General features: G+C 64.4%; 78 protein-coding genes, 4 pseudogenes and 4 riboswitches (1 of these 86 cut by a window edge). Of the genes and pseudogenes, 47 read left to right on the top strand and 35 right to left on the bottom strand.

Going from position 1 to position 85,394, the window contains the following annotated elements:
• The 4 genes and pseudogenes from ABC337_RS18370 to ABC337_RS18355 all read right to left on the bottom strand — a co-directional run.
• Window positions 1–231, bottom strand: a pseudogene (locus tag ABC337_RS18370) (hypothetical protein); the annotation flags it as partial.
• Window positions 224–904, bottom strand: a complete 681-nt coding sequence (locus ABC337_RS18365; protein WP_043431406.1) for a helix-turn-helix domain-containing protein — start codon at window positions 902–904, stop codon at window positions 224–226. The gene ABC337_RS18365 and the pseudogene ABC337_RS18370, both read right to left, overlap by 8 nt.
• A gap of 462 nt (window positions 905–1,366) precedes the next feature.
• Window positions 1,367–1,993 (bottom strand): TlpA family protein disulfide reductase, encoded by a 627-nt coding sequence (locus ABC337_RS18360; RefSeq protein ID WP_412885063.1) that lies wholly within the window; start codon window positions 1,991–1,993, stop codon window positions 1,367–1,369.
• 17 nt (window positions 1,994–2,010) lie between these two features.
• Window positions 2,011–2,760, bottom strand: coding sequence for a cytochrome c biogenesis CcdA family protein (locus tag ABC337_RS18355; RefSeq protein ID WP_253033711.1), 750 nt, complete (start codon window positions 2,758–2,760; stop codon window positions 2,011–2,013).
• Between the two features lie 193 nt (window positions 2,761–2,953).
• On the opposite strand from ABC337_RS18355, the gene ABC337_RS18350 reads away from it, so the two are divergent.
• The 6 genes and pseudogenes from ABC337_RS18350 to ABC337_RS18330 all read left to right on the top strand — a co-directional run bounded on the left by ABC337_RS18350 (window position 2,954) and on the right by ABC337_RS18330 (window position 7,831).
• Window positions 2,954–3,340, top strand: a complete 387-nt coding sequence (locus ABC337_RS18350) for an ArsR/SmtB family transcription factor (protein WP_412885119.1) — start codon at window positions 2,954–2,956, stop codon at window positions 3,338–3,340.
• Window positions 3,337–5,292 (top strand): heavy metal translocating P-type ATPase, encoded by a 1,956-nt coding sequence (locus tag ABC337_RS18345; protein WP_412885064.1) that lies wholly within the window; start codon window positions 3,337–3,339, stop codon window positions 5,290–5,292. Before ABC337_RS18350 ends, ABC337_RS18345 begins: the two co-directional genes overlap by 4 nt.
• Complete coding sequence (gene lspA / locus ABC337_RS18340; protein WP_412885065.1) at window positions 5,289–5,798, top strand: signal peptidase II; 510 nt, start codon at window positions 5,289–5,291, stop codon at window positions 5,796–5,798. The genes ABC337_RS18345 and lspA overlap by 4 nt, the downstream gene beginning before the upstream one ends.
• Window positions 5,799–6,026: 228 nt before the next feature.
• Entirely contained in the window at window positions 6,027–6,698 is a 672-nt protein-coding gene (locus tag ABC337_RS18335) for a vitamin K epoxide reductase family protein (RefSeq protein ID WP_412885066.1), read from the top strand.
• 266 nt (window positions 6,699–6,964) lie between these two features.
• Window positions 6,965–7,114 (top strand): annotated as a pseudogene (locus tag ABC337_RS18555) (zinc finger domain-containing protein); the annotation flags it as partial.
• A 9-nt stretch (window positions 7,115–7,123) separates the two neighbouring features.
• Window positions 7,124–7,831: a recombinase family protein gene (locus tag ABC337_RS18330; protein WP_412885067.1), complete on the top strand. Its 708-nt coding sequence runs from the start codon at window positions 7,124–7,126 to the stop codon at window positions 7,829–7,831.
• Window positions 7,832–7,860: 29 nt separating this feature from the next.
• Here the strand turns inward: ABC337_RS18330 and ABC337_RS18325 are convergent.
• From ABC337_RS18325 to ABC337_RS18310, 4 genes and pseudogenes are all read right to left on the bottom strand, one after another.
• Window positions 7,861–8,181, bottom strand: a pseudogene (locus tag ABC337_RS18325) (transposase); the annotation flags it as partial.
• Between the two features lie 152 nt (window positions 8,182–8,333).
• A complete protein-coding gene (locus ABC337_RS18320; protein WP_412885068.1) occupies window positions 8,334–8,969 on the bottom strand; it encodes a thioredoxin-like domain-containing protein in 636 nt (211 codons plus the stop codon).
• Between the two features lie 28 nt (window positions 8,970–8,997).
• The gene (locus ABC337_RS18315) at window positions 8,998–9,357 is read right to left on the bottom strand and encodes a DUF305 domain-containing protein (RefSeq protein ID WP_412885069.1); all 360 of its coding nucleotides are present in this window, start codon (window positions 9,355–9,357) and stop codon (window positions 8,998–9,000) included.
• A gap of 296 nt (window positions 9,358–9,653) precedes the next feature.
• The gene (locus tag ABC337_RS18310) at window positions 9,654–10,922 is read right to left on the bottom strand and encodes a DUF2252 domain-containing protein (RefSeq protein ID WP_412893314.1); all 1,269 of its coding nucleotides are present in this window, start codon (window positions 10,920–10,922) and stop codon (window positions 9,654–9,656) included.
• 1,209 nt (window positions 10,923–12,131) lie between these two features.
• Here ABC337_RS18310 and ABC337_RS18305 point away from each other — a divergent pair.
• The 6 genes from ABC337_RS18305 (at window position 12,132) to ABC337_RS18280 (ending at window position 18,732) form a co-directional block, all read left to right on the top strand.
• Entirely contained in the window at window positions 12,132–13,289 is a 1,158-nt protein-coding gene (locus tag ABC337_RS18305; protein WP_459562731.1) for an LCP family protein, read from the top strand.
• 423 nt (window positions 13,290–13,712) lie between these two features.
• The gene (locus tag ABC337_RS18300; RefSeq protein ID WP_412885071.1) at window positions 13,713–14,177 is read left to right on the top strand and encodes an ArsR/SmtB family transcription factor; all 465 of its coding nucleotides are present in this window, start codon (window positions 13,713–13,715) and stop codon (window positions 14,175–14,177) included.
• Window positions 14,174–14,515: a TFIIB-type zinc ribbon-containing protein gene (locus ABC337_RS18295; RefSeq protein WP_412885072.1), complete on the top strand. Its 342-nt coding sequence runs from the start codon at window positions 14,174–14,176 to the stop codon at window positions 14,513–14,515. Before ABC337_RS18300 ends, ABC337_RS18295 begins: the two co-directional genes overlap by 4 nt.
• A gap of 60 nt (window positions 14,516–14,575) precedes the next feature.
• Window positions 14,576–17,077, top strand: a complete 2,502-nt coding sequence (locus tag ABC337_RS18290; protein WP_412885073.1) for a heavy metal translocating P-type ATPase — start codon at window positions 14,576–14,578, stop codon at window positions 17,075–17,077.
• 343 nt (window positions 17,078–17,420) lie between these two features.
• Entirely contained in the window at window positions 17,421–18,128 is a 708-nt protein-coding gene (locus tag ABC337_RS18285; RefSeq protein WP_412885074.1) for a polysaccharide deacetylase family protein, read from the top strand.
• A gap of 130 nt (window positions 18,129–18,258) precedes the next feature.
• On the top strand, window positions 18,259–18,732 hold the full coding sequence (locus tag ABC337_RS18280) for a response regulator (RefSeq protein WP_412885075.1): 474 nt from the start codon (window positions 18,259–18,261) through the stop codon (window positions 18,730–18,732).
• A gap of 270 nt (window positions 18,733–19,002) precedes the next feature.
• On the opposite strand, the gene ABC337_RS18275 is transcribed toward ABC337_RS18280, so the two are convergent.
• Both ABC337_RS18275 and ABC337_RS18270 read right to left on the bottom strand, forming a co-directional pair.
• Entirely contained in the window at window positions 19,003–21,498 is a 2,496-nt protein-coding gene (locus tag ABC337_RS18275) for a bifunctional lysylphosphatidylglycerol flippase/synthetase MprF (RefSeq protein ID WP_412885076.1), read from the bottom strand.
• A gap of 588 nt (window positions 21,499–22,086) precedes the next feature.
• The gene (locus ABC337_RS18270) at window positions 22,087–23,385 is read right to left on the bottom strand and encodes an alpha/beta hydrolase (RefSeq protein ID WP_412885077.1); all 1,299 of its coding nucleotides are present in this window, start codon (window positions 23,383–23,385) and stop codon (window positions 22,087–22,089) included.
• Between the two features lie 232 nt (window positions 23,386–23,617).
• On the opposite strand from ABC337_RS18270, the gene ABC337_RS18265 reads away from it, so the two are divergent.
• On the top strand, window positions 23,618–24,265 hold the full coding sequence (locus ABC337_RS18265; protein WP_412885078.1) for a DedA family protein: 648 nt from the start codon (window positions 23,618–23,620) through the stop codon (window positions 24,263–24,265).
• 301 nt (window positions 24,266–24,566) lie between these two features.
• Here the strand turns inward: ABC337_RS18265 and ABC337_RS18260 are convergent, their stop codons facing one another.
• From ABC337_RS18260 to ABC337_RS18245, 4 genes are all read right to left on the bottom strand, one after another.
• Window positions 24,567–25,172 (bottom strand): hypothetical protein, encoded by a 606-nt coding sequence (locus ABC337_RS18260; RefSeq protein ID WP_412885079.1) that lies wholly within the window; start codon window positions 25,170–25,172, stop codon window positions 24,567–24,569.
• A gap of 254 nt (window positions 25,173–25,426) precedes the next feature.
• Window positions 25,427–26,686 carry a magnesium transporter MgtE N-terminal domain-containing protein gene (locus ABC337_RS18255; RefSeq protein ID WP_412885080.1) on the bottom strand — a complete coding sequence of 420 codons (1,260 nt, stop codon included), beginning with the start codon at window positions 26,684–26,686 and terminating at the stop codon, window positions 25,427–25,429.
• Between the two features lie 73 nt (window positions 26,687–26,759).
• Window positions 26,760–28,472: an NRAMP family divalent metal transporter gene (locus ABC337_RS18250; RefSeq protein WP_412885081.1), complete on the bottom strand. Its 1,713-nt coding sequence runs from the start codon at window positions 28,470–28,472 to the stop codon at window positions 26,760–26,762.
• Window positions 28,473–28,693: 221 nt separating this feature from the next.
• Window positions 28,694–28,867, bottom strand: a riboswitch (M-box (ykoK) riboswitch).
• 324 nt (window positions 28,868–29,191) lie between these two features.
• A riboswitch (M-box (ykoK) riboswitch) is annotated at window positions 29,192–29,361 on the bottom strand.
• A gap of 208 nt (window positions 29,362–29,569) precedes the next feature.
• The gene (locus ABC337_RS18245; RefSeq protein ID WP_412885082.1) at window positions 29,570–30,196 is read right to left on the bottom strand and encodes a mechanosensitive ion channel family protein; all 627 of its coding nucleotides are present in this window, start codon (window positions 30,194–30,196) and stop codon (window positions 29,570–29,572) included.
• 268 nt (window positions 30,197–30,464) lie between these two features.
• On the opposite strand from ABC337_RS18245, the gene ABC337_RS18240 reads away from it, so the two are divergent.
• On the top strand, window positions 30,465–30,749 hold the full coding sequence (locus tag ABC337_RS18240; protein WP_412885083.1) for a hypothetical protein: 285 nt from the start codon (window positions 30,465–30,467) through the stop codon (window positions 30,747–30,749).
• A 275-nt stretch (window positions 30,750–31,024) separates the two neighbouring features.
• On the opposite strand, the gene ABC337_RS18235 is transcribed toward ABC337_RS18240, so the two are convergent.
• The gene (locus tag ABC337_RS18235; RefSeq protein WP_412885084.1) at window positions 31,025–31,360 is read right to left on the bottom strand and encodes a DUF1345 domain-containing protein; all 336 of its coding nucleotides are present in this window, start codon (window positions 31,358–31,360) and stop codon (window positions 31,025–31,027) included.
• Between the two features lie 49 nt (window positions 31,361–31,409).
• Window positions 31,410–31,511 (bottom strand): annotated as a pseudogene (locus ABC337_RS18230) (DUF1345 domain-containing protein); the annotation flags it as partial.
• Between ABC337_RS18230 and ABC337_RS18225 the strand changes: the two are divergent.
• On the top strand, window positions 31,474–31,644 hold the full coding sequence (locus ABC337_RS18225) for a hypothetical protein (protein WP_412885085.1): 171 nt from the start codon (window positions 31,474–31,476) through the stop codon (window positions 31,642–31,644). The pseudogene ABC337_RS18230 and the gene ABC337_RS18225 sit on opposite strands and share 38 nt — an antisense overlap.
• Window positions 31,645–31,936: 292 nt before the next feature.
• Here ABC337_RS18225 and ABC337_RS18220 read toward each other — a convergent pair whose 3' ends face one another.
• The 5 genes from ABC337_RS18220 to ABC337_RS18200 form a co-directional block, all read right to left on the bottom strand.
• Complete coding sequence (locus ABC337_RS18220) at window positions 31,937–32,617, bottom strand: plasmid pRiA4b ORF-3 family protein (RefSeq protein WP_412885086.1); 681 nt, start codon at window positions 32,615–32,617, stop codon at window positions 31,937–31,939.
• 15 nt (window positions 32,618–32,632) lie between these two features.
• Window positions 32,633–35,596 (bottom strand): Tn3 family transposase, encoded by a 2,964-nt coding sequence (locus ABC337_RS18215; RefSeq protein WP_412885087.1) that lies wholly within the window; start codon window positions 35,594–35,596, stop codon window positions 32,633–32,635.
• A 41-nt stretch (window positions 35,597–35,637) separates the two neighbouring features.
• Window positions 35,638–35,805, bottom strand: a complete 168-nt coding sequence (locus ABC337_RS18210) for a hypothetical protein (protein WP_412885088.1) — start codon at window positions 35,803–35,805, stop codon at window positions 35,638–35,640.
• Window positions 35,806–35,941: 136 nt separating this feature from the next.
• Window positions 35,942–36,430 (bottom strand): hypothetical protein, encoded by a 489-nt coding sequence (locus tag ABC337_RS18205; RefSeq protein WP_400160641.1) that lies wholly within the window; start codon window positions 36,428–36,430, stop codon window positions 35,942–35,944.
• 347 nt (window positions 36,431–36,777) lie between these two features.
• A complete protein-coding gene (locus ABC337_RS18200) occupies window positions 36,778–37,560 on the bottom strand; it encodes an NlpC/P60 family protein (protein ID WP_412885089.1) in 783 nt (260 codons plus the stop codon).
• A 6-nt stretch (window positions 37,561–37,566) separates the two neighbouring features.
• Window positions 37,567–37,757, bottom strand: a riboswitch (cyclic di-AMP (ydaO/yuaA leader).
• Between the two features lie 582 nt (window positions 37,758–38,339).
• Here ABC337_RS18200 and ABC337_RS18195 point away from each other — a divergent pair.
• A complete protein-coding gene (locus ABC337_RS18195) occupies window positions 38,340–39,440 on the top strand; it encodes a VIT1/CCC1 transporter family protein (protein WP_412885090.1) in 1,101 nt (366 codons plus the stop codon).
• Window positions 39,441–39,619: 179 nt separating this feature from the next.
• Complete coding sequence (locus tag ABC337_RS18190; RefSeq protein ID WP_400160644.1) at window positions 39,620–39,961, top strand: YnfA family protein; 342 nt, start codon at window positions 39,620–39,622, stop codon at window positions 39,959–39,961.
• Window positions 39,962–40,019: 58 nt separating this feature from the next.
• Here the strand turns inward: ABC337_RS18190 and ABC337_RS18185 are convergent, their stop codons facing one another.
• The 4 genes from ABC337_RS18185 to mobC form a co-directional block, all read right to left on the bottom strand.
• Window positions 40,020–40,130 carry a hypothetical protein gene (locus ABC337_RS18185; protein WP_412893317.1) on the bottom strand — a complete coding sequence of 37 codons (111 nt, stop codon included), beginning with the start codon at window positions 40,128–40,130 and terminating at the stop codon, window positions 40,020–40,022.
• 92 nt (window positions 40,131–40,222) lie between these two features.
• Window positions 40,223–41,455 (bottom strand): hypothetical protein, encoded by a 1,233-nt coding sequence (locus ABC337_RS18180; protein WP_412885091.1) that lies wholly within the window; start codon window positions 41,453–41,455, stop codon window positions 40,223–40,225.
• A gap of 29 nt (window positions 41,456–41,484) precedes the next feature.
• A complete protein-coding gene (locus ABC337_RS18175; RefSeq protein ID WP_412885092.1) occupies window positions 41,485–43,101 on the bottom strand; it encodes a relaxase/mobilization nuclease domain-containing protein in 1,617 nt (538 codons plus the stop codon).
• 2 nt (window positions 43,102–43,103) lie between these two features.
• Entirely contained in the window at window positions 43,104–43,496 is a 393-nt protein-coding gene (gene mobC, locus ABC337_RS18170) for a plasmid mobilization relaxosome protein MobC (RefSeq protein WP_412885093.1), read from the bottom strand.
• A 223-nt stretch (window positions 43,497–43,719) separates the two neighbouring features.
• Between mobC and ABC337_RS18165 the strand changes: the two genes are divergently transcribed.
• Window positions 43,720–44,019, top strand: coding sequence for a hypothetical protein (locus ABC337_RS18165; protein WP_412885094.1), 300 nt, complete (start codon window positions 43,720–43,722; stop codon window positions 44,017–44,019).
• A gap of 573 nt (window positions 44,020–44,592) precedes the next feature.
• Here ABC337_RS18165 and ABC337_RS18160 read toward each other — a convergent pair.
• From ABC337_RS18160 to merA, 3 genes are all read right to left on the bottom strand, one after another.
• Window positions 44,593–45,945, bottom strand: a complete 1,353-nt coding sequence (locus ABC337_RS18160; protein ID WP_412885095.1) for a ParB/RepB/Spo0J family partition protein — start codon at window positions 45,943–45,945, stop codon at window positions 44,593–44,595.
• A gap of 623 nt (window positions 45,946–46,568) precedes the next feature.
• Window positions 46,569–47,144 carry a recombinase family protein gene (locus tag ABC337_RS18155; protein WP_412885120.1) on the bottom strand — a complete coding sequence of 192 codons (576 nt, stop codon included), beginning with the start codon at window positions 47,142–47,144 and terminating at the stop codon, window positions 46,569–46,571.
• Window positions 47,145–47,288: 144 nt separating this feature from the next.
• On the bottom strand, window positions 47,289–48,731 hold the full coding sequence (gene merA, locus ABC337_RS18150; RefSeq protein WP_412885096.1) for a mercury(II) reductase: 1,443 nt from the start codon (window positions 48,729–48,731) through the stop codon (window positions 47,289–47,291).
• A 219-nt stretch (window positions 48,732–48,950) separates the two neighbouring features.
• On the opposite strand from merA, the gene ABC337_RS18145 reads away from it, so the two are divergent.
• The 4 genes from ABC337_RS18145 (at window position 48,951) to ABC337_RS18130 (ending at window position 53,388) form a co-directional block, all read left to right on the top strand.
• The gene (locus tag ABC337_RS18145; protein ID WP_412885121.1) at window positions 48,951–49,340 is read left to right on the top strand and encodes a heavy metal-responsive transcriptional regulator; all 390 of its coding nucleotides are present in this window, start codon (window positions 48,951–48,953) and stop codon (window positions 49,338–49,340) included.
• 355 nt (window positions 49,341–49,695) lie between these two features.
• A riboswitch (TPP riboswitch) is annotated at window positions 49,696–49,805 on the top strand.
• Window positions 49,803–51,533 (top strand): phosphomethylpyrimidine synthase ThiC, encoded by a 1,731-nt coding sequence (gene thiC / locus ABC337_RS18140; protein ID WP_412885097.1) that lies wholly within the window; start codon window positions 49,803–49,805, stop codon window positions 51,531–51,533. It overlaps the preceding riboswitch by 3 nt.
• A 459-nt stretch (window positions 51,534–51,992) precedes the next feature.
• Window positions 51,993–52,574 carry a recombinase family protein gene (locus ABC337_RS18135; protein ID WP_412885098.1) on the top strand — a complete coding sequence of 194 codons (582 nt, stop codon included), beginning with the start codon at window positions 51,993–51,995 and terminating at the stop codon, window positions 52,572–52,574.
• A gap of 307 nt (window positions 52,575–52,881) precedes the next feature.
• Window positions 52,882–53,388 (top strand): GrpB family protein, encoded by a 507-nt coding sequence (locus tag ABC337_RS18130; protein ID WP_412885099.1) that lies wholly within the window; start codon window positions 52,882–52,884, stop codon window positions 53,386–53,388.
• On the opposite strand, the gene ABC337_RS18125 is transcribed toward ABC337_RS18130, so the two are convergent.
• Window positions 53,359–54,483, bottom strand: a complete 1,125-nt coding sequence (locus tag ABC337_RS18125; RefSeq protein ID WP_412885100.1) for an IS110 family RNA-guided transposase — start codon at window positions 54,481–54,483, stop codon at window positions 53,359–53,361. The genes ABC337_RS18130 and ABC337_RS18125 overlap by 30 nt on opposite strands.
• 693 nt (window positions 54,484–55,176) lie before the next feature.
• On the opposite strand from ABC337_RS18125, the gene ABC337_RS18120 reads away from it, so the two are divergent.
• The 5 genes from ABC337_RS18120 to ABC337_RS18100 all read left to right on the top strand — a co-directional run bounded on the left by ABC337_RS18120 (window position 55,177) and on the right by ABC337_RS18100 (window position 58,488).
• On the top strand, window positions 55,177–55,818 hold the full coding sequence (locus tag ABC337_RS18120; protein ID WP_412885101.1) for a helicase associated domain-containing protein: 642 nt from the start codon (window positions 55,177–55,179) through the stop codon (window positions 55,816–55,818).
• Window positions 55,819–56,020: 202 nt separating this feature from the next.
• Entirely contained in the window at window positions 56,021–56,353 is a 333-nt protein-coding gene (locus ABC337_RS18115; RefSeq protein ID WP_412885102.1) for a hypothetical protein, read from the top strand.
• Complete coding sequence (locus ABC337_RS18110; protein WP_412885103.1) at window positions 56,334–56,627, top strand: hypothetical protein; 294 nt, start codon at window positions 56,334–56,336, stop codon at window positions 56,625–56,627. Before ABC337_RS18115 ends, ABC337_RS18110 begins: the two co-directional genes overlap by 20 nt.
• A gap of 13 nt (window positions 56,628–56,640) precedes the next feature.
• Entirely contained in the window at window positions 56,641–57,015 is a 375-nt protein-coding gene (locus ABC337_RS18105) for a hypothetical protein (protein ID WP_412885104.1), read from the top strand.
• A 531-nt stretch (window positions 57,016–57,546) separates the two neighbouring features.
• Window positions 57,547–58,488, top strand: a complete 942-nt coding sequence (locus tag ABC337_RS18100) for a ParA family protein (RefSeq protein ID WP_412885105.1) — start codon at window positions 57,547–57,549, stop codon at window positions 58,486–58,488.
• Window positions 58,489–59,354: 866 nt separating this feature from the next.
• Here ABC337_RS18100 and ABC337_RS18095 read toward each other — a convergent pair.
• A complete protein-coding gene (locus ABC337_RS18095) occupies window positions 59,355–60,980 on the bottom strand; it encodes a MarR family transcriptional regulator (RefSeq protein WP_412893316.1) in 1,626 nt (541 codons plus the stop codon).
• Between ABC337_RS18095 and ABC337_RS18090 the strand changes: the two genes are divergently transcribed.
• From ABC337_RS18090 to ABC337_RS18070, 5 genes are all read left to right on the top strand, one after another.
• The gene (locus ABC337_RS18090; protein ID WP_412885123.1) at window positions 60,912–61,652 is read left to right on the top strand and encodes a hypothetical protein; all 741 of its coding nucleotides are present in this window, start codon (window positions 60,912–60,914) and stop codon (window positions 61,650–61,652) included. The two genes, ABC337_RS18095 and ABC337_RS18090, sit on opposite strands and share 69 nt — an antisense overlap.
• A gap of 311 nt (window positions 61,653–61,963) precedes the next feature.
• Entirely contained in the window at window positions 61,964–62,854 is an 891-nt protein-coding gene (locus ABC337_RS18085) for an oxygenase MpaB family protein (RefSeq protein ID WP_412885106.1), read from the top strand.
• Complete coding sequence (locus ABC337_RS18080) at window positions 62,851–63,387, top strand: hypothetical protein (protein ID WP_412885107.1); 537 nt, start codon at window positions 62,851–62,853, stop codon at window positions 63,385–63,387. Before ABC337_RS18085 ends, ABC337_RS18080 begins: the two co-directional genes overlap by 4 nt.
• Window positions 63,384–64,388 carry an MAB_1171c family putative transporter gene (locus ABC337_RS18075; protein WP_412885108.1) on the top strand — a complete coding sequence of 335 codons (1,005 nt, stop codon included), beginning with the start codon at window positions 63,384–63,386 and terminating at the stop codon, window positions 64,386–64,388. The genes ABC337_RS18080 and ABC337_RS18075 overlap by 4 nt, the downstream gene beginning before the upstream one ends.
• The gene (locus tag ABC337_RS18070) at window positions 64,385–64,813 is read left to right on the top strand and encodes a hypothetical protein (RefSeq protein WP_412885109.1); all 429 of its coding nucleotides are present in this window, start codon (window positions 64,385–64,387) and stop codon (window positions 64,811–64,813) included. The genes ABC337_RS18075 and ABC337_RS18070 overlap by 4 nt, the downstream gene beginning before the upstream one ends.
• Window positions 64,814–64,926: 113 nt before the next feature.
• On the opposite strand, the gene ABC337_RS18065 is transcribed toward ABC337_RS18070, so the two are convergent.
• Window positions 64,927–65,265: a hypothetical protein gene (locus ABC337_RS18065; protein WP_412885110.1), complete on the bottom strand. Its 339-nt coding sequence runs from the start codon at window positions 65,263–65,265 to the stop codon at window positions 64,927–64,929.
• Window positions 65,266–65,375: 110 nt separating this feature from the next.
• Here ABC337_RS18065 and ABC337_RS18060 point away from each other — a divergent pair, with 110 nt between their 5' ends.
• The 12 genes from ABC337_RS18060 to ABC337_RS18005 all read left to right on the top strand — a co-directional run bounded on the left by ABC337_RS18060 (window position 65,376) and on the right by ABC337_RS18005 (window position 77,424).
• The gene (locus ABC337_RS18060) at window positions 65,376–66,455 is read left to right on the top strand and encodes a CHAP domain-containing protein (RefSeq protein WP_412885111.1); all 1,080 of its coding nucleotides are present in this window, start codon (window positions 65,376–65,378) and stop codon (window positions 66,453–66,455) included.
• Entirely contained in the window at window positions 66,452–66,970 is a 519-nt protein-coding gene (locus tag ABC337_RS18055; RefSeq protein WP_412885112.1) for a hypothetical protein, read from the top strand. Before ABC337_RS18060 ends, ABC337_RS18055 begins: the two co-directional genes overlap by 4 nt.
• Window positions 66,971–67,012: 42 nt before the next feature.
• The gene (locus ABC337_RS18050) at window positions 67,013–68,455 is read left to right on the top strand and encodes a chromosome partitioning protein ParA (RefSeq protein WP_412885113.1); all 1,443 of its coding nucleotides are present in this window, start codon (window positions 67,013–67,015) and stop codon (window positions 68,453–68,455) included.
• 34 nt (window positions 68,456–68,489) lie between these two features.
• Window positions 68,490–69,092, top strand: a complete 603-nt coding sequence (locus ABC337_RS18045) for a DUF6668 family protein (protein ID WP_412885114.1) — start codon at window positions 68,490–68,492, stop codon at window positions 69,090–69,092.
• Between the two features lie 11 nt (window positions 69,093–69,103).
• Window positions 69,104–69,373, top strand: a complete 270-nt coding sequence (locus ABC337_RS18040; RefSeq protein WP_400160539.1) for a hypothetical protein — start codon at window positions 69,104–69,106, stop codon at window positions 69,371–69,373.
• Between the two features lie 25 nt (window positions 69,374–69,398).
• Window positions 69,399–70,151 (top strand): DUF8175 domain-containg protein, encoded by a 753-nt coding sequence (locus tag ABC337_RS18035; protein WP_412885115.1) that lies wholly within the window; start codon window positions 69,399–69,401, stop codon window positions 70,149–70,151.
• Window positions 70,152–70,233: 82 nt separating this feature from the next.
• On the top strand, window positions 70,234–71,433 hold the full coding sequence (locus tag ABC337_RS18030; RefSeq protein WP_487247085.1) for a TrbL/VirB6 family protein: 1,200 nt from the start codon (window positions 70,234–70,236) through the stop codon (window positions 71,431–71,433).
• Window positions 71,420–72,928 (top strand): SCO6880 family protein, encoded by a 1,509-nt coding sequence (locus ABC337_RS18025; RefSeq protein WP_412885117.1) that lies wholly within the window; start codon window positions 71,420–71,422, stop codon window positions 72,926–72,928. The genes ABC337_RS18030 and ABC337_RS18025 overlap by 14 nt, the downstream gene beginning before the upstream one ends.
• Window positions 72,928–74,514 (top strand): ATP/GTP-binding protein, encoded by a 1,587-nt coding sequence (locus tag ABC337_RS18020; RefSeq protein ID WP_412885118.1) that lies wholly within the window; start codon window positions 72,928–72,930, stop codon window positions 74,512–74,514. Before ABC337_RS18025 ends, ABC337_RS18020 begins: the two co-directional genes overlap by 1 nt.
• The gene (locus tag ABC337_RS18015; protein ID WP_412893315.1) at window positions 74,511–75,203 is read left to right on the top strand and encodes a hypothetical protein; all 693 of its coding nucleotides are present in this window, start codon (window positions 74,511–74,513) and stop codon (window positions 75,201–75,203) included. Before ABC337_RS18020 ends, ABC337_RS18015 begins: the two co-directional genes overlap by 4 nt.
• A complete protein-coding gene (locus ABC337_RS18010) occupies window positions 75,200–76,972 on the top strand; it encodes a type IV secretory system conjugative DNA transfer family protein (protein ID WP_412885024.1) in 1,773 nt (590 codons plus the stop codon). Before ABC337_RS18015 ends, ABC337_RS18010 begins: the two co-directional genes overlap by 4 nt.
• Window positions 76,973–76,986: 14 nt before the next feature.
• Window positions 76,987–77,424 carry a DUF4913 domain-containing protein gene (locus ABC337_RS18005; protein WP_412885025.1) on the top strand — a complete coding sequence of 146 codons (438 nt, stop codon included), beginning with the start codon at window positions 76,987–76,989 and terminating at the stop codon, window positions 77,422–77,424.
• Between the two features lie 453 nt (window positions 77,425–77,877).
• Here the strand turns inward: ABC337_RS18005 and ABC337_RS18000 are convergent, their stop codons facing one another.
• The 4 genes from ABC337_RS18000 to ABC337_RS17985 all read right to left on the bottom strand — a co-directional run bounded on the left by ABC337_RS18000 (window position 77,878) and on the right by ABC337_RS17985 (window position 82,569).
• Complete coding sequence (locus ABC337_RS18000) at window positions 77,878–78,234, bottom strand: hypothetical protein (protein WP_412885026.1); 357 nt, start codon at window positions 78,232–78,234, stop codon at window positions 77,878–77,880.
• A 70-nt stretch (window positions 78,235–78,304) separates the two neighbouring features.
• Window positions 78,305–80,587, bottom strand: coding sequence for a glycoside hydrolase domain-containing protein (locus ABC337_RS17995; protein WP_412885027.1), 2,283 nt, complete (start codon window positions 80,585–80,587; stop codon window positions 78,305–78,307).
• A 51-nt stretch (window positions 80,588–80,638) separates the two neighbouring features.
• On the bottom strand, window positions 80,639–81,730 hold the full coding sequence (locus tag ABC337_RS17990; protein WP_412885028.1) for a hypothetical protein: 1,092 nt from the start codon (window positions 81,728–81,730) through the stop codon (window positions 80,639–80,641).
• A gap of 215 nt (window positions 81,731–81,945) precedes the next feature.
• Window positions 81,946–82,569 carry a hypothetical protein gene (locus ABC337_RS17985; RefSeq protein WP_412885029.1) on the bottom strand — a complete coding sequence of 208 codons (624 nt, stop codon included), beginning with the start codon at window positions 82,567–82,569 and terminating at the stop codon, window positions 81,946–81,948.
• Window positions 82,570–83,596: 1,027 nt separating this feature from the next.
• Between ABC337_RS17985 and ABC337_RS17980 the strand changes: the two genes are divergently transcribed.
• From ABC337_RS17980 to ABC337_RS17970, 3 genes are all read left to right on the top strand, one after another.
• The gene (locus ABC337_RS17980) at window positions 83,597–83,989 is read left to right on the top strand and encodes a hypothetical protein (RefSeq protein WP_412885030.1); all 393 of its coding nucleotides are present in this window, start codon (window positions 83,597–83,599) and stop codon (window positions 83,987–83,989) included.
• A gap of 3 nt (window positions 83,990–83,992) precedes the next feature.
• Window positions 83,993–84,700, top strand: a complete 708-nt coding sequence (locus ABC337_RS17975) for an RES domain-containing protein (protein WP_412885031.1) — start codon at window positions 83,993–83,995, stop codon at window positions 84,698–84,700.
• Window positions 84,701–84,874: 174 nt separating this feature from the next.
• Window positions 84,875–85,394, top strand: the 5' portion of a protein-coding gene (locus ABC337_RS17970; RefSeq protein ID WP_412885032.1) for an AlbA family DNA-binding domain-containing protein. 719 nt of this gene lie beyond the right edge of the window; only the first 520 of its 1,239 coding nucleotides appear in the window; it begins with the start codon at window positions 84,875–84,877; the stop codon falls past the right edge of the window.

Here is an 85,394-nt window from a genome sequence, read left to right as displayed (position 1 = left end):
GTGCAGCACGATGTCGACGTCAGCCGTTGGCCGGGAAACGGCCATGCCGGCCGCGGCCGCATGCAGCTGCACCATAAGGCCGCCGACCAGTGTCCACTGGGTTGAGGGCAGCGCCCTGGCCAGTTCGACGCACTGCGGCCACGGGGTTCCCCAGCCGCCCGGGGGCACCGGGACGTCCCAGATTTCGCGGCCGTCGGCGGTGGCCACCTCGGCCATGGCCGGCTCAGACATGGAGGAGCTCATCGATGACGCGTCGGCCGGCGCTGCGTTCGCGGGTGGCCAGGGATCCCATCAGATCCACCGCGACCGCGGCGACCGGCGCCCGGCCTTCGGTGAAAGGCTCGGCCAGCTCGACCTCGTGGATGATGGCGTTGCCGTCGGGGTCTTCGACCAGGCCGAAGGCATTGGCCAGCGCGGCCGCGTCACCGGCCATGACGTAACCTTCGGCGATCCCGCCGCCGCCGGACATGCCGAAGGTGTCAGCGGTGGTTTCGTCCCGCATGGCGGAGGCGCCGCTGGCGATCAGGTGGCTGTTCAGCGCGGCCAGTCCGTCCTGGGTAGCGCGGAAGCGGATGGTCTTATCCTTGTTCCGGGCCAGGACACAGACGGCGTCGGCGTCAAGCTCGCGGAGCCGGCTCTTCAGGCGGGACTTTTCGGAGGAGGAGATCCAGGTGGGGTTCTGGCCGGAGAGCAGGGCCATGGCGGCCCACGCTGTCTTCGCCGTCCACGCCCGGCCGGGCCGCGTGCCGGTGGCGGCCAGACGCTCAACGGATGACCGGTCTATCAACAGGGCTTTACCCACCCTCCCGGTGGTTGTCAGCTGGCCTGAGTGGATCAGACGGTGGATCGACATCGTGCTGCGGCCGAGCCGGTCGGCAGCCTCGGCCACCGTTATATCTCGCATTACATCCATACGCTAATGGTTCCGTGCTTAACGGGTAGTGTCAATACGCTAACAGTTATGAATCTATTGGTAAGTGTCAACCTGGGGCGGGATGAGGGGGTCGCAGCTCCGACCCCCCTCATTTTTAGACTGACGTGGCAGGCGGATCCGAGGCGGACACGCTCTTGGTCGCCGCAGTCGAGAGGTCGCTGGTCTTGGAGGATTCCGGATTGTCCTTCATTTCTTCTTGCAGGTATGAATGGGAACATCGACTGGACTCGGACAAAACCCCTGCACGTTGCGGCACAAGGGGCCTCGAACGCCTGGCGCGGAACTCCTCGGGAGAGGGGCCTGAATGATTCATCCGATGAGATACGCAGAGTACAGGGCGACATAATATCCGATATCGGTAGTTAACTATCGCTTATTTGGCGGAACAGCGCGCTCCGGCTGGACTGGGAGCCGCGCACCTTTGCTCGCCTGTCAGGACTCCTTCAGCACGCTGCTGATGAGGGCCTTCAGGGTGCTTTTCTCGGCGATGCCGAGCACGCGTGCTGCGACTCGGCCTTCTTTGTCCAGAACCAGGGTTGTAGGGACTGCACGCGGGGGAACGTAGTCGGACAAGGCCAGCAAGATAGCCCCGTCGGCGCCGTTAAAGCTCGGATAGGTTGTTCCAAAGGTCCGTTCGAAAGCGGCAGCTGTCGCGGCAGTATCGCGCAGGTTGATCCCATAGAACAGCACTCCGTCGCTTTTGTTTTCCTGATACAGGGTCTCCAGTGTGGGGGCTTCTGTGCGGCAGGGCGCGCACGCGGCGTACCAGGCGTTCAGAACCGTCACCGAGCCCCGCCATGCAGAGGAGTTGACGATGGTGCCGTCATAGAGCCGGCCCTCCATCTCCACCGGAGCGCTCCTGTCGTTGGGGGCGTACTCGGAGACGGAGCCGTCGCCGGCAATGTAGTTCTTGTTGTCCCCGGCCCGGGCTTGGGCGGCCAGGGAATCCGGGGCGGCGCAGCCGGTCAGCAGCAGCGCCCCGGATACCATGCCCAGCAGGAGGCTGCGCCGGCGGGGCAACGATGCACCGGCGGCAGGGGCGGGTCGGTAGGAGTTCATGATCCAGTCCTTTGCGTCTATACCGGGGTGGTGATGGTCCCGGCGAGGTTCTGCAGCTGGTAAATCCAGAGCATCCAGACCCCGGAGACCATCAGGAGCCCGACGAGGATAAGCAGCGAACCACCAATGATGTTGAACGTGCGGATGTGCCGGCGGATGAACCCCAGGGTCCTGGTGACCCAGTTCAGGCCCAGTGCCACCAGCACAAAGGGAATTCCCAGTCCCAGGCAATAGATGAAACCCAGCAGGGCACCGCGCCAAGGGTCCCCGGTGGTCGTGCTCAGCGCCAGGACGGCACTGAGCGTCGGACCCATGCACGGAGTCCATCCAAGGCCAAAGATCACACCGAGCAGCGGAGCCCCGGCGACGCCCGTCCTGGGCCGGAAGGAGAGCTTCTTCGTGGTCTGCAGGAAGGAGAAACTGCCGACCAGCACCAGGCCCATGAATACGACGAACACACCCAGGGCACGGATCAGCGCGTCCTGCCACTGCACCATCCAGCCGCCGATCACACCGAACGCCGCTCCATACAGGGTGAACACCGCGGCGAAACCGAGAATGAAAAGACCGACGCCGGTCAGGACCCGACGCCGGTTATCCGGCCGTGACGGGTCGGTCAGCCCGGAGACATAGCCCAGATACCCCGGCACCAGCGGAAGGATGCACGGAGAGATAAAAGAAACGACGCCGGCAGTCATAGCCAGCGGCATCGCCACCAACAAGGCACCGGACTGCACCATCTCGGCGAAATATCCGCCAATGCTCATCGGTGTCTCCTCGGTCAATATCTCGATGGTCCGCCAACCCGGCTGCAGCATCGCCCCGCCCGACCGGGGCGAAGGAGCACTCATGTCCAGGCTTTACGTGTGGAAGCGCGGGACGCAGGGAACGCCGCGGGACGCCTTGTCGATGTTACAGCATGAGGGCGATGGCATCCTAAAAATACGCTATCATCGTCACATGACGATTGAACCTGTGGTGTCCGCTGATCCGTGCAGCCGGCTCGATCCCGCAGCGGCGCTGTTTCATTCACTTAGTGACCCGACCCGGTTGAGCATCGTGAAGCGGATGGCCGGTGGTGAGGTCCGCGTCGGTGACCTCACCACCGAGCTGGGCCTGGCCCAGTCGACGGTATCTGCCCATGTCGCGTGCCTGCGCGATTGCGGCCTGGTCGAAGGCCGGGTACAGGGCCGCAGCGTGTACTACTCGCTGTCCCGTCCGGAACTGATGGACGTGCTTGCCCAGGCTGAGATCCTGCTTGCCGCGACCGGCAATGCGGTCAGCCTGTGCCCGAACTACGGCGCCGGCAGCACGGGTGTGCCCCTGATGAAAGAGTACGAACGATGAGTGACGCCTGCGGCTGCAGTGACGAGAAGACCGGGACCGGCGAGTCCGAAGAAGCGGCGGAAGCCGCAGGGTTCTGGCAGGTCCGAGAGGTCCGGGCAGCCGCCGTTTCCGGCTTCTTACTCCTCGCGGCGTGGATCGCTTCGCTCATCGGGGGACCCCAGTGGCTGACGCTTCCCCTGGAGGTCATTGCGCTGCTGGTTGCCGCGTGGACGTTCGTTCCTTCCACCCTCCGGCGCCTGGCGAAGGGCAAAATCGGGGTCGGCACGCTGATGACGATCGCCGCCGCCGGCGCGGTAGCCCTCGGGCAGTTCGAGGAAGCGGCTATGTTGGCCTTCCTTTACGCGATCTCCGAAGGCCTCGAGGAGTACTCGATGGCGAAGACCCGCCGTGGCCTGCGAGCCCTGCTGGACCTTGTCCCGGCGGAGGCGACCGTCCTGCGCGGCGGCATAGAAATCACCGTCCCCCCGGCAGAACTCATCCCCGGGGACCGGATGGTTATCCGGCCCGGCGAACGTCTGGCAACTGACGGCAGGATCATCACCGGCCGCACGTCCCTGGATACCTCGGCGCTTACCGGTGAATCCGTTCCGGTCGAGGCCGGGCCGGGAAGCGAGGTCTTTGCCGGGTCGATTAACGGCACCGGTCCGCTCGAGGTTGAAGTGACCAGCACCGCGGAGAACAACTCGCTGGCCAGGATCGTGCACATCGTGGAGGCCGAGCAGTCCCGTAAGGGACCGGGCCAGCGCCTGGCCGACTCCATCGCCAGCAAGCTCGTCCCGGGCATCCTGATCGCCGCGGTCCTGATCATTGTCTTCGGCTTCATCGTCGGGGAACCGCTGCTGTGGTTTGAACGCGCTCTCGTCGTCCTGGTCGCCGCCTCGCCCTGCGCACTGGCCATCTCCGTTCCCGTCACGGTGGTCGCTTCCGTGGGCGCGGCCAGCCGCATCGGCGTGCTCATCAAGGGCGGCGGCGCCCTGGAGACCCTCGGCAAAATCCGCACCATCGCACTGGACAAGACCGGAACACTCACCCGCAACAAGCCCGCTGTAATCGAGGTAGCCGCGACCGGCACAGCCACCCGGGAACACGTCCTGGCCCTGGCTGCCGGCCTGGAGGCCCGCAGCGAACACCCGCTGGCCCGCGCCATCCTTGCCGCCGCCGAAGACCGGGCGCCCGTCACCGACGTGGACACCGTCCCCGGCGCCGGTTTGGAAGGCCGGTTCGACGGCAGGACCGTCCGTCTCGGCCGCCCGGGCTGGATTGATGCCGGGCCCCTGACCGCCGAAGTCGAGAGGATGCAGCACGCAGGCGCCACCGCCGTCCTCATCGAGGACGACGACCAGGTCATCGGAGCGATCGCCGTCCGTGATGAGCTGCGGCCCGAAGCCCGCGAGGTCATCGCCAGGCTCGGCGCATCGGGTTACACCACGGCCATGCTCACCGGCGACAACCTCATCACAGCCACCGCGCTGGGTAAGGCCGCGGGCATCACCGAGGTTCACGCCGACCTTCGCCCCGAGGACAAAGCGGAAATCATCCGGACGCTCCAGAACCGCCAGCCCACCGCAATGGTCGGGGACGGCGTCAACGACGCCCCTGCCCTGGCGACCGCCGACACCGGCATCGCCATGGGTGCCATGGGCACCGACGTCGCGATCGAAACCGCCGACATCGCCCTGATGGGCGAGGACCTGAACCACCTGCCCCAGGTGCTGGACCATGCACGCAGGACCCGGCGCATCATGCTTCAAAACGTGGGGCTGTCCCTGCTGCTGATCGCTGTGCTGATCCCTCTGGCGCTGTTCGGAATCCTCGGCCTGGCCGCCGTGGTCCTGATCCACGAACTGGCCGAAATCGTGGTCATCGCCAATGGCGTCCGGGCCGGCCGGATCAGCCGCAAGACCGAGTTCACGTCCGCCCAGCCCTCCCCTGCACTGGAACCGTCAGTATGAGCACCGACGCGACCACCCGGCCCGGCGTTCCGGTTCGGTCGGCCCGACGGTTCAGGACGGTATTGCTGCTTTGGGCAGCCCTCCTGGCCGGGGCCGACCTCACCGTTAAGGCTCTGGCCGAAGCCGTGCTTTCCAACGGCACGACGACCGACCTGGGCCCAATCAGCATCCGGCTGCTTTACAACCGCGGTGTCGCGTTCAGCCTTGGCGAGGACCTGGCACCCTGGATAGTCATCGCCGCCACCGGGCTGATCATCGCAGCCCTGACCTGGTACACCCTCTCCTCCGCTCCTGCCATGACCAGACTCTCCCGGGCAGGAGCTGCCCTGCTGCTCGGAGGAGCCGCCGGGAACTTCATTGACCGGCTCGACGGGGACGGTGTCGTGGACTACCTTCACAGCGGCTGGTTCCCCACCTTCAACCTCGCCGACGTCTTCGTCACCACTGGAGTAGCCCTGTTGATCCTTGGCACCCTACGGTCCCCGCAAACACGGACCGGCGATTAACCGCCTGCTGCCGTTCACCGTTCGCCCGGATGATCCGTTCCGGGGTAAATGGGGGAAGAGGAGACGGCTGGGGCGATCCAGTGCAGGCAGGGCGGTCAGCACCGCCGGTATCCCCAGCGCCAGCGCGGACCACAAGGCGACGTACTCCCCCGGTCCTCCAACGGCGGCGGCTTCAACCCCGTCCACACCACGCGCCGGGACGACCGATCTGGAAGGAAACCACCTCCTATGACCAGCACCACCGATTCCGCCGGGAATGTGAAGTTAGACGACGACGTCAATACGCACAACAGCACCCAACCGGATCAACCCCGAATGACCAGCGACAAGCCGTTCGGATGGCTCCTGGTCATCGCCGGGGCCATCGGTTGGCTGGCCTCCGGCGCCCTGGTGCTGGAAAAACTCGAAGCACTGAAAAACCCCGCCTACAAGGCCGCCTGCGACATCAACCCCTGGATTTCCTGCGGCCAGGTCATGCAGACCTGGCAAAGTTCCGTTTTTGGCTTCCCCAACATGTTTATTGGAATCGTCGCCTTCGCCGTCATCGTCACCATTGGCGCGGCACTGCTCTCCGGGGCGAGCTTCGCCCGCTGGTACTGGGCGGGGCTCCAGACCGGCGTCACACTCGGCTTTGCCTTTGTGGTGTGGCTGTGGTCCCAGGCTCTGTACTCGATCCACATCCTCTGCCCCCTCTGCATGACAGTCTGGGCCGTCATGATCCCGCTGGTCGTGTGGGTAACGGCCCGAAACATCACACACGGAATCATCAAGGTACCTGCAGGCGCCGGCAGGATCCTCAGCGATTCCGGCTGGATCATCACGGCGCTGCTCTACACGGCCGTGATGGCCAGCATCTTCTTCGCCTTCATCCAGGTTTTCATCGGCACGTCAGGCTTCTAAAGAGGCCCAGTGCTCCTGAGATTGTCGTGAGGGGCAATCTAGAGGGCCTCGTCTTCCTGAAGGTGTCGTGAGCCGCCAAGTTTGGTTTTAGGGGCGTGAGCGGCAACGGACCAGTCAGTGGCGGTAGGTGGCCGCGTTGCGTGTTTCATAGGTGACCGCCTGTGAAACAGGGTTTGAGGTGTGGCTGGGTCGGGACCGATCGTGTTTCATGGGTGGGTTCATTTGGATCGATATTTGAAACGTATCTATGAAACAATTGCGGGGTGATGAGTGATGACTTCGAGCTTGTCGAGAGCAATGAGTGCCCTATGTCTTCCTGTGCCGCGCCGGCTGGGTCGCCGTGCCGGACGGGTCGGGGGAGAGTTGCGGTCCAGTACCACACGGCCCGGTTCCGGCTCGTTCCTTCATTGGCGAAGGCGTTGAGTGTGCCGACATTGCCGGTGCGCCGGCCGGGGTCGGTCTGGGTCCAGTTGCCGCGCCCGGCCGCGGCCGGTGCCGCGCCGGCGGGGCATGTGCGCATCGGGTATGCCCGTGCCTCGACCGTGCGGCAGTCACTGGATGCCCAGCTTGATTCGCTCAAGCGGGCCGGTGTTGCCCGGGTGTTTTCGGAGAAGATCTCGACCAGGGCGACGACGCGGCCCGAGCTTGAGCGGGCGGTGGCTCTGGCTGGGGAGATGCGGGTTTCCGGCGTGGAAGCCACCATCGTGGTGCACGAGCACAAGCGGCTCGGCCGCGGCCTGGAACTGGCGGCACTTGCTGAGCGGTTGAAGGCCTCCGGTATCGGCTTGGAGTTCCTCTCCGGGGAGTTGCAAGGCTTGCACGACCCATCGGGGATCGTGTTCACGGTGCTCGCGGCGTTGTCGGGGATGGAACGTGAGTACATTCGTACCCGCACCTTGGAGGGGCATGAGTCTGCCCGGGCGCGGGGCAAGACGATCGGCGGGGCATCGGTGACAGACGAGGCGATGCTCGCGTTGGCTTTGTACTTGCGTGAGCAGCAGCATAGTCTGCGCGACATCGCGGGCCGGCTGGTCATTGCCAAGGGCAGGAAGAAGGGTGGGCACCCGTCGCCGGCGACGGTGCTGCGGATGCTCCGTGAGCACGACGAGAAGGCAGAGGCGGCGCAGGTGTGAACGCCGGCGCGGGTCTTTCGTCGTCTTCGTCAGTGGCGTCCGGGTCCCGCAGTTCGAGGACGGTTCCTGGTGCCAGGTCGGGCAGAACAAAGCTGTAGGTGGGGGCCGCGGCCTGAGCATTCGATGGGTTCGGGGACCGCCCCGGCGGGGTGAACACTGGTTGTGGCTTTGACCGCGAGTACGTACGGGGTGTCCCGCTGCTGCAGTCCGAGGCGGAGGGCATTGATTTCGCCGTATACGGCGTCGGCAACAACCAGGGGCGGGACCAGCCCCCAGACGGAGAGCTCGTCGAGCATTTCCAGGGCCAGTTCCCAGGGCACGACGGGCGATCCTACCCGGGGCAAAGAGGTCTTCCGCCGGGCACCGGTGACCGGTCGTACGCTCTCCTGCTCCCTGCGGGATCAGGGTGTTGCCATCCGGTGGCCAGGAACGGAAGCGCTCCGGATCGAAGCATTCCGGTGTCCGGATGTGGTGCGCAGCGCTTCAAGGATCCCTACTGCGCTCAGCCTTGGACGCCGCCCGTGCAGACGGCCCCGGGTTCGGGGGTTTGCGGGCCCTGCCGGTATTTTTGGATGAACGTCGCCAGGCGCCCGTCGCTGCTGCTGTCCACTGAGAGTTGCTTGCCCCAGGCGGTCACGGTCACGGGCGACGCCTGTCCGGAGACGGGGCTGAGCAGAAGGTAGTCCTGATTGCCCGCCAGGGAGGTCAGTTCGGCGATCTGTTCCTTGGGCAGGTCCGGCCGGTAGGAGAGCCACACAGCGCCGTGTTCGAGGGAATGCACGGCCTGCATCTGCTCCACCGGGATGGTGTAGGTCCCGCAGTTCGTCCACACCGGCGCGTGGTCTCCGCCGGTGGCCGGGGTCCGGGGATAGCTGACGGGTTGGCGGGTGTGGTTCCGGGACTGGCCGGGGAAGTCCTGCTCACCTTCGACAGGCCGGGCCGCGGCTGCTTTGGCCTGCTCGCGCTGCTGCACCTCACCGACGAGCACGAACGTCACGGCACCGATGATCGAAGCGACCAGGACCGCGCCGGTGCCGTAGATCAGCCACGCCCTGCGCCTGTCTTTGGCGCGTTGCTTTGCCTGGCTGGCCTTCAGGATGGCTTTTCGTTCCGCGGCGCTCTTCCGTGATGGCGGCATTGTGGTGTCTCGCTTTCGTCGAAAGGGGTCAGAGTCTGCCGCGAAGTTCCTGCAGGGCGGTGATTTCCGCTGTTTGGGCTTCCATGATGCGGGCGGCGAAGTCCCGGACCTTGGACGTCTCGGCGAGACGGACGGCGGCCCTGGCCATCTCGACGCCGGCCTGGTGGTGGCGGATCATCATGTCGGTGAAGAGCCGGTCGGCCTCGGCGCCGGAATCGGATACCTGTGCCGGCGCCGCGGTCAGCCGGCCGATGGCGAAGAACGCCGCGGCCGTGAGGACCACGATCATGGCGAAAACGATCCACAGCCGCATAAACCGGGGCCGCCCCGCGCCCGGCTCCAGAGCCTCTGGTTCGTCGGGAGCGGGTGGGGGGCTGCCGATATCCATGCCCACATGATATCCACGCCCAAGGCCGGTCCTGCGGATGCACGGTTTGACTGGACAGCACCTCTACGTGCAGGGGCCCGCCGGTGGTGTCGGCCGGCGCCCGTCCATGGCTGGCCGGCCCAGGTCACCGGGGCCTCCGACAGAGGTTTTGATGGGCAGCGACGGCTGTGGGTGGACACCGGACCCGACCTGCCGCGTGGTGCTCGGTCGCCTCGCCGACACGCAGGGCACGAGGGCAGCCGTGACACGATGGACGCAGAATTGCCCGGCGCTGTGCGGTGTTTCGCGGCCAGAGATCAGTTCTCGATCTCGGCTGCCAGCTTGCCTTCGCTCACCGCTTTCACCAGCCCGCGATGATCGGATTCGGTCTGGTCGGCGTAGCCGGCCGCGTACTTGGCGAACGTGGCATCCATCTGCTCCCCGTCGCCGCAGTATCCGGCCAGCAGCCGGGGGTCGATCGAGCGGGAATGGGCGCGCGCGAGCAGGGCACCGGCCAGGCGCCCGTAGTCATCCAGGTGGTCCCGGTTGAGCGTTGTCGCGTCGATCTCGCCTTTCCGGTTGCGGAATTGACGGACGATGAACGGACGGCCCTGGATCGTTGTCCAGCCAAGGAAAAGATCGGTTTCGGCCTGCACCAGCCGCGCGCCGTGCACGATCCGCTCGCCCTCGTGTTCGGGCCGTGCGTGGCCCAGATAACCGTGCAGGACACTGGGTTGTGCCTGCTTGGCCTGCAGAACGAGTGTTTCCTCGCCGTTGCCGCGGAGCAGGATCAGGTAGTTGCGCAGTCCGACACTGCCGGTCCCCACCACACGGAAGGCCACGTCGGACACGGCGTAGCGGGCGAGCAGATGCCCGCGGGATTCGTGCAGGCTGTCCGCGTAGAGCGGCAGCCCGCCGATCACGGCGTCGGCCGTGGTTGCAGTCACGGCGCTGAGCACCGGCGGGTCGGGGACAAAACGCCAATGCTGGCCGTCCTGACGGGTCCACTTCGCTGCGATCCGTGCGCTGGTGTTTTTCCTGGCCTTGCGGGCGGCCAGGGCGAAGTCGTCCATCAGATCGTCGGCTTTCACCCGGTCCAGCACGGACTCGTCTCCCAGCGCGGTCCATGAGTCCAGGAACGGCAACCGGGCCAGATGCCCGATGGTGCCACGGTAGCTGCGCACCGCGTCCTCCGCGGCGTCGCGGCAGCCCGCCTCGGAGACGCCGCCGAGGCGGCCGGCGAGGATGAGGCTGGCGGTCAGGCGTTTGAGGTCCCATTCCCAGGGGCCCGGTGCCGTCTCGTCGAAGTCGTTGATGTCCATGACGATCCGGTCATCGCGGGTGCCGTACAGGCCGAAGTTCCCCGCGTGCGCGTCACCGCACAATTGTGCGTCCAGACCGCTGCGCGGCCCCGCGGCGAGGTCACCGGCCATCAGCCCGGCGCTTCCGCGGAAGAAAGCGAACGGAGAGGAAAGCATCCGGCCAATGCGCAGCGGGATCAGCTCCGGCAGCCGGCCCCGGTTGCTTGCCTCCACAAATTCCCGCACCGTGGGCCTGTCGGCGGCCAGGACAACAGTCCGATGCATCCGATGACCGGCAACGGCACACAACGCACGCCCGCGAGCGTAAACCTCCTCCGGGTCCACCCACTCACCCAACCCGGCCCCCACCCAGGCACCAGGATCATCCACCACAACCATTCCCCTCCCGGACGCGGAGTCCTTCTCGCTGCATGCCGGATTTCCGCCGCCCCGGTTGCCCTGTGTCTCGGCAGCGGGCGCTGGCCCTGCGACGAGCGGCCGCGTGCCGCTGCCTCAACGCCGCACGACAGGGCATGGCGAAGACCGGCCCTCATTTCCTCAACCTGCTCAGTGGTGCCGCCCTCGAAGCAGCCGCATCAGCCACCTGATGAACCCGCCCCCACGATTGCCCCCATGCCCTCGTCCGTGGCCGTCGTCGTGCCGGTCGTACCCGTGGCCGCCGCCATGCTCGTCGTGCCTATGGGCGTCACCCCTCCCGTACCCACGCTCGTCGCGCCCGTAACTTCCATGTCCGCCTTTGAATCTGCCGTGGTGTCCCATGACATCCCTTCGTTCATCGTTGTCCCGCGCGTCGGTGATCGGGCGCGAATACCCCGCTTTGAATGTATCGCTCTCCGCTTGGGAAGTCCTACGGCACGGCCAACGGAATGTTCCAATGCCGGTGAAGCTCTAGGGTTCCGGCGGGTAAACGAATTCCCGCGGCCGCGCGGTCGCCGGGGGTGCTGGTGCTTGCAGTCTGGATCGTCTCCCGTATCGGCGGTCCCGGATCGCGGCTCCTGCCCTCCCTTGTTGGCGACGTCTTCCTGGCCAGGTTCCCGATTCTGGCCGGTAAAATATTTCACAGTCTGTCTTCTCCAGAAGGTCGTTTTGCTGTGTTCGGTTCCAAAGATTCTCCCAGCGTGGATCGGGAGGGCTCCTGCCTCGTGTCCTACCCCGGGCAGGGCAGACTGGTCGGGGCAAGTGCCCGCCGGCGCCCGTTTCTCCGCCGGGCACCGCGGTGGATAAGAGTTGTCACGGCTGCCGTGTCTCTGGGCGTCCTGGGCGTCCTGGTTTTCGGCGGTTACTGGGCTTGGCGCCTGCAGTCCAACATCAGCACCTCGGAGCTGACCGCAGGGGGGGCAGCGGAGCGAGGGCAGCATCGATGACAGCAAGGACCGCCTGCAGATCCTGGTCCTGGGCTCGGACACCCGGAGCGGGAGCAACAGCCAGTACGGCACGGCGGACCAGTCCTCAGGCTACGGCCAGTCGGATGTGATGATGCTGCTGGATATTTCCGCGGACAACAGCCAGGTAAACGTCATCAGCTTTCCCCGGGATCTTCTGGTGGACATCCCGGCCTGCACGGACAAGAAGACGAACCAGAAGTACCCGGCGCAGCAGGAGGCCATGATCAACAGCGCCATGGCCCAGGCCGGAATCGGCTGCGCGGTGGACACGGTGAACAAGCTCACCGGGCTGGAGGTTGACCACTTCATGATGGCGGACTTCAACGCCGTCAAGGAGCTTTCCAACGCAGTGGGCGGTGTGGAGGTGTGCGTGAGTGCCGCCGTGGATGATCCCGGATCCGGCCTGAACCTGCCTGCCGGAACGTCCCAGGTGAAGGGAGAGCAGGCATTGGCGTTCCTGCGCACCCGTCACGCTTTTGCCAATGGCGGGGACCTGGGCAGGATCAAAGCCCAGCAGGGCTTCCTGGCCTCGCTCACCCGCAAACTTAAGTCCGAGGGAACCCTGGGCAACCCGCAGAAAACGCTGACCATCGCCGATACCGTCACCAGGAACCTGACCGTCGATTCGGGCCTGTCCTCGGTTCCGTCGCTGCTGACCATCGCCAACCGGCTGAAGAACATCGACCCCGCCGGCGTCAACTTCATCACGGTGCCCACGGCCCCGGCGCCGCAGGATCCGAACAGGCTTACCCTGGCTGAACCGGCGGCATCGGACTTCTTCGCTGCCCTGCGCAACAGCCCGGACCTGAACGAGCCCGCCCCGCCCGGCCCCACGGACGCGCCGGCAACGCCCACGGCACCCGTCTATGACAAGTCCCTGCAGCCGGTGTCCGTGGCCAACGGCACGGGCGTGACCGGGCGCAGCACGGCGATCGCCGGTCTGCTCTCCGATGCCGGTTTTACCAAGCTGACCAGGCTTCCGGCCCAGACACGGGACCAGACCATGGTCTACTACGGCGCCGGGTTTGAGGACGTCGCGGCGGATGTTGCGGCACTGTTCGGGCTGCCCGCCACCAGCATCCAGCAAGTGACGAACATCCAGGGAGTGCAACTGTACGCCGGGACGGACTTCACCACCGGCACCAGGCCCACGCCGGCCCCGTCCCCGGCCGGCTCCTCCGGCACCGTGGTGGCCCAGACGGGCAGCGAGCAGACCTGCCAGCCGGCCAACCCGGCCGGCAACTGAACCGGCACTGCCCGCGATCAGCGCATCGTGGCTTCGGGGTTCTGATAAGACGCCGACCCCGGGCACTGAAACCGCGGGGATCGAAGCCTACGGTGCCTTTTCTTCGGCAATTTCGCGGCGAGAGGCTCTAACAACCGTTGAATTGCACTCCGGGCCTGTGAATCGCAGCGAAAAGTGGGGGCATTTTCGCAGCGCTGAATCCCACCCCCGGTGCCCGCAAGCCGATCGGGTCGGCGACGTAAAGCGTCCCGGACTTTGGATCCTGTGGGGCTGGGTTGTGGTTGCCGTCGAAGCAGGAGGACATGACGCCGGTCAGCGTGCACGGGGGCATGGCGATGCCCGGATAGGGCCCCGAACTGACACGGCCCCTCGTAGGCTCACATCACCAATATGCCCAATCTAATCATGTGATAATATGTTCATATGATCCGACGCCTTCGATCCATCCCCGACCCTGAAAGCCCGCCCGGGCACCGGGGCAACGGCGGTGACCGGGCACGTGTTGATGTCCTCCAGGGGGCGTTGCCCTCGGCGGAGGATGTCGAACGGGTCGCCGCGGTGTTCCGGTTGATGGGCGACCCCGGCAGGGTCCGGATCCTCGCCACCCTGCTCGAAGGCGGCGAGGTGTGTGTGCAGGATCTTGCCTCGGTGGCCGGGCTGAGTGATTCCTCGGTGAGTCAGGCCCTTCGGCTGATGCGCGCGCATCGTGTGGTGGAAACCCGCCGTGCGGGCCGCGTCGTTTTTTACCGGCTTGGGGACGAGCACGTCCGGATGCTGCTGGATATGGCGATCACCCATGCCGGCCACTCCCCGGTGGTCGCCGCAGCCCCCGCCCCTACCGACCCGCCAGCCAAGCACACCGGACCCACCTATCAGGAGCCATCATGAACACTGCACCTACCCCTCTCACCTGCCCAAAATGCGGAGCGGAGATGCGTCCCTACGAGCGTAACGGCGTCATCATCGACCAATGCGACGGGTGCCGCGGAATCTTCCTGGACCGCGGCGAGCTCGAGTCCCTGATGGACGCCGAAGCCTCGTTCTACGCGGCCCGGAACCCCGCGCCCGGAACCGCCCAGCCCCCGTACGGCCAGTCTCCGTACCCGCAGCCCCCCTACGGTCAGCCTCCGTATCCGGAGCGCAGGGACGGCCACCACGATTCCGGGCACGGGGACAGGCACGACCGCCGCAAGCGCGGCGGGTTCCTCGGGGACCTGTTCGGGTAACCCCCGGAGACCTTACCCCTCCCACTGATCCTGACCCCGTGAATTGAGAATTGAGCACGCATGCCAACCGATACCCAACTTGACCTGAAGACCGTGTTGCCCGAGGCGCTGGATGAACAGGACGCCTGCGTCCGCATCCTGACCGACGGCCTGCAGGCCCGGCAGGGCGTCATCGATGCCCACGTCAAACGCCCGGAGGGAACCGACGCGGCGCAGCTGTGCGTGCATTTCGAACCCGGCGTCATCAGCCTGGCCCGGATCCGTGAACTGGCCCTGTCCCTGGGCGCAAGGGTGGACAGCGATTTCGGGCACCTCAGCATCGACGTGGACGGCATCTCCAGGCCCGCCCGTGCCCAGCTGCTTGAACAGCGGCTGCGCGGCCTGGACGGCGTGGCGGAGGCCCACGTCTCCGCCACGGGTTCCGTCACGGTCGAATACCTCACGGACCGGACCTCGGAGAAGACGATCACGGACCTCCTGACACGCTTCGGAACGCCTCCGCGCGCAGGCCGGCCCGCCCCCCAAGCACCCGCGGCAGGTGCCGCTAAGGCCCCCGCACCCGAGGCAGAAGCGCACGACCACAAGCACGAAAAGCATGAAGACCATGATCACAAGCATGGCGGGATCTTCGGTGAGCGCAGTGAGCTGATCTTCGCGATCCTCTGCGCGCTGACCCTGGCCACGGGTTTCCTGCTCGGGCTGAGCCCCGCGGTGCCGGACGCGGTCTCGACGGGGCTGTATATCGCCGCGTATTTCTTCGGCGGCTACTACACCACCAAGGAAGCCATCCAGACGGTGATGGCCAAACGGTTCGAGATCGATTTCCTGATGCTGGTCGCGGCCGCCGGCGCCGCGGTGCTCGGGGACCTCGCCGAGGGCGCCCTGCTGCTGGCACTGTTCAGCATCGGCCACGCCCTGGAAAGCTACGCCATGGGACGGGCCCGGCGCGCCATCCAGGCGCTGGCCGAACTCGCCCCGGAAAGTGCGATCGTCAGACGCGACGGCGCGGAGCAGGAGATCCCGGTCGGGGAGCTGCGGATCGGCGACACCGTCATCATCAAACCCAACACCCGCATCCCCTCGGACGGTTACGTCACCGCCGGCCAGAGCAGCGTGGACCAGTCCGCCGTGACCGGGGAGAGCATCCCCGTGGACAAGGCCCCGATCGGGGCGCAGGCCTCCCGCAACGAGTCGGACATCCCGGCCGAAAGCCGCATCTACGCCGGCACCGTCAACGGGCCCGGGGTACTGGAGATCGCCGTGACACGGCTGTCCAAGGACTCCACGCTCGCCCGCGTCGTGCGGATGGTCAGCGAAGCCCAGGCCCAGACCTCCCCCACGCAACAATTCACGGACCGCTTCCAGCGCGTGTTCGTTCCCGCCGTGCTGATCCTGGTCGTTGTGCTGCTCTTCGCGGGCCTGGTCATTGACGAGCCGTTCTCCGCCACGCTGTACCGGGCCCTGGCCGTCCTGGTCGCCGCCAGCCCGTGCGCGCTGGCGATCTCAACCCCGAGCGCGGTCCTGTCCGGGCTGGCCCGGGCAGCACGCGGCGGCCTGCTCATCAAAGGCGGCGGCCCGCTGGAAAACCTCGGCACCCTGCGCGCGATCGCCTTTGACAAGACCGGCACCCTCACGGAGGGCAAACCGGAAATGACCGACGTCGAACCCGCAGACGGCGTGAAGGAAACCGAACTGCTTTCCGTCGCCCTCGCGGTCGAGGCCCAAAGCGACCACCCGCTGGCTTCGGCCATCGTGACGGCCGCCCGCGCCCGGCTGGACGGAACACCGCTGCTGACCGCCGGCGCCGTTACCAGCATCACCGGGCGCGGGGTCAGCGCCCTGATCGACGGTGAACAGATCCACATCGGCAAGCAGCAGCTCTTCAGCGAAATCGACGGGGCAACACTAACCCAGGACATCACCGACGCCACCGCCCGCCTCGAAGCCGCGGGCCGGACCACCATGGTCGTCCGCCGCGGATCCCGGTACCTGGGCGTCCTGGGCCTGATGGACACGCCCCGGAACACAGCCGCACCGGTCATCGCCCGGCTGCGCCAGGCGGGTATCCGGCACATGATCATGCTCTCCGGAGACAACCAGACCGTCGCGGACGCGGTCGCCGGGAAGCTCGGGCTCGATGAGGCCCGCGGGGACCTGCTGCCCGAAGACAAAGTCACGGCGGTGATCGACCTGCGCGGCCGCGAGCACAAGGTCGCGATGGTCGGTGACGGCGTCAACGACGCACCGGCCATGGCCAACGCGACCGTCGGGATCGCGATGGGCGCCGCCGGTTCGGACGTCGCCATGGAAACCGCCGACGTGGCCCTTATGGGTGATGACCTGGAACGGCTGCCCTTCGCCGTGAACCTGAGCCGCCAGTCCAGCCGGATCATCCGCCAGAACCTCTGGGCCAGCCTGGGCGTCGTCGCGATCCTGATCCCTGCCACCATCACCGGGGCCATCGGCATCGGCCTGGCCGTCGTGATCCACGAAGGATCGACCCTGCTCGTTGTCGCCAACGCCTTGCGCCTCCTGGCCTACCGCGAACCCAAAACCAAATAGCGTCCCTTCACCCGCCAGGAGCAGCCGGGGATGTTGCAGGCCTCGCGTCCGGGGCCTGCAACATCCCCCGCTCCGCCACGATTTCTTTGGAAACCGGGAAGCCCTCATGGTCGAAACCCCGCGGCACCTCCGCGCGCGCCGCTCACCGCCGACGCGGCGGGCCGTCCTGCTCACCGCCGCCGTAGCCGCCGTGGCTGGGCTTTCGGCCCGGCAAGTCCCTAACCTGCCCGAGGTGCCGTTCACTGCCCTGCCGGACCGGCCGGATGGCAGTCTCGTCGCGGATAATCCGCGTCCGGATGATCTGCAGGCGCCCGCCCCGGGACCTGCTGCGCAGACCGTCCCGGTGAAACCACCGCCCCCGTCGCGGCAGGAGGTCATCGTCAAATTCGCCGGCCGCAGACCCCGCTACTGGGGCCTGGAGGCGCCCGGGACCCTGACCCGGCTCCCTCCAGGGGCGCCGGGTGTTGCTGTGACGGTCGATTTCTGCGGTGGTCCCGGGGGCAACGGCTATGATCAGGCGCTTCTCACGGCCCTGCGCGGCCGCCGCATCCCCGCAACGCTCTTCCTCAATTCCAGATGGATTGCCGCCAACCCCGCCACTGCCCGCGGGCTTGCCGCCGACCCGCTGTTTGAACTGGCGAACCATGGTACTTCCCACCGGCCCTCGTCCACCACGGGCGAATCCGCCTACGGGATCCCCGGCACCCGGGATGCGGGTGAACTATACGACGAGGTCATGACCAACGATGCCACCCTCGCCCAGCTCACCGGAACAAAGCCGCGCTTCTTCAGGCCCGGGACAGCCTACCTGAATGACGTCGCCGCGGACATCGTGACCGCCCTGGGGCTGACCCCGGCCGGCTTCAGCGTCAATGCCGACGGCGGTGCCACCTACCCTGTTGCGACGGTGGCCCGGGAAGCGGGCAAAGCCGGCCCCGGAGACGTCATTATCTGCCACGGCAACCACCCCGGGACGGGGACAGCGGAGGGGATGGCACGTGCCCTGGACAGCCTCGCCGCCCGTGGGACGCCCTTCGTGTACTTGGCCTAACACACGTCACGTCCCCGGCGAAGGCCAAAGGACGGCCGGTTCCTCCACCGGCGCAACCCGGCGGTCACGCTCAGGAATTCCTCATAAAGGATTCAGGGCGGCCTCATCCCGACAGCGGAGCATTATTCCTATGCCTGCCCGCGACACGACTCCCAACATCGGGGTTTCTCCCTGGACCGTCACACCCGCACCGGCCATGGGCCCGATTCTTATCGTTTATCAGGACCCGTCGCTGGCTGCCGAAATTTCAGTGGTCCTGGCCAACGCCGGGTGGTCCCTGGCCACGGCTGAAACGTCCGGCACCGGTGATGGCGCCCCTGCCGGTGTCCTGCTCGACGGCCGCGACCGGGCGACGACGGCGCGGACACGGCAATCCCTTCCGGGAGCCCCGGCACTGTTTATAACCACCCGGGAGAACCTCGAAAGCCTTCTCCGTGGAGGAACCCGGCCCGGGGATGACTACCTGATCGTGCCGTATGCGTTCGAGGACCTCGTTCTGCGGCTGCGCCGGCTCACCCGACACCCCACCGCAGTGGGTCCCGGCATCCGAACTCACAGCAGGCAACCTGATCAGGCCCCGACACTTACCGGCCAGCAGAAGTGAGGCAGTTCTTTGGCAGCCTGGCGAAAGCGGAATCGTCGGTGCTGTGGGTGTTAACCTTGGTTTCTTTCAGCTGACCCATGTCGGGGACGGCTGATCCCGTCAGCGCCGATGGGAAACAGGCATTCCTTCAGGACCTACCGCAAGCGCCCCGTGGCGCAGCACCGCGAGCCCCCAATTCCCCATGGTGGCAAGCCGTTCCCGGGCGCGTGCGCACGGGCTGCGGGTCCCTCACGTGCGAATCCGGCCGGAATGGCATGGTGACGTGGCGGGTCAGGACTTGTCCGGCTGCCCGGGGCCCACGGGGGGTGGCATGGGTCGTGGTCTTGACGGCGTGCGGCTGAGGAGGGTCCGGGCCAGTGCGAGTCCTTCTCCGATTCTGATGTCCGGGAGGTAGGCGCGGGCGATGGCGTTGCCGATGGAGGGCAGGGCCGCGGCGTCGGGGTAGAGCAGGTACAGGGGGTCGAAGCGGGGGTGGAATTTGGCTTTGAAGTTCAGCAGCGACCTGAATCCGTAGACGGGTTCCAGGGTAGCGCCGAGCCAGTCGAGCAGTCGGTCAATGGCATCGGGGGTGCCTTTCAGGCTGGCCGGACTGAGGGTTTGGTGGTGCTGCGGTGCGCGGGCCAGGGGCGCTCCGGAGAGGCTGATGAATTCGCAGCCTTCGTTCTTGAAGTTCAGGGCGGCGGAGGCGATGAGGAATTCGATGCTGGCGCGGAAGGCTGTGCCGCGGCGGCGCATGAAGTCAAGGGTCCAGCCCACAATGTGCCCGTTGCGGTAGACGGGCAGCCAGGAGGTAATGGCGTGGACTGTGTGGTTGCTGTCCACGGCGAGCAGGCAGCGGACTTCGGGGTCGTTGAGTTCATCCAGGCTGCCCAGGGTGAATCCCATCTCGGGCATTTTCCTGTCGGCGACCCATTCTTCGGCGATGGCCTGGATCTGGGCCTGGACGGCGAACGGCGCGGCGGGGTAGCTGGTCCATTCGGCGTGGATGCCTGCTTTGGCCGCGTTGTTCATCGCGGTGCGGATGTCCTGGAATTTTTTGCCTGTGAAGGACACCGCTTCCAGGTCCAGGACGGTTTCCTGGGCGACCTGCACGGATCCCCAGCCCAGCGCCAGGGCGTGGTCGCTCAGTTCCCGGGGCACGGAGTAGAAACACGGTGTCCACCCGTTCGCGATGCAGTGCCGGCTGAACTCTGCAAAGGAGGTTTTGGTGGCGGATTTGGGTCCGACGGGGCCGCCGAGGGTGAGGGCGATCCCGGCGATGACCCGGTAGGCGATGAAGCTCTCCCCTGGGGGGGAGAACCAGTAGGTATTCCCTGGCCAGGTGGTCATCCAGGACAGGGAGCTGCTTTCGGACGTGGTGAGGATTATCCGGACGCGGTCTTCGTCGGTCCGGTGCCTGCTGTGGGCCGGGCGCAGGAACGTCTTGAGTATCAGTGCCCCGGCGATCGTCCAGAAAATGATGCCTGTTCCCTCATAGAGCAGCACTGCCGCGGTGCTTTGGGGGAAGAAGGCAGGGGGCAGGTCGATCATGTATCCCAGCGGCAGGAACCTGTCAGGGACATCGGCCAGAAGTTCCGCCGGGCCCGGAACGGGGCTGAAATCGCCGGCCAGGGCCAGGCCCGCCCCCACATAGACCACGCCCAGAACAACCGCGGTGGCCAAAATAGCCAAGGCCAGCCGGCGGTAGGTCCCGGGCGGAGCCTCAACGGGGAAAAGTCTCCGTCCGGACAGTAGGACGGCGGACAAAAGAACGGGAAGCAGCAGGGGCAGGGCCAGGCTGAGCGGGTTCCCGTAGAGGGCTGCGTCCATGGCCCCGATCCTTTCGGCCGCGGCGGTGTCGGGGGCGGCCGGCTGCAGGACCCCGGCCATGGTGGCCCCGGCCAGCACCGACAGTGCAGCCTGGATGAGAAGCACCGCTGCCCAGGCGAAGCGGCGGCCGCGGCGAAGACCGTCCGCGAGCAGCAGCAGTAGGAACGAGGGGAGAATGGCCATGAAGATCCCGCCGGCCCCGGCGCGGAGCTGAAGCTGAGCGGCCGCGCAGTCTTTGACCCGGGCCGGGTCCGCACACAGGCCCTGGAGCGTTTGTGGGTCCACGGGCTGGATGTTGGTGAACAGAAACCGCAGGACCGACAGGGGTCCGACGGCGTGCGGGACCAGGCCTGCCACGACCGGTCCGATGGCCGAGACAGCAACGAGCAGCGCCAGCAGGACCCGGCCTTCGTGCCGGGAAGCGGCCTGTACCCCGGGGTGGGGCCGCCGCCCCAGCAGTACCGGGCCCAGGAGGGCGCCCGCCGCGGCCGCTCCCAGCCGGACGAGGTCCGCAAATCCCCCGGTATAGAGGGCCAGCAGCATCAGCAACGCAAAGACGATGAGCCTGATCCGGCGCCGCCAGAGGGTGCCCATGGCCGCGGTGGCCGCCATGGCCGCTCCGCAGATCATCGCGCTTGGTCCCATGAACAGGTGACCGCTCATCTCCCGGGCCCAGTTCCCCATCAGGTCCCGGGCGGCGGCGGTGAAGCCCATGGCCGCAGCGGTCCCCAGCAACTGGGTGCCGAGGGCTGCTGCGGCATAGCGCAGGCTGCCCATCCGCAGTTCCAACACGATGCCGGCAAGCAGCAGCACCGTGCCCAGCACGTAACCGGCCAGGTCCCGGGCCCAGAACGCCGAGGTCAGCAGCGCCCACCACTGCCCCGGAAGCGAACCGGCCGTTGCCGCCAGATGGAACCGGGCCGGGCCGGATGCGGGAACGGACCACACTGCACCCATGACCCAGAAAACAACGATAAACGCCAGCGTGACAGGAGCACCCAGCCTCAGGGCCCTCCAGGGACTCCGGAACCGGCGCTGTGGCTCTGCCGAACCCGGGGCATTCTTGGGCATGAATGTTCCTCTCAGAGCATCCACAGCCTGGGACGGGTCCGGTACCGGTCGGCTCCAGGGGGAGCGGCCATACCCGGCGGAAAGGGTATGAGCAGTAATAATGATATGTGCAACCGCCAAGGGGCCGTTGCACGTAAGGCCGGTCATCAAGGCGCGCCCTCCGGCGCGGCCCGTAACGGCGCCCGGGGGACGGGACTGGATTGGATGATTTCACCGGCCCACCGCCTGCCCCTTCCCCATCGACCACAGGGCAGCGGCATGATTCCGCCCCGGGATCAACGGGCCGCGGCCGTTCGGGGCCAAGGCAATCTCCTGGGGCAATTCCCCCGGAACGGGTCTCCGGTTGCAGGATTGGGCCTCCCGGGCGATCCTGGGGCATAAATGGGGACGGTGGATACGCCGGTGGGTGTTAGGCGTCTGCTTTACGGCCACCACCTGGTCCGCGTGCCTTTCATGCCCTGGAGGGTCCGACGTTCATGGCCGGATTCCCCAGCGCGCTGCCAGAAAGTCCAGGGCCCCGGGCAGCGCCGTGGATGCCATCTCCCATGAGTGCCCCGTGTTGGCGATCTGCCGGGTCTCAACCGTGAATCCCGACTCCCGCGCGGCCGTTGACAGCACCTCCATGTAGCCAAGGAACTCAGGGTCCCGGGCTCCCGCCGCGAAATAGGCGGCCTTCCCGGCAAAGTTGCCCTGCTTCATGACGCCCAAGGGGGTCTGCGCTTCGAAGGCGGCCGTGTCCCCGCCAAAGGAGGCGTCGATCGTTTTCTGCCGTTCCTTGGCCAGGGCTGGTTCCTGCTCGCTGGCAAACGCCAGCACGGACGGGTAGAGGTCCGGATGCCTGGTGCCCATCTGCAGGGCGCACGTGGCACCGAAGGAAAACCCGCCCACGGCCCACTGGCGTTTATCCGTATCGACGTCCAGGGTCTGGCTGATCCAGCCGGGCACATCCTCGGACAGGAACGTGTCCGCCTGCGCGATGCCGCTGTCCATGCACAGGGTGTTCCCGGAGGCGGATCCGTTGGGATCCACGACCACCACGACAGGAGCCAGGCCGTTGCGCCCGGCGGCAAACCTGTCCATTCGGCTACGCAGAGCGCCCCCGGTGAGCCAGTCGGCAGGGCCTCCGGGCTGGCCGGAAAACAGCACCAGCACCGGCAACGCCGGGCGCGGGGCGCTCTGATACGCCGGAGGCAGATAAATGAACGCCTCGCGGGTGCTAAGACCCGAGCGCGAACCCGGTATCACGGCTTTTCTCAGCAGGCCCCCCGCCGGAAGATCCCCCGGGGAACTCCAGGCGTCCAGACTGGTAGGAGCGGGGCCGCCGGGCTGGCGCACCAGTCCAGCTTCCAGCGGCTGAATCCGTGCCACGGCCGTTCCCAGAAGGTCGCTGACCGTGCGGTTAAGGCCAAAGTAGGCATTGACCTGCACGGCGCTCAGCAGCAAGACGCCGAGCATGGCAGCGGCGGCGGCTGCCCGGCCACCCCACGTCGAGCCGCGAAGACGGACAAGCCATAAGAGCAACGCAGCGACAGCGGGCACAGACCACGCCAGCACTTCCCAGGGAAGCACTTCCGGGAACGTGGAGAAGACGTAGATCAGCAGCCAGTGAACGGCAGCGACGATGACCGCAGCGGCCAACACAACGACCACCGCTCGAAGGACCCAGCGGAGGCCGCGGCCCCACAGAAGATACACCCCGCCGGCCGCACCCGCTGTCCAGGCACCCCACAGGACAGGACCCTCCACTAAAGAGATCTCTGCAACGAAGTCCACCGCAGCTAATCTCCCGTGCCTGAAAGTCGCTTCACTGATCCGGCCACACCACAGAGGATACCGTTCCAACGTCCTGGCCCAGGAAAAGGCTCCGGTACGGTTGCCCAAGAGCCAACTCACCTGTTGGCCACCGGCCGAACCGGGGCCCGCTGCGGATCTGACTGGCCTGCGACCGGCACCCCGGCATGGGAAACTGAAGACCTCGCCTATATTTTTCTCTGGAGCCGCACGCGTGGATTTTATTACTCAAACCGTCCTCGAAGCGGCCGGGCAGTGGTGGATCTACCCGCTATTGCTCGTCTTCTTCTTCGTTGACGGCTTCGCGATGGTTCTCCCCAGCGAGACCCTCATCGTCGCGCTGGCCGCATTCGCCCGGCAAAGCGGCGAGCCCAACCTCTGGGTTCTGGGCGTCACCGCGCTTCTCGGCGCCGTCGCCGGGGACAACATGGCCTACCTGCTGGGCCGGAAAATCGGCCTGGAACGCTGGGGGTGGATGCGTAAACCCAGGGTCCGGAAGGTGTTTGGCTGGGCGCGGTACGAGCTGGAGAAGCGTGGCGCAGTGCTGATCTTTACCGCCCGTTACATCCCGTGGGGACGCGTGGCCGTGAACTACGTCGCGGGCACCACCGCCTTCCCGCGCCGCCGGTTCTTCGTCCTGGATGCCTTCGCGTGCCTCACCTGGGTGGTGTATTCACTTGGAATAGGCATCCTGGCCGGCTCCTTCCCGTGGCTGCACAGCAACCCTCTGCTCAGCGCCGGCATCGCCGTGGCGTTCGCCATCGTGCTCGGCATCGTCATCGACCACCTCCTGCGCCGGTGGCACAACCACCTCGGCCGCCACGACGCCGCACCCGACGCAGACCGGACCGGTCTGCGGTGAGCCTGCAGGCTGTCCGCATAGAAGCGGCAGCTCACCGATAGTAGCGTCAGCCCTCGCTTGCGGGAGTGGAAGCTGCTCAGGGCAATCGGGGCAGTCCGCGGGACAGTCCGGCGGTGCACGCAGACGGGGGAAGTATGGCGTCGGTACCTGGAAGGGGTGGAGAGCTGGGCCGACACCTCGGAGGTCCCCGTGCTTCCAGGTTGGGGCGTCATCCGGGCCGCCGAGGCATTCAGCTTCACCATCCGTTTCCGGCCCCGGGAACCTGTGCAGGTTGCCATTCGAGGGGAGGCCCGGGGTCCTCTCATTCCCAGAGTGAGTCGATCGCGGCCCTGTCCTCGGCACTCTGGGCCCGTTCGGCCTCAAGGCGTGCCTTTCGCAGGGCTGCATGGGCCTGGGCGAAGGCTGTGAGGGGAATGTCGCGCTCTTCAAAGAGGTCGCAGGCCCTGCTCAGACAATGCGCCCCCGGAAGGTCCTTGTTCTGGCCCGGGTCGAACCCTCGGTCTATGAAGATATCGGCGAGGCTGTCGCCCGGGTTGCCCCTGAAGTACTCGCTCAGGATCTCACCCATCTGTCCCTGAATGTCCCGGACCATGGTCTTCTCGGTCGTGAAAAAGCCAGGTTCGAGCCAGGGAAACTTGAGATTGCCCGGCGCGTTGGTGAGCATGGCCCCGATTTCCAGTGCGCGGGCCCTCAACGCGTCGCGAAGTTCGCTCACTCCCTCGCGCCCAAGTGACCGTGTGATGGATGGCTGGCCTTGGGCGACGCTCTTGGCCACAGCGTCGACTCTGCCGGGCAGTTGTTCCGCTACCGCGGCCAACAGCCCGCGCTCTCGTTCCTCGGCCACCGCTGTCAATGATTCCACTTCCGCCTGGGCTGCTTCGAGCCGGCGGGCTGTCTCTTCGCTCATAGCACAAGACTATTTCCAGCCGCCTGGCAGATTGGCGGCTATGTCAAGTTTTCTTGGCCCCCGGGCTGCCGACGGCAGGCGCCCCGGAGGTTACGCATTCGGCCGGCGGCCGCGCCTCAGATGAGCAGGGGTCGCCAGGGCCCCGCATGAGGACTTGTTCGGTGGGGTTGTTCCGGTCCTGGGCTGGGTTCTGACCGCGGCTGTCACGAACGGATCCCCGGGAGCGGCGCGGGCGCCTGTGATGCGGGCCCAGGCTAGGCTTCGGGGCCGGTTTCCCGGTGGCTGGTGCCGCGGCGGGACCAGTCCTGGGGGATGGCGGCTTCGAGGGCGTCGTCGACGGTGATGACGCCGATGATGTGGCGGTTCTCCGAGATCACGGGCATGGCGAGGAGGTTGAAGTCGGCCATGCGGGTGGTGACGTCGACGATGTCGTCCGTGGGCGAGGCGACCACGACATCGTCGTCGGCGATGTCCGCGAGCCTCTGGTCCGGGCTGGCCTGGACGGCCTGGACGAGGCTGAGGGCGCCCTCGAGGGTGCCGTCGGGCCGCAGAGTGTAGAGGGTGAAGAGGGACTGGTGCTGGAGGCCGCCGGCGTCGTGGACCGCGGCGAGGGCGTCCGTGACGGTGGCTGTGGCGGGCAGGGCGATGAACTCGGTGCCCATGAGCCCGCCGGCGGTGAGGTCGTGGTAACCCAGGAGGCGGTGGATTTCGGTGTGCTGGGGCTCGGGAAGTTTCTCGAGCACCGGGGAGCGCCGCTCCTGGGGGAGGTCCATGAGGGCGTCTGCTGCGTCGTCGGTCTGCATGCGGGCGAGGACTTCGGCGACTTCGGCGTCGGTGCGGTTGCGGAACAGCTCGGCCTGGCTGTCCTGGTCGAGTTCCTCGAAGACGTCGGCTTCGAGTTCGGGGTTCTCGTGGACCTGGGCGAGCAGCTCGTGTTGTTCGTTCTCGGTGGCCTCTTCGATGATGTCCGCGATCTGCGCGGGCTTGAGTTCGGGGATCCGGCCGGTGGACCTGCGGACCCGGGCGGAGTCCGTGTGGCCGATGAGGGGTTCGAACTCGCGCCAGTCGCGCGCGGGATGCACCGCGTGCCGGGGACCGAGGCCCAGCCAGCGGCGCCGGTGCACGTCCACGCCCGTAGCGGCCCAGCCGTCAGGGACCCGGGTGAGCTGGACGTCGTAGGCCTTGACGAACGTTACCCGGTAGAGGTCGATCAGCCGGTGGCCCAGAACCTCCTCGGAGAGGAGCACTTCACCCTCGCGGCGGGTGAACTCGCCCACGTCCATACTGGCGCTGCCGCGCACGACGCGCTCCGGGGTGAGCGCGGCCAGGTCGGCGGCGGAGACGAAGACGCGCGTGCCGCCCACGGCGACGACCAGGCCCGTGACGAGCGGGTACTCGTCCTCGCGGAGCCGGACGATCACGTCCGAGAGAGTGCCCGTCCGGTGCCCGTCGGAGTCGGTGACGGGGCGGCGAAGGATCGTGGAGAGGGACAGGGTGGCGGTTGCCGTGGTCATCGGGTGCCTTTCGGGTGCACGTCGAGCATTTCGAGGCCACTGTATGTCACCCCGGGGAGTCTTCGGGAGGGGCTCAGGCGCCCAGGGCGAGCTGGACGACACGGACAACCACCAGGACCGTCGCCACGAGCAGGTAGACACGCAGCACGCCCAGGCCCGCGCGGCGGGTGAGCGAGAGTTGCGGGCGCTCGAGGAGGGCGATCGGGGGCATGCGCCACGTGAGCCGCTGCGAGCGGTCCACGGCGGGCGCGGGGGCTGCCCCGCCCTGGGCCCGTGCCCGGAAGCGGACGACGGCGATCGCCGCGGCCGCGATCAGGGCCAGGAGGGCACCGCCGCCGAGGATCGTGAGGATCGCGGGCCCGTCGATGTCCGGGAACAGCACCGCAGAGGTGAGTACGACAGAGAGGATCACGAGCACGGCGACGACGGCGGACGTAAAGACGTTCATGACGCGCCCGTTGACCCACGGGCCCATGACTGCCCTGTCGTTGCACAGCAGCAGGAGGAACACCGTCGCCGAGGGCAGCAGAACGCCGGCGAGGACCTGCACGCCGACCGTGAGGAGGCCCAGCGGGCTGCCCGGGATGATCACGATGACCGCCGAGACGAGGATGACGCCGGCGAAGACCGCGTAGAAGCCCTTCGCGTCGCTGACCTTCCGGTGCAGGGAGTGCTTCAGGCCCAGCACGTCGCCGAGCGCGTACGAGGTCGAGAGGCCCACGGCCGCGGCGCCGATGATCGAGGCGTCGATCAGCGCAAGCGCGAACAGGATCCCGGCGAGGCGGCCCACGTACTGGCCCAGGCCTTGGGCCACCGCGCCTGCGTCGGTGAACTGGCCGAACTCGGGCCGGCCGGTAAAGGCGGACGCCGTGAAGGTGACGATGGCCGCGGCGCCGAGGATCACGATGACGATCCCGACCCACAGGTCCACGCGCTCGTACTTGATGTACCGCGGGGTGATGCGCTTGTCGATGAGGTAGGACTGTTGGAAGAACAGCTGCCACGGCGCGATCGTTGTTCCCACGATCGCGATGATCAACAGGGTCACGTCGCCGATGTTCGCCCCGGCCGGGAACCTGGGAACAACGAAGTCCTGCGCCATCTGGCCGAAGTCCGGCCGGCTGAGGAAGAACACGGGCACGAGCAGCAGCGAGCCCGCCACGAGGACCATGCAGGTCCGCTCGAAGCGTTTGAACGATCCCGTGCTCGCTGCAGCGACAACGATCAGCGCGGAGACGATCACCCCCGGGGCCTTGGGCACGCCGAGGTAGTCCAGACCGATGCTGATGCCGATGAACTCCGTGATGATCGTGAGCGCGTTGAGGATGAACAGGTCGATCGCGCTGAACGCTCCCCAGAACCTCCCGAAGCGCTCGAGGATCAGCCGGGCATGCCCGACCCCGGTCACGACGCCAAGGCGCAGGACCATGTCCTGGTTGACGTACAGCACCGGCACGAGGAGCAGCAGCGTCCACAGCAGGCTCGTGCCGTAGTTCTGACCGGCCTGGGTGTACGTCCCGAACGCGCCCGCGTCGTTGTCGCCGACCATCACGATCAGGCCGGGCCCGATGATGGCCAGGAGAGTCTTGAGGCGGTTCTTCCAGCTCGTGGGCGTGGACGTGTCCTCGAGACCGATCGTGCCGAAGGCACCCTTGATGTCCCCCACGTGCGCGCTGTCAAGGACAGCGCTGCCTGCGAAGGAGACCGTACTGGGGGTCGTGGGCGGCGTCTCGGCCTTCCTGGTCGAGGCAGACCGGGGCGCACGGGTCTTTGGGGTCTTGATCACGGGGACCTGCTTCCTGGCGGTGGCCGGGGCGGGGCGAAGCGGACACGCCGATCCGACCCGGAAATGGGCCTGGACCGGCACGAGAGGCGGGGAGGACGGGTTCTGTGAGCGGAAGGGGCTCAGAGAGTACGCAAGAAGGTGCTATTATCGCCGCTGGGCAAAGCGGGTCACCTCCTGCACTCGTCTTAACATGCCTTGGGCGCCCCGGGCTAACGGCCCGGGCGGCCCTTCCTCGTGAGACCTTTGGCACTCCGCGTCGTGACCCACCGGATCGGAGGGAGCCAATCGGGGTTGCCCCTTGGATCCGGGGCAGCCTGTCCTGACCGGTGGCGTCTCTCGACGTTTAGGGTCGCTGGCATGTGTACGCGAAGGAGCCTCAGCTAACGAACGGCACCTTGCAGGGCCATGATACACGCCCACACCCGGGACGCCTCCCAGGACCCCGGTGCTCACGGCACCGGTCGGTGCACTGCTGGCAGCAAGAGTGCCAATCAGGCCGGACCCGCACCTCAGGGGCCACGTTATGAATCCCGAACCAATGCCGCCGGCTGAGCCAGTCCCTGGCCCGGGAACAGGCGCAGCTGAACCTGCGTCGGAAGCTGGATTCGGTGCCGCGTCCAGGCATCACCGCTGCATCGTTTATGACCATCACTCATTCGGTGACCACCTCCAATTGGGCTCTGCAGAGCCAGGGAGGAGGCCGGACATCCCGCCCGGCGGTTGTCCCTCCTCGTAAGACCCTTGGCACTTCATGGCATGAACCTGGTGTTCCGGGAGCAATCGGGGCAACCCCTTGGGCCGGGGAGCCTGTCCTGAACAGGGGGCGTCTTACGACGTTGGGGGCCGCTGGCATGAATCCGCAAAGGAGCCTCAGCTATCGAACGACACTGCATCCATCGATAGATACCGACGTCAAGCCCGCATCTCCCCTTACCGTGCATCCCCTGGATACTGCACGCCGGCGGCCCTCCGGCACGGAACGGAACAGCAGGTTATACTCCGGTCCCGTATTGGAGCCTTTAGGCCCTGGCCGGACAGGTCCCCGAGGGAGCCCGGGCGTGCCTGGCCGGAGCTGTCCGGCCGGCAGAACGACAGGCCTACTTTCCCGCGCGGATCGGCGCCTCATCCGGTGAAGTGCCGTCGGTGGAGGGTGTGTAGCTGCCTTGTGAGCGGTTGCCGACACGCAGTATTTCCCCGTTCCGCAGGTACCAGATAGTGCCGTCCCCTGCACGGACGCGGGTGATACGCAGACCCATGGACTCCACCGTTCCTACGACTTCGCTGGTCTCAATAACATCGCCGATACCGTACTGGTCCTCCAGAGTGATAAAGATTCCGGCCAGGAAGTCACGGATCAGCTGCTGGGCGCCGAAACCGATCGCGATACCCAGGATCCCCACGCTGGTCAACAGCGGCGCGACGTTGACCTCGAGTGCGCCAAGGGTGTAAATGATCACGGTCACCACGATAAGGACCGCGACGATGCTGGTCAGCAGCGACCCGATGGTTTCCGCCCGCTGGACCCGGCGTTCATGGTCCAGGGTCCGCAGCACGGGCTGGGCCCACCGGAAAAAAGGTCTCTTCAGCACCGCGTAACCGTTGCTGACCCGCCCGACGAGGCGGGAAATAACGGACCGGGCAACAGCCCACACCCCGGCCCCGAGGCCGATCGTGATCACGACCTGGAGAAGAACACCAACCCATCTATCACCCGTAAAAACCATTCCTCACACCCACTGTCCGTCTGCGGGGATCACCCGCGGCTGAAAACTACGACTTCCAGCGTAACGGGCCGCCTTCACCCCCCGAAGTCAGGAGCCGGAGCAGAAGCTGCAACGACACCACCAGTGCATACTGCTGAAACAGGCGCTTGAACAGGCCCCAATGGCTGCTGTTGTCCAGACTCCTTCCCAATCGGTAAAACGTCAAACGTGCACGGGCCCCGGACGGCGCGGGCGGTAAAATGGAATTCAGATGAATTGAGGAACAAGCGTGACCGCAGAGCAGATATTGGATCAGGCCCATGATCCCTCCCATGAACTGGCCGACGCTGTGGTGCAGCGGGTGTTCTACACCGTCAACGTGGGCGCCTACGCTTCATCCCCGGAATTCAGTACCCGGGACCAGGCACTGGCTTATGCCCGGGAACGTAGTGCTGCCGGCGAATTCGGCTCGATAGTCCCGGCCCAGGTTGAGGTCGCGGTCCGTGCCGAATACCGACTCAGATCCGGACAGACCACCGAATCAACAGTGGAAACGTTCACCGTAACCGCCTGAACACTCTCCGGGCACACCGGTCCGTCCCAAGCAGGACACCGGGAGGGCGTCGTCGAGGGGCGTTGACCGCGGCGTTTACGCCATCCCGGTCAGCGGAGCAGGCGCACCCCGGGACGGCGGGAAAATGACGCGGACAGGCCGGGCTCGACGGTAGACCGGTGCGTCCCCGCCGGGCCGATCTGCTCCGGCGCCCTTCCCGGCACCCCCGGAGATCAGTCCCTCCCCGGACCCGGCTAACATCCCGACGTCCGCGGCTCCGGCCACCGGAGGTGTGGTCATTGGATCAGCCCGGCCACGAGGTTGATGGTGCTGGCCAGCACTATGGCCGCCAGCAAATATGACAGCAGTGCCTGGCGCAGCACCGTGGCGCGGATCGCGTCGGTCTTCAGGTCGGTGTCGGAAACCTGGAAGGTCATGCCGACAGTGAAGGACAGGTACACGAAGTCCAGGTAGCGGGGAGGTTTGTCCTCGTTGAAATCCACACCGGCCCTGTCCCGGTAGTAGATGGAGGCGTAGCGAAGGGCAAAGAGCGTCTGGACCAGGAACCAGGACAGGACAACGCTGCTCAGGGCCAGGGAGATGATGGCCGCCTTCGTTTCCCCCTTGGGCATTGGAGGCATCAAGCAGGATCAGGGCCACCCCTGCGAAGCTGGCGACGGTGGCGGCCAGCACCAGGGCGTCGGAGACGCCCCGTCCCGGATCTTCGCGCCGCGCGTGGGCTGCCGTGGCTTCCGCCGACAGCCCCCTGATGATCACCCACACCCAGATGAGGTACGTCAATGATGCCCCCGCCCAACCCATCGCCGGCGCGTACGCCCAGGACTTCAGCACCCCGACAGCCACGGCCGTGCCCAGACCTACAACGATCATCACCAAAACCCGCAGACGCGAATGATGCGCCACAGAATTGAAACCCTCATCCGGGCCGCCCGCCAGGCCAGTAGGACTCATGGACCGATCATCCCACCCAAGCAGCCCACCGGCCCGTCTTTTGACCAGCAGCCGACGGGCTGACCCCGGTCCCGGCAGGAGCGCTCCGCCGCCGCCGCAAGAACGGCGGGTTCCGCTGCTCATTGGTACCGGTGCGGCGGCCCCAGTCACCGGCGGTCATCGGGCCTGCATCCACGCCAACCTGTCCCCTTTCCACAACACGGCGCCAAACCCGCAGACCCCAACCAGACACTTGATTAGCTTCCTTCGGGTGTGAAGAGCTGGCCGAGTTCTTCGTTGACTTTGACCAGGTTGAAGTGTGCGGGGTCGAAGGTTTCCTCTCCGCCGGATCGTTGCGCGGTTCCTTGGGCCCATTCGTGCAGCCCCTGGACGTGTTCGCGGTCTGATTCATCGACGGCATGAGGGCCGGCCAGAGTGGCGATGAGGTCTTCGTAGCCGCCTATTCCGCCTGAGTCTTCCAAGGGGCAGCGTCGTTTACCGCGGATCACCCGGGCATGGACGTCGTCACTGGTTTTCTTGACGGTTTCGACCCAGTCGATGCGGTGGAGCCAGCCGTCGCCGAAGTCGTATTCGTAGAACAGCGGGGTTGAGCCTTCGTTGAGGACTTTCCCTAGCTGGGCTGTTTCTTCGGGCAGGTACCAGCCATCATCATCTTCTGCCCGAACATAGACCGGCGCCCAAGACCGGGCCTGTGTGCGTCCGCGGCCCGGAGTGTTCGGATTGCGTTCGGTAAAGGAATGCAGGTGGGAGTTTTCCCAGCCCATGATCACCTGCAGGACGTCGTGGAATTCGTCCAGGTAAAGGCTGGAATCGACTTCGAAAAGCCGCCAGATCTTCGGCTTACTACCGACTATGTGGACTCTCGCGCGCAAAAGCTTGCCTTTGGCTCTTGGTGTGGATCTCTCATTCGTGCCCATAGGGGGTCCTTTCCATTACAAAGCAGCTTGGGCCAAGCGGTTGTTACCGCGCGTACTGTCATCCGGTTCTGCAGGTATCCGGCCCAGGTCCAGGTGTGTGTTCATGTCGAGGGTGAATCGTCCGTAGGGGTTGATATGGGTCCAGAACAACGGGGTGAGACCCCTGCGGTCTTCGGGTTCGAGCAGTTCGTTGAACTCCGGGACCTCGAGCACGGTTTGCAACAGCAGGGTGTTGACCAGGACCAGGGAGGATTGGAGCAGGTGCAGGGCGAGCATGGAAACTTCGGTCGTTTCACGGTCCGGGCCCGTGAGATCCCGGTTCTTCCCGTAGAAGACGACGTCGTTGCCGCTGTTCCAGCTCTCCACCACCTGCAGTCCGGAATTGATTTCGCGTCGGAGGTCTTCGTTGGCGAGGTAGTCGGCGGCGAAGATCGTCCGCACGGCCCTGCCGAGTTCCTCCAGGGCCTGGTACGTGGGGTGTTTCGGCCCTCCTCGGGTGAAGCGGCGCAGGATTGTCTCAGACTCGGCCGTGCCGAGCTTGAGGGCCGTGGCGTATTTGACCATCTGATCGTATTGCTGGGCGATGATCTCCCAATCGATCGGACGGGACAACACGTCATTGATCTCCCCGTAGGCTTCCTCATTGCCGGCCCGGTAAAGACGGATCGAGCCGATATTCTTCAACCTCGGCAACAGCTTGAACCCCAGGAGTTCGGTGAACGCGAACCCCACAATCGAGGCCCCGTGAGTATCAACGTAGTTCGCTTCAATCTCAGCATCGGTGTCATGGCGCAGGACTCCTTCGATCATCGCCGCAACCTCGGAGGAGGAACAGTTCTTCAACTGGGAATAGATGCAGGTCGATTTCTTCTCCACGTGCCAGTAGATCATCACTCCGGGACCGCCGTAGCGGTTGTGCCATTCGGTCATCAGGTTCGATTCCCAGGAGCCGAACTTCTTCGAATCCGACGCGCACGCATTCCCTTCACCCCACCACTCAGGGTTCCTGGCCTCGAACGTGGCGTTGACGACCTTCACGATCGCCTGGCGCAGATTGTCCTTCGTGATGAATGTCCGGCGTACGTGGCGTAGCTCCCGTTCGTTCTCTCCGTGACCGCCGGCATCAGTGACGGCTTTGATGCCCATGTTCGTCCCGAGCCCGAACAGGCAGAGCAACAACCGCCTGCGAAGGGTCTCACGGTCAAGGACCTCACGGGAGGCCACGGAAACGAATTCCTGGGTGAACCCGGTCAGGAAGTCCGCCTCCTTGAGGACCTCAAGCAAGTCCAGGGTGCCCCACCGTGCCAGGACCTCGTCCTTGAGTTTGCCCAGATTCGCCGGCTCTTCGAGTTTTTCCAGCTTGGGTACCTTTATCCACGGCGCCCCTCGGCGTCTGGTGATCTTCACCCCGCCGGTGGAATCGGCCAGCAGCCCGTTATCCAGATGCTCCAGTGATCGGGTCATTCTTGACTGAAGATCAAAAATGAACCTGGCCGGGTCCAGCGGTTTCCGCAAGGCCTCGTAGTGGAGCTCACGGGAAGCGTCGAAGTCCTGGGGAAGGTCCTCTTCGGGGTCCCGCCATTTCCCGGCACCGTCAACGAAAACCTCACGACGGCGCAGCGCGTCCCGTAAGGACACGAGCAGGCAAAGCTCGTAAGGGATCCGCTCAATCCTGCCTTTCTCGTCCCGGACAGCGCCTTCCCAGGACCTGGGCACGACGCCCGCGACCGGGACTACATCTCCGGGCGCGAAGAACTGGCTCTTACTTCCAGCATCCGCGTACCGTTCCAGCAACGCGATGGCATCCATGATGGGCCGGAACGCCGTGTTATGGCAGCGGAACCGCAGCACGGACAGCAGCGCCGGCAACATCCGCCGGTAATGATTCGAGTACGAACCCCGCAACACGGTCCGCACCTTGCCCTGGAACACGGTCTCGTTGGCTTTTGCCTCCTGGACCAGTTGCCGCAGGGTTTTCTCGCTCACCACCGGGAACACAGCGTTCCGGACCGTTTCGTCCGGGCTTGTGACTGCCGTCTCGGCGAGTTTGAACAGCAATGCCGTCTTCCCGCGCACCCTTTGCAGGTCCTCGGTGAGTTCTTTCTCGACCTTCCTCACCGCGCTGGTATTGATCTTCAACACTAGAACGAGCAGCAAGTCGACCAGGCTGTCAGCGATCTCTGCCGTGCGTTGATGACACAACGCCGCTAAGAGCGTCAAGCGCACAGGGCGCAGCGCGTCGTGGAAATCCGATGGATACATCCGGGCCGCCCTCGCCCGCCACGCGTTCACGACCTTCTCCGACACCCCGGCAAACAAACCAGAAGGAAGAGCAAGACCCTGAGCAGCTGAAAGCTTCTCCACCTCCGCCAGCAATGATTCCAAACCAGCCGGGCCCGGATCAGCCTTCAACACCGACAACAGAGAACCCGCCGTTCCATCAGCGACCAGAGCCTCCAGGCCAGCAGCGCCGTCCTGCCCCAGAACCTTGAGGACATCAGCACACAGGCGCTGCTCAAACAACGCCCGGCCGGTGCCAACAATCCTGCCAGCACGCCCCGGCGGCTCAATCCGCTCCTGACGGCACCGGGACAGCAAAGCATCCACAAGCGCAGACTCACGAACCTCCGACGGGCACACCCTCTCCGCCAACCACCCAGCCAGCCGGGCCTCATCAGCGGAGGTGAACTCACGGAATCCAAAATGGGACCTGATCTCGGCCCGGTGGTATTTGATTGAACGCCCATCCCAATAGGGACCCAGCCCATCGATAGGAACGGAAATCTGCGCTGCAACATAGTTCAAAGCTCCCAGTGGAAGATCAGAAGGCCCGACCGGAAACCTGGCATGTTGCTGAAAAAACTTCAGTAGCACAGCAAACCCTGCCCGAGTCGCTCCTGACTTCCGCGCCATCAATGCCACATCGTCATCAACCAGCGTCCACGAATCAAGAAGTTCGCTCGTCAGCTCAAGGCCCATACCAGAACTCAACCACATCTAGATTGCCCCTGAAGACACCTTCAGGAGTACCGGGCCAAAGAGAAGCGCAGGCCGGTGTAGAGCGTCCGACGGCCCGAACATGCCCCGTTATACGCGGCCAATTCCGGGATGCCGGCGAGAGCGGCGGCCCGGTCGGAGCTCGCCCGCCCTCGCGCCTCGTCGCGCTTCCAGCGGACCAGGATAAACATGAGCAGGAGCACCTCCGGCAGCTCGCGCCGTAGGACCAGGCGCCTGCGCGCCCCTGCGTCGCCGCGGAACGTGGGTCCACCACACTGGAAATTACCGCCGGAGAAAATGGCCCGCGAAATCGCCGGGCGTTCACCCCTATATCGTTGCTCCGGTGTCGGGGAAACGGTACAGCCGCTCTGCATCCCGCATTGAAGAGCGGGCACGCTTGCGGTCACCGGCGGCGTCATACGCGCAGCTGAGCCGGAACCAGGAACGCCAGTCCCCCGGAGCATCTTCTGTTTCGGCCCGGTACTTTTCGAATTCCTGGTCCGCCGCGGCACGGACGATGCGTCCGGCGGGTGTGCGCGGCAGATTGTCTACGGGCAGACCCCCCTCGGCCTCAAGGGCCCGCGCCATCTGTTCTGTGCGGGCACCGAACAGAAGTTCACGGAACAGTGCCCAGGCACCGATGGCCGGGAGTACCAAGTACGCCGCGCCAAGGACGTTGGCCAGAGGACTGGTATCCATCAGCAGGAGAGCGGAACGCTGGAATGTCACCACCAGGTAGAAGACCAACAGCAGCGTTACGGCCACCACCCAGGCCTTGGTCCGGTTCCTCCGTAGAAAAGAAAAGAATGACTTCACGGCCCCACCGACCCTGCTCGGGCAAACCGGACCGGACCCGGAGCCGAGCCGGACTGCGGATCCAAAGCGGTTCCTGCAGCTTCGGCGGCCTTGGCTCCGGGAAACAACTCCGCGCCCCGGAGAGCGCCACCTAGTGCTTCAGACATTGGGATCAACATTACATACCAACAACAATCGCCATCCAAATCTGCAGTGCGGCTTTCGGCAACGGCATCCGGGCCGTCCGGAACTTTGGCACCGTCCCCGCACCGGCGGCGGGCCTTTACCAACCGGAGGGCGGTATGCCAATGGCCGGTGACGCGCTACCCCCAAGGCAGCGACTCACCGGCCCGTTGGCGCTGGTGTCTCTAGGCGCCGGCGCGTACGAACGTGACGGGCCCCGTTGCGGTCAACCACGACAGCGGATGAACCACCGTCTGGTTCTTGCCGTTCATGCCCGAGCTGATGACCTGGCCGTTGCCTGCGTAGATTCCAACGTGTCCGGACTGAACAACCATGTCACCCGGGGCCGGGGTGCCAACCGTCTTGCCGTAATTCATGAACGCCATAGGGCCAATGTCGCCTACAGGGATGCCTGCTGCGCCCAAGGCCTTTTCGACGAGGCGGGTGCAGTCCTGGATAAGGCCCAGCTGCGCGTAGGCGGCCGAAAGCATGGTGGCGTTGACTCCGCCCGCTGCCTGAGGGGCAGCGGCCGGCGCCGGTGCCGCCTGAACGGTGACCTTGGGCGCTGCCACCGGTGCACTAACCACCGGTGTCGTGGCGGCCGGTGTCTTGACCGCCGGTGTGGGCTGAGGGATTTCGGCAGTCGCCGGCGCTTCGATGACCGGTGCGGGGGTAGTGGTGACGGCCGGGCGTTCGAAGGATATCCGAACGCTGGCGTCGGCGCTGAGCGGAGCGGACGCCAGGGCGGTCACTTCCTGCGTTGAGGGCAGTGCCGCGTCCTGCTGGGCCGGAGCCTCGGCGGCCTGGGCAGCGATACCGCTGGATAAAACTAGGCCTGAAGCAACGGCGAGGACGGCGGCCTGCCGTCCCGCTCCGCCAAAGTTGTCTGCGGCAGACTTGGAAATCTTCGCGAGCGGACTGGTGTGGACGGTAACCGCGCGCCGGCGGCCATGAACGCGTGTGGACATGACAAAGTAGCCTCTCCCAATGCCTGCGGGGTTAGCTGTCGGATTCGGATGGGAGTCACCCGGCCGCAACTCCTGCAGATGCAGTAGCGCGGCTTCACCCCAAGGCCTGAACCAGGCCAAACGTGGTTTCCCCGTCTCTGCCGGACGAATTCTGCGAACGGATCCCCGGCAGCGGCAGAGTTAGGCAATCAACCCGGGAGTGCCGCCCTTGGAGAGAGTCGGCACGGAACCGACCGTACCGCAAGTAAGAGAAGATTGTCACATTCTGATAACGCGACGGGATAAATGTCACAGCCCCTACGTGCACCTCCACTGCTTGTACCCGCGGAAGGCCACCTAACCGGACCATCCTTCTGTCGTCCCAAAAGTGCGCCACGACCATCCGTTACACGGACAATATTTGGTCGGCTCACGACGGTTACTGGTGACGCTAGCAGTCACTTTCCGCAATCGTCTGGCCCTAAAGAATCCCACGGCACACCGAAATGACGCCTGGAGGCCTTCCAGGTGACGAAATTTCGGCAATCCGAAAAACATGTAAACGCATGAATCTGCGGCGGATATATGGAAGACTTGTCTTATCGAAGGGGAGTAGTTCCCACCGTCCGCGTATCGCGGACGCAGCGGCGCATCGACATACTGGCATCCTCCTACAGGTTGCCCGGTGCGCCACCCGGCTAGCAGGTGCCGGGCGAGCGAGACCTTCGGTCAGACACCACTCTGACCGGAGCTCCCCCGAAATTATGGGTCCGGTCAAGGGTATTGCCTCGAGGATGACCATGACGAACCTGCCCACGACACACACCACACCGACTTTCCAGAGCGCCAGTCCTGCGGATCTTCGTCGCTGGCGCCAGTACCTGGCCGACGAACGGGCCGAAGCGGGCGTGTACCGGGACCTTGCCGGACGCCGAAGTGGGGAAGAACGGGAGATCCTCCTGGCCCTGGCCGAAGCCGAAACCCGGCACGAACAGCACTGGCTGGACCTGCTCGGCGATAAAGTCGGCAAGGCCCGCCGCGGAAGCCTCCGTACCCGGTTCGTCGGCTTCCTTGCCCGCCACTTCGGATCCGTGTTCGTCCTCGCCCTGGCCCAGCGTGCCGAAGCGCGCTCACCGTACGCACGCGATGCCCACGCCACCGACACCATGGCCGCCGACGAACAGATCCACGAGGAAATCGTCCGTGCACTCGCCACAAGGGGCAGGAACAGGCTCTCCGGAAGTTTCCGCGCTGCCGTCTTCGGCGCAAACGACGGGCTCGTCAGCAACCTCTCCCTCGTGATGGGCATCAGCGCCAGCGGCGCATCCAACGCGGTGGTCCTCCTCAGCGGCGTCGCCGGCCTACTCGCCGGCGCCCTGTCCATGGGAGCCGGAGAATACGTCTCCGTCCGCTCCCAGCGCGAACTCCTCGAAGCCTCCACGCCCAATGAGGACGCACACGCGCGGCTACCGCACCTGAACGCCGACGCCAACGAACTGTCCCTGCTCTACCGCGCCCGGGGCATGGCAGAAGACGAAGCGAACGCCAAGGCCTCCGAGACGCTGCAGAACCCACACGAGAAACCGATCGTGGCTTCCCCTGACCACGACAAACACGAAGCAGTCGGCACAGGCCTCGGCGCGGCCACATCCAGCTTCCTGTTCTTCGCCTCCGGCGCCATCCTGCCCGTCCTCCCCTACCTGTTCGGACTCGAAGGCATCACCGCGCTCATCGTCGCCGGCATTATCGTCGGCCTGGCCCTGCTGACCACCGGCGCAATTGTTGCCTTGCTCTCCGGCGGGGCTCCGTTGAAAATGGCGCTACGCCAGCTCGCCATCGGTTACGGCGCCGCGGCCGTCACGTACCTGCTCGGGATGCTGTTCGGAACCAGCACGGCATAGGCGGCACAGCAGAGCCGGGCAGCCGTCGGACGGCCCGGAATGTCAGGGCGCTTCCACACGGCTGGGCCGCTGAGGGATGGTCGCTGTGGGGCCTGTGCTTAGCTAACGGACCTGCTTCGTAGTCCTGACGATTTCCGGCCGGCGCGGGCTGTCTCCAATCGTGCGGCATGATGAGGTTCATGACGATTGCCAAGTCCGTTCTGCTGTTTATTTTGGCCGCTGTCGCCGAGATAGGCGGTGCCTGGCTGGTGTGGCAAGCCGTTCGGGAGGGCCGTGCGTGGTGGTGGGCCGGTCTCGGGATCATTGCCCTGGGTCTGTACGGTTTTGTTGCGACCTTGCAGCCTGACGCGCACTTTGGACGGATTCTGGCCGCGTATGGCGGCGTTTTCGTCGCGGGGTCCCTGGTGTGGGGAATGGTCTTCGACGGGTTCCTGCCCGACCGCTGGGACGTCATCGGATCCGTGATCTGTCTGGTGGGGGTGGCCGTGATCATGTTCGCTCCCCGCGGGACCGCTTCCTAGCAACCGATCAGGAGGATTGCATCGGCGGGCATCTGGTGTCGCCGTAGGAGGAGACGACTTAGCAGTCCCCGGTTTTCGGCTTGCTGGTGACCCCGCAAGCGGCACGCCGGTAGAAATACACGCACGATTCCGTCGGCATGTCCCGTGTCTCAAGGCTTCCGCAGGCCAGACAGGTCAGGGCCCCGCTGAGCTGGTCTGCACTCGGCGGCCATAGCGGCCCGTCGGTGGATGATGGCCAGGCCGGCCGGGCCGGGAAACTGCTTAGCGGGAGGGGCCGCTCTTAGCGCGATCAGCACCCAATGTTGCCGCCGCGGGGGCCTTTTTGGCTTGGGCTGCGCCTTTGCCCATGGTGACGGCTGCGCTCGGGTGTGTCCCCTCGCTGCGTTCGGCCGCGGCGCGCCCTCGGACTTGGGTTTCGTTCGCTCCGGTGCCGGCCAAGGATGCGGCGAAAGCTTCCTGGCGTTCCGCTGAGCCGTAGTCGGTTCCCGCCGTGCTCCCTGCTTTCAGGCCTTGGTCTTTTAGTCGGCTGCTGTTGTTGCCGGTGACGCGGTTTTCGATCTCGCGGCCGACGCTTTCCAGGCGGGCGAACAGTTCCTTTTCGGCTCGTTCGTACCGCTGTTCCACGGGCGTCCGTTCGGACCCTGTGAAGCCTCCCTCTGCCAGGAGTTTTGCTTCGTACATGTCCTTGGCTGCTTGGACGAACGCGGGATCCTGAAAGTGCGCGTCGCCGGCGCCGTTGACGTTCGAGGTGGTTTCTTTGCGCAGCTGGTCGATGTCGGGACCGTTGATGCCGTCCTTGCCGATGAGGAACAAGCGTTCCTTCACGATGGCGTCCGCTGCTTCTACCGCTGTGGGTGTCTTGGCGGTGTGTGCAGTCTGCAATGCCTGGGCCAGCTCGGGGTTGGCCAGGTACTCGGCCGGCACCTGGTGGCGTTCCATTTCCGGGGCCAGCGTCGCGGCCTGGGCGCGGAGTTCTTCGGCGCGGGCTGCGGCGAGCAGTCCCATGGCTTTCTCGTGTTCGGCGGCCGCCTTGCGCGTCTCTTCCTGGCTGCGGTCCAATTCGTCCTGACGTGCCTTGTCCGTGGCGGCATGCTGGATATCTGATTCCAGATATCCGGCATCCTTGCCGGCATCGTGGGTGTCGATGCCGTAGCGGGTGAGGACTTCCTGACGGATCTTTTCCGAGGCCGCGAGGGCGGTCGGGTCGTAGTCTTTCCAGCCTTCAGCGACGGCGTGTGCCGTGGCGATGTCGTGGGGCTGGGCCTTGTCCCACCACTGGTCTTTATCTACCGGTGCCAGCGCCGCCTGCGCGGCGCTGCGGTCTGCCGTGAGGCGGGCCTGCGCTTCGTGCGCTGCCTGGGCATCCTGGTGCTCCTGCTGCCGTTGGGACTCCTGCCGGCGACGGGCCAGCGTCTCGGCAATGCGGGACGCGATCATGAGGGACTGCCGCATTCCGGCGTCCAGAAATTCGTCCATTCCGTCTGATTCACTCATCGTGCTCCCCTTGCAGTTGGTGGTGGTCGTTATCGGTCAAGTACGGGGCCGGAATCACGGCCCGTGTGCTGGCGGGTCTTGGCCGCCGTTGGTGTGTTCGGTACCGCTGACCCTGGACGGATGGGCGCCATGCCGCGCAGTCCAAGTTCTACGGAGTTCGGAGCCGCTGCCTGTTCCGGCGCACCGACGGCGACCGGACGGGGCATGGTCGCCGCGAACGGTTTCAGCTGCTCCGTGACGACGACCCGGAGCCGCTGCGCTTCCCTGGTTCGTCCGGACTGTTGGTGCATTTCGTGGATGGCGAAGGCAGTGTTCACCAGCTGCAGCATGAGCGCCGATTGTGCGGCCGTCTTGTTCTTGCTGGACGCGGCCATGAACAACATGGCAGTCCCGGCAATGGACGGCAGGGCGACGGGCTTGCTGTGCTGGCGTGGCGCCCGGAGCTGGGCGGTGCGGGACAGCTCGGCGGCGGTGGCCGCCAGCGGACCCGGGGTAGGTTCGAGCCGGTGGGACCATGCCGCGAACGCGCCGGATACTTCCCTCGCTGCTTTCGCCCAGGTGGCGTGGTCATCACGGGGCAGAGTGCGCAGCTGCTCAACCAGTGCGGTCGCGTTCCGGGTGTACTCGACCCACATTTCCGCCGGGGGTGTTCCGTTCTCGGGGCCGGTCCCGGACACGGTGCGCCGGTTGCGGGCAGCAGCGTTCCACTCGGCTGCAGCTTCGGTGGCCAGGTGCGGTGAGTTCATCCACTCTTCACGCAATGCACCGAGCTTCAGGTCGGAGGCGAGGGTGCCGCCGCCGAACCAGATAGGCCTCTCGCCCTGCTTCGGGCGTTCGGCTACGGAGTACCCGACGATGACGTCGGTCGTGTTCTTCGCGTAGCGCGGCCGGACCAGCATGCCGGTGTCACGGGCGCGCCGGACGAACTCTCCTTCGGTCGCCGAGGAACTGGCGCTGGCGCGGACTTTCCGCGCCAAAGAGGAGCGGTGCATTTCCCGCTCGTCCCGGACAGCGGTGGCTTTCTCGGCCCGGTCGTAGCCGCGGGTGGCGTGCACGGTGGAGAGCTGTTCCAGCCCGTACTTAACCTCCAGCTCACGGCACGACTCTTGCGCCCTCTTGTAGTCGCCGTGGGTGGATGCTTTGGTGCCGTCCTCGCGGACCAGGGACACTGCCAGGTGGATGTGGTGATTGCCGTTCTCACTCGTGCCGTGGTTGACCGCGACCCACCGGCAGCGGGCCTTTCCGCTGCTTTCGGTGAAGCCCATGGAATCCACGAAATCGTTCGCGATATCGCCCCACTGCTGATCCGTCAGGGCGCCCTCTTCGGCGCGCAGGCTCAGCGAGCAGTGCCACACGCTGGCGTCCTTGTAGCCGACGTGGACGCGTTCCTTTTTGGCCGCATCCCACTGCATGTCTTTGATCTGCACCGATACGTCATATGCCCTGCGCGGCTGGTCCAGATGCTTGGCAATAGCAAGCGCATCGTCACGGTCCAGCACACCGTCGTCGTACCACGCCATGATCGCAGCATCGCCAGCCACCAGGTGCGGATCGGAGTGCGCGTTCTTGGTCTTGTTGGCGTCAGTCGACGCCAGATAAACCATGAGCCCGCCCATGCGCGAACCCCGGGTTATGTTCGGGATCATCCCTACATCAGCCCCTCAATGGTGCGGTCGATCCGCATCGCCACCGAGCGCAGGTGCTTCAACGCTTCGTGCGCCTCCGCGGGGAACTCGCCCGTGGCATTGGCCTGCCGTGCGAGCTGGTTGATGTTGTTCGAAGAACGCGCCAGCAAATTGTGCAGAGACATCAATTCCGCGATAGCGGCACGGCGTTCGGTAGTCGTCTCCTGCGTCTCGGACAACGCCGCTGTGATCAGCAGGTTCGGGACAGTCACCTTCTCGCGTTCTGCCCTCGCGACAAGCGCGGCTTCCTCTTCCACAGTGACCCACAGGTCACGGCGCTTCTTGGTACCGGCGGGAGTGTTCTCCCGGCGTCGGCGCGACAGATTGAAACGGTGAGCGAATCCCTCATCCGACATTCAATCCATCCCTTCAAAGGCCCAGCGCAGCGACCCCGGAAGCGGGGACCACACTGACCAGTGTGCCGCACTCGACCGCCAGTGTCGAGCGCGACAAGCCACTTACACCCGTGTAAGGGTATAGCTTGCTCCGCACGATCTTCTTTGGAGGTTTTTTCGCCTTTCGCACTTGGTCTCCGAAAACCAGCATTCGGGTGTCAGTCGTGGCCGGTAGGGTTTGGATATGGACATCAACGACATTGCCGCAAAAGCCGCCGCCAAGATCGACGCCGCCAGGGACACCAAAGTCAACGCCGTTAAACAGGCCGCTGCCAGCGGCGTCGAGGTTCAGGAAGCAGCGCAGCTGCTCGCTGCCGCGGAACAGAAACACGCCAAGGACTACCAGGCTGCCCTGCGCGCCGAGTGGACTGAATCCGACTTGCGTGGTTTCGGACTGGACGCCCCGACCAAGAAGGCCGGCGGGCGTCCGCGGGGCCGGAAGGGCGCGCAAGAGTCAGCTGCCGTCGCGGGCGTCTCCGAGTAGTAACCCCTCGCCCACATGGGCACGGCAAAAGCTATTTCCTACGGGCTTTTTCCGCACACATCTGGACGACGGGACCCACCTGACCGTCTGCACACAACCACCACGTCACCATCCCCAGCGCACGTCACCCTGGGTGAGCGGTGGCCGTGCACAGCCTCCGTATGGGGCGGCCGGCTCGGAGACAGCCAAAGGGAAACCACTGAGCCGTAGGAACTGCACCGCCCAGGTATAGAGCCGGTCTCCGGTTTGCCGTCCGGGTGCGTGTGGTTAAACAGAAAAGGACCGGCCAGGGTGGCCGGTCCTTTTCTGCTCCTCGGACAAAGGAAATCTGTGATCCAGCTTAGCTGAATGTTGTACCGACGCTGAACGGCTGACGTGTCATCGTATCGCCGGATCCGCGGCACCTGGATGGTTCCGGGAGGTCGCGTCAAACGGCGGTCCGCCGCCGGTGAGTTGCTGCTGTGGTTCGCACCGTGCGGCGGACCGCCCGACCTTTGGAAGGTTCCTGGCCATCATGTGGTGAGTGGCCGGGGGCCTTGCCGGGCGGTGGAGGTTCCGCCCGGCAAGGGGCTCTTATGCGGCTACGTGTTCCTGGGCGGGCGCGGCGCTGTCGAGGATGATCTGCTCGACCGGACTTGCCGTATACCCCCAGGCAATGAGCCGGGTCAGGTAGTCGATGTGGCGGACGCTCGGTGACCGCCATGAGTCCTTGGCGATGGTCTTCTCATACCCTGCGCAGAACAGCGCGATCAGGGACACCTCGGGCCGTACCGTGGACCTGGCCACGTGGTCCCGCAACGGGTTCCAGCCCCACCGGTCCGAATTCTCCCCCGTCTTGGCTCCTGCCATCTCGGCGGCGACGGTTCCCTCGTAACCGCTGGCCGTTTCGGGATGGTGGGTGATGGCGTGAACGGTGAAGTGCTGCCAGCCTTTGGGCGGCTGTTTCTTCGCCAGCAGCGCCTTCACGAAGTCGCGCCGGACCACAGTTGCCGACTGCATCAGTTTGTTGTTTTCTATCAGGGTTTTCCGCTCGGCCTTCTGCTCCTCCGTCATCGGACCTTTGTTCGCCGCTGACGCGCCGTAGCCGCTGTACCGGAGTGTGAAACCCAGCTCCTTCCATCCGGCCACGACCGGGACGGTGGAGTGATGGCCGTTGTAGGAGGAGGCGATGTGCACGGCGTTGGCGTCCTCCTCGGTGGCCGGTTCCCCGTCTGCCCGGTTCAGCGAGGACACCCGGATGTTTTCACTGTCCCCGTCGTATCCGGCCCGTTCCACGACGGTGGTCCCGGCGGCTTCCAGCTCGGCGGTCAGCGCCGCGAGGGCGGCCGAGCGGTCGCGGCGGTCCCGCAACTGTTGGGTGACGTGGGCGAGCATGTCCGGCTCATCGGCGATGACCGATTCCAACTCCTCCACCGCGTCACCGTCAGTGGCAAACTCGGCCAGAATCAGGGCCGCTTCAATCGTGTACCCCCTGCCCAGGGCGGCGGATCCGGCGCTCGAGGACTTGGCTTTCAGCGCCCCTTCCACGGTGGTCTTGGTGCGCCCGGTCTTCTTGGCGATCGCGGCAGCTGAAACACCGATCAGGGACAGCTGGTGGTAGGCGTCGGCCTCGTCCGCTTCGGTCAGTTCTGCGCGCTGGATGTTCTCCACGACCTGCGTCACGATCCGCTCGGCTTCCTCGGGGGACTCGATGATCATCACCGGGATACTGGCGCGCCCTGCTTCAACAGCGGCGCGGGTGCGGCGCTGTCCCATCAGGACGTGCACCACGCCGTCGTCCTTGCGGTGGGCGATCACCGGTTCCATCACGCCGTGTTCTTTGATGCTGGCGATGAAGTCGGCGGTCAGGGCCGCGTCTTTGCGGACGTTGATGTCGACGGTTAGGGTGGCCGGATCGAGCATTTCGAGGCTGGGGTTGGTGGTCATGGTGTTGCTCCTTTTTTGCCCAAGGATTTCGGTGGGTGGGGCGGCTCAGGTGACCGGCCAGCGTCCCCTCTCCCCCCGACGCTTCTATGTCTGTCAAGCGGCTGGAATCGGGTGCTGGCGCGGACCATAGCGGGGCGGCTTTGGTGACCGGCCAGCTTCCCCTCTCCCCCCGTTGTTTTGGCTGCTGGCGAAGCTTGCGGAGCTGTGGCCGACGGAGGCCTGTCTACCCGCAGGGCAAGGGCGGGAAATTCCCGGAGGAAATCAGCGACGAAGGAGCACCGCAGGGACATTTCCTGTACCGCAGGCCCCGACGAAGGAGGGGCTAGATGGGCCGGAGCGGACACGTACAATCCGTCAGGACAGCAGCCAAAACAGAAAAGCGCTTCTAGAGCCCGAGCGAAGCGAGGCCCGTGCAGTAGGGCTGGGCGCTTGCTGGGCGAGGCCGGAACCCAGAGTCTTCAGGCAGCACGTCGTTCCGGGCTACGTTGTGGTGCTCTCGCGTGCAGCACGGGCTTGCTGGTGGCGTAAAGCGCTGCGCGGCTCCCACCAGTGAATCGCGGCGCTAAATGGTGTTCTTTTCGCAGCGCTTGGTGCACTCACGGCCGGCGGCACCGCATCGGCCTTCAGATGGTTCGCCTTTGGAGCTCGCGGTACACCGTTGTTCGGGACACACGGAACAGCTCCGCCAACTCAGCCTGCGTGTGCTCCCCGGCGTCGTGCAGTGTCAGAAGATGCTTCCGCTGTGTCTTGGACAGTTTCGGCTGCTTGCCTTTCAGCCGCCCCTTCGCCTTGGCGACCGCCATTCCCTCGCGAGTGCGCATCCGGATCAGGTCCGCCTCAAACTCGGCCACCATTCCCAGGACATTGAACAGCAGCCGGCCTACCGGATCAGTTGGATCATGAGTGCTGCCGCCGAGACTGAGCACTACCCCCTTGGCCGTCAGCTCGTGGGCTATATCCCTGGCATCGGAAAGAGAGCGTGCCAAACGGTCGAGCTTGGTCACCACGAGCGTATCGCCGCCCCGGCACGCCGCCATCGCTTCACGGAGCCCAGGGCGCACCCGGTTCGCTCCCGTCAGTCCGTGATCGACGAAGATCTGGGCCTCATCTACACCCAGGGCAAAGAGGGCATTGCGTTGGGCGGTCAGGTCCTGGTCGTTCGTCGAGACCCGGGCATAGCCGATCTTCATTCCAGTCATAAGGAACATGGTTGCAGTAATCCCCCCGTCACCGTGCATATTATCGTGCGGGTCTTACGACCAACGAGAGTGCGAGGTCGATGCCGCTGTCCGGTGAGGTCTGCCGGTCGGTGAGTTGGATGAAGTTACTGGAGGGGCTACGGCTCAGGAGGCGCAACAGGAGAGTTTGGAGACATCAGTGGTGAAGGACTGGGCGGCGATCTTGATCCCCTCGGCCATGGTCAGGTACGGGCTCCACAGGTTCGCCACCTGCTCCACGGTCATCCCGGCTTCCAGGATGTAGACCCCGGCGGCGGCGAGGTCACCGGCGTCCTTCGCGACGGCGGTGATTCCCACAATCCGCCCGGTGTCCGCGTCCGCGACGATCTTGATGAAGCCGCGGGTGTCCCTGTTCACCAGGGCCCGGGGCACGTACTCCAGGGGCAGGACCCGGCATTCGCACCGGATACCGGCCTCGTTGGCTTCCTTGTCGGTCATCCCGACCGCGGCCAGGGCCGGGCTGGTGAAGGTGACCCGGGGCAGGTGCCGGTAGTCGACCTCGCGGCCGGCGTTGTTGAAGGCGTTCTCCACCACCAGGGAGCCGTGGGATGCTGCGACGTAGACGAATTCGCGGTGTCCGGTCACGTCTCCGGCGGCCAATATCCTGGGATTGGTGCTGGCCAGCCGGCTGTTGACCAAGATCTCGCCGCCGTCCCCGGTTTTCACGCCGACCGCGGACAGGTTCAGGCCGTCCGTGACCGGGCGCCTTCCCGTGGCGACGAGCAGCCTGGCGGCCCGGAATTCCTCCTGGCCGCCGGAGGCGGCCGCGGTCGCAACGATCCCGCGGGTGGCCGGATCCGTACGTACGGAGGACACGGCCGCCCGGCGGACGACGCGGATGCCCTCGTCGGCGAAGACGCCCATCAGGGCGCGGGAGGCTTCGGGTTCCTCGGCCGAGGCCAGGCGGGAGCGGACCAGCATGGTGACCTTGGACCCGAGCCGGGCGAAGAGCTGGGCCTGTTCCAGGGCCACGTACCCGCCGCCGAGCACGAGCAGGGAGTCGGGGACCTCCTCGAGTTCCATCGCGGTGGTGGCGGTCAGGTAGTCCGTGTCTGCCAAACCCTCGATCGGGGGCGCCCACGGAGCCGACCCAGTGGCCACCAGATAGTGCGCGGCCCTTACGGACTCCCGCATCCCGTCCTGTCCGGTGATTTCCAGGACGGGATCGTCCTGGGTGCCGGTGAACACGGCATTGCCCTGGCGCAGCTCCCAGCCATAGTCCGCGATCAGGTCCACGTACTTATCCGAACGCATCGTCTCCACCAGGGAACGCTTCCCACCGATCAGCCCGGCCATGTCCACCGGCCCGGCTGAGGTGCTGATGCCGGGGAACCGGCCTGCTCCGTCCAGGGCAACTTGCCTGGCCTCTGCCGCGGCCAGGAGTGCCTTGGACGGCACGCAGCCGGTGTTCACGCACGTGCCGCCGACGGTGGAGCGCTCGATCATCAGGACGCGTTTGCCCAGGTTGGTCGCCCGGATCGCGGCCGCGAATGCTCCGCCGCCCGATCCGATGACGGCCAGATCAAAATCAGGTGTTGGTTCAGACATGGAATCCTCCAAAGTCGTACAGCAGCGACGTCCCGAAATACCCGTAACAGTGCCTCGTATATGGTTCTGCCCCAGTCTGCACCTTCCACCGAGGGGGAAGGTCAAGAGGCTGACTCCGCTCTCCCGGCCCGGGGCGCCACCCGCGGGTTCCTACCCCCTGTTGACCTTCCACTAAACTGGAAGGTCAAGGAGGAACCCCCCGGGGACGAGAGGTGCATGATGCTTATCGGCGAAACTGCCGCAGCCGCGGGCATGACGGCCAAGACCCTGCGGTTCTACGAGGACCGCGGCCTATTGCCGGCCGCCGACAGGGCACCGAACGGATACCGCGACTACGCCCAGGAAACAGTCAGCCGGCTGGAATTCATCCGCCGCGGCCGCACGGCCGGACTGACCCTTGCCCAGATCGGTGACATCCTCTCCGTCCGGGACATCGGCCAGGCCCCCTGCGTACACGTCCGGGATCTGCTGGCCAAACAGCTCCGCGACCTCGACGCCCGGATCGCAGAACTCACGGCACTGCGTGCAACCGTTGCCGAATTTCATGACGCCGCGGCCGCCGGGGACCCTGCAGCCTGCGACCCCGAACGCATCTGCAGCTACCTCTAAACCCGACCAGATCCCGACGCTCCTCCTGTGTGACTGCTAGTTCGGATTGGCGGTTTTTTCGCAGCTCGGTTTGGCGGTTTTAGCTAATTCCTATGACGAGGGTTGATGTCAGTTTCAGAAGTCGACTGCACGGAATAGCAGAAGGCGTCTGCACCATTCCCGGGTGCTGTGCGTTGGCCGGGCTGGCGGTTGACCGAGGAGCGCGTCAGCCCCGGCAGCTGCGAACAGGAGGCCTCAGCTGCCGGAGATATGTCATATCCCCATCGCTGGGAGGGCCTGCTTCCGAGGATGGAGGCCCTCCGGGGAACACCAGTCATCATCCAACCGGAACGGGCACGCCGGGGTGCTAGGGTTTTTTCATCCACACGGGTGCCCTAATGCAGGGGCTGAGATCGGGCTGATGCAGCCTGCGACCGTTGAACCTGTCCGGGTCATGCCGGCGAAGGAAGTAGGAAACCACTGATGAACGCCATGAATTCACATTCGCTCGCGTACGCCCGCGACCCGGAACACGGCATTAGCGTCCCTGTCACGGAGATCGCCTTGGAGGACTCTCCGAACGGGGTGAAGAATCCACCGTTCACGGTGTACCGGACGGCCGGGCCCGGCAGCGATCCGGTAATCGGCCTGGAGCCGTTCCGGTCCGAATGGATAGAATCCCGGGGCGACACCGAGCCCTACGGCGGACGGGAACGGAACCTGCTCGATGACGGCAAGTCCGCCGTGCGCCGGGGTGCCGCGTCCGCGGAATGGAAGGGCGCGCAGCCGGTGCCCCGCCGCGCCCTCAACGGCAAGACGGTCACCCAGATGCACTACGCCCGCCAGGGCGTGATCACGCAGGAGATGCGGTTCGTGGCAGTGCGGGAGAACTGCGACGTTGAACTGGTCCGCAGTGAGGTGGCGGCGGGCCGGGCCATCATTCCGAACAACATTAACCACCCTGAATCCGAGCCGATGATCATCGGCAAGGCGTTCCTGGTGAAGATCAACGCCAACATCGGCAACTCGGCCGTGACCAGCTCCATTGCCGAGGAAGTGGACAAACTGCAGTGGGCCGCCCAGTGGGGCGCAGACACGGTGATGGACCTCTCCACCGGCGATGACATCCACACCACCCGTGAATGGATCATCCGCAACTCCCCCGTCCCGATCGGCACGGTCCCGATCTATCAGGCGCTGGAGAAGGTCAACGGCGAGGCCAATGACCTGACCTGGGAGATCTACCGGGACACCGTGATCGAGCAGTGCGAGCAGGGCGTGGACTACATGACCGTCCACGCCGGCGTGCTGCTGCGCTACGTGCCGCTGACCGCAAACCGGGTGACCGGGATCGTCTCCCGCGGAGGGTCCATCATGGCCGGTTGGTGCCTGGCCCATCACCAGGAGAACTTCCTCTACACCCACTTCGATGAACTGTGCGAAATCTTCGCCAAGTACGACGTCGCCTTTTCCCTGGGCGACGGCCTGCGGCCGGGGGCGACCGCGGATGCCAACGACGCCGCACAGTTTGCCGAACTAGACACCCTGGCGGAGCTGACCAAGCGCGCCTGGAAGTACGACGTGCAGGTCATGGTCGAAGGCCCGGGCCACATCCCCTTCCACCTGGTCCGGGAAAACGTCGAACGCCAGCAGGAACTCTGCGACGGCGCCCCGTTCTATACCCTCGGCCCACTGGTGACCGACATTGCCCCCGGCTACGACCACATCACCTCGGCCATCGGCGCCACGGAGATCGCCCGCTACGGCACCGCGATGCTCTGCTACGTCACGCCCAAAGAACACCTCGGGTTGCCGAACAAAGATGACGTCAAAACCGGCGTGATCACCTACAAGATCGCCGCCCACGCCGCGGACCTCGCCAAAGGCCACCCGGGCGCCCACGAACGCGACGACGCCCTGTCCAAGGCACGGTTCGAGTTCCGCTGGCGCGATCAGTTCGCCCTTTCCCTGGACCCGGAAACGGCCGAATCCTTCCACGACGAGACCCTGCCCGCCGAACCGGCCAAGACCGCGCACTTCTGCTCCATGTGCGGTCCCAAGTTCTGTTCCATGCGGCTCTCCCAGGACATCCGCGACCAGTTCGGAGGCATGTCCGAACAGGAAGCCATCGCAGGAATGGAGGCCAAGTCCACCGAATTCCTCGAATCCGGCGGGAAGGTCTACCTGCCCGAACCGGTTCTGCCCAGGAGCTAGGAGCGGGTCCGGCCAGGGCCGGTCCTTCGTGGCCGGTCCTGGCCGGACCTGAACACCGCCGACTAAGAGGCCTGTTCGAAAGGGCCGTTGAAGCCCTCACCGCCGGGACCGGCCCCATCCAGCAACGACTGGCCGACGCGTACGTCTGGCTGACCGCCGACCGGACCCGGCCGCGCTCAATCCGCGTCCGCTTAATCGTGATGCTCCTCTACCTCACCTCACCCCCCAATCTCAAGCCTGCCTCGATCGTTCGACGTTCTCAGAAACGAAGGATTTCAAGAACGCCTTGAATCGAGAAAGGCGGCGCTTGCCGTGAGGCGCCGGAACAGCGCGCCGTTCTGCGGGAAACCGCCGTTGTGATGAGAAGCCCCGCCCCGGCGGGGCGGTTCTCACAAATAATTCTCGAAACTGTACAGTCGAGCCAGGAGTCCGAATCGAGTTTTGAGAAGAGAAACCCATATGGCGGCACACCGTATCGGCTATGCCAGAGTGTCTACGCGCGACCAGAACCTTGATCTGCAGTTGGCTGCCTTAAATAGTGCAGGATGCGATCGCATCTTTGAAGACACAATGAGCGGCACCAAGGCCGGCCGCCCCGGTCTAGCCAAGGCCCTGGAAACACTCCGTGAGGGAGACACTCTCATTGTGTGGAAGCTGGACCGTCTCGGCCGTAGCGTGAAGGACCTCCTGGATTTCGCCGGAGGCCTGAACGAGCGCGGAATTGGTTTTGTCAGCCTTACCGACTCGATCGACACCACCACCGCCTCCGGACGCTTCTTCTTCAACGTGATGGCATCCCTGGCCCAGATGGAACGCGAGCTCATGGTCGAACGCACACAGGCGGGCCTCCAGGCAGCGCGCGAACAGGGCCGGGTCGGCGGACGAAAGCGTGTAATGACTGAGGCCAAGATCCGCTCAGCTCGGAAGCTCCTCAGCCAGGGAACGCCGCCCAAGGAAGTTGCCGCCAGCCTCGGGGTCTCGGTGCCCACGCTTTACCGCTGGGTCCCGGCCACGAGCCCTGAAGCAGTTGCAGTCCCGTAGCTCGGCCTTTGGTGCAGACGACTGTTGAAAAAATGCGTGACTGTGCAGACCACTTCTGAAACTGACAAACGTAGCGGCGCGTTTCCTGGGCACGGTGATCGATCGGCTTACGGGTGAGTCTGCTGACACGATCCGGCATGCGAGACCTTGGTGCTGCCCTGTCCGTGACTTGCAAGCTCAGGTCCTCGATCCAGTACCAATCGGTCTCAACTGTGGCAACACCTTGGAGGGCCTATCGGGCGCCATCCAAGGCGGCAGCGGCGTGGCTTCAAAGAGTGCAGACACCATCGGGACCAGAATCGGACGAATGGACGACGAACAGCCGGTAACACTTGTGGCGAGCAGATTCGAGGAATGGGCGGACCACTATGCCCGGTTCGCCGCGGCGATCCTCGAATTGCTCCCCGAAGCCCACTGCGAACACATTGGTTCGACTTCCGTGCCCGACCTGCCGGCGAAAGATGTCATAGACGTGATCGTTGGGGTCAAGGTTTCGAGCGTTCAAAATGCAGCCCGGGCGCTGAAAATGGCGGGGTTCGACCTCGAGGGGATGAAGCCCGGCCATTGCTGGCTCGCGTGGCCAAACCGCCGCCATCGGGAATCCGTGGTGCACGTCCTCGCATTCGAAGGCACCGAATGGTCTGCACGCATCGCATTCCGCGACCTACTCAGAGAAGATCCGGCGGCCCGAGCCGAATACTTTGAGGCCAAGAAAACCGCAGCCGACACAGCCTCGGGCTGGAGTGACTACACGGCTGCCAAATACCCCACCGTCGCGCGCCTTCTAACTCGGACCAATCCGGACACCGCCTGAACTGCCTGCCCCGGCAACGAGGGGTGGGGCTGGTTTCGCGGTGGCGTAAAGGGTGTTTAGCTGGCGGTAGAGCGTTCGGGCGACGTAGCGCTTGAGGGATCTGCGGATTTCGCGGTAGCTGCGACCTTCTTGGGTGCGTTTGGCGACGTAGTCCCGTGTTCCGGGGTCATGGACCATCCGGGTCATGGTGATGGTGTGCAAAGCACGATTGAGGCGCCTATCACCGCCCCGGTTCAGCCTGTGCCGGACAGTGTTACCGCTTGAGGCCGGCAAGGGACTCACCCCTGCCAGAGAGGCAAAGGCAGCTTCGCTGCGAACCCTTCCTGGATGCGACCAAGCTGTCAGGACAGCAGCGACCGTGACAGCCCCGGCACCCACCATCTCCAACAGCGGCGCAGCCGGGCTTTCCTGGATCAGCTCAGTCATGCGCTTCTGATTAGCCGCCAGCTGAGTGGTCACCTCGAGAACGCGGCGCGCCAACCGAACCGCTTCCTGCCGAGCGATCGCTAGTTCCATCTGCTCCTGCCGGTCCCGCCATCTGGTAATCGTGGCGATCTGGGCGGGAACCAGAGGCTTGCGGGCGTCGACTCCAAGGTCGTGTGCCCGGAGTAAGGCGATAAGCGCATTGACATTCATTGTTCGTTCCCGGGTCAACTGATCCCGTGCCGCACTCAGGATCCTGAGTCCGGCACGGGCTCCTTCATCCCGGCGCGGAACCCGGAGTTGGGACTCCTCCAAGCCAAGGACAGCGGCTCCGATGGCGGTAGCGTCCAACGGGTCCGATTTGCCCAGCCCCCGACGGCCTCGGGCGTTCATCCGTGGAGCTTCGGCGACGTCGTAGCCGGCGTCGGTTACCGCCCGGGCCAGACGCGCCCCATATGAGCCGATACCCTCGACGGCCCATAGACAGGCCATATCCCCGTCTGTCCTTCGGCCTACCCAGGCAAGTGCGCGGGAAATCCCTGCCGAGGTGGTCGGGAACTGCTCGCACGCAACCTGTCGCTTAGTGCTGGCCTCGATGATGGCGTAAGTGTGGGTCCGGGCGTGACAGTCCACGCCGATGACGAACGGGCGGGTCTGCGAAACGATAGTCAACGCACCACCCTCCTTCCTTTCGAACGGGCAAGAACGGCCGCAGCACGGCCGGCGCCGGACCTGGGAAGAGTCACCTCGAGGCAAAACTGTGATGAGCCACAACCTCCAAAGGCTGGGCAAGCTTCTAATCAAGCCACCGACGTGGGACAGGTCAGCGCCGGCCGCTCCACCCAGCGCGGACAAATCGGGGGAAACGCACCCTCGAGGGGCAATTGTTTTTTCGAGTCACGCACCAGGCAGAACGACCGGCATCAACACTGCCAGCTAGTCCCAGACCAGCCATGTAAAGACTCACAGTTGTTTTTTGGCTGCTGGCGGAGCTTGCGGAGCTGTGCCCGACGGAGGCCTGTCTACCGAAGGCAAGGGGCGGGAAATTCCCGGAGGAAATAAGCGACGAAGGAGCGCCGCAGGGAACTTCCCGCACCGCAGGCCCCGGAGGAACGGAGGGGCTAGACGGGCCGGAGCGGGCACGTACGATCCGAAGGACAGCAGCCAAAAAACGTCGAAGACGTCGGAACAGGGCCAGGGCAGCCGGAGCTCTGCGACGGCGGCACTGGACCCAACAGCCGTCCGCGCCAGCGGACGACCAATAACTGGTTGGAGCGCAGCGGAAGCCGGTCCCTCCCCGGACGCCGCGGCACCCGCCCGGTTCCCTTCTTCGACGCGAATCCTCGTGGCAGGATGAGCCCCATCATGGACAGACTGCTGCGGAAGGCCCCGTACCCGGAGTGGGTGCTGATGTACCGTCTCGGGCTGGGCCGGGACCGCATCGCCGCCCTTGTCCGCGCCGCGCCAGCGACCGTCGGCTACCACCTGCGCGTAGCCCGGTGCCAGGATCCCCAGCTGGAAGCGGCGCACCGGGCCGCACTGGCAGCGCCGTCTGCGGCCGCCGTGGCACGAATGGAAGAAGTCATCGCCTGGGTCACCGCGGCGGGCAGACTGCCGCGCGGCCGTTCGAACGACCAGGCAGAGCGTTCCATGGAGGCATGGATCAGGCAACGCCGCAGCGATGCGGCCGCCGGGACACTTCACCCCTCCTACCGGGACGGGCTGGCCCGGATCCCCGGCTGGAACACCAACGCCAGGACAGCCGCAGACGAAGCACGCTGGCATGCCAGGCTGGCAGAGCTGGTGCGCTACCGTGCCGAGGGCAACGACTGGCCGCGCCACCGCGAATACGACACCGAGGAGGAGCGCGTCCTCGGGGTGTGGACGCACGGCCAGCGCCAGAAGTTCAGGGAAGGCACCCTCTCCCCCGGCAAGGCCGCCCAGCTCGACGCTGCAATCCCGGGCTGGCAGCAAGGAAGAACGAGGGGCCGCGCTGCGCGCCCCTAACCGAGCATGCGCCCCGGTTGTGCCCATTGGGGGCAGGTGGAGCCCTCCGCACAGCTCAGAGCTGTCCCCACTGGCGTGCAACCGGGCCCTTCGAACGCACTGGCGAAGATTGTCGTAGGGGTGGCCCATAATTAGTTCAGCGGTCGGAAGCGGCCGCTTTTTCGTGGCGTGTCTATTCGAACATATGTTCTAAAGTGGTGGTATGGGACCGGAGCAGGCAAGCCGGCTGCAGGCGCAGTACGCGCGACGAGCCGGCCCGATAGGGCTGACGGTGGAAGAGCTCGACTTCGAGCACTTCCCCGTCAAGAACGGCTTCCCCGGCATCCCGGTGAGGGCCTGGATCCGGTTCCCGAACTGCGCGGAACTTGTCGACGGCGAGGTCTACGCCTGGACGGCGAAGGCCGCCGAAGTGATGTGGAAGGACGGTCCGATCACGTATCGGACCTGGGTATGGAGTTCGGCGGTCACCCGCCGGCAGGACAGGATGACCAGGAATTTGGGAGAGCGCGTAAACCGTGACAGCAGTAGCGACTGAAACAACTCTGGACGTCGAGGTCGACGTCCGCTTTACCGCGGCCGGCGCTCCCCTGGCCGTCAGGTTCGACGGCCGTATCTGGGCCGTGGGCGCAGACCCGGTCCACTGGTTCGCCAGGAACGACTGGTGGAACACCAGGCGGACCGCGGCAGTGGGCACAGGCGACGTCGTAAGCGTCGAATACTGGCGGGTGCAGGTACGGCTGGGGACCAACTCCGCGCTGCGGCGCGATCCTCTGGCAACCCAATGGTTGCTTGAGAGCATCAGCGACTAGGTAAGAGCCAGTCGTGCCAGCTCACACCATTCCTGCACAAGCCTGGGACGACATTCGGGCTGAGTTCACCCTGCCTGCCCTCGATCAGGTTCGCCGCCGGCTCTCCGAGCTGATGGAAGACCCCGAACCCATCATGCGTCAGCTCGTGCGGGTCTTCATCGGAGAAGGGACGTACTGCCCAGGCTTTCAGTTCCTCCCGGGAGGGCAGCTCCAGCCCGTCGTCACAACACTGTTCCAGCGGGCCATGGAGCTGAAGACGCCACATAACTACTTCACGCTCTGGATGGCCACGCCCTCCCGGGCTCTGGCCGGGACCCGTCCCGTCGACCAGCTGGAGAAGGACCCCGCTCCCCTGCTCCGGGCGCTGGAATCCCACCGCTGGGACTAGGGGCCGGCCCTTGACGGGGCCGGCCGCGTGCGTAGCGTTGTCTAGAGGGTCTTTGTTAGGACGGCACCTTTCCTGCTCTCTAGTGCTGGTAACGACCCACTTGTTATGAGCCCAGCCGAAGAGTCGTGGCCGAGTCCCGTTGGTCAAGATCAGAGATTGAACCAAGCTGACGGTGTATTGTTCGTCGTGCCATAAGGCTTGCCATACGTCAGGCGTGAAATCTCATTGAACAACAGGTTGTATGGAACGCCTGCATCCTGGCGTGCCTCCAAATCATAGGTCCCACCGCAATTGCACCCATATCTCATGCAGGCATGTGCACCTTATGACGTGCATAAAAGACTGCCTACATGTCCATGAACCTTCCAACCCTTGCTCAAGCAGGTAAACGAATAGGTGGCGAAGCCTTGCACCCCACCGGATCTACAACTGTGCATCCAACCCGTGTCAATGCCGGATCTCAAACGAGTACTCGCGTAGCTTTGACGGTAGGAACATCCGCCTTCCAGCACGTAGGAGAACAGCCGGCCGATGGCACGATCACTGCAAGCCTCAGTACCAGCGAAGTCTCGAGAAACGCGGGCAATCGACCGTGTGATATCTCTGGCGAACGGTAAAGGGGGAGTGGGTAAGACCACCACCGCGGCCAACGTAGGCGGATATGTAGCCTTGGCCGGTTCCCGGGTTCTAATGGTCGACCTCGACCCCCAAGGCGACCTCGCCCGGGATCTCGGGTACGAACGGCAGAGCGGACGCGAACTATTCCATGCACTCGTGGCCGGTACAGCACCATTGATTCTCCGCGACGTAAGGGAGAACCTGGACGTCATCCCCGGTGGCCAGGACCTCGAAGACATTCAGGGCCTTATGGTTTCGAGGTCCAACCGATCCGATGCGGGCGACTTCGGGGACATGCTTTACACCGTGCTCGCACCTCTGGCAGACGACTACGACCTCATCTTGATCGACACGCCGCCAGGGGAGCGCATTCTCGTTGAGGGTGCCTTCGCTATCTCGAGCGCCGTTGTGATTCCTACGCGTTCAGATGATGCCAGCATCGACGGTGTTGAACGCATTGCCCGTCGCTTCATGGCCGTCAGAGACCGTAACCCGAACCTGCAATTGGCCGGCATAGTTCTGTTCGGCGTTGGGCCCCGTTCTCTGCGGCTGGAGCGCAGCGTGAGAGAGACGCTCGAGGAAATGCTTGGCACCGTCGCTCCGGTCTTCGAGACTCGAATCCGGAACTTGGAGAGCGCCAGTGCGGACGCGCGTCGGAAGGGCTTACTGTTCCACGAGCTGGAGGGTGCGGTCACGGACGCTCAAAAAAATCGGTTGAAAGCCCTCAGAGCCGGAGAAAAGCCCGCCGACGGATTCTTCTCCCGCAACGCCGGAGGACTGGCCGAAGAGTACGAGCAGCTGACCGGGGAGATTCTGGCTCGTCTCAACGACATCGAAAGCGGTAACCAAGCATGAGCGGTCGGCCTAACCTTTCCGGTGCATTCGCCCCAGCGCCGGCTCCAGCCCGTGGCGCAGCTTTGCAGGGCTTACTGGCCCCGAAACGGCGAGGGAACGTCGGTCAAACTACTGAACAGGTCAATCAAGCCGTAAAGCCTGAACGACGGGAGGAAGCGACGGCGCCGAAATCCGGCCGGGTTCTTCCAACTCCCGCGGCGGACCCAGACTCCAATGGTATTGACACACTCGAACTGACCTCTAAGCAAAATGAGAGCGTTAGGCCTGAGTCCGAACGGGTGTCTACCGGTCCTCAAACAAGTCCATCACCCGGCAGACAAAGGTCGGAGTCCACGCAAGGTGCATCCCAGGCGAAGAAGGCATCCGAAACGGTTTCAGGAGGGCTTCGCAACGTCGGAGTCTACCTACCGCCAGCCTTGCTAGCTGTTGTAAAGGATGTCGTTCACCAAGCACGGACGACTTACGCGGACCTGCTCATCGATGCATTTGAGGCATTGGATGAAGACACGATTTCGAGCGAGTTCGCGGTCGAAACAGTGATGTCGAGCTCTGGCATGCCGCGACGCGCGCCTCGAAAGAGGGGAGAGGCCGGTATTCAGATTCAGCTTCGGCTCGACGGACTCCAAGTCGCCTGGCTTGATGAGAAGGTCGTAGAAATGGGGGCTCCGTCGCGGAGCGCCCTTGTATCGGCAGCTCTCAAGCTCCACGTGCATGGAAATCTCGCCAAGGAGTGAAAAACGCGTCACGCTGATCCCGAGCACTAGCTTCCTATAGGTCCTATGGCATGGGTTATGGCACGAGATCGCAGACTGCGAAGGTCCTTGAGCAAGGGAAAGGCTTGAGGCACGGCTCTTCCATCTACGCCCCTAGCTAGCTCTGCCGAAGGCGATATCCGGCAGTGACCACTCGTCCGGTGGCCCTTCAAACTCATGCCAGGGGTAGTCCTCGCCAGGTGAGAGGAGCTCGGCGACGGTATTCACGTGCTTGGCCAACCATTCGCGCCAGATAACCCGGTCCTGGCGGTACCGCTGGAGCTGTGCGGCGACGGCTTCAAGCACCCCGAACTGTTCTGCGAGCTGCCTCAGCGAAGTCGATGCCACGATCGACCAGAATCTGCCGGCGTCCCGTGACAGCAGATTCCAGGCGGCAAGGATCTCGAGCGCCTCGTTTACTGTCGACCGGGAAAGCCGGGTGACTCGCACAATCTCGGTAGTGGACATGGCGGGGGAGTGCTCGAGGGCCTCGTAGACGAACGCGGCCGGTAGACCAAGTTCTCTGAAGACCGGGCGGAGGGCGTGAATCTTCCCCTTCTGCCAAGGGGCGTCCTCTGCGGCGGCTTTCAGCTCTTCGGGGACAGTCAGCATATACAGATCACCCTTCGTACCTCGTGCTTCCTCGACAAGGATAATCAAGGGCTCCCTCTCGCTGCGCAGCGCCTTCAGGTGGAGCGCAACCGTGGTGTGGTCGAGTCCGGTGGCCACGGCAAGGGACCGAACTCCGAATTCGATAAACCGCGAGGCGGTCATATGCGCTGCCTCACCCAATGCTCTGAGCACCATCCTGCGTGCCAGTCCCGTCCTTGATTCTTGGTAGTTCACCTCCCTGGTTCGAAGCGCATTCCGCCAGGTCCGGATGAACCGATGCTCGGCATCGGGATTTGCAGTTATGCCGTGCCCCTTGATTAGTGGGGGCTGTGTAGGGGGCTGGCTTGTGGGGGATTTACGGACATTGTGATTCGTTTCGGCAGCGGCGTTCTTTTTCAGGTAAGCGACGGCGTTGGTCCAGTCGCGACGGAGCGCCGGCATGCGGTGCTTGGACGAGTACCGGGCATAGAAGGATGCGAGTCCGGGCCAGGTCCCTTGCATCATGCGGCGTTCGACGTCGACTAGCTGGAGGCCAGCGGCCGCGGCGCCCGTGACGATTGCCTGGCGGGCATCCGAGTCGGTTGCGTACCGGTTGGTGTCGTAGAGGCCGGTCTGTGCCATGAGCTGCATAGGGCGCGACATCCGGCCAACGGGGGCGCCCAGGGCGGGCGCCTCTGCGGTCTTGTCGGCCGTTGAGTCGAAGACTTCTTCAAGGCGGAGAGCCCGCACGGCGTTGATCTCCCGCGTCAGGTCGGCGATCATTGCGGCCCAGACCTTTGGTGCGTTGGGCCGGCGGGCAACGTCGTAGGCCCTGGACAAAGGCATCGCGAGTTCCTGATGGCCGCCGCGCTTGTGCGGGGAGCCGGGGGTGCGCATGCAGCCGTGGAGGAGGTTCTGATGCGGGGTCTTGTCCAGGGTCCGGTACCGGACGCCCAGCGCCTCGACAAGATCACGCGCTTCAGAGAAAGTGACCCGCTGAGCGAGCGGGATGTAGACGTGCCGGCCACCGTTGGGGGAGTAGTCCTCGATCCAGCGTGCGCCAACTGAGTGCAGCCAAGTTTGGACGGAGCGGACGTCCTTCTGTACCCGGTCGACGCCGGCTACCGAGGAATCAAAGTCAAGGAAAATCGCCGCGCACGTGCCGTCTTTGCCGAAAATTCGGACCGCAGCAGGAAGGGTAGGGAGAGTGCCGCTGAGGGTGCGTTCGTGCTTCTGGGGGTAAGTCTTGCCTGCATCGCGGGACAGCCGGACACGGGGCTGTCCGGCAAGGAGAGGTGCCAGGGCGGCCCAGGCTTGAGCGGCGCCACAAGCGGCGGATGGGTCTCGCGACACGCCATCCCCGTTTTGGGCTGGCAGCACGCGACTGTGCTGTTGTACGATGATAATATTCCTGTCGAGGGAATGACTAAGGACCGATCCTGCAAGATCGGTTTGAAATACAAGGGAAGTCCTGTGAAGGACTTTCATTCGATCTACGATCTGTTCGCCGGCAAGCTTCCCGGATCGTGGATCTTCAGCTTCGAAGGCCCGCCTAGTGCGGGCCTTCTTCTGTTAAGAGGCTATTCGAATCGGCAGTTCCTCCTGATGCGCGAAGTGATCCAGCAACGCCAGATCTTCGCGCAGGGAACGGTCTACGGCGGAGGAAACGTAGTCAGTGACAGTCATGCCCTTGGCGGCAGCGATCATCTGAACGTCCTCCGCGGTCTTAGCCTGCGTGCGGAAGCCAATGTATTTGCGGAGTCCCTTACTGGGCCGCCCGCCTCCACGATTGATTACTGCGCTCATGGTCATGTCCTTTGAATCTCGCACGACCTACGGTCGTGGCTGCTTCATCGCTGGTGCTACTGCAGTCGATCGCCCTGAGTTTCTGTTTACAGCTATCAACTGTGTCGAAACTAGCACCGCCCTTCCAAGCATCCGGGGATTTGTTTACAGAAAACGCCCCCGCGTGTCGCGTCTTGTTGCTGCACCGCGTTCCTCCAGGGTCAAGGTTGCTCGGACGGCTGGGCGCATAGGCCGTGAACCACTATACTCAAACCTTGGACATGTCTAAGGTTACACATGGTGCGGGTGCTCTATCTTGAGCTCTGACGTCCAGGCTGGGTTCAGCCTTGTCGCACCTGTGGCCTCTTTTGCTGGAGTTTGATTCGATGCACAAAAGCCGAGTAGAAAGCCTCAAGCGCCAGGGGACGCTCAGCCGCAGCCAATACGAAGAGATCTATCGACGCTTCGTCCTTTTCGACCTGGCCGAGGACATGGATCTGGGATTCTTCCTCGCGTACTATCGCAACTTCTCCATCCCTTCGCTGGCTGGAACGCTGGCCGCTACCGGGGAGATCCGCTCACGTCCTCAAAAGCGCTCCTACGACACAGCGATTGTCATCTACGAAATCATCGCTGGCGGCCTCGACAGCGAACGGGGCGCCGCCATGGTGGCACTCTTGCGCAATGTCCATAGGGGAGTGCCTGGCAGCAACGAAGACTTTGTTTATGTCCTGATGACAATGCTCGTCGTTCCCGTCCGGTGGGCCGACCGCCATGCCTGGCGGGCATCTCTGGAAACCGAGAAGCAAGCCGCAGTTGATTTTTTCTCAGACCTCGGAGAACGCATGGGTCTTCGGAACATACCACGCGACTTCGCTGGTGCCGCCGCGTTCCTGGACGACTACGAACGGCAGAATGTGGCGGCGAGCCCGGCCGGGCTCGGACTCATGGACTCTACGCTGGGTGTTCTTCGGGGCCGGCTTCCTAAGCCCCTCCGGCCGGCCACTGAAACTCTCCTATCTTCGATGCTGGACGATCCGCGTCAATCCGCGGCCTTGGGCCTGCCCCGCCCCAATCCCGTCGTCAAGACCGTCCTAAGCGGTTTACTGAGATTGAAGTCAACCATCACGGCGGTTCGCCCGCTGAGGCAGACCCCGAGGTTCCGGCCCGGTCTCTCCGGATCGTCGCAGTATCCCTCGGGGTACGTGCTGGAGGATCTGGGTCCGGGGAAATCATGACCCCGCTGCTGATGCCGAGCTACGTCGCGACGGTTCAGTCGACCATTGCGCAGCTCGACCTGCCCGAGAAGCTGACGCTGGACGCTCTCAGGGACGCAGTATCGTCCCGAAGAGCGAGGAAGCTCGTGGTCCGCCGAACCGAAGAACTTGCCGGAAGCCCGGTATGCGCCATGACCTACTGCAACGCAGCGGTCGATCTGATCCTCTTCGCCCCCGCCGATGAGCGCCGGCGGGAAGATCATTTCGTGTGCCACGAATTCGGACACCTCCTCCTGGGCCACCATGACCAGACCCGCGGAAACGTCGCGCGCCCGATGCCACTCCTGGGCGCTTCGATGGTCACTAACCAATTGCAGGTCGACGCCTCGGAGCCCAGGCTACTGGGCCGTCGAAGGTCGGCCAGCTGCGCCACCTTCACGGTGTCCGAGGAGAAACGTGCGGAGACTTTTGCGGACATCGTGATGGACAGGATGTGGCGCGCTCATCTGCGGCCACTCGATGAGCCATCCAGGTTTGCAGAGGTATTCGGATGACGAGCATCGTGGTTGCGGTCAGCCTAGGGATTTTGACCTTGCTCAGGCTCTCCGGTCTCTGGAACCGGCCGGCACGGCCAGCTTTTTTGGCGTCGGCTTTCGCGACAGCCGGTTTTACGCTGTACATCGAACCTGTCTACATTTTCGTGGACTCGCTCACAGGCAACCGAAACTTCGCCGGCCTGGTCCTCTCCTTGTGTGTCCTCGCCGCGTTCGCCCAGCTTTACACTGCCGTAACGAACGCTGCCGGGCCGCCCTCGGGGCAGCAGAGTCTGCGTAAGGAGCGGCGCCACAGGGCCGCCTGGATTGCCTCATCGCTCATCGTCGTGGTCGGCTTTTCAATCAGCGACCTACCCGTCACCAGCCCCTCACTGATCCGCACATACGGGTCCCAGCCTGGCATGACCGCGTTCCTGTTGGCCGCTTCGTTCTTCATCGCCTACACAAGCGCTAGTGTCATCCGGTCTGTGTTCGGCTATCTGAGCAAAATGTCCTCCGCCTTCCGCCTCGGATTCTTTCTTGTATGCGCCGGTTGCTTCGGCGCCATTTCGCTCCTTGCGGTCCGGTCCTTGCTGCAGCTCACCACGGACCACGCGGGACAGGAATTCTTCTCTCCGTTCTACGGCGCCGGCCAGGCTATCTCCGTCGTGTGCGTGGCTGCCGGGCTCTCCACGTCACGGCTGGTGGGGATTGCTGCAGCTACATCTGCAGCCCTGGCTGCCCGGTGGCGGCTGTTTCGACTTCGGCCGCTTTGGAAGGCCTCCACCGCCAGCAACCCACATCTGGTGCTCCATCAGGGCGGGTCGCCGGGTAAAGACATATTGAGCTCCAACCCGCATGCCGCGCTGCAGCGCCGGATCACGGAGGTGCGAGACTGCCTGCTGGTTGACTCTGTCGGTTTGGAGGATGTGTGGAACCAACATGGGTCAGCACTACTCGATGCTGAGAAATTTCTGAAAACGCCTCATACACCCTCCAGCCCCGATAGGACTGCCGCATGAACCGGAAAGACAACGCCTCTCAGAGGCGGGAGGAATTGGCTCGCCGTCTGGACCTACTTATGGACGTCGTGGTTGCGGAAGGGGGCCAGCCGTACAAGTTCGCTGACATCCAAGCTGCCCTGGCCGAGAAGGGCGTGGGCTTGTCACGGGCGCGCTGGTTCTATATGCGCGAAGGGACTGGCGCGACCGTAACTGATCCGAAGCTCCTCACCGCCCTCGCGGAGTTCTTCGGCGTCCCTCCCGCGTATTTGCTCGACTCAGACCCCTCCCTCCCGGCACGGGTGGAAGCCCAGCTGGAGCTCTTGAAGGCCATGAGAATCGCGGAAGTCCGCAGCTTCGCCGCGAGGGCCCTCGGGGACCTCTCTCCCGAAGCGACCTCGGCCATCGCGAAAATCCTCGAAGAAGAGATGAAACCCAAGGACTAAATCCCTAGGGATGCCTTAGACATGTCTAAGGTTGGCTATGCTTATTGCATGACCCACCACTCGTGCAGGCTAACCCCGGCAGAGCAACGGAGCGCTACTAGTCACGCGCCGCGTCAGTTCTCCATCGCAAGCGCGTACCGCCGGAGGCTTTCTACCAGTGACTCAATGCGAGGCAGATCCGCCGAGAATGCGTGGTTCAGGCGCCCCGAACTCGGCCCGAGCACGGGCGTTTTCTTCAAAACTCCAGCGGCGGCAAGGACGCCCGCTGCCTTGCTCAGGCTTGCGGGCGAAAAGTCCTTGAGCTCGTCCGCAAGTTCGGCCCGGGTTGCCGGGACAGCTCTGGCGGCCAAGTGGTGGAGCAGGGCTAGGTTTACGCCGCTGCTGAAGACCGCCTGAGCGGTCGCTACCGACTCGTTCCAAGCGGCGTCGGCGGGCTTAACCAGTCGAGGCATATCGAACATCCTACTTGCCGCACAGTGCTGGCAGTTGAGACCTGACGCGCCATCGGGGCAATACTTAAAGTATTGCTACAATACTTTAGATAGAACTAGGGGGATCACTCGTGCAAGCCAAACCGCTCGCCATCGGCGTAGCCGTAGCTGTTCCCGTGGCCCTGCTAGGCCTAGTCTCCTCGATGCTTCTGCTCTTGGGGCCGGCGAAGCCCGCCGCTGCAGACTGCGGGTCGGCAATGTCCGTCTCCGTGGATGCCAACACCAAAGTTGCCGGCTACAGCCAGGAACAGCTGAAGAATGCCGCCTCGATCATGGGGGCGGGTAAGGCTTTGAACCTTTCCGTGAATGGTCAGATGATCGCGATGATGGTTGCCCTGGGGGAGTCAGGCCTTCGCGTTCTGGACACTGGCGATACCGTCGGCCCCGACTCCCGCGGCCTGTTCCAGCAGCGCGGCAACGGTGCGTGGGGATCCTATGAGGACCGCATGAACCCGACCACGAGCGCAACGAACTTCATGAAGGCGCTGCAGGGCGTGGCGGGCTGGGAATTGTTGGAACCGACAATTGCGGCCAACAAGGTCCAGCGCAATGCCGCCCCGTACCACTACCAGAAGTACTGGCCCGAGGCCGTGAAGCTCGTCCAGGCCCTCTCGACCTCGAAGTTCTCCCTTCAGGGAAGCGAGTGCGGGATCCCCGGCCAGTCAGGCGCCGGGAACGACTACCCGTGGAAGAACTCACCGACCTGGATGCAGGCCGGGGCCACCGCCGCCAGCACTTCTCCGCTGGGCATGTACTACCGGGAGTGCGTGGACTTTGCCCTGTGGCGGGTCAACCAGCAGATGGGCTCCACGAGTGCGCCGTTCAGGTTCCTCAACGGCAACTTCCGTCCCGATGGCCAGGGCCTGGGTTCGGCCCTGACGTGGAAGGCCGGCTGGGACGCCAAAGGCTGGCCCACCGGCCGCGCACCCAAAGTCGGTGCAGTGGTTTGGTACGCGCCCGGGGCCGGGGGAGCGGACCCCAACTTCGGCCACGTCGGCGTCGTGAAGGAAGTCAAGGACAACGGCACTTACGTCGAAGAGGGCTACAACGGCAACCCGGCCCCGGATGACCACAACTACTACACCCGAACCGTGTCCAACACGGTCCCCTCAGCCTTCCTGTACCTGCCCGTCCAAGAGGAGAAGAAGTGAAGAAGCCCCTGACCCTGATCGCGGTGGCGCTGCTGTGCGCGGCCTGCGCCCCTGCCGCCTCCACCGGGGCCGCGTCGGCATCCCCTTCCAGCGCCAGCCCCACCGCCTCCGCCCCGGTCTCATTGAGCGCCAACAGCGGCCCCCAGGCACCCGGCGGCACGGTACCGGCCACCATCGGCATCGCATGGGACCAAGCCAGCAAGGACGCAGCCGTCGACGCAGCCGAGAACGCGATGACCGACTTCGCCCGGCCCACCCTGGACGAGAAGCAGTGGGCCAACGACCTGGCCCGCTGGCTGACGCCTCAGGCCACGGCCGACTATTCCTCCGTGGACCCCTCCAATATCCCGGCCTCCCGCGTCACCGGAGCGGCCACCTTGTCCGTCGATGAGGCCAACGGCTACGGCGCGACCGCCGCCGTCCCAACGAACGCCGGGACCTACACGCTGCAGCTGCTCCGCACGGCCAAGGACGCTCCGTGGAAGGTCAACCGTCTCACCCCGCCAGCATCCTAAGCATCTCCACCTTTCCCCTTCTCACACCTAAGGAACAAGCCGATGGGTACTTCACCTACGCAAGTTATGGCCTTCCCCAGCATCAAAGCCATCGTCCGCGACAACGGCACCGCCGAGGTCGTCGTCGCGGGCAACTCCCGCATCGTTCCCGCCGGGGAATCCCTGCAGGACCTCCGCAACAACGCCCTGGCCCTGGTCGTCGGCGAAGCGCAAACGCTCCAGCGCCCCGTCCGGGCCCAGATCGAAGACCCAGAGGGCCACGGCGAACTCATCGTCCACCCGGACAACAAGATCGAATCCGTCTCCTACGAACCCCGCACAGCCCGCCGCCGTGCCGAAGCCCCCGCCACCACCCCGGAGACCGCCGCTCCCGCCGTCATCGAAACCACGCCTCTTACGGCACCGGAACCAGCCGCCAAGCCTGTCGAGACCGCACCGGTTCCCGCCGCCGTAGCCGACTCCCAGCCGGGGCCACCCGCAGCCTCGGCCCCGGCCGTAACCGAAGCTGCAGTGGAAGAACCGGCTCCGACCCGGCGCAGCCTGAAGGACACCTCCTTCCTGGTCAGCGCCCCGGTCCTCGAGCCGGCCACACAGGGCTGGCGCGGCGCCCTCACACGCCTGGGCATCCGCATGAACCCCTCCGACGAAGAACTCTCCGAACGCGAGGACATCCGCACGGTCAGCCAGCACTGGCCCGGCCCGCGCACCATCGCCGTGGTCAACCGCAAGGGCGGGGCCAACAAGACCCCCACCGTCGTCATGCTCTCGGCCATCCTCGCCCGCTACAGCGGCGCGGCCACGGTCGCATGGGATAACAACGAATCCCAAGGGACCTTGGGCTGGCGGACCGAAAAGGGTGCTCACGACCGCAGCGTGCTCGACCTGATCGACTCCTCGACCGAACTGCTGTCCCCATCCACCAACGCCGCCGAAATCGCCAAGTTCGTCCACCACCAGACGGCCGATAAATTCGATGTTCTCCGCTCGGACGAGAACGAAGAAGGCGATCACGAAGTCACCGCCGAAGAAGTCGACATCGCCCACCAGGTCCTGACCCGGTACTACCGGCTCGTTGTCATGGACTCAGGCAACACTGCCCGCGCCGCGAACTGGCGGCGCATGATCGACCACACAAACCAGCTCGTCGTCCCCGTTACGGCCATCGAGGATCGTGCCGAAGCCGCCCGGCTGACCCTGCAGACCCTCGAATCCCGCGGCGGCCACGACGCGGAGCTGGCCCGCAACGCCGTCGTGATCGTCTCCGAGTCCACGGACGCGAAACGCTCCATGAGCGGGGATGCCCTGAAGCGGGCCAAAGACGAGGCCGAACGGATCGCCAAGGGCTTCGAACCCTTCGTCCGCGCCGTCGTCCGCATCCCGTACGACCCGGCCCTGGTCAACGGACCCATCCGGTACGAAGCCCTCCAACCGGCAACCCAGCGGGCCTGGCTCGCCGCGGCCGCCGCCGTAGCCGCCGGCTTCTAACCACCCGCCCAACGGACATTCGAAAGGAGGACCCATGCAACAGACCCTGAACCCCTGGATCAGCCGCCCCGCCGTCGAGGCCGAAGCCTCAGAGCCGGAGGCACACACCCCGCCGGCGGCGGCCATCACCGCTCCGTTGCGGGGCATGGTCGAACCCGACGCCGCTGACCGACTGGGCCGCAGGACCGTCGCCGGAACCGCAGCTATCTGGGTCACCGGAGCTCACGGCGGATCCGGTGAAAGCCGGCTCGCGGAGATCCTGAACGGGGCAAGCGCGACCGGACACTGCTGGCCTGTCCCTCAGGACGGGAGCACCCCGAAGCTGCTGCTTGTCTGCCGCGCCGATATGCGCGGACTGACCGCGGCCCGCAGCGCCCTCACCCAGTGGGCGTCAGGGGCAGCTCCGGCCGTTGACCTCCTCGGCCTTGCCGTCCTGGCCGACGCCCCCGGCAAGACGCCCAAAGCCCTTCGCGACTTCGCCGCCATTGTCGGCGGCGGAGCGCCCCGCCTCTGGACTCTGCCGTGGGTCGAGGCCTGGCGGCACGAAGACACCCCCAGCGTCCCCACGGCCCGCGAATACCAACGCTTCACCACCGACATAGCTGCACTCGTAGCTGACACCAGCACCACCAAATGAAAGGTCTCACCATGAACTCTCTCGCTGTATTCGACGGAAGCGTCATCCCCAACCCCACCCCGGTTGTCCCGGCCCAGGCCGGCGGTCTGCTCACGATTCTGAACTGGGCTTCCGGCATCGGCCTGGTCCTCGGCGTACTCGGCGTGATCATCGTCGGCATCGGCATGGTGATCCAGCTGCAGCGCGGTGAGGGCGCCCAGGCCATTGGCAAGCTCGGCTGGGTCCTTCTTGGCTGCATCATCATCACAGGCGCCTCCGGCATCGTTCGCGCGTTCGTCTAAACCACCACCACACGGGAGGTTCACCATGAGTCAGTCCATCGAAAGCACCCCTGAGAGCAACCCCTTCACCAAACCGGGGTTCATCATCGCTGCGGCGCTGGTCGTGGCGCTCCTCGCGGCCACCATCGTCATCTTCCTGCTCCCCAAGGGGGACACCACGGCCCAGCCCGCCCCCGCGTCGTCCTCTAGCAACGTCTCCACGTCGCCGTCGGCTCCGGCCGACGCAGGGGGCAAGAGCATCTGCGGACTGCCCTCCAGCACTGACACAGCGCTGGGAGCGGCGCCGAAGTCCAAGTGGGAGCTCGTCGGCAAGACGGCCGCCCCCACCGACCCAAAGACCTTCGGCCCTGGTTTGACTGACGGTGAAGGCTTCCGCTCCTGCTTTGCCCATTCACCGACGGGCGCGCTCTACGCCGCTGTCAACATGATCGCCCTTGGTTCTTCAGCGACACAGGATTCGCTGAAGCTCGCAGACAAGCTTGTGGTCCCTGGCCCCGGCCGCGATGCGGCCATTGCCCAAGCCAAGGCGCAGACCTCAATTCCAAAAAGCGGTGAGGTCGCTCAAGTCAGCGGGTTCCTGGTCAAGTCCTACAGCCCTGCCGAAGCGGACGTCGATCTTGCGATCAAACTCCCGAACGGCGCTCTTGCGCACTCCGTACTCTCCCTACGTTGGGTAGCAGGAGACTGGAAAGTGAAGGCCTCAGATGATGGGCAGGTATTCAATGGAATCGCCCAGCTTACCGATCTGAGCGGCTTCATCCTCTGGTCGGGCGTCTGACATGGCTGAGTGCGGGCTGGGGGACATAACCTGCGTCGCGGGCAACATCGCATCCGGGGCAGTCAACGACGCCATGGGGAACATGGCGAAGGCGATCATGGAGGGCATGAGCCAGATGGTGACGACTCTGTCGACCTTCTGGGTTTCGATGCCTACGGTGAACCTGACCAGCCAGGACGGCAGCGCGGCAAGCCCCGTCGTTTCCATGGTCAATGGTGAGCTCATGGCCTGGACGGTCGCGCTGGCCATGCTTGCCGTCATTGTTGGCGGTATCCGCATGATCTGGGAGCAGCGGGGTACGCCGCTTAAAGAGCTTCTGCGGTCCCTGGTGACGCTGACACTTGTCTCCGGGCTGGGCCTGGGAGTCATTTCGATCCTGGTGGTCGCGGCGGATGCGTTTTCGGCCGCGATCATCAACCGCTCGACAGACGGTAAAGGGTTCGCGGATGCGATGAAAATTCTGGTCATGACAAACCAGACAGGGGTTGGAGTCTTCATTCTCATCGTTCTGGGTCTGATCGGATTGCTGGCCTCCCTGGTCCAAGTAGTGCTCATGGTCGTCCGTAGCGGGATGCTGGTGATTCTTGCCGGCATCTTGCCTACGACAGCCGCGTTCACGAACACGGAAATGGGCAAGCAGTGGTTCCAAAAGGCTGTGGGCTGGACGATCGCGTTCATCCTCTACAAGCCGGCCGCGGCCATCGTCTACTCTGTCGCGTTCCTGCTCATGGGCAGTAGCGGAAAGAACGCCCTGATCGGCTCGATCACGGGGTTCACGCTCATGGTTGTGGCCTTGTTCGCGATGCCGGCGCTGATGCGCTTCGTCACCCCCATGGTCGGTGCTGTCGCATCCGGTGGCGGAGCGGGTGCCGGCGCAGCCGTCGGTGCGGTGGCCACCGGCGCCGTGTCCTTAGGCCGCGGGGGAAGCGGGCGAGGCAACGCCTCCCCAACACCGGCCAGTTCCACGGGCACCCAGACAGGCGCGGCGCCGAAGGGAAGCGACGGGACATCGGGGCCCAAGGGGAGCGGCGGCAAGCCAACTCCCGGGTCAGCAGGATCGGCCGGCGCGCCGGGAGCTGCCACCGCGGGAGCCGCAGGTGCTGCGGGCGCAGCGGGTACGGCAGGAGCCGGCACCGCCGGCGCTGCATCAGGTGCAACTGCAGCCGCCGGCCCGGCTGGCATGGCCGTGGCAGCAGGAACACAAGTAGCGTCCCGGGTTTCCCAGGCCGCACAACAGACCGCACAGGACTCAACCGGGGAGGGCCCCAGTGGCAGCAATTAGCACCGAATACAAAGAACCGTCCTACGGAAACTGGCGCGTGCCGCGTTCCGCCGGGCTGGGCAACCTCGGCGCCATCGGCACCGGCATCGTCATGGTCGGTCTGCTGCTGGGCATCACGAGCTTCGCTATCTGGGGCTTGCTCCCAGGGCTGGCTGTGCTTGCCGTCGCCGGTATCAGCGCCCTGCTGCTGACGGTGAAGGACAAGCATGGCCAGTCCGTTGTCGACCGGTTCGCGACCCGGATGAGCTTCCGGGTCTCCAAGTCCTCGGGCACGAACCTCTACCGCTCCGGCCCGCTGGGCGTGACTCAGTGGGGTATGTACCAGTTGCCTGGACTCGCGGCGAAGTCCACGCTGTACGAATTCGCTGACTCCTACAAGCGCCCGTTCGCTCTCCTGCACGTCCCGGCCACGAACCACTTCACGGTCATCTTCTCCACCGAACCCGATGGCGCATCCCTGGTCGACCCGGAACAGGTCGATGCGTGGGTAGCCAACTGGGGCGGTTGGCTTGCCGGGCTGGCCGACGAAGCCGGACTCGACGCCGCCGCCGTCACGGTCGAAACCGCGCCGGACTCGGGCTACCGGCTCCGCAACGAAGTCGAGATGAACATCGACCCGAACGCCCCGGCCTTCGCCCAGGCCATCCTGCGTGAAGTCGTAGACACCTACCCGGAGGGCTCCGCTACCGTCCGGGCGTGGGTGTCCCTGACGTTCAATGCCTCCCTCCGCGCCGGGTCGAAGAAGCGCACCCCGGAGGACGTGGCCCGCGACCTCGCCTCCCGCATCCCGGGCCTCTCGGCCCGGCTGCAGTCCACCGGTGCCGGCATAGCCCGGCCCATGTCCGCGCAGGAACTCTGCGAAGTCGTGCGGATCGCCTATGACCCGCCGGCTGCCCTCATCATTGATGAAGCCCACGCCGCCGGATCCCCGGTCTCCCTGAACTGGGGCGAGGTCGGCCCGACCGCGACGCAGGCTTCCTGGGATGACTACCGCCACGACAGCGCGTTCTCCGCCTCGTGGACCATGACCGGGGCGCCTCGCGGATCCGTGAACTCCTCAGTGCTCTCCCGCCTGCTGGCCCCGCACGGGGACATTGACCGGAAACGCATCTCCCTGCTCTACCGTCCGATGGACTCGGCCCGGGCCGCGGCCGTCGTTGAACGGGACCAGAACAACGCCAACGTCCGCATCACCTCCGGGAACCGGCCCTCTGCCCGCGCCCTGGTTGATGCCCGCTCCGCGGTGCAGACCGCCCAGGAAGAAGCCCAGGGAGCCGGCCTGGTGAACTTCGGCATGGTCGTCACCGCGACCGTGACGGATAAGGAACGCCTCGCTGACGCCGTGGCGGCCATTGAGCAGACCTCCGGCACCGCCCGGGTGCTGCTGCGGCGTGCCTACGGATCCCAGGACACCGCGTTCGTCGCGTCCCTGCCCCTCGGGCTGGTTCTGCCCAAGCACAGCATGGTGCCCTCCGAGATTAAGGATGCCCTCTAATGGCCCGCATGCGCCTTTTGACTGCAAAGAAGTCAAAGACAGTAAAGGATCAGGGGGACCGTCGGGAGAAGCGCCAGGCCCGGGACGTCGGCCCCGGTTCACGGGGCTGGACGGGCCGCGGCGGCGGCATGGCCGCCCTCGTTCCGTCCGTCACGGAGTACCGCGGCACTACGGTCCAGGTGTGCGGCCTGTGGCCGTTCTCCTCGGGTGCGTCCTCACCCATGATCGGTGTGCCGCTGGGCCGACATGAAGAAACCCAGGCAACGGTCTGCTGCGACCCGATCAGCTGGTTCCAGAGGGCACGCCTGATTTCCAACCCGTCTGCCTTCATCCTGGGTAAGCCCGGGCTGGGTAAGTCCACGCTGGTCCGCCGCATGTTCCTCGGCCTCTCGGCGCAGGGCGTGAACGCACTGGTTCTCGGCGACCTGAAAGGTGAGCACGTCAAAGCCGTGCAGGCCCTCGGCGGTCAGGTCATCAAGCTCGGCCGTGGCGTCGGATACCTGAACATTCTCGACCCGGGCCAGGCTGTCGAAGTCGCCCAGCGCCTCGAAGAGGCCGGACACCACGAGGCCGCAACCCGAGTGCGGGCAGACGCCCATGGCCGGCGGCTGAACATGGTCGTCTCGCTGATCACGATCAGCCGGAACAACCCGCCCACCGACCAGGAACAAACCCTCCTCGACCGCGCCCTGCGGGTGCTCGATGACCGGTTCGACGGGGTCCCTGTCCTCAAAGACCTGCTCGACGTCATTGTCTCCGCCCCCAACGAGCTGCGCCAGGTCGCGCTGGACCGCGGCGACATCAACGTCTACCTCAAGGAAACCCGAGCGCTGGAGGCAACACTGCTGGGTCTGACCGGCGGCGGGAAGCTCGGAGAAATCTTCTCCCGGCAGACCACCAACCCCATGAGCCGGGACCGCGCCGTCGTTTTCGACGTCTCCACCATTGACGAGACCGAAACAGACCTGCAGGCCGCCGTGCTGCTGGCGTGCTGGTCCTACGGCTTCGGCACGGTCAACGTCGCCAACGCCCTCGCTGACGCCGGCCTGGAGCCGCGGCGCAACTACATCGTCGTCCTGGACGAGCTATGGCGGGCGCTGCGCTCGGGCAAGGGGATGGTCGACCGGGTGGACGCCCTTACCCGGTTGAACCGCTCTGTCGGGGTTGGGCAGATCATGATCTCCCACACAATGTCCGACCTGCTGGCACTGCCGGCAGAGGAGGACCGGATGAAAGCTCGCGGGTTCGTCGAACGCTCCGGCATGGTCATTTGCGGAGGGCTTCCGGCTTCGGAGATGCCGCTGCTTACCCAAGCGATCCCGCTATCACGGCAAGAACAGCAGAAACTCATCTCCTGGCAGGACCCTCCCGCTTGGGACTCCCGCGGTGCCGATGTCGAGCCCCCGGGGCGTGGAAAGTTCCTGATCAAGGTCGGCGGCCGCCCGGGGATCCCGGTCCAGATCGGTTTGACCTCCATCGAACGTGCCGAGGGCCTGAACGACACGAACACCCGCTGGCACGAGCCGGCTGCGCCGTTGATGGACCTCGCGGCGCCTGAACTAGCTCCGGAAGGAGAGAAGCTGTGAGTGTAGTAATCCTGCGTGGAGGCGCTGAATCCTGGTTCCGTTGGCTGGGTATCGTAGCGATTTCTGGCGCGGTAGTAGCAACAGGTCTCATTGCCGATTTCGCAAAGGATTCGTCCTATAAGGGATTAATTCTTGCCGCGGCTGTGACGAGCGTCCTTCTTTCCCTCACGCTCGTGGTCGGGCCACGTCGAGGCGGCCGAAGGATGTTAGTCCTCGTGGTTCTCACCCTTCTCTCCGCCGCGGTTACTTGGTACGTGGCTCAGGAGTTCGCCTTTAATTCCGCCGACGAGGCCAAGCAAATATCTCCCTGGTTCTGGGCCGTATCAGGTGGAACCATCGCGGTAGCGGTTGCGGCGGTGACTGTCTTCGTGAGCAACAAGGATCTCCACAACCCAGAAATCAGTCTGACGAAAAACGGCTTGAGCCTGATACTGGTCTTCGTATCCGCCCTGGCCCTGGCCCTCAGCCTTCCGACCGAATTGGGAACGCCAATTGGCTGGGCCACCATCGCAGTCACCATGGGCGCACTGGGGCCGATCTGGAAAAGCGAAGCCCAAGCCGCTGAAGAGATCCGCGATCTAGAGCTGGAGATCCTTAGGCTGCAAAACGAAGTCAAGAACAGAAAAGCCACCATCGGCAAGAAAAGCCTTCTCACGAAGCAAGGTAACTCGAAAGGTAATAAGAGATGAGCGCCCCCAACCGGAAAGGAATGGGCCTAGGGGATGCGATTCTGGTTTGGCTGGCGATTGGCTTCCTTGTCCTCTTCGGTGGCGGCGCGTACGCCGCCGTGCACATTGGATCCTGGATGGCCGGCTTGCCAACACCGCCCGGGCACCCGATAGACCTGATCGCTGGCCTCGTGAAGGGCAAAGTCATCTGGCCGGTCCAGTCGACCATCGTTGTGGCCGTCATAGTGGGTCTGATCCTGGCGCTGGCTATCGTCGTGTTCTGGGCGTGGAGGAAGGGTGCCTCCAAGCGCGCCCGGGTCGACAAAGCAGCCCGATACCTCGGCCGCGGCAAGCACCTGACCGCGTTCTCCGAGAAGGGCGCACAGGCCACTGCCGACCGGTTGGGCGTCACCGGCAACCCGGGCATCGTTGTCGGCAAGGTCGTCTCCACCGGACAGACGTTCATTCAGTCCTGGGAAGACCTCAGCCTCGACATTTGGGGACCCCGTACCGGTAAGTCCACTTCCCGGGTCATGCCGGCAATCCTGGACGCACCCGGCGCTGTCGTCTCGACGTCGAACAAGCGAGACGTCGTTGACGGGACCCGCGGCGTCCGCGGGTCCACCGCGCCGGTCTGGGTCTTTGACCCGCAGAAGATCGCCCAGGAAGAGCCAGACTGGTGGTGGAACCCGCTCTCCTACGTCACTGACGAAGAGACGGCCTACAAACTAACCCAGCACTTTTCTATCGGTTCACGGGTTCCCGGCTCCAAGCCGGATGCCTACTTCGATCCCAAGGCAGAAGACATCCTCTCGTCCTACTTCCTCGCGGCCGCACTCGGTGAACTCCCGATCACGCAGGTCTACCTGTGGGTCACCGAGCAGGTGAACCGGCAACCGATCAACATTCTGAAAGAGCATGACTACGAGCTGCAGTACAAAGGCCTGGAGTCCACGCTGGAACTCGCGGACAAGCAGCGCGACGGCATCTTCGGCACCGCCGAGAAGATGATCCAGTGCCTCAAATCCAGGAACATCCTGCGCTGGGTCGCCCCGATGGGCGGCGCGACCGTTGCCACGGATGCCCGCCGGCAGTTCAACCCGCACGCGTTCGCCGCCTCACAGGAGACGATCTACATCCTCTCCAAGGAAGGCGCCGGCTCAGCTTCCCCCCTCACCACAGCCCTAACCGTGGCCATCGCCGAGGCGATGGAGGAACGGGCCGAACGCAGCGGCGGCCGCCTGCCCAAACCAGCGCTGTTCGCCCTCGATGAGCTGGCCAACGTCGTCCGCTGGGCAGCCCTGCCGGATCAGTTCAGCCACTACGGCTCCAAGGGCCTGATCGTCATGGGCATCCTGCAGTCCTGGTCCCAAGGCGTCGAACTGTGGGGCGAGGCGAACATGCGGAAAATCTGGTCAGCCGCGAACGTCAAGGTCTACGGTGGCGGCGTCGCAGAAGAAGGTTTCCTCCGGGCACTCTCGGACCTGATCGGGGACTACAGCTACACCAACGTCTCCGTCTCCTCCGGCAAGTCCGGCTCCAGCCGTTCCCGGCAGGAGGGCAAGGAACGCATCTTCGATGTCTCCAACCTCGCCGAACTGGACCGCGGCCGCGCCGTGGTCCTCGCCTCCGGCGCCCCGGCCACCCTGGTCCGGACCATGCCCTGGTACACCGGCCCGCACAAGGAAGCCGTGGAAGCCTCCATCAAGAAGTACAGCCCCCGCCCCGAGGAACCGGAGGCCGTCCCGGTGCCCTCCGCTCCGGTCGCTAATCCCTGGGTCACCGGGTAAGGAAGCAACCAGCCATGGCAGATGATTTCGGGCTGTTCGATACGGACACCCCCGCCCACAACCCCGGCGCAGGCGAAGACGGGGAACCGGAGAAGGCGCCGGAGCTGGTCTACGGCACGGCCGAAGAGTTCCTTCACGAGCAGCTGCTGCCGACGTACGTCCGCAGCGTCACCGGTAAGACCGCGAAGTGGTGCATCGAGTGGTATTTCCACCCCGAAGCCGTCTCCCGTGTTGCGGCCTTGTGGCGTTCCTGGGAGCACCTGCGCCTCGATCCGGCAACCGGCATGAGCGTCTGGTGGCGGGACCATGCAGACCACCACATGGGCGTCCTGCTGAACCCCCAAGGACCGTTCTACAACTGCGACATGAGAGAACACAGAGATCCAGAGCATCTCGAGCCTAAGAAAGCCCCGCCTGGCTGGTTTCCCGATGTGCGGAGCCAACGGGCGTAAGTGTTGAATTATCCGGCTCGGTTACTCCGTGACCCGGACTAAAGAGGCCCTGGCGGGGAAGGGCCAACTCAGCGGGCTCGAAGCGAATAGGCTCAGCCACAGCGGCGAGGCGACAAAAGGCACGAGGAGACACCCGCGACTTAGCCGGCCACGCACCGGTTGTGTCCGTTTGTTTTGGACTGCGTCGAATCCATCCGACCATCACTCCGATGACACGCACCTCTGCACCAACCAGCCGGCCGACGCCGCGCAAAACCGTCATTGAGCGCGAGTTTAAAGACGGCCACACAGATTCGTGCGGAGGCACGCAAACGCGGTGGGCTCGAACGCTGACACATGAACAAAGGGAAAGATCGCCTTCGCGGTCATCCCTGTGGATAACGGCTGGAAGCAAAGATGGTTGGCCCTCCGTGGGGGGGCAAGGCCATCGCTCTTACCTTTTCGACCTGCGCACTATTTTGTTGCCGCTGGCGTCCTTCGCTGGGCGCCCCAGCAAAGCACCTCGTGGGCGGCCCAGATGGCAGCCATACCGAGGAACCCGTAGAAGCTGAAGAGCATCCCAAATGTTGCCCCGAGAATGGTACCTACGTCGGTCGTTCGGGCTCCGAGAGCCGTTCCCTCTGTTCTGACAGGTAGATCCATCTGGCTGGCATAGACCGCCCAAGAAACACCGTAAATGGCGGCGCACACCAGCAACGAGATGAGGGCAACCCGCCTGATATTTGACTTACGGAAGACAAGATAGACGATGAGCATAATGCCGACCATCCAAAGCCCCACCGACCAATACGACCACAATTTCTCAACCATCAAGGTCCCATCTGTTCACATGTCCTACCCAGAACTCTAACGCTGCCTGCTTGTTCCCGGGATGCAGCTTCTATACGTGCAGGCGGAGCAGCACATCGCGAAATGCCCGTCCCGCTTGATCGGCCATTTCTGGCGAAACGTCCGACCGTTTCATCTGAAGTTGGCCGGCCAACGCATCTGCTGGGATGGTAAACGCTGGGTCATTACTGGTGAAGATCGACGTAACCCCAGTCGTAACTCCCGAGGGCGAGCCAAAGCGTTCAGTGACGAACCGAGAGATCCTGGTGGACGTGGAAGTGTTCCCGAGCAGCGTGCGGCATAGATCGGCGATACGAAGATTAGGGTTCCTGGTCATCTCACGGTTCACCAGAAATGCGTCGGCATCTGCAACTAGGTCGTCATAGGCAAAGTTCCAGTTCCGGTGGCCACGCTCTCCGAACATCTCGGTTCCCCACTGGTAAAGGTCTGCATAACCTCCGCCCTCAACCATGTAGTTGCCAATGGACGAGAGGAGGTCGCCGGCCCAGCCCCCAAGGTCCGCAAGTTCGGCCTTTCCCGAAGGGGTCGTGGCGCTGGAGTTCATGTATGCCGACGCACTTGCAGCCATGTGACTGACGCCGATGCCCAGGCCAGTGACTGCGTCGAAATAGGCCTGGCGAGGCACGATTGCAAGCGCTTGCGATTCAAAGAGCCCATACAAGACCGGGGCAGCGCCGGTCAGCACATCCCAATTCAGACCGACATAGTCCGGTTTCATAAGAAAGCGCAAGACCATGCGATTTCTGTCTCGGGTTGAGGCATCCATGCCGTCCGCCAAGACGTTCAGCTGATCGATGTACGAGAAAAAGGCAGCATTGGAGTTGGCAACAGTTTCGACCTGGAGTGCAGAAATTCCGTTGTCCCGGCCCGACGAAACGTCATTGTCCAAGCCGAACTGAACTTGCGGGGTTGTGAACCAAAATTCCTTTATTTGGTCGAAAGCCCAGTTGGTCGGGAGAGCGTAGCCCAGGTTTCCGCTGTAGCCGGTGGACATGCCGCCCACGAAACTGAAGGTCGCTAGATTGGCTGCTGACACCTGGCTGCACACATTTCGGGTCCCGTATACCCCTGCGCGGTACATGCCCATGGAGGCTAGTCCCCGTTTAATGCCTTGGAAATGGGGGATGATGCGGGTTTGGATCGTATCGATGGTGGCATCGTAATCGACCGCGAAGTAGATGACTGTGTCCCTCTTGAGACGAGCCTCCCACGCTCTTTGGGCGGCCAGGACTCCGGCCGCATAGCCGTCGGCTTCACTGAAGTATTCTGGACCGTCTGCAAAGTCTTGGAAAATCGGGAAGAATGTCATGCCACCGGCATGAATGTTTTCGACTTCGCCGACCATGAGGCGCTTGTTCTGCCCCTTCAAGTACCTTCCTACTGTCTTGTAGCCCGCCGCTTTTAGTGCGGAAACGTGCGCAGGGCTAAGGCCAGTAACGCAGTCGCAGGCCCCAGTTTTTCGCTCTGGATCTCCGGTACTCACGAGGAGTGAGGCCCAAGTGGGCCAATCCCCAGAACCAGTTACGGGAAGTACGGAAAAGTTCTGGAAGGAACGTACGCTTGCGGAAGTAGTCGCGTCGAACGTACCGGTAAAGCTCGTCACTTGATTATTGAAAATCATAGCGGCTTGGAATAAGCGCACGAAGGTTGAAACCGCGCCAACGGTAAGGGCTGGCTTGCTCTTCAGCATGGATTGGGTCGTCGGACCAAAGGAACCCGTCGCGGAATCATCGGATAAACCGAGTTCGAACTGTATAGCAGTGACTAGGGCGATTTGTACGTCACGGGAAAAGTAACCGTCTGCCGGGACAAAGTAGAAGTATTTTCGCGCCGAATACTGGAGATTAAGCCATTGCTGCACCTGGCGCACGGCGTTGCTTCCCCCTGGAAGTGTCACATAGGCGTCCATCGTCAGGAGCGACTTGAAAATCTTAGCTGTTACACCTCCCTGGGGGGTGAGTCCCATGTCTTGGCGCATGGACGCTATTCCGCCATCCATGAGATCGGAGAACTTTCCATCAATGGCTCCGCCTGAGTAGCCTTTGCACCAAAGGCCGCACTGAAGAATGCGTACGATGTTGCTGTTGCCAGTGAAGTTTCTGTCAATAGTTCCGAGCGCCTCCAGCTTGCCCAGCGTCTGTTCACCAAAACCGTCTGAGAGGGCTGTGATACCCAGTTCGTGCTGCAGAGCGCGGGTCATCGCATACATGGTGAGCCATCCGGTGACTCCAGTTTCGGCCACTGGCGTGTATCCTGCGACGTTACCGTAGGTAAAGTTCAACCACTTCTGTGAGTTTTGGACCCACTGATCCATATTGTTTCCTTAATCATGAGGGAGGTTTTTCGCTCGGAAAAACGACGTAGGCTAATACGCATCGCGCTTTTCGATCTGTCGCCAAACCGAATCCGTATTTGTGGCACCCAGACGATCTGTCGTCCGGAGATTGGGCATGCTCGCCGCTTCGACGTCGATACTTACCCGGGGATGCAGGATATTTGCCAGCTCGCCAATGTTTTCCTTAAAGGAACCGGCGACGAGCAATTCGAGACTGGAGCCAGCCTGCAGGGGCGCGGCAATACGCCATCCGAATGTTGACGCGAATTTGTCCCTTTTCGGCTGAAGAGCTTTCAGCGCTTCGGTCGAAGCGCTCCCGTTCAAAAGAATCCGCTTCGAATGGAGAACGTCGACGATCTGTGGGTCCACGGTCAGTGATATGACCGTACCGGCTGGAACTGGGAAAGGGCCTGCACTTTTTATCAGCACTGATGCCGGGTACATGTAGTCATACGCAGCGGAACCCTTCCAGGAGTGGCGATTCCACCCGGCAAAAAGCTCGTATCCCCAGGCTTGCCGGCTCTGGGGGCGCATGCGGCGTTCTCGAATCGGTGAGGCCGGGATCGCAACAGCATTGTCTGCCACTGTCGTGGTGAAGGGGACAACGTCGTCAATGCTGTCATTGGGGAACTGGTTTCGGCTCCTGATGTCGAAGACAACGACGAGACCTGCAGATTGCGCAGGGGGGACGATTCCGGGGACTCCAAGGCTGTGAGTCACAGAAGCGCCGGTGGTTACTGGCGGGCCGAGGCGAACTGCTCCGACCGGTACACCGTCTAGGACAACCGTCCCGCCAAGGATTTCATCTACGAGGCGCCGGTCGTAGCAAATTGAAAGTCCGTCCGGGACCGGGACCCCGAATGCCGACGAGTTCACTATGGTCAGACCTAGTGGCATGACGTAAGTGGCTGAGCGTGAGTGTTTTGCCTCGAAGTGGGCCAATTCACGGACACCAAGGCTTGTGTACGTAAGCGGCGAGTCATTGGCCGGCGTGGCGTATCCCGCGTTGGCAGTCGCCAGAACTATCCCAATGCCCGAGACAACTCCCAGTTTGAGAATGCTGCGGCGGCGTGTACCCAGTGGAGTTGTTGGATCGGCAATCTGAACTGCAGCTAATTTCATCAAGGAATTCCGTTCGTCGGTCGTAGGATGCCAGCGCGGAGGGGCACCTGCGACGCCCGTGAGCGCTGGCTGCCAATTGGTGGTAGCGGTGGACGACTCCACCAGATCTCTTGGCGTAGAGGGACATGTGAGGGGCCAGCATCAACGGAAGCGGGCCCCTCACTCATCATTTACGCGCGCGGGAGAACGTCCACACTTTGGCGTTTATCGAATTACTACGCGATCTGGATCGCGATCGGGTCCACGGTTCCATTGAAGTAGTACGTATCCATCGTCTTGCCACGCCACGGCGACCAGTAGAAGTAGTTGCCGTCTTTGTAGTACATCCGGCCGACGTTGTTCCCTGGACGAAGTGCGTAGACGTCGGCAATGTAGTTGGGGTAGAAGGTCCCAGAGTCCGCAAAGCAGTCAGTGGCATATCCAAAGGCGTTGGTCCAGTAGACGGAATAGTAGTCATTGCCCGGCCAGCAGACTGCGTTGTAGATCATCGGAGATATGACGTTGTCCGAATCAGTTTCGGCGGGCTTTGGTGCACTCGGGACCGCCGGCAGTGACTTGAGACGCTTCTTTGCCTTTTCTTCGACTTTCTGCTTCTGCTTCTGTTCTGCAGCCTCCCCTCTAGAGAGGGTGGCGATGTGCTTGGCCTGGCCATCCACGTCCGCCTGCGAAACCCCCAAGCTGGCGAGTTCCTCAGGAGTAACTAAGAGTCGAAGACTCTCCTCCCCCTGCACGCTCAGGCTCCCGGCGTCTACCTGCGAGTCTGCTGTGGCGGCCGACACCGGCGCCACACTTGCAAGTACAAAGGCCAGCGTGAGCACGCCCCAGCGCAATGACTTCATTTTCAAAGTTCCCCCAATAGCGGCCTGAGCAGGCCAGTCGGCGTGGGGGCGCTCGGATTTTGTCCCCCAACCCGGATAGTATTTAGCCATCGTAAAGATAAATCAAATTGTTTGATGAACCATAGGAGTCGAGTGTCTGTGAAAGTTGCCAAGGGATGGAAAGCTCCTGCGACCGTGGTGCTGGGCGGTGCATTAGTACTAGGGACGCTTGCCCTAGCAGCGCCGACACCACCACCCGCCGCTGCGCAGGTGGACTACGGCCATCCTTCGGCAGCTTCCCTCGCGGTTCTGCCTGAGTGTGCGGGACCTCTCGCTGAACAAGTGTCAGCGGCATTGTCAGGTGCAACTGAGCCTGGCCTATTGTCGTCGGCCCAAGAGGTAGGTGCGGCGGGTCGGAGTGCGGAGGAAGTCAATGACCAAAGGGCCAAGTGGGCTGCTCTGTCTCCCGCTCAACGAGACTTTCAGGCATGCTTAGGTGCGGCTCAGAATTCCATTGGCGCCACGGCCGCCGCCGGCAGCTGACGTTCCTACAATAGTCTGGCGGCCGCGGTCGGTTTAGTCTGACAACAGGGGCGGGCGGCGAAGGCTGCTGTGCGGTGAGATTCTGTCCCTCGAACGCCATGCGTCACAACAAGAGGAATTGGCACGGCAGGCGATCCGGGGCCGTTGACCGAATGTGCATTTTACCGGCACTTCCGAAGCGTCATGAGCCGCCTACCGGGAGTACACGGGCGGCAACGAGGGTAGACGGCGAGGAGCCCGTCAAAATCGACCCCGCTCATCGTCGTAGCAATAGGTCCGGGGAGACCCATCGCCCGACCGGACCAGCTATTGGCGGTAGGCCGATGGCCGTGCATGCGCCAACTCGTTCCACCGTCGAGCCACGGGGTCTCGATTTGAGGACCCCGCATCAGGAGCAAGAGGCACAGCCTAGCTTGTCATAATCACGGATATCGGCTTTATTGGGTGTGATTTTGGATGTGGTTCAGGCATTGATCCAGCGTGCGTTTTCGTGGGATCATGAACTATGACTGCAGTAACAGGCGCCCGCGGCGGGCTGAAGGCGCACCAGGATTCCATCCGGCTGCCCGACGACGTGCTGGTCCGGGATCTGAGGGACCTGCTGGGAGCGAAACTGGTCGCCTACCTCGGGTCCGTGAAGGAAACCCGGGCCGTCCGGTTGTGGGCCGACGGGGAACGGAAACCCTCCGCCGAGGTGATGCACCGGCTAAGGACCGCCTACCACGTGGCGGCCCTGCTCGCGGAGCGGGATTCCCGGGCCGTGGTGCAGGCCTGGTTCCAGGGCATGAACCCGCAGCTGGACGATGTCCCGCCGGCGCGCCTGCTCCGCGAAGGCCAGCTGGATGACGCCGGCCCGCAGGTGCTGGCCGCCGCCCGGGCGTTCGCGGCCGCAGGCTGACCGGTGGCTTCTGCACAACTGACCGCGGCCGAGGCCGCCGGCAGGGTCTGGCGTGTCGGCTTCCGCCCGGAACCGTGGGCCTGGAGCGGCTGGGAATGGGCCACCGACGGACGGTTCCCCGGACGGTGGGATGACCTGCACGGCAACTTCCGCACCATCTATGCAGGCTCGTCCCTGCTGGCGTGCCTGCTGGAGGTCCTGGCGCACTTCCGCAGGGATGCACGGCTGAGCGTGGAGCTGGACGAGATCGTCGAGGACGACGCGGATCAGGTCCTGCATCCCACCATTGCCCCGGGAAAGGTCCCCAGGGAGTGGCTGGAAGTGCGCGCCGCCGCGTCCGCGGAGCTGTCCGGGCGGTACTCCGCAGTGACCGCCTCCGGCAGCGTCGCGGCCCTGTACCCGCACTTCATCGGCCTGGCCCTAAGCCTGGGTTTGGCTGACTTTGACGCCGCGGCGCTGAAGGACGCCCGGCCCCGGCGCCTGACCCAGGCAGTCGCGGCCTGGCTCTACGAAATGACAGACTTCGATGGCGTCACTTTTGCTTCCCGCCACGGTGACGATCTCCAGCTTTGGGCTATCTTCGAGCGCCCCGGCGATCCACCGGTCACGCCGAACATCCAAGATGTAATCCGCGAAGAACCACTGGAGCACGACAGCCCGAAAATCAGCAACGCCTTCCGCCTCCTCGGGCTGCAATGGGAGAACGACTAAGTCCGTTTCAACGATGCCTACTTCCGCCCCGAAGCACTCCCACACGGAAACTCTATGGCGGCCCTGGGAACGCCTCAGGCTGGACGCAGCCACGGGAATCGGTGCCTGGCGGAAAGATCACGCGGACCACCAAGGCAAGTCATCTTGCGCTGTAGATAGATGTAAGAATTCACCATGGCCTTCACTCCGCTGCACCGCGCCCTCGGGCTTTCGCCGTCGCCACTTGAATATTCGATGCTGACGAGCGCAATCGAACAACAGCTGACAGAAAAGGGCGATCTCGACTGGAAAAAGCAGCTCCCGGAAAACCGGCACCCCAAGGCCTCTGAAGAGTTCGCCAAAGATGTTGCCGCCATGGTCAACGCCGGAGGCGGAATGATCGTCTACGGAATTGCTGAAAACGGGGAAAGCAGCGCAGCCGAGAGTATCGTCCCGGTAGACAGCTGGACCGATTCCCTCGAGAGGAAACTGAGGGGCTGGGCGTACTCCCTCATCCAACCACCTGTGCACGGGCTCACATTCACGCCCCTGAGCGGAGATGATAATCAGGTTGTTGTCCTGGAGATCCCGCTAAGCCAAGAAACGCCGCACTTCGCCATGAAGGACGACGCCCTCAGGGCTCCGCGGCGATACGGAGCGCAGACCGTTTTCATGAGCGAGCGTGACATAGAGCAGGCCTACCGCGCCCGGTTCG

It is taken from the genome of Arthrobacter phoenicis (assembly GCF_047238215.1).
GTDB lineage: Bacteria > Actinomycetota > Actinomycetes > Actinomycetales > Micrococcaceae > Arthrobacter.
Note: the sequence above shows the minus strand (reverse complement) of the source record. Positions and strands in the feature narration are given on the sequence as shown.

What these genes read in the sequence shown, in the direction of transcription:
- ABC337_RS18365 (WP_043431406.1), bottom strand. Translation starts at nt 904, where the DNA reads ATGCGAGATATAACGGTGGCCGAGGCTGCCGACCGGCTCGGCCGCAGC.
- ABC337_RS18360 (WP_412885063.1), bottom strand. Translation starts at nt 1,993, where the DNA reads ATGAACTCCTACCGACCCGCCCCTGCCGCCGGTGCATCGTTGCCCCGC.
- ABC337_RS18355 (WP_253033711.1), bottom strand. Translation starts at nt 2,760, where the DNA reads ATGAGCATTGGCGGATATTTCGCCGAGATGGTGCAGTCCGGTGCCTTG.
- ABC337_RS18350 (WP_412885119.1), top strand. Translation starts at nt 2,954, where the DNA reads ATGACGATTGAACCTGTGGTGTCCGCTGATCCGTGCAGCCGGCTCGAT.
- ABC337_RS18345 (WP_412885064.1), top strand. Translation starts at nt 3,337, where the DNA reads ATGAGTGACGCCTGCGGCTGCAGTGACGAGAAGACCGGGACCGGCGAG.
- lspA (WP_412885065.1), top strand. Translation starts at nt 5,289, where the DNA reads ATGAGCACCGACGCGACCACCCGGCCCGGCGTTCCGGTTCGGTCGGCC.
- ABC337_RS18335 (WP_412885066.1), top strand. Translation starts at nt 6,027, where the DNA reads ATGACCAGCACCACCGATTCCGCCGGGAATGTGAAGTTAGACGACGAC.
- ABC337_RS18320 (WP_412885068.1), bottom strand. Translation starts at nt 8,969, where the DNA reads ATGCCGCCATCACGGAAGAGCGCCGCGGAACGAAAAGCCATCCTGAAG.
- ABC337_RS18315 (WP_412885069.1), bottom strand. Translation starts at nt 9,357, where the DNA reads ATGGATATCGGCAGCCCCCCACCCGCTCCCGACGAACCAGAGGCTCTG.
- ABC337_RS18310 (WP_412893314.1), bottom strand. Translation starts at nt 10,922, where the DNA reads ATGCATCGGACTGTTGTCCTGGCCGCCGACAGGCCCACGGTGCGGGAA.
- ABC337_RS18305 (WP_459562731.1), top strand. Translation starts at nt 12,132, where the DNA reads ATGATGCTGCTGGATATTTCCGCGGACAACAGCCAGGTAAACGTCATC.
- ABC337_RS18300 (WP_412885071.1), top strand. Translation starts at nt 13,713, where the DNA reads ATGATCCGACGCCTTCGATCCATCCCCGACCCTGAAAGCCCGCCCGGG.
- ABC337_RS18295 (WP_412885072.1), top strand. Translation starts at nt 14,174, where the DNA reads ATGAACACTGCACCTACCCCTCTCACCTGCCCAAAATGCGGAGCGGAG.
- ABC337_RS18290 (WP_412885073.1), top strand. Translation starts at nt 14,576, where the DNA reads ATGCCAACCGATACCCAACTTGACCTGAAGACCGTGTTGCCCGAGGCG.
- ABC337_RS18280 (WP_412885075.1), top strand. Translation starts at nt 18,259, where the DNA reads ATGCCTGCCCGCGACACGACTCCCAACATCGGGGTTTCTCCCTGGACC.
- ABC337_RS18275 (WP_412885076.1), bottom strand. Translation starts at nt 21,498, where the DNA reads ATGGGTGCAGTGTGGTCCGTTCCCGCATCCGGCCCGGCCCGGTTCCAT.
- ABC337_RS18260 (WP_412885079.1), bottom strand. Translation starts at nt 25,172, where the DNA reads ATGAGCGAAGAGACAGCCCGCCGGCTCGAAGCAGCCCAGGCGGAAGTG.
- ABC337_RS18255 (WP_412885080.1), bottom strand. Translation starts at nt 26,686, where the DNA reads ATGACCACGGCAACCGCCACCCTGTCCCTCTCCACGATCCTTCGCCGC.
- ABC337_RS18245 (WP_412885082.1), bottom strand. Translation starts at nt 30,196, where the DNA reads ATGGTTTTTACGGGTGATAGATGGGTTGGTGTTCTTCTCCAGGTCGTG.
- ABC337_RS18235 (WP_412885084.1), bottom strand. Translation starts at nt 31,360, where the DNA reads ATGCCCAAGGGGGAAACGAAGGCGGCCATCATCTCCCTGGCCCTGAGC.
- ABC337_RS18220 (WP_412885086.1), bottom strand. Translation starts at nt 32,617, where the DNA reads ATGGGCACGAATGAGAGATCCACACCAAGAGCCAAAGGCAAGCTTTTG.
- ABC337_RS18215 (WP_412885087.1), bottom strand. Translation starts at nt 35,596, where the DNA reads ATGGGCCTTGAGCTGACGAGCGAACTTCTTGATTCGTGGACGCTGGTT.
- ABC337_RS18210 (WP_412885088.1), bottom strand. Translation starts at nt 35,805, where the DNA reads ATGTTTATCCTGGTCCGCTGGAAGCGCGACGAGGCGCGAGGGCGGGCG.
- ABC337_RS18200 (WP_412885089.1), bottom strand. Translation starts at nt 37,560, where the DNA reads ATGTCCACACGCGTTCATGGCCGCCGGCGCGCGGTTACCGTCCACACC.
- ABC337_RS18195 (WP_412885090.1), top strand. Translation starts at nt 38,340, where the DNA reads ATGACGAACCTGCCCACGACACACACCACACCGACTTTCCAGAGCGCC.
- ABC337_RS18190 (WP_400160644.1), top strand. Translation starts at nt 39,620, where the DNA reads ATGACGATTGCCAAGTCCGTTCTGCTGTTTATTTTGGCCGCTGTCGCC.
- ABC337_RS18180 (WP_412885091.1), bottom strand. Translation starts at nt 41,455, where the DNA reads ATGAGTGAATCAGACGGAATGGACGAATTTCTGGACGCCGGAATGCGG.
- ABC337_RS18175 (WP_412885092.1), bottom strand. Translation starts at nt 43,101, where the DNA reads ATGATCCCGAACATAACCCGGGGTTCGCGCATGGGCGGGCTCATGGTT.
- mobC (WP_412885093.1), bottom strand. Translation starts at nt 43,496, where the DNA reads ATGTCGGATGAGGGATTCGCTCACCGTTTCAATCTGTCGCGCCGACGC.
- ABC337_RS18165 (WP_412885094.1), top strand. Translation starts at nt 43,720, where the DNA reads ATGGACATCAACGACATTGCCGCAAAAGCCGCCGCCAAGATCGACGCC.
- ABC337_RS18160 (WP_412885095.1), bottom strand. Translation starts at nt 45,945, where the DNA reads ATGACCACCAACCCCAGCCTCGAAATGCTCGATCCGGCCACCCTAACC.
- ABC337_RS18155 (WP_412885120.1), bottom strand. Translation starts at nt 47,144, where the DNA reads ATGACTGGAATGAAGATCGGCTATGCCCGGGTCTCGACGAACGACCAG.
- merA (WP_412885096.1), bottom strand. Translation starts at nt 48,731, where the DNA reads ATGTCTGAACCAACACCTGATTTTGATCTGGCCGTCATCGGATCGGGC.
- ABC337_RS18145 (WP_412885121.1), top strand. Translation starts at nt 48,951, where the DNA reads ATGCTTATCGGCGAAACTGCCGCAGCCGCGGGCATGACGGCCAAGACC.
- thiC (WP_412885097.1), top strand. Translation starts at nt 49,803, where the DNA reads ATGAACGCCATGAATTCACATTCGCTCGCGTACGCCCGCGACCCGGAA.
- ABC337_RS18135 (WP_412885098.1), top strand. Translation starts at nt 51,993, where the DNA reads ATGGCGGCACACCGTATCGGCTATGCCAGAGTGTCTACGCGCGACCAG.
- ABC337_RS18130 (WP_412885099.1), top strand. Translation starts at nt 52,882, where the DNA reads ATGGACGACGAACAGCCGGTAACACTTGTGGCGAGCAGATTCGAGGAA.
- ABC337_RS18120 (WP_412885101.1), top strand. Translation starts at nt 55,177, where the DNA reads ATGGACAGACTGCTGCGGAAGGCCCCGTACCCGGAGTGGGTGCTGATG.
- ABC337_RS18115 (WP_412885102.1), top strand. Translation starts at nt 56,021, where the DNA reads ATGGGACCGGAGCAGGCAAGCCGGCTGCAGGCGCAGTACGCGCGACGA.
- ABC337_RS18100 (WP_412885105.1), top strand. Translation starts at nt 57,547, where the DNA reads ATGGCACGATCACTGCAAGCCTCAGTACCAGCGAAGTCTCGAGAAACG.
- ABC337_RS18080 (WP_412885107.1), top strand. Translation starts at nt 62,851, where the DNA reads ATGACCCCGCTGCTGATGCCGAGCTACGTCGCGACGGTTCAGTCGACC.
- ABC337_RS18075 (WP_412885108.1), top strand. Translation starts at nt 63,384, where the DNA reads ATGACGAGCATCGTGGTTGCGGTCAGCCTAGGGATTTTGACCTTGCTC.
- ABC337_RS18070 (WP_412885109.1), top strand. Translation starts at nt 64,385, where the DNA reads ATGAACCGGAAAGACAACGCCTCTCAGAGGCGGGAGGAATTGGCTCGC.
- ABC337_RS18065 (WP_412885110.1), bottom strand. Translation starts at nt 65,265, where the DNA reads ATGCCTCGACTGGTTAAGCCCGCCGACGCCGCTTGGAACGAGTCGGTA.
- ABC337_RS18050 (WP_412885113.1), top strand. Translation starts at nt 67,013, where the DNA reads ATGGGTACTTCACCTACGCAAGTTATGGCCTTCCCCAGCATCAAAGCC.
- ABC337_RS18045 (WP_412885114.1), top strand. Translation starts at nt 68,490, where the DNA reads ATGCAACAGACCCTGAACCCCTGGATCAGCCGCCCCGCCGTCGAGGCC.
- ABC337_RS18040 (WP_400160539.1), top strand. Translation starts at nt 69,104, where the DNA reads ATGAACTCTCTCGCTGTATTCGACGGAAGCGTCATCCCCAACCCCACC.
- ABC337_RS18035 (WP_412885115.1), top strand. Translation starts at nt 69,399, where the DNA reads ATGAGTCAGTCCATCGAAAGCACCCCTGAGAGCAACCCCTTCACCAAA.
- ABC337_RS18030 (WP_487247085.1), top strand. Translation starts at nt 70,234, where the DNA reads ATGGCGAAGGCGATCATGGAGGGCATGAGCCAGATGGTGACGACTCTG.
- ABC337_RS18020 (WP_412885118.1), top strand. Translation starts at nt 72,928, where the DNA reads ATGGCCCGCATGCGCCTTTTGACTGCAAAGAAGTCAAAGACAGTAAAG.
- ABC337_RS18010 (WP_412885024.1), top strand. Translation starts at nt 75,200, where the DNA reads ATGAGCGCCCCCAACCGGAAAGGAATGGGCCTAGGGGATGCGATTCTG.
- ABC337_RS18005 (WP_412885025.1), top strand. Translation starts at nt 76,987, where the DNA reads ATGGCAGATGATTTCGGGCTGTTCGATACGGACACCCCCGCCCACAAC.
- ABC337_RS18000 (WP_412885026.1), bottom strand. Translation starts at nt 78,234, where the DNA reads ATGGTTGAGAAATTGTGGTCGTATTGGTCGGTGGGGCTTTGGATGGTC.
- ABC337_RS17995 (WP_412885027.1), bottom strand. Translation starts at nt 80,587, where the DNA reads ATGGATCAGTGGGTCCAAAACTCACAGAAGTGGTTGAACTTTACCTAC.
- ABC337_RS17990 (WP_412885028.1), bottom strand. Translation starts at nt 81,730, where the DNA reads ATGAAATTAGCTGCAGTTCAGATTGCCGATCCAACAACTCCACTGGGT.
- ABC337_RS17985 (WP_412885029.1), bottom strand. Translation starts at nt 82,569, where the DNA reads ATGAAGTCATTGCGCTGGGGCGTGCTCACGCTGGCCTTTGTACTTGCA.
- ABC337_RS17980 (WP_412885030.1), top strand. Translation starts at nt 83,597, where the DNA reads ATGACTGCAGTAACAGGCGCCCGCGGCGGGCTGAAGGCGCACCAGGAT.